This window comes from Burkholderia sp. MSHR3999 (assembly GCF_000833595.1).
Lineage (GTDB): Bacteria > Pseudomonadota > Gammaproteobacteria > Burkholderiales > Burkholderiaceae > Burkholderia > Burkholderia ubonensis.
The window spans coordinates 114,737-230,079 of the sequence record NZ_JRFO01000006.1 but is presented as its reverse complement, the minus strand read 5'-3'; the positions used below and the strand labels follow the sequence as shown (position 1 = coordinate 230,079).

Annotated in this window: 96 protein-coding genes, 4 tRNA genes and 3 pseudogenes (2 of these 103 running past the window's edge); 52 read left to right on the top strand and 51 right to left on the bottom strand. The window is 62.3% G+C overall.

Annotated elements, in window-relative coordinates; all coding sequences use genetic code 11:
• The 4 genes from KY49_RS35855 to KY49_RS18290 all read left to right on the top strand — a co-directional run.
• On the top strand, positions 1 to 225 hold the end of the coding sequence (locus KY49_RS35855) for a hypothetical protein (RefSeq protein ID WP_059829634.1). 552 nt of this gene lie to the left of the window's left edge; the window shows 225 of its 777 coding nt (coding positions 553–777); its start codon lies beyond the left edge, outside the window; it ends in the stop codon at positions 223 to 225.
• Positions 226 to 369: 144 nt separating this feature from the next.
• Entirely contained in the window at positions 370 to 1,275 is a 906-nt protein-coding gene (locus KY49_RS37495; RefSeq protein WP_156162576.1) for a hypothetical protein, read from the top strand.
• 374 nt (positions 1,276 to 1,649) lie between these two features.
• Positions 1,650 to 3,014 carry a hypothetical protein gene (locus KY49_RS18295; protein ID WP_042586041.1) on the top strand — a complete coding sequence of 455 codons (1,365 nt, stop codon included), beginning with the start codon at positions 1,650 to 1,652 and terminating at the stop codon, positions 3,012 to 3,014.
• Between the two features lie 597 nt (positions 3,015 to 3,611).
• Complete coding sequence (locus tag KY49_RS18290; protein WP_042586040.1) at positions 3,612 to 4,796, top strand: inovirus-type Gp2 protein; 1,185 nt, start codon at positions 3,612 to 3,614, stop codon at positions 4,794 to 4,796.
• Between the two features lie 288 nt (positions 4,797 to 5,084).
• On the opposite strand, the gene KY49_RS18280 is transcribed toward KY49_RS18290, so the two are convergent.
• Complete coding sequence (locus KY49_RS18280) at positions 5,085 to 5,966, bottom strand: hypothetical protein (RefSeq protein WP_042586038.1); 882 nt, start codon at positions 5,964 to 5,966, stop codon at positions 5,085 to 5,087.
• A gap of 624 nt (positions 5,967 to 6,590) precedes the next feature.
• Here KY49_RS18280 and KY49_RS18275 point away from each other — a divergent pair.
• Complete coding sequence (locus tag KY49_RS18275; RefSeq protein ID WP_042586037.1) at positions 6,591 to 7,319, top strand: hypothetical protein; 729 nt, start codon at positions 6,591 to 6,593, stop codon at positions 7,317 to 7,319.
• A 4-nt stretch (positions 7,320 to 7,323) separates the two neighbouring features.
• Here the strand turns inward: KY49_RS18275 and KY49_RS18270 are convergent, their stop codons facing one another.
• Complete coding sequence (locus KY49_RS18270; protein WP_042586036.1) at positions 7,324 to 7,650, bottom strand: H-NS histone family protein; 327 nt, start codon at positions 7,648 to 7,650, stop codon at positions 7,324 to 7,326.
• A 442-nt stretch (positions 7,651 to 8,092) separates the two neighbouring features.
• Between KY49_RS18270 and KY49_RS37490 the strand changes: the two genes are divergently transcribed.
• From KY49_RS37490 to KY49_RS34815, 4 genes are read left to right on the top strand one after another with little or no spacing between them, the layout of a single operon-like run.
• Positions 8,093 to 8,284: a hypothetical protein gene (locus tag KY49_RS37490; RefSeq protein WP_156162574.1), complete on the top strand. Its 192-nt coding sequence runs from the start codon at positions 8,093 to 8,095 to the stop codon at positions 8,282 to 8,284.
• A 4-nt stretch (positions 8,285 to 8,288) separates the two neighbouring features.
• Positions 8,289 to 8,849, top strand: coding sequence for an ABC-three component system protein (locus tag KY49_RS18260; RefSeq protein WP_042586035.1), 561 nt, complete (start codon positions 8,289 to 8,291; stop codon positions 8,847 to 8,849).
• Positions 8,843 to 9,343 (top strand): ABC-three component system middle component 5, encoded by a 501-nt coding sequence (locus KY49_RS37485; protein ID WP_042586034.1) that lies wholly within the window; start codon positions 8,843 to 8,845, stop codon positions 9,341 to 9,343. The genes KY49_RS18260 and KY49_RS37485 overlap by 7 nt, the downstream gene beginning before the upstream one ends.
• Positions 9,330 to 11,237, top strand: coding sequence for an ATP-binding protein (locus KY49_RS34815; protein WP_042586033.1), 1,908 nt, complete (start codon positions 9,330 to 9,332; stop codon positions 11,235 to 11,237). Before KY49_RS37485 ends, KY49_RS34815 begins: the two co-directional genes overlap by 14 nt.
• Before the next feature lie 199 nt (positions 11,238 to 11,436).
• Here the strand turns inward: KY49_RS34815 and KY49_RS18245 are convergent, their stop codons facing one another.
• The 3 genes from KY49_RS18245 to KY49_RS18235 form a co-directional block, all read right to left on the bottom strand.
• Positions 11,437 to 11,757: a hypothetical protein gene (locus KY49_RS18245; protein ID WP_071766772.1), complete on the bottom strand. Its 321-nt coding sequence runs from the start codon at positions 11,755 to 11,757 to the stop codon at positions 11,437 to 11,439.
• Between the two features lie 345 nt (positions 11,758 to 12,102).
• Positions 12,103 to 12,462: a hypothetical protein gene (locus tag KY49_RS18240; protein ID WP_042586031.1), complete on the bottom strand. Its 360-nt coding sequence runs from the start codon at positions 12,460 to 12,462 to the stop codon at positions 12,103 to 12,105.
• A gap of 42 nt (positions 12,463 to 12,504) precedes the next feature.
• Complete coding sequence (locus tag KY49_RS18235) at positions 12,505 to 12,879, bottom strand: hypothetical protein (protein ID WP_156162573.1); 375 nt, start codon at positions 12,877 to 12,879, stop codon at positions 12,505 to 12,507.
• A 345-nt stretch (positions 12,880 to 13,224) separates the two neighbouring features.
• Between KY49_RS18235 and KY49_RS18230 the strand changes: the two genes are divergently transcribed.
• On the top strand, positions 13,225 to 13,566 hold the full coding sequence (locus KY49_RS18230; protein ID WP_042586029.1) for a helix-turn-helix domain-containing protein: 342 nt from the start codon (positions 13,225 to 13,227) through the stop codon (positions 13,564 to 13,566).
• 167 nt (positions 13,567 to 13,733) lie between these two features.
• Here the strand turns inward: KY49_RS18230 and KY49_RS37480 are convergent, their stop codons facing one another.
• A complete protein-coding gene (locus tag KY49_RS37480; RefSeq protein ID WP_156162572.1) occupies positions 13,734 to 14,579 on the bottom strand; it encodes a hypothetical protein in 846 nt (281 codons plus the stop codon).
• Positions 14,580 to 15,075: 496 nt separating this feature from the next.
• Here KY49_RS37480 and KY49_RS37475 point away from each other — a divergent pair, with 496 nt between their 5' ends.
• On the top strand, positions 15,076 to 15,564 hold the full coding sequence (locus tag KY49_RS37475) for a hypothetical protein (RefSeq protein WP_156162571.1): 489 nt from the start codon (positions 15,076 to 15,078) through the stop codon (positions 15,562 to 15,564).
• Between the two features lie 194 nt (positions 15,565 to 15,758).
• On the opposite strand, the gene KY49_RS18220 is transcribed toward KY49_RS37475, so the two are convergent.
• The 12 genes from KY49_RS18220 to KY49_RS38200 form a co-directional block, all read right to left on the bottom strand.
• Entirely contained in the window at positions 15,759 to 16,409 is a 651-nt protein-coding gene (locus tag KY49_RS18220; RefSeq protein ID WP_042586027.1) for a hypothetical protein, read from the bottom strand.
• A 1-nt stretch (position 16,410) separates the two neighbouring features.
• Positions 16,411 to 16,710: a hypothetical protein gene (locus KY49_RS18215; protein ID WP_042586851.1), complete on the bottom strand. Its 300-nt coding sequence runs from the start codon at positions 16,708 to 16,710 to the stop codon at positions 16,411 to 16,413.
• Between the two features lie 45 nt (positions 16,711 to 16,755).
• Positions 16,756 to 17,199: a hypothetical protein gene (locus KY49_RS37470; protein WP_156162570.1), complete on the bottom strand. Its 444-nt coding sequence runs from the start codon at positions 17,197 to 17,199 to the stop codon at positions 16,756 to 16,758.
• Positions 17,200 to 17,305: 106 nt separating this feature from the next.
• Entirely contained in the window at positions 17,306 to 18,112 is an 807-nt protein-coding gene (locus tag KY49_RS18205) for a DUF4942 domain-containing protein (protein ID WP_042586026.1), read from the bottom strand.
• A 67-nt stretch (positions 18,113 to 18,179) separates the two neighbouring features.
• Positions 18,180 to 19,265 (bottom strand): hypothetical protein, encoded by a 1,086-nt coding sequence (locus KY49_RS18200; RefSeq protein WP_042586025.1) that lies wholly within the window; start codon positions 19,263 to 19,265, stop codon positions 18,180 to 18,182.
• On the bottom strand, positions 19,262 to 20,167 hold the full coding sequence (locus KY49_RS18195; protein WP_042586024.1) for a recombination directionality factor: 906 nt from the start codon (positions 20,165 to 20,167) through the stop codon (positions 19,262 to 19,264). Before KY49_RS18195 ends, KY49_RS18200 begins: the two co-directional genes overlap by 4 nt.
• A 55-nt stretch (positions 20,168 to 20,222) precedes the next feature.
• Positions 20,223 to 20,450 (bottom strand): hypothetical protein, encoded by a 228-nt coding sequence (locus KY49_RS18190; RefSeq protein ID WP_042586023.1) that lies wholly within the window; start codon positions 20,448 to 20,450, stop codon positions 20,223 to 20,225.
• Between the two features lie 11 nt (positions 20,451 to 20,461).
• Positions 20,462 to 21,457: a YqaJ viral recombinase family nuclease gene (locus tag KY49_RS18185; protein WP_042586022.1), complete on the bottom strand. Its 996-nt coding sequence runs from the start codon at positions 21,455 to 21,457 to the stop codon at positions 20,462 to 20,464.
• Between the two features lie 73 nt (positions 21,458 to 21,530).
• On the bottom strand, positions 21,531 to 21,731 hold the full coding sequence (locus tag KY49_RS18180; RefSeq protein WP_042586021.1) for a hypothetical protein: 201 nt from the start codon (positions 21,729 to 21,731) through the stop codon (positions 21,531 to 21,533).
• Entirely contained in the window at positions 21,728 to 22,696 is a 969-nt protein-coding gene (locus KY49_RS18175) for a DUF932 domain-containing protein (RefSeq protein WP_042586020.1), read from the bottom strand. Before KY49_RS18175 ends, KY49_RS18180 begins: the two co-directional genes overlap by 4 nt.
• Positions 22,697 to 22,791: 95 nt before the next feature.
• Complete coding sequence (locus tag KY49_RS18170) at positions 22,792 to 23,262, bottom strand: hypothetical protein (protein ID WP_082062417.1); 471 nt, start codon at positions 23,260 to 23,262, stop codon at positions 22,792 to 22,794.
• A complete protein-coding gene (locus KY49_RS38200; RefSeq protein ID WP_177309687.1) occupies positions 23,255 to 23,404 on the bottom strand; it encodes a hypothetical protein in 150 nt (49 codons plus the stop codon). The genes KY49_RS18170 and KY49_RS38200 overlap by 8 nt, the downstream gene beginning before the upstream one ends.
• A 464-nt stretch (positions 23,405 to 23,868) precedes the next feature.
• On the opposite strand from KY49_RS38200, the gene KY49_RS18165 reads away from it, so the two are divergent.
• Positions 23,869 to 25,212 (top strand): alpha/beta hydrolase, encoded by a 1,344-nt coding sequence (locus KY49_RS18165; protein WP_231636454.1) that lies wholly within the window; start codon positions 23,869 to 23,871, stop codon positions 25,210 to 25,212.
• A gap of 517 nt (positions 25,213 to 25,729) precedes the next feature.
• Here KY49_RS18165 and KY49_RS35850 read toward each other — a convergent pair.
• A complete protein-coding gene (locus KY49_RS35850; protein ID WP_082062415.1) occupies positions 25,730 to 26,023 on the bottom strand; it encodes an H-NS histone family protein in 294 nt (97 codons plus the stop codon).
• 561 nt (positions 26,024 to 26,584) lie between these two features.
• On the opposite strand from KY49_RS35850, the gene KY49_RS18160 reads away from it, so the two are divergent.
• The 15 genes from KY49_RS18160 (at position 26,585) to KY49_RS18100 (ending at position 60,537) form a co-directional block, all read left to right on the top strand.
• Positions 26,585 to 26,890: a hypothetical protein gene (locus KY49_RS18160; protein WP_042586019.1), complete on the top strand. Its 306-nt coding sequence runs from the start codon at positions 26,585 to 26,587 to the stop codon at positions 26,888 to 26,890.
• 669 nt (positions 26,891 to 27,559) lie between these two features.
• Positions 27,560 to 28,066 carry a hypothetical protein gene (locus tag KY49_RS18155; RefSeq protein WP_042586018.1) on the top strand — a complete coding sequence of 169 codons (507 nt, stop codon included), beginning with the start codon at positions 27,560 to 27,562 and terminating at the stop codon, positions 28,064 to 28,066.
• Between the two features lie 23 nt (positions 28,067 to 28,089).
• A complete protein-coding gene (locus KY49_RS38195) occupies positions 28,090 to 36,438 on the top strand; it encodes a proprotein convertase P-domain-containing protein (protein WP_197083589.1) in 8,349 nt (2,782 codons plus the stop codon).
• Positions 36,439 to 36,578: 140 nt separating this feature from the next.
• Positions 36,579 to 38,717, top strand: coding sequence for a type I secretion system permease/ATPase (locus KY49_RS18145; RefSeq protein WP_042586017.1), 2,139 nt, complete (start codon positions 36,579 to 36,581; stop codon positions 38,715 to 38,717).
• On the top strand, positions 38,714 to 40,057 hold the full coding sequence (locus tag KY49_RS18140) for an HlyD family type I secretion periplasmic adaptor subunit (protein WP_042586016.1): 1,344 nt from the start codon (positions 38,714 to 38,716) through the stop codon (positions 40,055 to 40,057). The genes KY49_RS18145 and KY49_RS18140 overlap by 4 nt, the downstream gene beginning before the upstream one ends.
• Complete coding sequence (locus KY49_RS18135) at positions 40,047 to 41,549, top strand: TolC family protein (RefSeq protein WP_231636453.1); 1,503 nt, start codon at positions 40,047 to 40,049, stop codon at positions 41,547 to 41,549. Before KY49_RS18140 ends, KY49_RS18135 begins: the two co-directional genes overlap by 11 nt.
• A gap of 254 nt (positions 41,550 to 41,803) precedes the next feature.
• Positions 41,804 to 42,250: a plasmid partitioning protein RepB C-terminal domain-containing protein gene (locus KY49_RS35845; protein ID WP_197083588.1), complete on the top strand. Its 447-nt coding sequence runs from the start codon at positions 41,804 to 41,806 to the stop codon at positions 42,248 to 42,250.
• Between the two features lie 852 nt (positions 42,251 to 43,102).
• The gene (locus KY49_RS18125) at positions 43,103 to 53,863 is read left to right on the top strand and encodes a hemagglutinin repeat-containing protein (protein WP_082062413.1); all 10,761 of its coding nucleotides are present in this window, start codon (positions 43,103 to 43,105) and stop codon (positions 53,861 to 53,863) included.
• Positions 53,860 to 54,318, top strand: coding sequence for a DUF6911 family protein (locus KY49_RS37465; RefSeq protein ID WP_143135414.1), 459 nt, complete (start codon positions 53,860 to 53,862; stop codon positions 54,316 to 54,318). Before KY49_RS18125 ends, KY49_RS37465 begins: the two co-directional genes overlap by 4 nt.
• Positions 54,319 to 54,337: 19 nt before the next feature.
• Entirely contained in the window at positions 54,338 to 56,098 is a 1,761-nt protein-coding gene (locus KY49_RS18120; RefSeq protein ID WP_042586015.1) for a ShlB/FhaC/HecB family hemolysin secretion/activation protein, read from the top strand.
• Between the two features lie 23 nt (positions 56,099 to 56,121).
• Positions 56,122 to 56,691 (top strand): hypothetical protein, encoded by a 570-nt coding sequence (locus KY49_RS18115; protein ID WP_042586014.1) that lies wholly within the window; start codon positions 56,122 to 56,124, stop codon positions 56,689 to 56,691.
• A gap of 412 nt (positions 56,692 to 57,103) precedes the next feature.
• Positions 57,104 to 57,694, top strand: coding sequence for a hypothetical protein (locus tag KY49_RS18110; RefSeq protein ID WP_042586013.1), 591 nt, complete (start codon positions 57,104 to 57,106; stop codon positions 57,692 to 57,694).
• A 222-nt stretch (positions 57,695 to 57,916) separates the two neighbouring features.
• On the top strand, positions 57,917 to 58,414 hold the full coding sequence (locus tag KY49_RS18105; protein WP_231636452.1) for a hypothetical protein: 498 nt from the start codon (positions 57,917 to 57,919) through the stop codon (positions 58,412 to 58,414).
• Between the two features lie 37 nt (positions 58,415 to 58,451).
• Positions 58,452 to 60,038: a hypothetical protein gene (locus KY49_RS37460; protein WP_156162568.1), complete on the top strand. Its 1,587-nt coding sequence runs from the start codon at positions 58,452 to 58,454 to the stop codon at positions 60,036 to 60,038.
• Positions 60,039 to 60,129: 91 nt separating this feature from the next.
• Complete coding sequence (locus tag KY49_RS18100) at positions 60,130 to 60,537, top strand: hypothetical protein (protein ID WP_042586011.1); 408 nt, start codon at positions 60,130 to 60,132, stop codon at positions 60,535 to 60,537.
• A 64-nt stretch (positions 60,538 to 60,601) separates the two neighbouring features.
• On the opposite strand, the gene KY49_RS18095 is transcribed toward KY49_RS18100, so the two are convergent.
• The 4 genes from KY49_RS18095 to KY49_RS18080 all read right to left on the bottom strand — a co-directional run bounded on the left by KY49_RS18095 (position 60,602) and on the right by KY49_RS18080 (position 62,131).
• Positions 60,602 to 60,680 (bottom strand) — tRNA-Ile (locus tag KY49_RS18095).
• Between the two features lie 2 nt (positions 60,681 to 60,682).
• A tRNA-Gly gene (locus tag KY49_RS18090) sits at positions 60,683 to 60,756 on the bottom strand.
• A gap of 332 nt (positions 60,757 to 61,088) precedes the next feature.
• Positions 61,089 to 61,583, bottom strand: a complete 495-nt coding sequence (locus tag KY49_RS18085) for a hypothetical protein (RefSeq protein WP_042586010.1) — start codon at positions 61,581 to 61,583, stop codon at positions 61,089 to 61,091.
• Positions 61,580 to 62,131 (bottom strand): hypothetical protein, encoded by a 552-nt coding sequence (locus KY49_RS18080; protein WP_042586009.1) that lies wholly within the window; start codon positions 62,129 to 62,131, stop codon positions 61,580 to 61,582. Before KY49_RS18080 ends, KY49_RS18085 begins: the two co-directional genes overlap by 4 nt.
• 287 nt (positions 62,132 to 62,418) lie before the next feature.
• Between KY49_RS18080 and KY49_RS18075 the strand changes: the two genes are divergently transcribed.
• From KY49_RS18075 to KY49_RS18065, 3 genes are all read left to right on the top strand, one after another.
• Positions 62,419 to 62,616, top strand: a complete 198-nt coding sequence (locus tag KY49_RS18075) for a hypothetical protein (RefSeq protein WP_042586008.1) — start codon at positions 62,419 to 62,421, stop codon at positions 62,614 to 62,616.
• A gap of 153 nt (positions 62,617 to 62,769) precedes the next feature.
• Complete coding sequence (otsA, locus tag KY49_RS18070) at positions 62,770 to 64,188, top strand: alpha,alpha-trehalose-phosphate synthase (UDP-forming) (RefSeq protein WP_042586007.1); 1,419 nt, start codon at positions 62,770 to 62,772, stop codon at positions 64,186 to 64,188.
• Positions 64,181 to 64,774, top strand: coding sequence for an AAA family ATPase (locus KY49_RS18065; protein WP_042586006.1), 594 nt, complete (start codon positions 64,181 to 64,183; stop codon positions 64,772 to 64,774). The genes otsA and KY49_RS18065 overlap by 8 nt, the downstream gene beginning before the upstream one ends.
• Positions 64,775 to 64,796: 22 nt before the next feature.
• On the opposite strand, the gene KY49_RS18060 is transcribed toward KY49_RS18065, so the two are convergent.
• Positions 64,797 to 66,164: an MFS transporter gene (locus KY49_RS18060; protein ID WP_042586005.1), complete on the bottom strand. Its 1,368-nt coding sequence runs from the start codon at positions 66,162 to 66,164 to the stop codon at positions 64,797 to 64,799.
• Between the two features lie 165 nt (positions 66,165 to 66,329).
• Complete coding sequence (locus KY49_RS18055; protein WP_042586004.1) at positions 66,330 to 66,710, bottom strand: DUF5594 family protein; 381 nt, start codon at positions 66,708 to 66,710, stop codon at positions 66,330 to 66,332.
• A 116-nt stretch (positions 66,711 to 66,826) separates the two neighbouring features.
• Between KY49_RS18055 and KY49_RS18050 the strand changes: the two genes are divergently transcribed.
• Positions 66,827 to 67,258, top strand: coding sequence for a hypothetical protein (locus tag KY49_RS18050; RefSeq protein ID WP_063801500.1), 432 nt, complete (start codon positions 66,827 to 66,829; stop codon positions 67,256 to 67,258).
• A gap of 165 nt (positions 67,259 to 67,423) precedes the next feature.
• Here the strand turns inward: KY49_RS18050 and KY49_RS18045 are convergent, their stop codons facing one another.
• Entirely contained in the window at positions 67,424 to 67,801 is a 378-nt protein-coding gene (locus KY49_RS18045; RefSeq protein ID WP_042586002.1) for a hypothetical protein, read from the bottom strand.
• Between the two features lie 139 nt (positions 67,802 to 67,940).
• Between KY49_RS18045 and eco the strand changes: the two genes are divergently transcribed.
• Positions 67,941 to 68,441, top strand: a complete 501-nt coding sequence (gene eco, locus KY49_RS18040) for a serine protease inhibitor ecotin (RefSeq protein WP_042586001.1) — start codon at positions 67,941 to 67,943, stop codon at positions 68,439 to 68,441.
• Between the two features lie 210 nt (positions 68,442 to 68,651).
• On the opposite strand, the gene KY49_RS18035 is transcribed toward eco, so the two are convergent.
• Positions 68,652 to 68,728 (bottom strand) — tRNA-Met (locus KY49_RS18035).
• 706 nt (positions 68,729 to 69,434) lie between these two features.
• On the opposite strand from KY49_RS18035, the gene KY49_RS37455 reads away from it, so the two are divergent.
• Together KY49_RS37455 and KY49_RS37450 are read left to right on the top strand one after the other, a co-directional pair.
• Positions 69,435 to 69,959: a hypothetical protein gene (locus KY49_RS37455; RefSeq protein WP_143134596.1), complete on the top strand. Its 525-nt coding sequence runs from the start codon at positions 69,435 to 69,437 to the stop codon at positions 69,957 to 69,959.
• A gap of 8 nt (positions 69,960 to 69,967) precedes the next feature.
• Positions 69,968 to 71,518, top strand: coding sequence for an ATP-binding protein (locus KY49_RS37450; protein WP_157637069.1), 1,551 nt, complete (start codon positions 69,968 to 69,970; stop codon positions 71,516 to 71,518).
• 63 nt (positions 71,519 to 71,581) lie between these two features.
• On the opposite strand, the pseudogene KY49_RS18030 reads toward KY49_RS37450, so the two are convergent.
• The 3 genes and pseudogenes from KY49_RS18030 to KY49_RS18020 form a co-directional block, all read right to left on the bottom strand.
• A pseudogene (locus KY49_RS18030) lies at positions 71,582 to 72,247 on the bottom strand (tyrosine-type recombinase/integrase); the annotation flags it as partial.
• A gap of 139 nt (positions 72,248 to 72,386) precedes the next feature.
• Positions 72,387 to 72,461: transfer RNA gene (locus KY49_RS18025), tRNA-Arg, on the bottom strand.
• 127 nt (positions 72,462 to 72,588) lie between these two features.
• A complete protein-coding gene (locus tag KY49_RS18020; protein ID WP_006398668.1) occupies positions 72,589 to 72,771 on the bottom strand; it encodes a rubredoxin in 183 nt (60 codons plus the stop codon).
• A 199-nt stretch (positions 72,772 to 72,970) separates the two neighbouring features.
• Between KY49_RS18020 and KY49_RS18015 the strand changes: the two genes are divergently transcribed.
• From KY49_RS18015 to KY49_RS17995, 5 genes are all read left to right on the top strand, one after another.
• Positions 72,971 to 73,378, top strand: coding sequence for a DUF4399 domain-containing protein (locus tag KY49_RS18015; RefSeq protein ID WP_042586843.1), 408 nt, complete (start codon positions 72,971 to 72,973; stop codon positions 73,376 to 73,378).
• A 157-nt stretch (positions 73,379 to 73,535) separates the two neighbouring features.
• The gene (locus tag KY49_RS18010) at positions 73,536 to 75,482 is read left to right on the top strand and encodes an ATP-binding cassette domain-containing protein (RefSeq protein ID WP_042586000.1); all 1,947 of its coding nucleotides are present in this window, start codon (positions 73,536 to 73,538) and stop codon (positions 75,480 to 75,482) included.
• A 260-nt stretch (positions 75,483 to 75,742) separates the two neighbouring features.
• Positions 75,743 to 77,725 (top strand): DNA topoisomerase IV subunit B, encoded by a 1,983-nt coding sequence (locus tag KY49_RS18005; RefSeq protein WP_010091070.1) that lies wholly within the window; start codon positions 75,743 to 75,745, stop codon positions 77,723 to 77,725.
• 58 nt (positions 77,726 to 77,783) lie between these two features.
• Complete coding sequence (gene parC, locus KY49_RS18000) at positions 77,784 to 80,105, top strand: DNA topoisomerase IV subunit A (protein WP_042585999.1); 2,322 nt, start codon at positions 77,784 to 77,786, stop codon at positions 80,103 to 80,105.
• 265 nt (positions 80,106 to 80,370) lie between these two features.
• On the top strand, positions 80,371 to 80,829 hold the full coding sequence (locus KY49_RS17995; RefSeq protein WP_042586842.1) for a CopD family protein: 459 nt from the start codon (positions 80,371 to 80,373) through the stop codon (positions 80,827 to 80,829).
• Between the two features lie 34 nt (positions 80,830 to 80,863).
• On the opposite strand, the gene KY49_RS17990 is transcribed toward KY49_RS17995, so the two are convergent.
• Positions 80,864 to 81,748, bottom strand: coding sequence for a LysR family transcriptional regulator (locus KY49_RS17990; RefSeq protein WP_042585998.1), 885 nt, complete (start codon positions 81,746 to 81,748; stop codon positions 80,864 to 80,866).
• Between the two features lie 111 nt (positions 81,749 to 81,859).
• Here KY49_RS17990 and KY49_RS17985 point away from each other — a divergent pair, with 111 nt between their 5' ends.
• Complete coding sequence (locus KY49_RS17985) at positions 81,860 to 82,297, top strand: multidrug/biocide efflux PACE transporter (RefSeq protein WP_042586841.1); 438 nt, start codon at positions 81,860 to 81,862, stop codon at positions 82,295 to 82,297.
• Positions 82,298 to 82,315: 18 nt separating this feature from the next.
• On the opposite strand, the gene KY49_RS17980 is transcribed toward KY49_RS17985, so the two are convergent.
• The 7 genes from KY49_RS17980 to KY49_RS17950 form a co-directional block, all read right to left on the bottom strand.
• Entirely contained in the window at positions 82,316 to 83,518 is a 1,203-nt protein-coding gene (locus tag KY49_RS17980) for a chromate transporter (protein ID WP_042585997.1), read from the bottom strand.
• Positions 83,519 to 83,701: 183 nt separating this feature from the next.
• Positions 83,702 to 86,041, bottom strand: a complete 2,340-nt coding sequence (locus KY49_RS17975; protein WP_042585996.1) for a bifunctional diguanylate cyclase/phosphodiesterase — start codon at positions 86,039 to 86,041, stop codon at positions 83,702 to 83,704.
• A gap of 220 nt (positions 86,042 to 86,261) precedes the next feature.
• A complete protein-coding gene (locus tag KY49_RS17970; RefSeq protein ID WP_042586840.1) occupies positions 86,262 to 87,143 on the bottom strand; it encodes a PhzF family phenazine biosynthesis protein in 882 nt (293 codons plus the stop codon).
• 16 nt (positions 87,144 to 87,159) lie between these two features.
• Positions 87,160 to 87,627, bottom strand: a complete 468-nt coding sequence (locus KY49_RS17965) for a RidA family protein (protein WP_042585995.1) — start codon at positions 87,625 to 87,627, stop codon at positions 87,160 to 87,162.
• 41 nt (positions 87,628 to 87,668) lie between these two features.
• Positions 87,669 to 88,850 carry an aminotransferase-like domain-containing protein gene (locus KY49_RS17960; RefSeq protein WP_042585994.1) on the bottom strand — a complete coding sequence of 394 codons (1,182 nt, stop codon included), beginning with the start codon at positions 88,848 to 88,850 and terminating at the stop codon, positions 87,669 to 87,671.
• 152 nt (positions 88,851 to 89,002) lie between these two features.
• Positions 89,003 to 89,911: a DMT family transporter gene (locus KY49_RS17955; protein WP_010091083.1), complete on the bottom strand. Its 909-nt coding sequence runs from the start codon at positions 89,909 to 89,911 to the stop codon at positions 89,003 to 89,005.
• A gap of 33 nt (positions 89,912 to 89,944) precedes the next feature.
• Positions 89,945 to 90,631: a VOC family protein gene (locus KY49_RS17950; protein WP_042585993.1), complete on the bottom strand. Its 687-nt coding sequence runs from the start codon at positions 90,629 to 90,631 to the stop codon at positions 89,945 to 89,947.
• 219 nt (positions 90,632 to 90,850) lie between these two features.
• Between KY49_RS17950 and KY49_RS17945 the strand changes: the two genes are divergently transcribed.
• The 4 genes from KY49_RS17945 to KY49_RS17930 all read left to right on the top strand — a co-directional run bounded on the left by KY49_RS17945 (position 90,851) and on the right by KY49_RS17930 (position 95,405).
• The gene (locus KY49_RS17945; protein ID WP_042585992.1) at positions 90,851 to 92,308 is read left to right on the top strand and encodes an aminotransferase-like domain-containing protein; all 1,458 of its coding nucleotides are present in this window, start codon (positions 90,851 to 90,853) and stop codon (positions 92,306 to 92,308) included.
• Positions 92,309 to 92,434: 126 nt separating this feature from the next.
• Positions 92,435 to 94,333 carry a molecular chaperone HtpG gene (gene htpG / locus KY49_RS17940; protein WP_042585991.1) on the top strand — a complete coding sequence of 633 codons (1,899 nt, stop codon included), beginning with the start codon at positions 92,435 to 92,437 and terminating at the stop codon, positions 94,331 to 94,333.
• Between the two features lie 8 nt (positions 94,334 to 94,341).
• Positions 94,342 to 94,929, top strand: coding sequence for a chorismate--pyruvate lyase family protein (locus tag KY49_RS17935; RefSeq protein ID WP_042585990.1), 588 nt, complete (start codon positions 94,342 to 94,344; stop codon positions 94,927 to 94,929).
• Positions 94,929 to 95,405 (top strand): DNA-deoxyinosine glycosylase, encoded by a 477-nt coding sequence (locus tag KY49_RS17930; protein ID WP_042585989.1) that lies wholly within the window; start codon positions 94,929 to 94,931, stop codon positions 95,403 to 95,405. Before KY49_RS17935 ends, KY49_RS17930 begins: the two co-directional genes overlap by 1 nt.
• 8 nt (positions 95,406 to 95,413) lie before the next feature.
• On the opposite strand, the gene KY49_RS17925 is transcribed toward KY49_RS17930, so the two are convergent.
• Complete coding sequence (locus tag KY49_RS17925; protein WP_042585988.1) at positions 95,414 to 96,571, bottom strand: PDDEXK nuclease domain-containing protein; 1,158 nt, start codon at positions 96,569 to 96,571, stop codon at positions 95,414 to 95,416.
• A gap of 217 nt (positions 96,572 to 96,788) precedes the next feature.
• On the opposite strand from KY49_RS17925, the pseudogene KY49_RS17920 reads away from it, so the two are divergent.
• Positions 96,789 to 97,146: pseudogene (locus KY49_RS17920) on the top strand (DNA-deoxyinosine glycosylase); the annotation flags it as partial.
• Positions 97,147 to 97,234: 88 nt separating this feature from the next.
• Here KY49_RS17920 and KY49_RS37445 read toward each other — a convergent pair.
• Both KY49_RS37445 and KY49_RS17915 read right to left on the bottom strand, forming a co-directional pair.
• On the bottom strand, positions 97,235 to 98,674 hold the full coding sequence (locus KY49_RS37445; RefSeq protein ID WP_156162567.1) for a hypothetical protein: 1,440 nt from the start codon (positions 98,672 to 98,674) through the stop codon (positions 97,235 to 97,237).
• A gap of 240 nt (positions 98,675 to 98,914) precedes the next feature.
• Positions 98,915 to 100,190, bottom strand: a pseudogene (locus KY49_RS17915) (IS256 family transposase).
• Positions 100,191 to 100,341: 151 nt separating this feature from the next.
• On the opposite strand from KY49_RS17915, the gene KY49_RS17910 reads away from it, so the two are divergent.
• The 3 genes from KY49_RS17910 to mctP all read left to right on the top strand — a co-directional run bounded on the left by KY49_RS17910 (position 100,342) and on the right by mctP (position 103,251).
• On the top strand, positions 100,342 to 101,259 hold the full coding sequence (locus KY49_RS17910) for a spermidine synthase (protein WP_042585987.1): 918 nt from the start codon (positions 100,342 to 100,344) through the stop codon (positions 101,257 to 101,259).
• A gap of 202 nt (positions 101,260 to 101,461) precedes the next feature.
• Positions 101,462 to 101,704, top strand: coding sequence for a DUF3311 domain-containing protein (locus tag KY49_RS17905; protein ID WP_042585986.1), 243 nt, complete (start codon positions 101,462 to 101,464; stop codon positions 101,702 to 101,704).
• Positions 101,701 to 103,251 (top strand): monocarboxylate uptake permease MctP, encoded by a 1,551-nt coding sequence (gene mctP, locus KY49_RS17900; protein WP_042585985.1) that lies wholly within the window; start codon positions 101,701 to 101,703, stop codon positions 103,249 to 103,251. Before KY49_RS17905 ends, mctP begins: the two co-directional genes overlap by 4 nt.
• A 63-nt stretch (positions 103,252 to 103,314) precedes the next feature.
• On the opposite strand, the gene KY49_RS17895 is transcribed toward mctP, so the two are convergent.
• From KY49_RS17895 to KY49_RS17875, 5 genes are all read right to left on the bottom strand, one after another.
• Entirely contained in the window at positions 103,315 to 103,767 is a 453-nt protein-coding gene (locus tag KY49_RS17895) for a VOC family protein (RefSeq protein WP_042585984.1), read from the bottom strand.
• Positions 103,768 to 103,952: 185 nt separating this feature from the next.
• Entirely contained in the window at positions 103,953 to 104,906 is a 954-nt protein-coding gene (gene tal, locus KY49_RS17890; RefSeq protein ID WP_042585983.1) for a transaldolase, read from the bottom strand.
• Positions 104,907 to 105,112: 206 nt separating this feature from the next.
• Positions 105,113 to 106,321: a benzoate/H(+) symporter BenE family transporter gene (locus tag KY49_RS17885; RefSeq protein WP_042585982.1), complete on the bottom strand. Its 1,209-nt coding sequence runs from the start codon at positions 106,319 to 106,321 to the stop codon at positions 105,113 to 105,115.
• Positions 106,322 to 106,360: 39 nt separating this feature from the next.
• On the bottom strand, positions 106,361 to 107,536 hold the full coding sequence (locus KY49_RS17880; RefSeq protein WP_042585981.1) for a vWA domain-containing protein: 1,176 nt from the start codon (positions 107,534 to 107,536) through the stop codon (positions 106,361 to 106,363).
• A gap of 26 nt (positions 107,537 to 107,562) precedes the next feature.
• Positions 107,563 to 108,405: an AAA family ATPase gene (locus tag KY49_RS17875; RefSeq protein ID WP_042585980.1), complete on the bottom strand. Its 843-nt coding sequence runs from the start codon at positions 108,403 to 108,405 to the stop codon at positions 107,563 to 107,565.
• A 255-nt stretch (positions 108,406 to 108,660) separates the two neighbouring features.
• On the opposite strand from KY49_RS17875, the gene KY49_RS17870 reads away from it, so the two are divergent.
• Positions 108,661 to 109,020: a c-type cytochrome gene (locus KY49_RS17870; protein ID WP_010091098.1), complete on the top strand. Its 360-nt coding sequence runs from the start codon at positions 108,661 to 108,663 to the stop codon at positions 109,018 to 109,020.
• 40 nt (positions 109,021 to 109,060) lie between these two features.
• Entirely contained in the window at positions 109,061 to 109,420 is a 360-nt protein-coding gene (locus KY49_RS17865; protein WP_042585979.1) for a c-type cytochrome, read from the top strand.
• A gap of 91 nt (positions 109,421 to 109,511) precedes the next feature.
• Here KY49_RS17865 and KY49_RS17860 read toward each other — a convergent pair whose 3' ends face one another.
• The gene (locus tag KY49_RS17860; RefSeq protein WP_010091100.1) at positions 109,512 to 109,946 is read right to left on the bottom strand and encodes a DUF1841 family protein; all 435 of its coding nucleotides are present in this window, start codon (positions 109,944 to 109,946) and stop codon (positions 109,512 to 109,514) included.
• Positions 109,947 to 110,144: 198 nt separating this feature from the next.
• Here KY49_RS17860 and KY49_RS17855 point away from each other — a divergent pair, with 198 nt between their 5' ends.
• On the top strand, positions 110,145 to 111,071 hold the full coding sequence (locus KY49_RS17855) for a DMT family transporter (protein WP_042585978.1): 927 nt from the start codon (positions 110,145 to 110,147) through the stop codon (positions 111,069 to 111,071).
• A 46-nt stretch (positions 111,072 to 111,117) separates the two neighbouring features.
• On the opposite strand, the gene nth is transcribed toward KY49_RS17855, so the two are convergent.
• Both nth and rsxB read right to left on the bottom strand, forming a co-directional pair.
• Positions 111,118 to 111,762 carry an endonuclease III gene (nth, locus tag KY49_RS17850; RefSeq protein WP_042585977.1) on the bottom strand — a complete coding sequence of 215 codons (645 nt, stop codon included), beginning with the start codon at positions 111,760 to 111,762 and terminating at the stop codon, positions 111,118 to 111,120.
• Positions 111,759 to 112,724 (bottom strand): electron transport complex subunit RsxB, encoded by a 966-nt coding sequence (gene rsxB / locus KY49_RS17845; protein WP_042585976.1) that lies wholly within the window; start codon positions 112,722 to 112,724, stop codon positions 111,759 to 111,761. Before rsxB ends, nth begins: the two co-directional genes overlap by 4 nt.
• Before the next feature lie 154 nt (positions 112,725 to 112,878).
• Here rsxB and KY49_RS17840 point away from each other — a divergent pair, with 154 nt between their 5' ends.
• A complete protein-coding gene (locus KY49_RS17840) occupies positions 112,879 to 113,511 on the top strand; it encodes a TetR family transcriptional regulator (protein ID WP_042585975.1) in 633 nt (210 codons plus the stop codon).
• A 78-nt stretch (positions 113,512 to 113,589) separates the two neighbouring features.
• On the opposite strand, the gene KY49_RS17835 is transcribed toward KY49_RS17840, so the two are convergent.
• Positions 113,590 to 115,050 (bottom strand): polyhydroxyalkanoate depolymerase, encoded by a 1,461-nt coding sequence (locus tag KY49_RS17835; protein ID WP_042585974.1) that lies wholly within the window; start codon positions 115,048 to 115,050, stop codon positions 113,590 to 113,592.
• Positions 115,051 to 115,263: 213 nt separating this feature from the next.
• Positions 115,264 to 115,343, bottom strand: partial view of a glycoside hydrolase family 15 protein gene (locus tag KY49_RS17830; RefSeq protein ID WP_042585973.1) — the final stretch only. The gene runs 1,750 nt beyond the window's last position; only the last 80 of its 1,830 coding nucleotides appear in the window; its start codon lies beyond the right edge, outside the window; it ends in the stop codon at positions 115,264 to 115,266.

The following is a 115,343-nucleotide window of genomic DNA, read 5'->3' as shown; positions in this document are numbered from 1 at the left end:
CCGATGCCGATTCCGGCAAATCGGGATCACGTATCCACGGAAGAATTGGCGGCTATTCTGGCCATCGATCCTCAATCGATCCGCAAGCGCCATTCCATGGATGGCAGCTACCTCGGTATCAGACCTACGAAGCTTCCAAATCGTCGGTTGCTGTGGCCGGTAGTAGAAGTCAAGAAACTTCTGAGCGGCAGTCGTCGTGATTTTGGAGAGTCAAATGTTGAGTAGCCGTCAATAGAGTGCCACGAGAAACGTCCCGCAAGTTCAGAGAGCGCCCTGTATTACCAGCGCAATTAAAATTGGCAATTGGACATCATTCATATTTGAGCGACTCTTCGGGGGTCGCTTTGTCTGGTATAAATCGACGAGCTCATGACGCAGTTGTCGCAATCTAACATCGCCCAGGATCTCCTGGGGTTTTACGATCGCGTAAATCCCGTCCTATCAAAATGGCTCGTCAAGCCGACATGGACGGCTGAAGAGACTGCGATGCTGTGCGCGGGCTTCGTTCCGAATTTCCGAACAAGCGGCGAAAGCAAAGCCGCGCATGATCTCCAACAAATTGATGGTCGCACGCCGATCGATATAGACGGGTACCTCCAACCAGATTACGAGCTTTACTGTGCCTATCTTCATTTGCTAACGGGAAAAGGAGAGGCCAGTCCGCGTGACATGGTGGTTTTGCTTCTCCCAGCAATAACTTCGGAAACGAGAGAGATGAATCGAGGCGGCGAGGGCATTGGGTTCCCGTCACTGAGGTTGCTGACTATCGACTCGCTTAGGGAGCTCCAGTGGCTTTTCATTATCGGAAACGCGGTGGGCTTGCCGGTGCCAGCTCTTATTCCCTTTGATTTACTCAATGCATTGCGTGATCGATTAACCAGTCAGCCCGTTATCGAATTGTCGACCAGCCGTAAAAAGGGTGGCTTAGCAGCCACCGGTGCAGTCGCTGAAACAAAGTTGAGCACCAGGCAGCGGAAACCACGCGGGCATCCGCCAGTGCTAACGACGCCGGCGGCACGCGGTTACTACACGACGGCGGAAGTTGCGGGGCTGACTGGGTTACGGACGGATACCCTGAACACGTACGCCCGCAAAGGAGTCGTCGTCGATGGTTTCACGCCGTTCAAACGCCGGAACGGAAAGGTCTGGCAATGGCGAGATAACCAGCAGCAGGCCCTCCACGTGGCCGGTGGCGCATCCCACGCGACCCCCGATCCTCAACAAGGCAAGTCGCTTGCCTCCCTCCTAGGCCCCACGCCGTTCACGAAGTCGTGACGCGTCCCTCCAACATCTTTCAGCCTCCCTCCTCTCGCTGACGGCGAGCGTCGCAACCGAACGATCCCGAGCGCTTCGGGATCAGTCGTCAACTTGTCCCAATCCGTGATATTCCGTCTAAATCCGTCTCGGATATCGGTCGGTGTTTCGGATATATTTCCAACTTAGCATCATCAGACTTAAGCGCTAGATCAAGTAGAACAAGGGTAACTGTAGGCTCTCAACAGAATAATTTGCCGATATGGCGGATTTCAGGGTACGCTGCTGCCCTTTTGCCCCCACGCGGCCCAGAGGGCGACTGTGCGGGCGCAACTTTGCGTGCAAGCTGCCGACGTGAGGCGGGGGCGGCGCGATCACGGTATCGGGAGGAAGGGGTGGGAAAGGCAAATGAAAAGGGGCCGTTCAAAGGGCTCAAGGCCCGTACGGATGCGTTTGCCCATGCATCGGATCTCGAGCCAGCAGCGGCGGATGAGCCTCTGATCAGGAGCACGTCGCTGGTGCCGGCCCAGTTTGTATGGAAACCGCCCCAGTTGATTCTGTTCTGGGTCGACCAGGTGGTCCGCGATATCGAACGTAGTCGGAAGTCGCCGTCGTTTGATGGGGCTAAATTCACGCTGGACCGCCATTCCGATGAAATCCCGTGGACCAAGGAGATTTCGGAGCCGGTATTTGCAAAAAACAAAAAAGCAGCGTCGAATTATCAGGCACTGCGTCAATTCAATAACCTGCTTGCGATCCCGTATTACAGGAATAGCCAGTATTGCACCAATATTGAGGCGGCTCGCGAGGCACTCCAGCTTGTCTGCCCCAGTGATTTTCCGGACTTGCTCTTTGATGGAAGCTTTGGGAAGACGGATGAGGGAACGGCAAAAATCCTCGCGAAGCAATTCAGGGCGCCGGCGGAACGCTTCAACTCGATTCTGGACAAAATTGCGGAAATTGTCACCGCGAGTGATTATCGGTCAAAGGTTGCTCGTGAAAATGCAACACTGCAGAATCGGGTCAACAGTGTTAACGCCTTGATCGACGGGTTGCTTTCTCACCACAAGAGTCAGGCGGTTGTTGCTGTCAGGCTCTCGATTCCGCAAAAGAACGCGGCGGACCATGTCGACGAAGAAATAAAGAAGGCATTCTCGCGCCTGATTACTGATCGACGTAACGATGCGCTTCTGAAGGGAGCGACTGGGTACTTCTGGGTGATGCAGGAGAGTTACAGCGCAACGTTCCGGCAGAACTTGCCTGATGTGGATTTGAATGACCCGCGAAGCTACATTACGGTGCATTACGAACTGGTGATGTTTTTTGATGTCAGTCGTTGCGCGGAGGTGGTTGGAATTGCCCGCCATATCGGGGCCTTATGGAAATATTTTGCTGGGGAAGGGGCAACTTACCGGCGACTCAGTGGAATGACTTTCCGGGCGTACCGGAAAGCCGTGAAAGAGTGGGAGGTGGAAAAGAACGGCCTACTTTCATCAGCGTATGAGTTTGTGGGCTTGGTGCAGGAGCACAGTCGTGAAGCGCAGAATCTCCGGGCGGCGGCTTTGACGATGGTGTACTCGGCAACCCTTCGTAGACGGCTGGGGGTGTCGCCGATCTTGCACAAGAATAAAACGAGGCGCTTCGGCAAAAGTGATCTGCTAACCGGGTGCGGTATTGGTAAAGCGGGCAGCAGGAACAAGCTGGATCACTCAAGCGTAAGGCATGAGAGGAAGAAGCGTCCGAAATACGTGGCCCCCTGAATATTTGCGGCAGGTTAATACCTGCCGCTTTATGTCTGTTTGGCGAGCGAGTGGATGGTGATTGAAGGTGGCATTGTGGTGCGAGTAAATTCAAACTGCGTGCGTATGTATGTATATGAGAAGAATAAGTGAATCATCGTCTTCTATTGGGGGTTGTTGATTAAATCCTCGATAATCACGAATACATTGGGTGTCTGCTACTTTTGCTTCCTATGGAATGCAATGCGAAGCATTAGGTAAGAGGTATTAGGTGGGGTATTGAATGCCATGTATTGATATTTTAATATCATTGAGAAGTATGAATTGAGGCATCAAGCAGGCGAAGTATCAACTACATGAATGCCTAAATAGGAAGAATGGGAGTATCCCCTTCTCTACGAGTACACAGGAACAGTTCCTCTGCTTATCGCAGCAGTCACTTAGACGATGGTCTACATCGTCGATGACTTCGTGAATCGATCAATCAACGACAAAAAAAGAAGGTCTCAAGTTCATTGACGGCTGAGCATCGCTGGCAGGCAATTCAGAAATCGAAGAACGAGAGACCAAACGTCAATCACCGTCGCTCTACTGGCGACGACACATCATTACGCAATCATGAATCAGAACAATGAAGGCCGGGAAGCGCTGGAGGTAATCGCTCACCTCAACGAACGTACGTGCCTTGAACAAACCGATATCGATGGCCAGAGAACGACGATTATCCATAAGGGCTACACTTCGCAACACCTCTTTAAGATCGAGAAGTTCGTCGTCGATATCGAGAAGCGACGGGAGGGTGGTTTTGTCGAAGAGGCGACTGGCCATCGCAGGGCGGTGAAGATTCGCGAACTGTACCTCGGCAGGCGCTACTACGGCCTATTGAATGACTGGCTCGAACGGTATTCAGATCTTTACCGGTACTCATCTCGCGTCGAGGTGTTTTACGCGGTCTGCAAGGAGCTTGGTTTTATCGGCGAGTACCCGTTCTGGTTCGAGGAGCCTAGTGAAGTCGTGAGTGCGGATGGCATGCGGTTCATGGACTTGTTCAACATGCTGATCGAGCACATTCGCATGCGATGCCAATCACGCGAGTTCACGGAGCGTGAACGCCTGAGGTTGTTGAATGCGGAGAAGAACAAGCAGAACGTGCTGGCGTTGGAGGAGGCGATGTTCTCTGACGAGACAGGAAGATCTCGTTGGCTGGTGCTCTCCCTCACGTTGCGCTACAAGCCGGAATTCCGTGACGAGGTTATGCCGGAGACGATCCAGCAGCATCGTGATCGCTTCTTTGCAGCGAGGCGTTTCAACAAGCTGATTTCCGGTATCAAGAACTTCGTGTGGGCGATTGAACAGGGCGAAAAGTCGGGGCTGCACCTGCACGTGATCCTGTTCTACTCGGCAGAGCACAACCACGACGAGCATATTGCCAAGCAGATCGGTGAGTACTGGGTCAATGTGGTCACGGAAGGCCGGGGCGATTACTGGAACAGCAACGATCGGCGGAAGAAGAAAGACTATGAGACGCGCGGTCACGGTATCGGCGTGGGCCAGATCGATCGGCGCGACGACGAGAAGCGAGCAGCACTGCGCAAGAATCTCGTGTATTTGGCTAAGTCCGAGCAGTACCTGATGCTCAAGAGCGCGGATCGTATTCGTACGTTCGACATGGGCCAAATACCGACGAAGGGGAAGGCAGGGCGTCCTCGTGCTCACGCCGAGGCGAACAACGCGACTAGCGATCCGATCGATGTCGAGTCCGATTCGGTCGTGTCGTCGCTTGATGAGCCCCGGGGCGATTAAATCGAGCCATAACGGGTCCGATGGTCTCGCAACTACTTCGGGTGGGCATCGATCGCGGTGCTCACCGGGACGCTGCTATGGGCTTTCCGGACACGCAATCTAAATGGCAGACCAGGCGCGCTTTCACATCGACCAGAATCGGCAGTTCGTCTCTCTCGGGCAGAACCGCGAGCAGGGCTTGGAGGCGGTCGGCAGCACGAGGTACTGCCAGTCCTACGCATTCGCCCGTTGCCAGTCGTGCTGCCTGCGCCAGCAACTCATGCCAATCGGTAGCACTACAACACCTCGCTAGATTCGGCAGATCGATGCTTTACTCTCGGTCCCGATAACGTCGAGGTGATCCTGAGCTATTGGGACTCGGAGATTCCGCTGACCATTCGTCGCGCGATCGAGCAGACGAATATACGATGTCGAACCGATGTTATGCCAAATAGCACGAACATCGCGGGTCGCCCAAGAATCCGAACCCGGTAATGCACAAAAGCGGATGTCGAGACTATTTTGTTTGGCGAGTTCTTCAAGGCGCGTGTGTTCCACTTTGTTTACCACAATCAACTCGCTCGGTGCCGAGCGGATTCCGATGACCGTCATTGTGAAGTCGAGCAACGCGGGACGAACGACGATGGCGACCGCAGCCGTGATGACAGTTGCCAGGAACGCGCGATGCAAAGGGGGCGGAGTTCGGCCGGCAGGCCAAGTTGTGCAAAGAATGAACAGCAGGAAGAAGCCGAGAATTGGAAAGAAACCGAAGGTGCGAGCGGCGCTGAAATCCGGTAGGTTCTTGCCATGGGTTGCGTAGATCAACAGCAAAAATATGGCCAGTAGCAAGGCGGACATGAACGCTGTCCATTTCCCTTGTAGGCTCGGAATGATTTCAATCCTCTGGGTCGGTTGACGATTTCGATGCTCGACCAGCCAGAGTAAGCATTGCAGTGGGAACACGGCCGCAAACATGCCGTACGCCAAACCGAGCGTCATGACGATCCCAAACCCGAGCGTGATGATCACGATCGAAAAAACGTCACCCAGAGATAGGCCGGACGGTGTGATGGTCTCAGCTGCGCAGTATAGAAACGAGATAAGCACGCCGATAACGATCACTGCGGCTTGTATGAGGCCGGCAATCAGCTTGAGCGATTCGAGATATTCCTTGGAAGGGAGTTTCAACATAAACGTCCTGGGATGGCAGTGGGAATACGCCGCAGACGCTAGAACATTGCCAGGACCGTTACGCGCCGTGTAACAACGTACTGAGCCGCAGTCGATAGCTTTAAGGAAATACTTCGACAACTCTAGCGACGGCAAGACGGTCTGTATCAAGCTGACTACGAGGCATGTCCACGCGAGATTGGGGAGGACCGACGTGTGGAGAGGAGCGTGATGTTGCTCTGCAGTCGACGGAATTTGAGTGCTCTTCGTTCATGGAGACTTTAGCCGCCACCGGGTTATCAGTGATGCTCGGTTAGTCGCGTGGGCAATGGTCGAAAATCCGGCAGTTGCCGCGAGGGCGAATGAGAACAAAAGCGCTTTCTTCATCGGGATCTCCAAACCATATCTACAGAGGCGAACGGTTTCGCCTCTTCACCCGTGAAAACGTCGGGACGTCTCTCGCGTTGACAATGCGGTCAGTTCCAGATTCGGAATTGACTATTTTTGATGGTTGTAAAGTAATCGTTCGATTTTGGCCGCACCCGCAATTCGCACAGCCAAGGGAACGAATAGGAGGACCGGCGGCTGAAGAGCCGCAGATCGACACATCCTATAGTCCTTCAGCTGTTTTCCTCAAGGTGTGTCATGTCGAGTTCTCAGCAACAACCACTTTCTCTTCTCAACAACAACTTGGCGATCGCGATCGCCAATCTCCGCGCGGGTGTGCAGGCCGCCGCGAGCAAAGCGGCGAGCGCGCAGGAAACTGCAGATGCCGCGATTCCAAAATCACAGGCAGGCACAGCTCCCGGCGACGTAGTCGTGCTCGACGAGAACGGCCGGTTGCCTGCGGTCGATGGCAATCAGCTTACCAATTTAGCGGCGCCGCACGGAATCCTGCCGGTGCTGACGATTGAGCTAGGCCACTCCGCACAAGCGAATGGTGGCCGCGGCACTGATATGGGGAACTGGTATCAGCTTGATTTTCGCGCCGGAGTCGGCGCGAGCAACGGCTTTCAGTACACCGCCAATGCCGACGGCACGATCACCGTCCCGTCTGGCGTCTACCTCGTAACTGGTGGCGCCAAGATCCTCGCGCCGGCAACGGACACGTATCAGTTGCCGGCGCAGATGGCTTTCGCAGTCGGACAGGCCTACGCGTATCCCGGCGTCTACCAATACGCTGTACAGCAGTATCCGGACGCGCCGGTAGGCGGCGCATCGATTTCCGGCGTACTCGGTTCCTTACGCATGAGCGGGGTGCAGAGTTGGGGCAGCAGCAGCCCGCTTTGGATGGGCTTCGCGAAAGTGCTGGGTTCGCAGAATCAGACGCCGCTCGCATTGCAGGGCTACATGTCGATCGTCAAGATCGGGTGACCGGTCAGGTGCGTTCCGGCCACCACGGCTGCGGCGCCTCACGAATCAGGTAGTCATCAAGGTTCTTGCCTTCTAGCCACTTCGGTCGAGCGCCTTTGCCAGACCAGGAGTTTCCGGAGTTCGGATCGTAGTACTTCGCTGGAGCCTTCTGTCGTTTGGCTTTGAGGAAGCCCGCCGCGCGTAGTAGCTCGATCTCGGTGATGCCATACTCTTTCACGTGTTCGGTGATCTCGGCAAGTATGGCTTGCTTTTCGCGCTGCTTGGCTTCTTCGACGAGCAGATTGAGATGGCCGAGCTGCTGTTGCAGTTCACGAATATTGGTGTCGGTCATTTCGTAGAATTGGATGTCCGATGAGTTGGCGATATCAAAGAATCCGCAAGTGCCGAATCTTTCCGGTCTGCGGGGACCGCTTCAGGATCAGTTCGGTGATGTCCTCTGGCAAGAGCGCGGCGTACATTGGCTGGTACTCCCTCAACGAGCTGCGATGGGACGCGAACGATGTATTCGCCCGGATCGTTCGTCAGGCTGTGCTCGTAGGCGACGCGGTAGTCCACGATTGTAATGACGTGCGAATGGTTCCCATGCAGCCATTATAGTTGTGCGTGAGATCGGGGCCGGCGCGCGGCGGAATACACCATCGCATCTGCGCGACTGTGAACGGCGGCTCGCGAAGCCAAGGCGGTCCGAGCCTACTAGCCAGTTTGGCTTATCTAACGTATCCTAGCCGAACCGAATTTTGACGACTAAATTAAGGCTTACGGGGAGAGTATAAATGGACTGGCAGGCCATTGGGAAATGGGTTGGTGTTGTCATTGCCGCAGCAGTCGCTGCCGGTCTTGTCGTCAAGCTTACGATTTCTCTTCGCCGCTCATCGAAATCGTCTGTTCGCGTTGTTTCGCAGAAGAACAACAGAGCTGGCGGCGACATAATTGCTGGCAATAGCGTAAAAAAGAACGCGAAGTAAGCCGATGTTCACCTCGCAGTCAGGCAACACTGCCGGAGGCGACATCGTTGGAGGCAGCCAGACAAAGACGGTGAACAACGTCTTTGTTGCTCAGTCGCCGTTGGCCAAACTCTATGAGAAGTTCCGCGCTGCTAACGCGGAGCAACCCTACGCAGCACAAATATCTGAGCAATTGCAACACTATTGCTCTGTCGACACGGATGGCGATGTCCGAGGGCTTGAGGATAAATTGAAGGCGGCAAATCGCCAAGATCTGCTTCGTGCAGCATCGGTTCTCAAGGAGTCTGCCACTAAAGTCATCATGAAATGGCAGACATCAGGGGTCGCGCAGGATATTCTCACTTTTATTCTGGGGCAGCTCTACTCTGCATTCCTGTTAAACGTCACGCCGGCTATAGAGGAAGGGAGATCCAGAGTTGAGGTCGATGAACTGATTAACGAAAAAGTTATCAAGCCGGCGGCGGATATGTTGGGTGATAATGACCTTATGCTAACGCCGGCAGATATTCTGGGTCTCTTGTTCTTTTTGGGCGGAAATTGTCATGTGAGGTGGGATAAATGCTAGTCTACCACCCAGCTTACGATGCGTATCACTGCGTCTTTCGCTCCATGCTCATAACTGAGTATGTAAAGGTTGTTGAGGTTGCAAAACTGAGGATTCTTGATTTCTTTTTGTGCTTCCCTGCGGAGATTCAACGGGTAAGACTGCCGAGGGAGCATAGGGAGGCAAAAAAGATTGCTCAGGGTGTTTCAAATCAATACCACGGTCCGGTCAGCATGCACCAAGCTTTCCGAGATATGGAGCATATTCAACTCGCAGCCTTCCGTACGCTAGCTGCGTCACGCCTTGTCGCGTCTGATGAATATGAAACGGGTTTGGTTCGACGGACAGATGTCGTTGTTCCGGAAGAATTGCGGATATCGCTTATGAAGGCCTCCGACACGGATCGCATCGTTGTTGAGTATATTGTCAAAAAATTGGCTTCCATCCCGCTGCTCGGGAATGATGGGCTTAAGCATCGCACAGGACTGATGGAGCATCGCTATGACGTTGCTTAAGCCAATTATCGCACTTCGTCGCCTTTGTATCTATAAAGACAATCGAGTTGTCTTTGATGCGGCTTTTCATAATGGCGTGAACATTATTCGAGGGCATAATAGTTCGGGTAAGACGACCATTCTCGATTTCATTGCATATACGCTAGGTGCTGAATATGTTCCGTGGAAGCAGGAGGCGCTTCTTTGTGATTGGTCAATTGCAGAGGTGTCGCTTAATGGTAGGGCGATAACATTGCGTAGGGCGGTTAATGATAAGCCCCTGAATCCAATGTACATATATTGGGGACCCTTCGAGGAGGCGAATGCCGCGCCTGCAACCTCGTGGGAGCTCTTCGGTTTCAGACGCAGTGCGTCGAAGCTGAGCTTCACGCAGGCGTTATTGTTGGCAATGGATCTGCCGGAAGCGCAAGGCGATGGCGCATCAAATCTGACAATGCATCAGCTATTGCGCGTTCTATATGCCGATCAGCCATCGCTGCATAGCCCGATTTTCCGCAGTGATGCATTTGATAGTGCTCTCAATCGAGAGACGATTGGTGCTTATTTAAGCGGTGTCTATGATGATGGTTTATATGTTGCTCAGTTGGAAAAGCGTGGATTGGAAAAGGAAGGTCAACAGCTCGACGCTGAACTGAAGAGTATCTTCACTGTCCTGGCGAAATCTGAGCAGAACGCAAACTTCGAATTCTTAGGGCAGGAAATAACGAATCTGGAAAGGGTGCGCGATAAAGCTGTTGAGGATTTGAAACAGCTCCGTACGGAGCGTACGGTCACAGCCGATTTGAAGAAGGCGACGGGTGAAGAAAATCTACGCTCTCAATTGGATTCTGCCAAGAAAGCGCTGAGCGATGCACAAGACCGAATTTCACGAGGTGAGTTGGACGTTGCCGACTCCAGAAAATTTGTTGAAGAGCTAGAACTGCGCCTTCGAAATCTCGATGAGTCGAGTACCACCCGGAACTACTTCGGAAAGCTGGCGTTTGCATTCTGCCCATGTTGCCTCTCGGAGTTGAAGACTCCAGCGAAGGAAAGCAGTGAGTGTGCCCTGTGCAAGAGTGAATTGAATGCTCCTGCGGCAGATGCCCAGGTTCTACGGATGCGGAACGAGCTGCGTATTCAACTGAACGAGTCTGTCGGTCTGATTGCCGAGAGAGAAGCTGAGCTTCGGCGGGAGCATAGTCTCGTTCCGGCTCTTCGGCAGGAGTTGAAGGCGCTCGAAAGACGGTATGCCGAATCGGCCCAAGTTTGGTCGTCTGACCTCGAGTCCGCTATAGAGCTCGCAGCCAGACGGATCGGTGCCTTGGAACAGGAAATCAAGGGGCTGTATGAGAACCAGCGTCTTGCGGAAACTATTCGGCAGCTACAGGTCCGTCGAGAGTCTATCGGCATCCGCCTGTCCGAACTCGATTCCAAAATTGAGTCGCTGATCTTTACACAGGAAGTGCGAAAGCAACGGGTGCAGCACGAGGTAGCGGCTACTCTCGGACGCTTACTTCGCGAAGACCTGAACAGGCAAGCTGAGTTCGCTCGTGCCGAAAATATCCAGTTTAGCTTCACCGATAACGTCGTTTCAGTCGAGGGATCGACACAGTTTTCGGAAAGCTCCACAGTCGTGCTGCGACACCTCTTCCATTTGGCTCTCTTGAGCGCGTCTACGAGAATGCCCGAAATGCGATTCCCGCGATTTCTGATTCTTGACGGTATCGAGGATGGAGGGATGGAGCTAGAACGGTCATACCGGCTTCAGGAAATAATAGTCAACGAATGCAATCGGTTTGAGTGCGATTATCAAGTAATTTTTGCTACTTCACAGATTTCGCCCGCGCTTGAAAATGATGCGTACGTCGTCGCAAGACAGTTCTCGGAGAACAGTCGCTCACTCGCTATTTTGTAAAAATGGCAGGAAGGCGAGCGTTGTTTAAAGGGTGAAATTATGGCGATTTAAGTGAGAGTCCGTGATTTTCCATTTTGGCGATCAAAAAAAGAGTACGGCGACCGATAAAGCCAGAGACAGGGCGAGTCATATGACTCGCCCTGTCTATATGCCTAAAGTTGAATCGTGCGAGGCTCTCATGTATCGGGCTCAGCCCCGCCTATTGGGCCATATTGAAGCCCGACTGTCGAACAGCGGCGAGCAACGCTGACGCGGGCACCGCGTTGAATGCGATCTCAGCCAGCAACTGCGTGCGCTCGGTGAGGGTGCGGGTGATTAGCTTGGTGCGTAGCGCGTCCGGCTGTGCAAAACCATGCTGCGTGGCGAGCGCGAGCAACGCGTCGATCAGCTCGAGCGCGCGTTCGCGTCCCCATGATGGCGTCTCGCTCGCGCAGGCGATTTCGCCCGCTAGTAAGAGCAGCGTTGCAGTGGCGACGTGGAGCGGTTTATCGGAAGGCGGGCCGCTTTGTTGTGAATCCATTGCGTCAGGCATGGTCGGTGTAGATGTTTCTGAATATCTTCAGCGAAAGCCAGCCGCCGCAGGGCGGGCAGCATGCGTCATGGTCGGGCGCCGACGGGTCACCGCCCGGCTTGCCATCCGTTTCCCGTCCGCACCATGTCCAGTGTCTGCGTGAATTCCACGTCGACGTCTTTCCCTAGATCTGCACACTGTCCCGCGGATAGATCCCGTCGGGACATGCGTGCCGGGTGCGGCTCGGGAAGAAACTGGCAGAAATGATGAAATTCACTTGGTATTGAAAAAATGCGACATAAATGAGGGGCGCAGGCGTTACGCCCGTTCTCCTCGTTTATATCGCGCTATGGCTTACATCGGTGCGATGTTGTACTTGGCCATGATTTTCTCGATCTCGCTGTTGCGGTCGCTGGACATGTTCCAAAAGCACTCGGTTTCCGAACATTCGCTCTTGACCTCAGCAGCCCACTTTTTGTGGGCTTTTAAGATGTTCTCCTTTTCCGAATCGGGGACACGGCTAGATGCCAGCAGGCGCTCGGTGTTGCCTTTCACGCGCAACATACTGCCTCGCAATCCGTATTCAAGGCACTGGTTTCGTTCATACTGGCTGCGCTTCATGTTGCAGATATCGCTGGCGCGAAACTGAGCTTGGGCTTGGGTGGCGAACATCGTGAATGCGACGGTGGCGATAGCGACGAGGAATTTACGCATGATGTTGTTTTCGTGAGAAGTGACGACAGATAGCCCGCTGTCTCAATCCAGTCGCTTGTCGCGAACGCCATACTTCGACGTTTTCTGGTACGTGAACTCCTTGAATCTCTGGATGTGGTTGATGAGGCAGGCGTTTTCCGGATAGCCCAGGCTGTCCTTCCGGCAGTCATGATTGGCGGCCGGAGCGATCTCCTGGCGCTTGGCTTCCACCTGCGCTTTCACGACGGCAGGAACCTTCTTTGATTCTTCAACTGCGATGACGTATTCGTCAGCTTGCTGGTACTCGTCGGTGATCACATTCGACCAGCAGTTGTTCTGCTGTTGCTTGGTCGGCATGGTGTCGCAGGTCGAGACGGCGTATGCGCTGGAAGTCGAGAGAGCGAGGGCGATGGCGAGAATATTCAATTTGTGCTTCATGTTGGCCTGTTCCTTTTAAGTAACGCTTGCTTGGGTGAATCCAGCAGTGCGTGCTGCCGGGCCTTGCGAATAAAAAAGCCGACCGGCGAACCGGTCAGCAAAAGGTCCTGGCGATCCGAGGGCCATCGTGCCTTGCCAGAACCGGGCACAACATCGTCTGTCGAGTTTCTTGGTGAGCTGAAATGTAGTGTTTACTCGACAAAAAAGGGCGCAACAAGACCAGCCGTGGTCGGGTATGGCCGGTCTGCTCTCCATATCGGGGACCGTTAGGCCGAGCTGGATTGTAGAGTATATACGACTATAATTGAAGAGTTTGCAGCGTCGTTAATCAGTCGACGGGCGGGCATGCTGCACGCCATGACTACCAGGCGCTCTACTACCCCTGCTGCACGACCAGCCCCGATCTCGATTGCGCTCGGCAAGCGGATCAAGGAGTGCCGTCATGCAGCCGAAAAATCTCAGGAAACGCTCGCGTTCGAGGCGCACGTCGACCGGACGTACATCTCATCGATCGAACGCGGCATTGCCAATCCATCCATCGAGACGCTGGCGAACATCTGCTATTCGCTGAACGTGACGTTGGCCGAATTGTTTGCGCCGCTGGACGGCGTATCGCTGAAGCCGACCGGCGAGCGTCGTGCGAACGCGGCGACGCCGCCCGAGATCAAGCGTCAGCGGTTGCGGTGATTGAGACGGGGAGCCTTTCCGGGCTCTGTCGGGATCGCATTTCGATGCGTCATGCGCAGATCATAGGTCGCTTGCCGGCCACGAAGCGTCGTTTGCCTTCGCCGTTGCGCAGACACTTGAACGTCAGCTCGGCAATCAACTACCGGCCATTGTTTATTGCAATCCTTTCAAGAAATCTCATTAACTTCATCAACATCTACGTGCTTGATGGTTGTGAGGTTGTCGGGATCAAGAACGAGGTAATCAGATTGCTCATAATCGAGCAGCGGACGTCCTAGAAGATTTACTGACTTTGCTTCTCGGTTCGGCCAAAAAACTGCGTATGGTCGTGTGGTTGAATATTTGTAGACTTTGACTATCTGGGGTGCGCCACCGATCGCATCAAACGAACGATTGCGAAGCATGTCCCTCAGTACCTCGAACGGCTCCATATCGAAGCCCCCGGACGTCAGAATATTTCGCTCGATTTGGATCTTTGCAAGCCTTTCCATGAACTCACTGCGATAGTCTCCCGCAAACGCAAGCACCTTCCCACCCCAGTCTGCGTGGGGTGTGCTCGGCCTAAAATCGAATCTCTTTTTTGTCGCATCAAAATGAAGTTTCCAGATCTTGAACTGACTTGCTTTCCAAGACCATCCGCCGAACAGGAAATCTGCATCAGGCTCCGATGCAACCCCTTTCGGTAGGTCGTGAACAAGGCTTACCATGCTATTCAATATTCTCAATAAATGGCCTTTCAGCTCGTCCAAATTCATGCCTCGGCTCATTAACTTCTGGTGCTGGGACACTGCCGATACTGCTTGAATCATTACGGGATACGCGTACATTGTATTTCCAGCAAAGCTCATGACTGCATCGCCACGCGGTAACGCCATAATTTTCGGGCTGCAGTCCCACCTACATCCGAACGACAGCCTGCTATCGCTTGCGAACACAAGCTCCTCGCTGTCATTTACCTTTCTGACCCAGGCGATGGAAATGGTCATTTTCTTCTTTTCCTTGTCTTTCGTCATATTGAAGGCCGCGTGAGCGGCGGGAAGTGGTCCCGGTAAACGGTAATCGCTGTAGCTTGTGGGCTTTTGTTAGTCTTCGAATAATGCGCGATGACCAGCTTGCCGAACGATCTGCATGTACTTCACGAACTCTACGTGAAATCGTGGCATTTGTATTGCCCACCCCTCCGATAGTGCTGCCAATTCTCTCTTGTAGAATCGATGCCGGTCTGCCGATCAACTGTCCTGACACGCAGTAGCCTTGTATTGCCGCTAACGTGCTCGCGGCTCGATATCTCGTCAGGTGTGGTGTTCGGATTGGGATGACCGCTGTACGCTCTATGACGGCCGCAATGCCGACGCAAACACGCAAGGCCGAATTGGGTCGACCGGAGTCGACCACATCGGACAGAGGTCGGACAAGTTGGACCGGTCGACAGCGACGCCCGGATCGTAGACAATTGCCAGTCCATGATCACGTTTGACTGTGCTCGAGAGACGAAGACCCACTCCATCGATGACTCAAGACAAACAGCAGGTAAGGGCTGACAGCAAGAGTGATCCGTTTAGGCAAATGCCTCTTCCGCAGCATTGCTTCTCGGCGTTTGTCGCCACTGCGGTGACATTAATTTTTGCCATTGGTGCACACGATGGCTACCGACTAGCACAAGCATTTTCAAGAGAGTCGGTGATCGTGAACGGCAGAGTAATTCGATTCCAACAGGGGCAAAACGGCAACCTCAGCCCCGTTGTCGCGTATTCGTTTTTGGGCCGAAGCTACGAGCATTTCGTTCCATCGAAGGACGGCCGATACAATATCGACGCTCTTCGAGCCGAAAGTTTTCACGTCCGAATTCTCAAATCAGATCCACACGTCGCCTTGGTGAGTAATTGGGAGCAGCCTCCCGTTTTTTGGCCGTGGGCGGCTCTCGCAGGTATGGTGGGACTTGTTTCGAGTTGCCTCCTCATCAGCCTGGTCAAGCGAGTCGCCCAGCAACTCTTATAGGACATCCACAGCTTTAGCGCGCGGGCAGTCGCCATTCCTCTTTTGAGCGCTGTCTGCTCTTGAGAAGTACCTCCGTCCCCTGTGGGTCGATTTCAGGAATTCGACCGTCTGTCAGATCAGCATTCACCGGAGGGTAGGCGTTTTGCCGTCGTTGAACGATGAACGCCGCGCGAACGCGGCGACGCCACCTGAGATCAAGCGTCAGCGACCGCGCTGATAGCAGGAGGATTGCCGGCGCGGATGGATAAGGCTCCCACGAGACTGACGGCCCGTGTAGCTGACGGCGCCCGATAGCGGATCAGATTGCTGCCGTGCATGTCAAGACGGGCATTGAACGCTGCCAGCCCCGGCGCATCGCCTGCCGGATCGAGCAGCAAAAGCGCATGTGGTTCGAAGGCTAGCCCGTTCTGACGCCCCTCAAACCCGACGACCAGCGCGGCATGTCGATTCATGGGATGCCTCTGGCGCCAGCCGAGAATGACAGGGCTCCCGGCTTGTAGCTCGCATTCGACAAAGCGCAGCAATTCGATGCCGGTTGCAGTACAGGTCGCCGGACGCACCCCAAGATTCAGGTCGTCGACGAAGCTCGCCAGTTCCGCGAGCGTCAGCCCGGTCAGGTAATGCGGCCAGGCGTCATCCCACAGCATCTGTTCGGGACCGTTACCGTGATACGGCAGATAGACCGGATCGGTCAGCTTGCCGAGCAGCGCGAGCGCCATCGCCACGCAGTGAAGCGTACCGGCACCGTCCCAGTGTCCCTGACGGCTGAAGAAAGGGTGGCGCGATTTTGCAAGTGCGGGCTGCTGGCCGAGCAGGATGCCGGAATGAAATTTCTGGATCAGCATGTCAGTAATCGCCCGGTAACAGGAACGTGGTCGAGGAGCGGTCCCACTCGGTGATGACCCAGACGGTTTGCCCGCCGGGAAGAACGTAGCAGGACAGCAGGCGCAGGCCGACGTCGATCGACAGCTCGTTCTGCTGGCGATCGGTTTCGGACAGGTCGCCCCAATCGCCCCGGACGTGACGGATCAGCAGGTCGATGATCGAGATGCGCGCGTCTGCCATGACTTCCAAGGCAGCGGGTGTTGCGAAGATCCGGCCGAGCTTGAAGCGCGGGCCGACGTGATGGGTCGAGGGTAAATTCATGATGGGCTCGGAGAAAAGGTGAGCAAAGGCGTCCGGCGGCACCGATTACGCGCTCGCGAGAGTGGAAGAGAATCGGCGGGAATCACCGCCTTGTTGCGCGTCGCCGCGTTCGGCCTGCTTGTTACGTGGGCGCGTTTGCGTTGTCGGGCAGCAGTCATAGACCGGCCAGCCGTAGCGGCGGGCGATGGCACACGCATAGCGCAGCGCGCGCCGATGCGTTGGCAGATCGGCGCAGCAGATGACGCCACCGGCGACGAAATGCAGGTAGACGCTGAAGAACGACGGATTGTCGTCCTCCACTTCGCAGCACGTCCTTGCCGGATTGGCGGTGTCGGGAAACTGCCGGACGCCGTGAATCTCGACGGCATCGAACCGACCAGGTGCGTCCCGGATCAATCTGTTGGCGTAGCGGACAGCTGGGAACGGCTTTGCGGCGGCGCGAACGCGTACAGCTACTCGCCGCTTGAGCATGGCAATAACGGGGGGCATGACAGGGATCTCCAGGCGAGCGAGCGCGAGCCTCCGACAGAAGCGGATGCAAGATCTCGAAATCAGGGGAATGCCAGACGCAGGACGCGCCCGACGATGATGGGAATTACCGCGCCTCTGACGCGAGCGCGTTCGGATAGTGCTTCGCCAAGATCTTGTTCATCTGGTCGACAAGATCGGGACGCTTGAAGCTCAAATGACCGTTACCATTCTTGAACCAGCGCAGGTGAAAGTAGTCATGCTCGGCTTCGCTGCGGCGGGTTTGCCGGGTGTCAGAGACGAGGGAGTACGCACCGTTACGATGATCCGGCTCGGGCTTGCCGTCGAGAATGCAGAACACGCGGATCAGATCGTCTAGCTCATTGGTGACACGGAAATTCGGGGAGCCGGAACTGAGCAGGTATCGCACGATGATCCGCTTGCCGAACTTGAAAGGCAGATTCGTTTTGTAATCCCATGACAGCCGCTTGAAGCACTGGAGCACGCCGCGTTCGAACATGTCGCTGCGTGCGCCGTACAGTTGCGCGAAGGTCGCTTCGATGTTGGCAGCCGTCAGTTCGGGCACGTCGCCTTCGGCAATCTGGCTACTCCACTGTTCACGGGCGTTGGCGTCCATGAAGGTACGCAGGCCCGATTCCGACAGCAAGTAGTCCCAGCCGCGTATGTCGACGATGCGGACCATCGCGGCTTCGGCTTCGTCGCGCTTGGCATACTCGCCGGTAATGGTCGGCCGGCCCCGACAGCCGTAGCTTTCATCGAGTACGAGCCGGGGGAACCCGAGATGCGCCGCCTTGGCGAGCGCCTGGGCTTCGCCGAGCAGATCGAGCGCGGCGCGCACGCGTTCGACGACGGCGACGCGCTGATTGGCGAGGTTCACAATGCTGATGCTGGGTACGAGTTCGGTGGTATCCATGTGGCATGGTGGAAATGAAGGTGGATGGAGACGAACAGACAAACAGCCGGGCGCGAGGCCCGGCTGTTTATGCCGTCACGCCGTGATTGATGAGCTGACGACGTAGCTCGGCTGCACGAGCCTGGGAGCAGCCCAAATGACGTCGGATGTCGGCGACGGTGGGACGGACGAGACCGGCCGCCACATCCCGAACCAGTTGCGACAGGTGGTCGTCAATGGGAGTAACGGTCGGTACCGGCGCGATCGGGTCGTCGCGCGGCGCGTGACCGTCTGTCGTACGGTCGTGACTCGGCGTCACGGGATTGCGACTAACGGTCTCGTCGCCGTGACTCGCCGTGACTGGCGTGACTACCGGTTCAGTCATGCCGGCCACATCCGCGACTGCCGCGACGACTGGCTCAGTCACGGCACGCGTCACCATGACTGCTGGCGACACATCGCCCGTCACGACCGGTAACGGCTTGGGTAACGGTGATCGAAGGGCTATGCTCCACAACAGGCAGGCGACCCCCTCCAGGACGGCGGCGAATGCGAGGCCCGTCAGCAGATCGACCCGAGCGGTCGTGGTGCGGAGTAACGCGGCGAGTCGCGACGTGACGGGATCGACGAGTAACGCGTCCTGCCGTGCCGTGACTCGATCCGTCGCGGCCTGCTGGCGCCGCACGTCATCGGCTTCGGCGTTCAGCGCATCGAGCCTGGCCGCGAGCGTCGCCCGACGGGACTCCAGCGTGACGCAGTTCCCGAGGCAGTAACGGGCGTTGGCGGAGGCCAATTGCGCCGTGACGACCGCGCGTTCGGTCATGACGGTTGTAAGACTGCGAGCGGATGACGGAACCGCAACCGCCTGTACCGTCGACGCCCGTTGTTCCCCGGCATGCTGTTGGGCGAACGCGAAGAAGACTGCGTGGCCGTAACACGCTGTCAGCAGACACGCCCCCCATAAAACGCTACCCACGCTGCGAATGGCGATTGGCATCTCGCGGATCAGGGCGGGTAACAGGTGCGCGCTCGTGACGAGCACCACGCCGATCGCGATCCAGATGAACCGTTCCGGCAACGTGCCGCCGCGCTGCCAGCCCGCCAGAACGGACAGGTTGAGTGCGGTGGTCGTCGCCAGCGTTGCCAGTGCGAACGTCCAGTGACGGATGCTCATGCTGCTTTGCCGCCGAGCAGGACGGCTTTGCGTTCGAGCTTCTGGCGAAGCGTGGCAGGTGTATCGGTAGGATCACCCTCGCCAGTGTCCGATTGCGGCGCATCCTGCGGATAAAACTCTTCGACGACAGCGGCGCGCTCATCCGGACTATCCTCGAATGCACCGTTGGCGAAGCCGAGCCGAGCGGCGGCATCGAGCGCGGCTTGATCGAATCCGGCTTCCCGGCGGCGCTTATCCAGTTCCTTCGCCTCGATCAACGCTTGTTCGAGCTTGCTTCCCGCACGGACGCCCAGGTCGACGTAATAGATGGCCGACCGATAGCTCTGCGTGGTCGACTTGCCGCACAACTTCAATTCCAGCGGCAGACAGGCCAGCAGGTTGCCGGACACCGCGCGGAAGTAGTGAAGGCGCGCGGCGAGCGTCCGGATACTGTTGTACGACGTGGTGCGGAAGATGAACGAACCCATCTCGTCGTCGTCACCGACAATTGCGTTCAATCGCCCGTAGGGCTTGCAATTGCCTTGGCGGCCGAACGTACAACCATCCGGCGACGGGCAGGGCATGGCTTCGATGCCGGTATCGGTCACACGCCGACATGTTTCACCATTGCCAATACAGACGGGCCGACCGGTGTCGCGATCGAACAGCGAGTACTCGGCCCGCAGGTTGAGGTCCGGATCGTTGAACAGCACGCGAACGGGAATAGTTCGCAGCTTGCCGGCTGTCGCTTTGCGCAGCGTTTCGTTCAGTGGGTGCAGCATCCACTCGCCACGCTGCTGTACCTGGGTAGTGAGGGTGAACTGGTCGTCTTTTTCCGGGATGCGTTTGCCGTTCTTCTCGACGATACGCCCGATGGAGATGCGCCCGACAACAGGTGGAGTGATGGCAAGACCTTTGAGCATGATGGTCCTATGAATAGAAAGTGGAAGGGGAACGACGAGCACCGAACCGCGCTGACTACCGCGCGAAGTGTGCTTCGAGCTTCGTGTGGATTTCCTGAGCGACGCCGTGCCAGGCGCGAGCGCTGATGAGCGGATGAACGCCGAACTGCTCTTGCAGCTTTTCGAGGGGTACGTTCGCAACGCGCTCGGCGTGCTTGCTGAGCGCGTCCATCACGAACGCTTGGGCGAGTGCGCCGTACCGCGAGAAGGTCATGATGTCCGTTAGACATTCGAGGTTCGTCATGGTCGGTCGGATCAGGTGGAAACGAGGAAGCGCCGGGAACCCGGCTTCGAGATGGCGTACTGCTGTTCGAACGAGGGGTGATCGGCCAACAGACGATCGAGATCAATCGACGACGAATCCTTGCTGCGCTTGAACGACACGGAGCCGGTTTCGAATACAGCCCGGATTGCGTCACCCATCGCTTGCTGGATCGTCTGCTTGAACTGCGCTTCGAGCTGTTGGCGCGTTTCGATCTCAGCCCGCACCGCGACTAGATCAGCGAACGCGGACGACAGACGATGATCGTCGCTGAAGTCGATCGTTTCTCCATTGCCCGGATACAGGTGGCGCAACGCGCGATCGGCCGACTCCGATCCATCGGCGGGTGGTGGCGTATCGGATTCCACGAAGCGCCAGAAGCGCGCTTCGAGTTCGATGAGCCGCCCGATCAGGGCGTCGTCTCGGTCGATGCGATGCACTTCCAGTGCCTGACCGCACAACAACACCGCGACGTGCGCTGCCGTCTTGCCTGTCACGGCAAGCTGATGCTGGACTTGGAGTTGCACGTACTCGGGCACACCATCTCGCCAGAGCCGCGCGCCGAATTCGCCGGCGGTCTTGCATTCCAGAATCTGCACGTCGCGCACGCCGACGATCTCACGATCGATGTTGGCGAGCATCCAGGGGATAGACGGGTGCCGCAGCACCGCATTAACCTTGCGGACCTTGTTGCCGGTCTGCTGGGTGTAGACAGCCGCGACGATGGGTTCAAGCAGCACGCCAAAAAATGTCGGCGATGTTGTGTCGTTCGGATCTGGCCGGGGCATGTCTTCCGCGCGTCCGGTCTTGTCGAGCCACAATTCCAGCGCACTCATGTACGGGTTCAGGCCGACCGCAGCAGCGGCATCAGACCCGCCAATGCCGGTACGGCGCACAGCCAGCCAGTCATCGCGTGATAGATCAGCAGTTTTGACGAGCTTCAGCGCAGGCTTTCGCGTGCGCGGCGGCTCAGGGTGAGGCGTGTTCATGGGACCTCCAAAACGAAGAAGCCCGGCAGACGAATCTGACCGGGCCGAAGGTGAGTAAAGATGGGGAGTGGTGCTACGCCGACTTGATGCGCCGGAATGCGTCCTGCAGCGCGTCGCCGGCGAAGGTCACGAGCTTGCCATTTCCGAGGTGGACAGTCGTACCCTGGGGTTCGATTTGCGGGACCGTGACGTAACGGCCGCCGAACCGTAACCCGGCCCCGCGTGGGATCTGAATTCGCATGTCGACGGCCAGCGGCGGTGCGAGCTTCGTCATGCGACAAGCTTCATCGCCTCGTCCCATGCCCGTTGCTTGAGCGTCGCACCCGCACCGAACCAGGCCGCATCGAGGCGGTGATCATCGGTCCGGGCGCGGCGATGGTGATCCACGAACTCGGTCACTGCGTTGAGCAAACCCCAGGCCGTGCCCGACGCCGACGACAGATCCGCACCCTTGCCACGCCCGGCGTAGAGCTGACCGACTGCCTTGATCGCGCGCTCGTTGACGGCGACGGTCTCGCGGTCCGGCAGGCTGGCCGTCGAGTACGTCAGCACGCGCCGCAGGAACGCTTCGGCCGTGGAGTCTGTGATCTTGCGTTCGGCGAGCGCCTTGGTCCGCACCATGAACGCATCCCACGACGACACGGCGATACCCAGCTGGCGCTTCACGGCGGCTGCGTCGAACTGTGATCGATGCGGGACTTTCACAACGCCCGTGCTGTCGCCCAGCGCGATTTGCAGGGTGTTGTTGCAGACCACACGGACGGACGTGAATTGTGCGGTGGTAGCGAGCGTGCCGTCGCAGGCGGTCGCCAACAACAGATAGCCGCCGATCTTGTCCTTGCCCTTGAGCAGGCCAGAATGGCCGGTCTTGGCGAGTGCCCAGAGCTTGCGGCCTTCCTTCAACACGCCAGCCGTTTCGAGTTCGAACCCGCCGATCTCAGTCAGATCACGATAAAACTCCAAAATCTCCGTAGGCTGCACGACTGCATAGCGCGATGAGACAACGGACAGAGGCGCTTTGGTATCGGAGCGGTACAGCACCTTCTGTTCGGGAAACGCGTGGATCGAACCAAGATTCCGATTGCCGGCAGCGACGAATCGCACTTCGGCTTCTTCGATGCTCCAGTCCATGCCGGCGGCGCGCTTCCAGTCTTCGATCGATTGATTGGGGGTAAGACGGTTGCCGAGACCGTGCCACGGCTCCTGGCCGACATAGGCCATGGTTTGAACGAGATGCATGGGAAATCCTTGTAGAAAATAGACGAGGGCATACAGCCCGGCCGAAGCCGGGCGGGACGAGGGGAAAAACAATGGAAGGAACGACGCGAGGCAGGTCAGTCGGGAAGGACGGTGAAGGTGCGTCCGCACGCGAGGCATCGCCAGTTGTTCAGAACCTTCAGGTCCAGCGCTTCGCCCAGCGCCGCGCCAGTGGTGCAGCCGGCCGCGCCAGCCAGGAGCCCGGCGAGGACGGCGCCAGCGATACCACCGCATACAGCGCCAATGGGACCGCCAAGCGCGCCGATGACCGCGCCGGTCTCCGCGCCGGACAGCGAGGCGGCGACCGCGCTCGTCGCGCCTGCCGCGGCGCCTACGGCGCTGCAGATTCGCCGCGCGATATAGCGTTGCTCGGTGCGGAATGATTCGCACGACGGGCACGGATAGGCCACGTCACCGATACCGGGACGGTAGCGCGTTGATTCGCTGGCATCTGGCTGTTCCGTCTGGCGTGGCTCGTGGTGGCCGCGCTGCCACGCGTCGTCTTCGTCCTCGTCGCCGTACTGAAAGAACGGAGGGTGATCAGGCATGAACGGGGGCCTCGCGTTCAAGGGCGCGGGCGTCGTGCCGGACCTTGCTCACATACTTGCAGTGGCACGCGGCGAGCAACGCGCCGCTGAGAAAGGTGAGCGCGAAGGCGGCGAGATAGTCGAGAGGAGAAGGGGGTAGCATCGGTTGAACTCCAGGGAGGGATGACGATGCCAGCGGGCAACCGGACTGGCAGAGCCGCAGGAGGGGCCTGGGCTCGCAGTAGTCATATGTGCTTGAAATTTTTTTGAATACATCGGGCGAGGCGAACAACGCCACCCATCTGTGGCGCTGGGCGCGTTCGCCCGACGGGCACTCAGAACCTGGGAGCAAATTGCTGGGGCTCAGCGGTGTGCTTCGGTAAAAACGACGGATCTGTTTGAATATCCGGCAGTTCTTTCCTATGTTGAATGAATATCAGTGGTTTGCCGGCGTGCTGTGCCCGCCCCGGTGAGCCCGCGTGCCGGCGACACCTGCAGGGGCAGGTGCGGTACGCGTTGCGGAGCCGCCGGCCGGCATGCGCCGGGGTAGTCCGCCTGCGCCCGGACGGGCGCCGCGACTGGCGACAGTCTGTGGTCCGGAATCACCTTGTGTCCCGGAGCTAGAAAATGAATAAGATGCCGCTACCCGTCGTAGGACTGTGTGCCGCGCTGATGCTGCTGGGCGGCTGTAGTTTGCCTTCCTCTACCGGCGTTCATGATCGCGGCGCGTCGGCGTCGATTCCCGGCGAGATACCGTTGACAGGCAACCTTGGCACCTTGGTCATCGCGGATGCCGAAGCACCCGCCAAGTCGGTCGTCGTGACGAGTCCCGCCCCTGTCGCCGTGCCAGGAAACAGTTTCCCAGTTGCTATGCCGGCTGCGGCTCCTGCGCCTGCGCCTGCGCCTGCGCATGTCGTGCACGGCCCAGTTAGCCCGGGCGGACTCGCAGGAGTGTTGGCAGGAGGTGCGATGTCGTCCGCCGACGCGGCGTACGTGGTGCAAAAAGTCTATTTCGGCACCGATCGGTTAGTCACCGGTCCGGCCTCCGCGCCCGTTTTCAGCACCACACGGGCGGATCACCTGACCTACGGCGAGGTCCACGTCAGCATTCCGCGGAATCACAAACAGGGCGAACTGGAATCGCCCTCGGTCTGGCTGCTGCAGTTTCAGGCAGACCCGGGAAAGCACATCACTCTCCTTCGCACCGCAACGCTCGCTGGCGACGCGTTCTGGTCGGCTTTGCGGCAAAACCTGCACGCGTCCCCCAGACGAAGCGTACTGGTGTTCGTGCACGGCTTTAACGTCAGTTTTGACGATGCCGCCCGCCGGACTGCACAGATGGCATTTGACCTGCAATTTCGTGGGGCGACGATATTTTTCAGCTGGCCGTCCAGAGGGAAGCTGAGCCAACTCGCTTACTCGGCGGACGAGCAGGCGATCATCGACGCTCAGCCGCACCTCGAGCAGTTCCTGCGGGAGGTTCTCGCACAGTCCGGTGCTGATAGTGTTTACCTGATTGCGCACAGCATGGGCAACCGGGGCTTGACGCGTGCGCTTGCGTCGTTGGCCGTGTCCGATCCCCATAGTGTCGGGCTAATCAAGGAAGTGATTCTCGCCGCGCCGGACATCGGGGCGACCGAGTTCACCGAACAGGTTGCGCCGGGATTGCTCAAGCTCGGTGCGCCCGTCACGTTGTATGCGTCCTCCCATGACAAGGCGCTGGTGGCTTCGAACACCTGGCACAACGGTGCACGGCTGGGTGAATCCGCACACCTTGTCGTACTCAAGGGCATGGAAACCATCGACGCATCTGCGGCGCAGTCCGACCTATTGGGTCACTCGTATTACGGGCAGCGCACGGTGCTGGACGACCTGTTTTACCTCGTTGACAAAGACATGCGTGCCCCCGAGCGGTGTTGTCTTCACGAGATGCCGTCCGGTAGTCAGTCGTATTGGGTCTTCATGAAGTGAAAGCGATTGCCGCAGACCAATGCGAGCGGACGCGTGCGGTGTCAGTGGACCTTTCAAGCGGCTATTGACAGCCGTACGCTTCAGATCGGTTGTCATGTCGCGCTCACGGGGCGTTCAAGACGCGACGTGCTTGGTACCCGGCTTACGGAGTTTCGCTGCGCCGGGCTTCACGTCCGTTCCGGCGAATGAAGCAATCGGATCATCCTCAGTAGCGGGGAGAGTATGTCGTGCGCTCGTGTGGGGCAGCTGTTTTCGTGCTTGCTCGGGAATACCGATGGCATGCGCGGATTTTGGCGCCGCTCGGCGATGGGCGTCTGCTTCCCGTCGCATTTCTGCCGCACCTAGCCATTGCTCGCGGTATTCGCCGTGGGCGACATTGCTGCATGCGAGTAGCACCCAAATGCTGCAAATCATGGGGAATCGGTAAGTGGAGGTAACGTTACGCATCGAATGGTTGAGTGCTTCCTGGTAATCGGACGTGGGATGGACAAACACGGGAGCTACGCCGTCTGTGGTTCTATTCGCTCGCGGCATTGATCAGGAAAGCCGTTCGCTCATGCTCGGCAATCCATGCGGGCGGGCGTCCACGCCCGCTCCATGTTTCCCCCGTCGCCGGATTTCGGTATTTCGCCAGTGGTCTGATTCGGGGCCGAGGCCTTTCGGCTCCGAAGATCTCTCGGGAGGCAATATCGAACTCGGCAACCAAGTGCTTGATCTCCATGAGGACGCCCGCTCGCTCGTGAGATTTCGCCGTGGCGATCTGGGCATTGAGTGCGTCGCGTTGCCGAAGCAGTTCTTCGTAGGTTGGCATGAGTTTGAGTTGTTGAGCGTGAAAAACCGGTGAATGACATCGCTCGTCGCGTACGAAGTCAAGCACCCGTGTATGCGGAGCAACAACGGCTTACGTGCGCTTGATTGAGGTACGCCTCGATTCGTAATTGTTTTGTAATTCGCGGTGATGGTCGATGAGCATGGATTTTCGCTTGCCGCTGCTACATCGAGTGGATGTATTTGACATTTCTTTCGTCTCGAAAATATTGCTGCTGGGGTTTCTGTAAAAAGGCCGCCGAGGGGCGGGTGGATAGGGCATCGGCTTGTAAGACACGGAAATTTGGTGTTCGGCGTTCGTTGGCCCGCTTTTCGGATAATTTAAAATATTTTAAAAATATCTGTTTTGCATGGGGATAAATGTTTTAATTCTGTGGTTTGTCAAAATGGGGATTTGTGATTTGATGGCGGGGATATTGATTTAGTTTTGTTTGGATTTTGAAAGGCATGTCGACTCAGGCGATTTTGAGGCCTGACACTTGTTGACCATCTTCCAGTCTCGCTTGTGCGACTATCGCGCCAAAACGCAGAGTGAGACCAGATTATGCGCCGCGTCACGCGCGAGATTGAGAAACGCCTCGTTCAATGTAACGCGGCCAAGCAAGCGATTAATTTCGAGAGTAGTTCGCTGAACAGCGAAGGGCATGGGATGTGGGTGAAGGCGACCGATTGGGTGATGGCTGCTGTGATGTACCTGAGCCCTGCGGTGTTTCTCGCGGATGAAGTTGCGCATGCTCCGCCGATCGTCGATCCGCACGCTCCGGTCCAGTTTCAGCCCGCCGTCACGCAGAGTTCGACGGACGCACCGTGTCAGCATCCCCGCGCCGAACGCACAGTGGCCGTCAGTTAAGCATGCTGAGATGGGTGACGCCATGGGAGCGAACCTCGCGGCGATTACACGTGCTCTGCAGCGGGTCGAATGGCGCGCTAGTTAGGGCGCGAGCGTTGTCGTTGCTGTCCATCGGTGGACATGTTTTCGCTGCGGGTCATTTCCATCGGTGCGATTCCCTTGCGCAGCTGATGCGTCACTAGTGTTCGCCGTTTCCGACGACGGCAGCGACCGAATTAGTCAGTCTATCTAAAAAAATGCGGGAACAAATTTGATGATCTTTGAAAATCTCGAATCAGTGGGCTGACAAATTCCGAGGCGGATAATTTGTTACGGCGGCACCCCATACGTTTTGCACCTATCGCCGCAAACGACGCGGTGTTTGGATTCCGTCGCTTGATGTGCATGCTCTAGGAGAAATACGGTGCGTTCAAGTATCGCCGGTGCCTCTTTCCCATTCGGACCTTGGAATCCATTAGGGAGGATTGCGTTGTGAATGCTTCGAAAGCTTGTTGTCGTCAGCGATGGCGATATCGATACTCTGCATACAGTGTTTGTCGTCTTGTACGGCACTTTTCACTATGTATTCTGCTGCTTGGCGGTGTTGGCCAATCGCTAACTCATGCAGGAGAGCTTCCGGACAAGGTCATACAGGTGCGCGGTCGAGATTCGATTGTTGAGGAGCTGAACATGGGCCCTGAGCAGACGGAATTCTGGCTCAAGTTGCGTTCGTTGATCGATCACCCGGAATGGATTGAGGATTTTTCGCGAATTGTGAAACTCTTCGGGCTGACAATTACCGAGCCGATGGACGCCATTACGATAGATACGCCCGGAATCAAGTCGCGACACGATGCGAGAGACTTACGTTACTTCAGCATTAAGACTCTTTCATACAGGATAGCTCCAGACGACTACGAAAAAAATCTCCGTGTATTGCGTCTTCAGATGCAATTGAATCTAGATCAGATTTGCATAACGGATCAGGCCGTTCGGCGGATTTACGGCCACGGATACACCCAGGTTCCGAGTCACGGGGAGGTTATGCCGGGCTTACAGGCAGATCCTACTGGTGTTCTCTATTTTGGCGCCTACGGAGGCGAGCAGAACAAACCCGGGCGAGCACCTTGGTCGATCGTATATCTGGCCAGTGGATGTGCAATGACGGTCACGCTACAACGATTATTGCATAACTAAAATTCTCAGGATTCCATTGAATCATGACGCAAATCTCTATTTCCGCTTCAAATCCTAATCTGGCTTCGTTGGCTGCCGCGTTTGGTGGTATAAATAGTAGTACTTTTCAGGATTTTCTCAAGTTAGTAAACGCTTCCCCGCAGTATGTTGCCCAATTGGGGAATTATCTCCAGGTGCATGACATTACTGTTTCGTCCGGTCCGCTTGTCGAAAATGGAACTACTGTCAATGGAGCTACTACTTCGGCAGGAATTGAAATCTCCTCAGTGCTTCCGTCTTTTCCGCTGAAGTCGCCGGGCTATGTGTTGGCGGCAACTGTGGCGCATGAATTGGGACACTATTCCGACCCAGCTGGGCCGCTCTCAGGTGGCGGCGACGGCCTTCTTGGTGAGGCACGAGCAGAGATCAACGCATACAAACTTATGTACGAGGCTGCCAGCAACCTCTCTGCGAACGGTGTGAGCCTGCAGTCAACAGATCCCGGTGCTCCGCACGGTCTGCTGTACTTGCCGAATCATGCGACGGGGATGCCCGTCGGAGATCTGACGCTGTTTGGTTCGGCCGATACTGCCATCGAAGGTCAAATTGCCAAAATTCTGGGAGGTAAGGCCGATGTGGTTGGTGATCTCGCTGCTACATGCGGCTATACGTCAACTTGCGAAATGGCAGTCAAAAGCGCTATGGAGCAAATGCCAGAGTATCAAAAGTATTACGGGAGTGGCGCGAATAGCAATGCTCCTTCGCCAGCCATTTCGGTGCGGAGCGGTGACTACCTACTTCAGAGCGATCCGTCCGATCCGTCGCTGGTCAACGTGATCAACGCGCAGACAGGCAAGACTGTCCAGACCATTACAACGGTCGTGCTTCCAGATGGTTCAATCACGATGAGCGTGAGCAACGTGACATCCGGTTCAACCTGGAACAGTCTAATTGGCGGCAACGGTCAGTTGCTGCAGACGAGCACGTTGCAGATAGTCAACGGAACATTGACTGAAACGAGGAATAGCTATGATTCGAACGGAAATGTTACTAGCGACCTGGCGACGGCCGCATTGGACAACTGGGTGGGCTCAACCCAATTCCAGACGGACAATGTCTACAACAATCTAGACGCTGTCGCCGCTGCTGCCGGAGTCAGCGTTTCCACGCTCCTGGGTCTGAACCCCGCGCTTTCGTCGACTGGCACCATCGCTCCTGGGACACTGGTGACGCTTCCAACTGCCGACAACAGCCAGTCGCCGACAATTACCGTCAATCCAAACCCGCAGCCACTGTCCCAGACTCAGGGCGAGAATACCGCGACCAACGACACGAATCTCGGCTATGTCTCAAACAGCGCGACGTCGTCGATCGGGTTCAGCAATGGCACGCTCAACAAGACCGATTTTGTCTCGGTGACTGAGGCAGGCCTCGCCAGTGATGGCGTGCGTCCCGGCGAAGTGCAGGCGGATCCGAATACGGCAGCAAACCAGATCCTTGCAGATATTGGATCGTCCACGTTGAGCGGACTGAATGCGCTTGCTGCCATCGGATCGACATCGGCTTCGCAGACGAGCAACGTCTACATCGATCCGCTGCTGCTCGACCTTGGACAGGGCATCGTGACGACTTCGGAACAGAGCTCGGGAGTGCTCTTCAACGTCGACAACTCGGGCACGTTGCACCAAACGGGATGGGTGGCATCCGGAACCGGCATGCTTGTGGTTCCCGACGCCAACGGGCAGGTCACAAGCATGAGCCAGATCTTCAGCCCGTACTACGGCGGCAAGGCGGGCACCAATGGTGGCCCTGGCACCGCGCCCTTTGCGAGTGGAATAGCAGCGCTTGCCTCGTTCGACAGTAACCATGACGGCGTGATCGACGCAAATGATCCTCTCTGGAGCCAACTGCGTGTCTGGGTGAACAGCACGGGGCCCGGTACCGGGCAGATGCTCACACTCGCGCAACTGGGCATCACGAGTATCAACCTCAGCGCCACAGGTACCCGGCAGATCAACAACGGCAATATCGTCACGTCGTTGGGTAGCTTTGTCATGAACGGCGCGGCCCGGACGATGGAGGACGTCAACCTCGTTGCGAATCCAGCTGGCAGCACGTTCTCCAACTCAGCCAATAGCGTAACTGCAACGACCACGTCCAGCGGTACGCAGGTCACAACGTATCAGGACACGACCAGCCAGAACCTGACGCTCGACGCGGGTGCGTTGGGCGTGAACAACATCTATGCCGGATCGGGCAACGACACGCTGAACGCTGCCGCGGGGGGGAGTTGGCTGGTAGGCGGATCAGGCAGCGATACGTTTAACGGTGGCGCTGGCAACGACGTGTTCGTTGTTTCGGCCAATGACAACCCGACCAGTATTCACGGCAATGGCGGCGTCGACACGGTGGTCATCACCGGCAATCAGGGCATGACCGTCAACATGGCCCAGGAAGGAGTGACAATCGCCGAAGGTGGCGCAGGCAACGACGTAATCATGAGCGGCGGGCGCACCGGGGTGTATATCAAGGGTGGCACTGGCGACGACACGCTGATTGGCGGCGGCGGTACCGATGTGATCGTCGGCGGATCGGGTCACAACCTGATCATCGGCGGTAGCGGTCAGGCAGAGATCACCTCTGGTCCGAATGGCGACACAATCTATGCGTCTGCAGCAGGCTCGATCATCAATGCCGGCGGCGGTGCCGATCACATCTTTGGCGGTGCGGGCAACGACCTGATCAAGGTCGGCGGTGGCAATGCCGCGATTGATGGCGGCGGCGGCACGAACATCGTGCAGTTCCACGGCAGCTACGGCGAATACCGGATCGTAGCGGCAAACGGTGGTTACTACGTTGCAGACAAGGTGCCCAATCGCGACGGCACGGTCTTCATCACCAACATCCAGAAGCTGAACTTCTCGGACATCCAGGCAGTAGATCTGTCCTTGCCCGATCCCATGCCGGTTTCCGACACGCTGCATGTGGACGGTAATGGCAAGACGTTCGACCACACCCAGCCGCATCTGATTTCGGCGGCGCAGTTGCTCGCCAACGACCAGCGCCTGAACAGCACGGGTTCGCTGCATATCGCTTCGGTCGGCAGCGCGATCGGCGGCAGCGTGACCCTCACGGCGTCGGGCGACGTGCTGTTCACGCCGACAGCGGGCTACACGGGCATCATGAGCTTCAAATATGGCGTCGCCGATGCAGCAGGCCATACGAGCGCGGTCGTGCAGGATCTGAATTCCGGGCAGACAGCAGCGATGCAGGCTGAAGTGTCTCTGATGACGCCGGACCTGCCGACGGATCCGTTGCTCGCGCAGGAGTGGTATCTCAGCGACGCCGATATCCTGCCGGTCTGGAAGGACTACACAGGCAAAGGCGTGCGCATCGGCCAGTTCGAGCCGGGCGGACAGTTTGCAACCGGCCCGGAAGTCTTCGACTACACGCACCCGGATCTTGCGCCCAGTGTCGATCAGGCGTGGATGGCTTCGCAGCTTGTCAACGGCACCTTGCCCACCGAGACTTCGCAGCATGCGACGATGGTGGCGGGTGTCATGGTCGCGGCGGACAACGGCACGGGAGGCGTTGGCGTCGCCTACAATGCGACCGTTGCGGGCTATTACCTGGCCAACAGCGGTAGCGACCTGAGCGGACTCGGGCATGAAGTGAGCTATGACATTGCCAACAACAGCTGGGACTTTACCAATGACTTCGCCGTCAGCAACATGCAGAACGGCCAGATCAATACGGCCAGCGCGCTGATCACCAATGCCCAGTACGCTGCCGATAATGGCCGTGGCGGACTGGGTACCATTATCGTCGAGGCCGGCGGTAACCAGCGCGCAACCGGCGGTAATGCCGAGGGCTCGCTGACCAACAACAACCGGTTTTCGATCGAGGTGGGTGCCATCAACGCGCAGAGCGACCTGTCGACGCTGCAGATTGGCTCGGCACCGTTCTCGAATCCGGGTGCAAGCCTGCTGGTGTCGGCTCCCGGCAGCAACATTGAAAGCACTAGCCAGATGGTGATGACCGACCAGGGCTCGACCTTCGGTAGCGCCTACAGCAACATGCAAGGGACCAGCTTCGCGACGCCGATCGTCTCGGGGGTCGTTGCGCTCATGCTGCAGGCCAATCCGAATCTCGGCTATCGGGACGTGCAGGCGATCCTCGCGCTCACAGCACGCAAGGTGAATGATCCGAACACGCAATGGACCTCCAACGGGGCGAACAACTGGAACGGCGGCGGCATGCACGTCAGCAATGACTATGGCTTCGGCGAGGTCGATGCACGTGCGGCGGTGCGGCTTGCCGAGACATGGATGACCCAGAGTACCGGGGCTAACGAGAAAGTCTGGTCTGCCTCGAGCGGTGCGGTGAGCCAGACTATCCAGGGCGGCGGCACGCTCAGCAGTTCGATCGCGATGCAGGCGGGTCTAAACATCGAACACGTCGAGATCGATCTGGACGCGAACGTCGGCCGTCTGGGCGACCTCATTGTCACGCTGGTTTCGCCGGACGGCACGCAGAGCGTCCTGCTCAATCGGGAGGGCGTCATTCCGGCTGGCTCTCCGGGAGCGAGTTCGACGGATGTCGGCAGCACGACGTCTGGCAAATTCCAGTACACGTTCATGTCGACCCACGACTGGGGAGAAGTCTCAGCGGGCAACTGGACGCTCCAGGTGGCCGATGCGGCAACGGGCCAGCCCGTCACGCTGAACAACTGGTCACTGCGTCTGTACGGCAGTACGACCACCGCCGATCACACCTACTACTACACGGACGAGTATGCCGCGGCAGTCACCGCTAACGCGAATGCCGCCGTGCTTGATCCGGCGGTCAATGGCACCGGCGGACGTAATACCATCGATGCGGCGGCCGTGTCGGGCGACACGTCGATCAACCTGCTCACAGGTACCGCGAGTATCGGAGGAACGGCGCTGACGATCCGTAACCCTGACCAGATCCAGAATCTTGTTGGCGGTGACGGCAACGACACGTTGACCGCGAACAATGCCAATGCATTGCTTGACGGCGGTCGCGGCAGCAACACGCTGACCGGTGGTACGGGCAAGGATCTGTTCGTCGTCCATGCACGTGCGAACGGGCTGGACACCATCGTCAATTTCAACGTATCTGGCGGCGAACAGATTGACCTGGTGGGCTTTACCGGCAAGCAGTTCAAGGACCTGACGCTTACCCAGCAGGGTGGCAATGTCGTAGTCGGGCTGGGCAATGGCCAGACGATCGTATTGCAGAACCAGACCGTTGCCAGCCTGACGGCCGCGCAGTTCGTCTTCCAGGACACCTTTGTGGCGCCCCCTGCCTATGTCACGACAGGCCAGAGCAGTACGGTCCCTCCCGCAGGAACCGATGTAATCACGATGAGCGGTGGATTTGCGGGCGTATCCCTCCAGGGCTCGACAGCCAAGCTCGCCGGGACTGTCTACATGCACGATGCTGCGAGCTCTGATATCTTTGTGGTGTCCCCGCAGACCGGCGCAACAGACTACAAAAACGCATTGCAGGGTTTCCGTCATGGCATCGACAAGATCGATGTCAGCAAGTTGGGGATTACGAGTTTTGCGGACCTGGGCATCACCCTGAGCAACCGGATGACGATCAACGGCGTGGCCGTCGTTCACGGCGCGAACGTCAGGAGCACATCGCTAAGCGCACAGTTGCTCTATCTGGATGCTATTGACCCGTCGCAGGTCACTGCATCGGATTTCATTTTTGCCACGCCTGCGCCGGGGACAGCCGGTACGGTCGCAACGCCAGTCGCACCGGCGACGCCCTCTTCGCAGTCCCCGCTGGTGACCAATCCGGACAGTGTGGATCCGACGACCATTGTCGGAACGAATATTGGTCTGACCGTGTCGACAGCTGCAAACGGGGCCACCACCATGCAGGCCTCGATCGACGAAGCCCTGCCCGACAGCATCAACATCCTGACGCTGACAGGCAGCGCATCGCTGGTCGGAACCGCCAACAACAACGGCGATACGATCACGGGCAATGCAGGAAACGATACGCTGCTGGGGGGCGAGGGTAACGACACGCTTGTAGCAGGAACGGGTAACGACCTCATGATCGGCGGTGGCGGAACGAATACGTACGTCGTCAACGCCGGAGGCGGCGTCGACACGGTTCAGGCTGGCGCAGGGCAGGTCGATACGCTGGTGCTGCAGGGTGTGACGCCCGGCACCGTGCAGTTCAGCAAGCAGGGCAACGATCTGCTGGTGACGCTGAATCCGGGGCAACCGAACGTTAGTGAGGTCGTAGTAACGGGCCAGTTCAACGGACAGGGGATGGGGACGATCGTCGTCGCAGGCCAGTCATTTTCGGCGGCTACCGTATCAGCGATCGTCAAGAACGGAGCAGTAACCGTTAGCCAGCCGTCACTGACGCAGACCGAATCCAGTGCGGCCGGGTGGTCGTATGCGCTGCCAAAAACGTTGTTCAGCTCGCCGGTTGCGGGTGATGTGCTGACCTGGAGCGCGACGCTGGCCAACGGCAATCCTCTGCCGGCGGGCCTGACCTTCGACCCGGTCCATCTCGCGTTTACGGGTGCACAGGGGATCGCTACGGGTGACCTGGTGGTCAAGGTCGTGGCGACCGACCTCGCTGGTGCGACTGCAAGTTCGCTCGTCACCTTGCACGTAGTTCCAGTCACGGCTGGCTCGGGCATGACGCTGAGCACGGGCAGCAATGGATTTGCTGGCCAGACTGGCAACGGCAATACCTTCAATGTTTCAGGCAATGGCAGTAGCGTGTGGCTGGACGGAAACTCGAACACGATCAACGTGAGCGGTGCGGGCGACAGCGTTACCGTTGGCTCGAACAGTGCCGGAGATAACGTGTACGGCTCGGGCGTGACCATCAACGCAAGCAGTGGTGACACACTCGGTGTGTACGGTTCGTCGAACCTGGTCGCGGAGGCGGATGGCAGCGGTCTGTGGCTGAACGGCAGTTCGAACACGGTTTACGTCAATGGCGCTGGCGACAGCGTGACGATTGGCTCGAACTTCACCGGCAACAACGTGTTCGGCTCTGGTGCGACCATCAATGCGGGCAGCAATGACACGTTCGGAGTATACGGTTCGTCGAACGTGGTCCGGGAGACGAATAACAGCGGCGTCTGGCTGAATGGCAGTTCCAGCACGGTGTACGCGACCGGCTCCGGTGACAGCGTGACGGTGGGTTCGAACGATACTGGCAACAACGTCTACGGCTCGGGCGTTATCGTCAATGCCGGCAGTGGCGACACGCTGGGGGTATACGGATCGTCAAACGTGGTTACGGAGGGCGCGGGCAGCGGCCTGTGGCTAAACGGTAGCTCAAGCACGGTGTACGCGAACGGGAACGGTGACAGCGTGACGGTGGGCTCCAACGACACAGGAAACAATATCTTTGGCTCGGGTGTCACGATCAATGCGGGCAGCGGCGACACGCTCGGAGTCTACGGATCTTCAAACGTGGTCACGGAGGGCTCGGGCAGCGGCCTGTGGCTGAACGGCAGCTCAAGCACGGTTTACGCGAACGGGAACGGTGACAGTGTGACGATTGGCTCGAACTTCACGGGCAACAACGTGTTCGGTTCGGGAGTCACGGTCAACGCCAGCAGCAACGATACGTTCGGTGTTTACGGTTCGTCGAACGTAGTTCGGGAGGCAAATAACAGCAGCGTATCGCTGAACGGCAGCTCGAGCACGGTCTACGCAAACGGCAGCGGAGACAGTGTGACCGTTGGATCGAACGACACCGGGAACAATGTCTTCGGCTCTGGTGTGAGCATCAATGCGGGCAGCGGCGACACGCTTGGCGTGTATGGTTCGTCGAACGTCGTCACGGAGGGTGCTGGCAGCGGCATTTGGCTCAATGGCAGCTCGAACACCGTCAATGCCAGCGGCAACGGCGATAGCGTGACGGTCACGGGTGGTGCCAACAACAGCATCATCGTCGCGGGATCCTCTTCTACGGTCGTACTGGGAGATGGCGCCGCGACCGTACAGATGACGGGAGCCAGTTCGACGGTGACCGTGGGACACGGGGCGTACAGCGTGGAATTCGGTGGAACAGGCGAGCAGCTCAGGTTTGGTGCGGACGTGTCCTCCAGCAACCTCTGGTTCCAGGAAGTTGGCCAGGATCTTCAGATCACCGTGGACGGCACAGGCGAGTCAGTGACGCTGAAAAACTGGTACGCGGCTACCCCAGAGCGGGCCGGTTCGATCGTTGCAGGCGACGGAAAAACGCTGTCCGCATCCAGCGTGAACCAGCTGGTGCAGGCGATGGCGGCGTTCGCGCCGCCGGCAGCGGGGCAGACGAGCCTGCCGGCTGCGGAGCAGCAAACTCTGCAACCTGTGCTGGCTGCCAGCTGGCGTTAACGCCTCGCCCGGCGTGGTCCGGGGTCGCGAGCGGCCTGGACCACGCACCGCACAGCCTGACCGTCGACCGATCCCGACACATCGGGCGTCAATCGAGCGTCGGTCGGCCTGCCCGACATTGCATAAAAGTTGCGCTTACAATGAATGCTCCCCAGGATTCCGGACTGTGGGCACTGGCCGCAATGGCCACGCTACACGGTGTGGCTGCAGATGAAGCACAGCTACGCCACACGTTCGGTCACGAACCCTTCCAGACCGCTACCCTGCTGCTTGCCGCCAGATCTCTCGGCCTGGCGGCGCGCGCCGTCCAGCAGGATCCCACGCGTCTCGATCGCGCCCCGTTGCCCGCAATCGCACGGGAGCGAACCAGTGGGCGCTATCTTGTTGTCGGACAATACCGCAAACGCGCGGACGGACCCTGCGATCTGCTTGTCCAGCATGCGGGTGAGCCTCCGGCGGTTGTACCGCTATCGGAGTTCCTCGGCATGTGGACCGGCGAACTGATCTTCCTCGCCAGCAAGGCGAGCTTTGCCAGTGAGATGGCGAAATTTGATTTCACGTGGTTCATCCCGGCGATCGTCCGGTACCGGCGTCTGCTGGGTGAAATCCTGCTCGTGTCGCTGGTGCTGCAGGTCATTGGCCTTGTGACCCCGATGTTCTTCCAGGTCGTGATGGACAAGGTCCTCGTCAACAACGCGATGAAGACGCTGCATGTGATCGCCATTGGCCTGATCTGCGCGATGCTGTTCGAGGCGGCGCTCACCGGTATTCGCAGCTGGGTGTTTGCCCATACAAGCAGCAAGATCGATGTGGAACTGGGCGCGAGGCTGTTCCATCACCTGCTGGCGTTGCCACTGGCCTGGTTCCAGGCGCGGCGTGTGGGCGATTCCGTGGCGCGCATCCGGGAGCTGGAAAATATCCGCTCGTTCCTGACCGGCAACGCCATGACGCTGGTGCTCGATCTCGCGTTCTCGGTCGTGTTCATTGCGGTGATGCTGTGGTATAGCGTGTGGCTCACGCTCATCGTGGTGGCCTCCATTCCGTTGTATCTGGTGCTGTCGCTCGTGTTCACGCCGGTAATTCGTGCGCGCCTGAACGAGAAGTTCAACCGTGGCGCGGAGAACCAGTCGTTCCTTGTCGAGACGATCAGCGGCATTGATACCGTGAAAGCGATGGCGGTTGAGCCGCGCTGGATCCAGAAGTGGGAAAGGCAGCTTGCGGCCTACGTTACAGCAGGCCTTTCGGTTGCCAATGCCGCGACCATCGCCAGCGGCGGCGTGACGCTCATCAGCAAGCTGGTGACAGCCGCGATCATGTGGGTGGGCGCGATGCAGGTCATCAACGGCAGAATGACGGTGGGTGAACTCGTCGCCTTCAACATGCTTTCCGGCCAGGTCTCCGGTCCGATCCTGCGGCTGGCACAATTATGGAATGACTTCCAGCAGGTCGGCATCTCGATGGGGCGACTCGGGGATATCCTGAATGCCCGCACGGAGGTCGCTGGGCAGAAAACGCGCCTGCCCCGGCTCTCAGGTGCGATAACCCTTGATCAGGTGTCCTTCCGCTACCGGCCGGACGCGTCGGATGTGCTGAGAAACGTGTCGCTGGACGTTGCGCCTGGTGAGGTAATCGGCATCGTGGGCCGGTCGGGCTCGGGCAAGAGCACGCTCACGAAGCTCGTGCAGCGCCTCTATGTGCCGGACCGCGGACGCGTGCTGGTGGACGGCCAGGACATTGCGATCATTGACACGACCTCGCTGCGTCAGCAGATCGGCGTGGTGCTGCAGGAAAACACGCTCTTTAACCGCTCGGTGCGCGAGAACATTGCACTGGCTAACCCCGCGCTGCCTGTCGAGGCCATCATCGAGGCAGCGAAGCTGGCCGGCGCGCACGAATTTATCTGCGAGCTGCCGGAGGGCTACGACACCGTGGTGGGGGAACATGGCACGGGCCTGTCCGGTGGACAGAGGCAGCGTATCGCCATAGCGCGCGCGCTGATCATGAATCCGCGCATCCTGATCTTCGATGAGGCGACGAGCGCGCTCGACTACGAATCGGAAAAGATCATCCAGGACAACATGCGGCGTATCTGTCACGGCCGTACGGTGCTGATCATCGCGCACCGGCTTTCCGCCGTACGTGAGGCGGATCGCATTGTCGTCATGGAGCGCGGCCAGATTGCCGAGACCGGGAGTCATGCGCAGCTGCTGCAAAAAGCCGGTGGCATCTACGCGCATCTGTATGCCCTCCAGCAAGGGGCGGCGGAGAACGCGGCATGAGCCTGAAGCACCGCCTGCAGGCAACCGTCGACCTGGTGAAGCGTTACCGGGATGTCTGGCGGCATTTCTGGCAGCAGCGTCGCCAGCTGGATGCGCCCGTGCTGCGCGATCACGAGGCAGAATTCCTGCCGGCTGCCCTAGCGCTGCAGGCCCGGCCCGTGTCACCGGCGGGCCGCTGGGTGGCCCGGATACTGATGGCGATGGTTGCCGTGCTGCTGCTGTGGGCAGTGCTCGGACATGTCGACATCATCGTCAACGGTCAGGGCAAGATTATCGCGAGCGGCGATACGAAGACAATCTCGTCGGTCGAGGTCGCGAGCGTGCATGCACTGCATGTCGGGGAAGGCCAGACGGTCAAGGCCGGCGACACACTGATCGAACTGGATACTCGAGAAACGGACAGCGAGCGCGACAAGGCTGAAGCCAGCCGACAGATCGCACGGGTGCAGGTCGCCTGTGAAGAAAGCCTGCTCTCGGCCATCGCCAACGGTCACGCGCCGCATCTTTCCGCTTTGCCCGATGTGGACCCCGAGCGCTGGCAGGCGGGAGTGGGCTATCTGGCGGACCAGTGGCGTGACTATACCGCCAGGCGTGCGCGGCTCGCCGGTGACATTGCGCGTTATGGTGCGGCCCTGCCACTCGTGGTGCAGCAGGAAAGGGATTATGCCGCGCTTGCAAAAACGCACGATGTGTCGACCGACGCCTGGCTTGCGAAGCAGCAGGCCCGTATCGAGATCGAGGGCGAACTCGCCAATGCGCGTAACCAGCAGGCAGAACTGACCGCCGATACGCGCAAGGCTTCGCAGGACCGGCTCCAGGACGCAAGCAGGACCCTGGCATCGTCCACCGGGGATGTGCGACGGGCTAGTGCGCATGATGCATTGTTGACCCTGACGGCGCCCGTGGACGGTACGGTCCAGCAACTCACTGTACATACGGTAGGCGGGGTCGTGCCCGCTGCCCAGCCGCTCATGAAGATCGTGCCGCTGAGCCCGAAGGTCGAGTTCGAGGCCTTCATCGCCGACCGCGATGTTGGATTCGTACGCGAAGGCCAGCGTGCATCGGTGAAGATTGATGCGTTCGAATACACGCGCTACGGGACCGTTCCAGCCGTGGTAAGCCATGTGTCGCGCGATGCGATCGAAGACGAGAAAAAAGGCTTGCTGTATTCGGTGAAGGTCGCGCTTGATACGGCTGACCTGATGGTGGAAGGGCGAAGGGTACCACTTACACCGGGGATGTCGGGCGGCGTCGAGATCCGAACGGGGACGCGACGCATAATCGGGTATGTGCTGTCGCCACTGATCCAACATGCGCGGGAGAGCCTGCATGAGCGCTAGATCCGCCCGTCCGCGACAACTCGCTTTAGCCGTGACGACGGCGGTCGGCATCGGTATGGCCGTGCAGCCTGCCCTGGCCGGATCTTTACGCGGGATTCCGGATATCCTCGATGATCCGCTACTTACGCGTCCGCCAGTCCTCGACACAGGCGCATTGCTCCCAGGCGACAGCACCACGGTAGCCTGTCCAGCCGTCGCTGTCGTGCCTTCGCCGCTGCACCTGGCGGACGCCGTCGACATTGCGCTCTGCCATGATCCGAAGGTGAAGACCGCGTGGGCCAGCATCAGGTTACAGGCGGCCACGCTGGGCGAGGCGCGCGCGGCATATCTTCCAACGGTCACCGGGTCGGTCAACGGACAACACAACGACACCCGCTATCCGGCGTTTGCGTCTGCGAACAGCAGCGTGCGCGGCTATAGCAGCTACGCGGCGCTGAACTGGCGGCTGTTCGACTTTGGAGGGCGTGCTGCGAACCGCGTCGCGGCCAACGATCTGCTGGCTGCTGCGCTGGCCAGTTATGACGCGTCGCTTCAGGGGACACTGGAGGCCACCGTTCAGGCCTATTTCGATGCGCTGACGGCCGAGGCTGCGTTCCGGGCGCGCGCACAGGCCGCGCGGTTCGCGAACGAAACCCAGGTCGCTGCCCAGCGCCGCGAAGCCCGGGGTGCTACCGGGCGTAGTGACACGCTGCAGGCGCAGACCGCATTCGCCCGGGCGCAACTGGGTGAGGAGCGGGCCAGGGGCGACGTCCGGAAGGCGATCGCGATGCTTGTGTACGCGCTTGGCATGCCAGCGGAAACGCAACTTACGTTGCCAGCCGAGAACCTGGTTCCGGCAAAGCAGGATATCGCCGATCTCGCACAATGGCTTCAGGCAGCGCGGGAGCGTCACCCTGGGCTCGAGGCCGCAAGACTGCGATGGCGGGCCGCGCAGGAAAAGGTCAGCAGTGTGCGCTCCGAGGGACTGCCAACACTGGACTTCGGGGTGAGTTTCTACCAGAACGGCTATCCGAACCAGGGTGTGCAGGCAATGCGCTCGAACACCGCAATCGTGGGCGTGACGCTGACAATCCCACTGTTCGAGGGATTCTCGCGGACCTACAAGGTGCGCGAAGCGCAAGCTCAGGCGGAACAGAGCGAAGCCCAGATGCAGGACACCGAACGCGACATTCTCGGCGCTATTGTCAAGGCACACGCGGATGCGGAGTCATCGCTGGCCAGCCTCGATACGGCAGATACGTTGCTCGCCACGGCGCAGACTGCACTCGAGTCGTCACGTAACCGCTATGAGCATGGCGTGGCGGATATCCTGGAAGTGCTTAATGCGCAGTCAGCGCTGGCCGACGCACAGCAGGAGCGTATTCGCGTGCAGTCGGAGTGGCGCTCGGCGAGGCTGCGGCTGATGGCCGATGCGGGAGTACTTGGCCGGGCAAGCATCGTCGAGACGGATACTTTTTTGCGAAGCGACAATCATGCAAAGCTTCAGCCCTGAGATGAGCCGGGGTTACTGGGGCAGACAGTCAGCCGGGGCGGGGACGTAGGCGCGCGATTGATGTATCCCACGAAGGTACCGGCGTTCGATCGGGTAAAGGAGACGATCAGACAGCAGTTGCAGGCACTCGCCCTTCAGAAGGCAGCGGTTGACCTCACGGCAGGGCTGACGAAGGGGCAAGCATTCAGCAATGAATGCGCTTGTCCGATAGGGGTTTGCCGCGCAGCACGTTGCCGGCGAGTTCGGGAATCAGATTGCTCGCTGACAAGCGGGTGCCGGGGCGCGTTTTTTCGATCCTGCGGCAGATGAAACCGTTCCGCCAGATCGACGTTGCACATGCGATGAACAATCTGGAAAACCATTCTGGAAAATTTGCGCTAGCAATGCTGGAGACGACGCCAGATGATCAACTGGTGGACGGCCCAAAGGAACGTAAGGCGACGAGTGGGACAGTCGAAGCTATACAGCGCCTCGAGCGGGAGTTGGCGGCTCTTCAGGCCGATACCAAGGCGATCGAGGAAAACTACGGTCCCGACAGTCTGAAGCTTGTCGTCATCAAGAGCTACGTCGTGAGCCTGCTTGATAACGCACGCCTCGTGAGGTGGCTAGCTCAGTTTCGGCCCGACTATCTGAAGCAACTGCAGACGATTGCCGAAGTGAAGACGCTGATCCCCGTAAACGCGGGTGACAAGGCCGCCTGACGTACCGTTGTCCAAGTCCCGGAGATCAACCACGACTCTCTCTGCCTTGAATTTCCGAGCCAGCTCATCTCGGAAATGATCAGGCGATCATTGGCCGAAAAACCCTCATCCCCGGACGAACTTCAGGGTGCGCGTCAACACCGGAAGCGACCAAGCTGCCGGATGTTGCATATTGGCGACATGGTCGATCGACACGTTGCCAGCCGATTTGTGAGGCAACGCTTTGTTGCAATCGTTTATGGGGCGTATTTTGCTGAGTGCGGGAAAGGTTAAATAAAAAGATGAGACTTTATGCGGCGCACATATTCGAGGTTGCGCAATCGTGTTCGCAATTCACGCGTTATGAGGTTGTGCGCAAGCTCCGATGGAGCAGATATTAAGTTGCTAATCAGCACTGCATTGCTTAGCGGAGCAACGGACTGCGTGTCGAGCGGTTGAGGACGCCCATGCGGACGGCTTGACGGCCCTGCACGTTTATCGTCGCTCGATCCGTGTTGCATAAGTCGAATATTGTTAAATTGATTTTTATTTATTGATAAATGGATGTTTGTTGGATGGGGGATAATATTTAATTGAGTGGATGTGAGTGAACGGGAGGCGGCTGGCGCACCAGATGTCTCCTCGTTGCCGTTCGCTGGATAATCGATGATTCCTTGCAATCTCTGACACTGTGCCGGCAACTATTTCGATAGATTGCGACAGAAGAGACCGCTGTTCCGCCAGTGACGCGAGTGAAGAAGAATCGACAAAAATTCAGCCGCGTTGATGTTGGCGTTGACGAGCGTTTCTGTAACCGCGCAACGCGCCCCGTATCCACTCGTTTGACGCACGAACCGAGCGTCTGCCGCATCCATGAACAAGAACCAATATCGTCTGGTATTCAGCCGCGTCCGCGGCATGTTGATTGCAGTCGAAGAGACTGCCAGTTCGTCGGGGAAGGCAAACGGGGGAGAAACCGTCCGGGCGGCTGGCGCGAGTGTGCGGCGCGCGCTGACGCAATTCGCGCTGCGTCACGCGGCGTTCGCAGCGCTGATCGTGACGGGCGTAGTGCCGACGTGGGTCAATGCCCAAGTCGTGGGCGCTGGCGCGAACGCGCCGTCCGTCATCCAGACGCAAAACGGTCTTCAACAGGTCAACATCACCAAGCCGAGCGGTGCGGGCGTGTCGCTGAACACGTACTCGCAGTTCGACGTACCGAAGGTCGGCGTTATCGTCAATAACTCACCCACGCTGACGAACACGCAGCAGGCGGGCTACATCAACGGCAACCCGAACCTGAGTCCGAATGGTTCGGCCAGGATCATCATCAACCAGGTCAACAGCAACAACCCTTCACAATTGAAAGGTTTTGTTGAGATCGCCGGCCAGCGTGCCGAGATGATTATTTCGAATCCGTCTGGTTTGGTGGTCGATGGTGGCGGGTTTGTCAACACGTCACGTGCAATCCTGACGACAGGCATGCCGAACCTGAATGCGGACGGCTCGCTGGCGGGCTTCAACGTGACGCGTGGCCTCATCACGGTTCAAGGCGCGGGCCTGAACGCCACGAATGTGGATCAGGTTGATCTCATTTCCAGAGCCGTACAGGCCAATGCGGCCATTTATGCATCGAACCTGAATGTGATCACTGGCGCGAATCAGGTGAATCACGACACGCTGCAGACGACGCGCATTCAAGGCGATGGCGCCGCGCCCGCCGTCGCGATCGACGTGGGTCAATTGGGCGGTATGTATAGTAACCGGATCTTCCTCGTTGGCACCGAGGGCGGTGTCGGGGTCCGGAACGTCGGGACGATCGCGGCCGATGCGATGGGCCTGACGCTGACGACGGACGGGCGGCTCGTGCAGTCCGGCAAGATCAGTTCGGTCGGCAACGTCGCGGTATCGGCCGCGGGCGGGATCGAGAACAGCGGCACGACCTACGGTCAGCAGTCGGTGTCGCTCAATACCGGTGCGGATGTGGTGAATACCGGTACGCTCGCGGCGCAACACAACGTCGGCGTGACGGCGGGTTCGCTGAATTCAACGGGCTTGCTGGGTGCAGGCGTGAATAGTGACGGTACCGTCACGCAAGTCGGCGACCTGCAACTGACGACGGCGGGCCAGTTGAATGCGACCGGCAAGAATGTCGCGGGCGGCAACGTCTCGGCGGCCGGCTCCGGCGTGAACCTGGCCGGCAGCACGACGGCCGCCAACGGCAACCTGTCGCTGAACGCGACAGCTGGCGACGTGAATCTCACGAACGCGACGACGAGCGCGCAAGGCGCGGTCACGGCGAACGCCGCGGGCACGGTCATCAACGACCACGGCAGCCTGACGAGCGGCGGCAGTACGACGCTCACGGGCGGCAACGTATCGAACCGGAGCGGTAATGTGTCGTCGCACGGGCCGCTGTCGGTGATGGCCGCGGGCCAGATCGCCAACCAAGCCGGGGTGCTCGTGTCGGAAAGCACGATGGCGCTGCGCGGTAGCACCATCGCGAACAATCAAGGCACGATCCAGAGCGCCGGCCGTGCGACGGCCGACGGGGCCACGATCGACAACACGGCAGGCCGCATCACGTCGCTCAATACCGATGGAATGGTGTTGACGGCGACGGGTCAGCTCACGAACGCGGCTGGCACGACCGCGAACGGTGCGCAAGGCGGCGTAATCGGCGGCAACGGCGATGTGACCGTGCAGGGCGGGAATATCGCGAACCACGCGACGATCACGTCGAACACGAATCTGCATGTTTCCGGGCAGTCGATCGATAACGATAGCGGGGCGTTACAAGCCGCGCAGGGCGTGACGGTCGATGCGGGCGCGCACCTGTCCAACAGTGGCGGCACCATCGCCGGCCAGACGGCTGCGCTGAGCGGCACGACGCTCGACAACAGTTCGGGCACCGTGCAGGCCGATCAGGTGTCGTTGAACGCAACCAACATGGTGAACCACGCCGGTACGATCACGCAGACCGGGTCCGGCGCGATGGCCGTCAACGTCTCGAACACGCTCGATAACTCGAGCGGCGGCACGCTGCAAACGAACAGTACCGACCTGACGCTCGCCCCGGCCGCGCTCGTCAACGACGGCGGCACCATTACGCATGCCGGCACCGGCACGCTGACGCTTGGCAACGGCAAGGGTTCGGTGTCAAACGTTGGCGGCAAGATCGCCAGCAATGGGCGGGTCGCAGCAAATACCGGCTCGCTGAACAACACATCGGGTTCGATCAACGCTCAGGCCGGGTTGGCAGCAACGGTTGGCGGTACGTTGAACAACACGAACGGCAAGCTGCTGTCGAATACCGACCTCGGCTTGACGAGCGGCACGCTGACGAACAACGGCGGTCAGATTGGCGCGAGCACGAATGCGACGATTCACACGGGCACGCTGACGAACCAGGGCGGCTCGATGGTTGCGCCGAACTTGTCTGTCACCGCCGATTCGACGCTCGACAACAGTGGGGGCAAGCTCGAGGCCAATCAGCTCGCGCTGACCACGCCGAACCTGACTAACCACGGTGGCACGATCACGCAATATGGATCGTCGGCGATGGGCGTCAACGTGAGTGGCACGCTGGACAATTCCGCGGGCGGCGTGATTCAGACGAACAGCACCGACCTGACGCTCGCGCCGGCCCAATTGAACAACGCAGGCGGCACGATTACGCATGCCGGCACCGGCACGCTGACGATCGAGCCGGGCAATGGCGCAAGCGTGTTGAACAACGCAGCGGGTACCATCGTCACCAAGGGCCGGGCGGTGGTGAACGCGAGCACTTGGGACAACTCGAGCGGTATTCTCTCGGCGCAGGGCGGCATCACCGGAACGATCGCGGGCGACGTGAACAACACGCAAGGGCTGATGCGTGCAGGATCGTCCCTGTCGTTGACGAACGGCGGTGCGCTGGTGAACCAGGCCGGGCACATTCAGGCCGGCCAGAAAACGGCGGGTGACGCGAGCACGCTCAGCATCCAGTCGGCATCGATCAACAACGCTGACGGCTCGATTACCGATCTTGGCACCGGCAAGGTGACCGTGCAGGGCGGCAGCCAGATCACCAATAGCCACGCGGGTAACGTGCAGAGCATGGGCGCGATCACCGGCAACGGTGACGTGACGGTCAGCGCGGCATCGATTTCCAACACGCAGGGCGGGCAGTTGAGCGGCGCGAGCCTGCACGTTCAAGGGACGGCCTTGGACAACAGTGGTGGGCAAATCGGGAATGTCGCGAATTCGAGCGGCAACGTGGACGTGACGACGAGCGGCACGATCACGAACACGAACGGGCAGATCAGCTCGACGCACGACCTGACGGTGACGGCGTCGACGCTGCAAGGTGGCGGCACGTACAGCGCCGCGCACGACGCGAACGTGAATCTGCAAGGCGATTACACGACGACGCCGGATACGCAGTTCAACGTCGGCAACAATCTCGCTTTTGCTCTGCCGGGCACCTTCACGAACAACGCGAACCTGCAATCGGTCAACGGCCTGAGCGTCAACGCGGGCAACATTGTCAACACTGGAGCGTTGTCGGCCGGTGGGCTGCTGCATACGCAATCAGCCAATCTGACGAACACGGGTGCGCTCGTGGGCGGCAGTGTGTCGCTGAACGCGACGGGTACGGTTTCCAATCTCGGACCGACGGCGCTGATTGGCGCATCGGACAGCAACGGCACGCTCGAAATCCTCGCGAAGGACATCGAGAACCGTGACGACACGACGGCGACCGACACGATGGCGACGACGGCCATCTTCGGCATGGGTAAGGTCGTGCTCGCGGGCGGCAAGGATGCCAGCGGCAATTACACGAACGCGGCCCTGATCAACAACGCGTCGGCGTTGATTCAATCCGGCGGCGACATGGAGTTGCACGCCAATCAGATCACGAACACGCGCCGCGTGATGACGACCTCGACCGGCTCGGCCGATCCCGCGACGTTGGCACCGTTCGGCGTTCCTATCAAGGGCCAAACGGGTCAGGTGGGCGTGAAAGACCCGACCAGCATTGGTGGGGTGTATACCGATCCGCCTCATGGCGGTCAGTGGAACAGCACGTATCAGTACACGACCTACTACGCGGATAGCGCGACCGCGACGACCGTGACGGGCATCAGCCCGGGCGCGCAGATCGTGTCGGGCGGCAACATCAACGCGTCATCGGTCGGTAACCTGAAAAACTACTGGAGCAGCATCACCGCCGTCGGCAATATCGCGATGCCGCAGCATTACGACGGCGACGGATATGCTGCTACCGGCCAGCAGGCGCCGAGCGTGACGGTGTCGTACTCCGGGCAGTATCACTACAACAACTACGACAACACCGAGCACGATTGGCAATTGCCGTTCGGCAACGCGCCGTTCGCGACGAGCCGTCCGGGTGGTTATACGCAGGCAGCGCCGGCGTGGGTCAAGCAGTACTCGTTGCCGGACTACCATTCGACTTTGGGTTCGAATGGCACGATTTCCGGAACCGGCGTGAGCATCAATAACACGGCGGGCAATGCGTCGATCCCGTCGCTGGGCTTGCTGCCCGGGCAAGCCGTACCGGGCCTGACGATTGGCGGATTAAACGGCAATGCAACCGGCACGAAGTCGGGCGTCTCCGCGGTGCATGGCGGGGTGACCACGGTCGATCCAGTCATCGCCAGCGCGACGGCGTTGAGCGTGCTGAACAACTTGACGATTCCGCAGGGTGGCTTGTTCAAACCGGACCCATCGCCGAGCGCGAGCTACGTGATCGAGACGAATCCGGCGTTCACGAACCGCAAGAATTTCATTTCGAGCGACTACTTCTTCAGTCAGATCGGCGTCGATCTCACCCACATTCCGAAGCGGCTGGGCGATGGCTTCTACGAGCAACAACTGGTGCGCAATCAGGTCACGTCGCTGACCGGCCGCGCAGTGCTCGGTCCTTATACCGATCTTCAGGGAATGTACCAGTCGCTGATGGCGGCAGGCGCTTCGCTGGAAAAGTCGCTCAACCTGCCGCTGGGCGCGAGCCTGTCGGCCGAGCAGGTGTCGCAGCTCACGAGCAACGTGATCATGATGGAGACGCGCGTTGTTGACGGGCAGTCGGTGCTGGTGCCGGTCGTGTATCTCGCGAAGGCCAATCAGCAGAATATCAACGGTCCGCTGATTGCCGCGACCGACATCGACTTGAAGGACGCGCAGAACTTCACGAACAGCGGCACGGTGAAGGCGGACAATAAGCTGTCGATTCAGGGCAAGCAGATCGACAACGCGTTTGGCGCGCTGCAAAGCGGTGGCCTGATGTCGTTAGCGACGACGGGCAATGTCGATTTGACTTCGGCCAAGGTCCAAGCCGGTAGCTTGAACCTGAATGCCGGCGGCGACCTGATTCTCGATACCGCAGTGAAGACCGACAAGCGGGTCAGCCGCGATGGCGCAACGAGCGTCACGTCGACGCTCGGGCCGATCGCTCAGATTGACGTCAAGGGCGATGCAGCAATCGTGACCGGTGGAAACCTTGAACAGCACGCGGGTGCGCTGACGGTTGGTGGCAATCTTGGCATGCTCGTCGGCGGGAACTACGATCTGGGTACCCAGCAAGTCGGCGAGCACAAGATTGTCCAGCGGGCAAATGGTGTCTCGAATACCGACATCAATGGCGTGGTGGGCAGCGCAGTGAATGTCGGCGGTGTGTCGATGATCGGTGTGAATGGTGATTTGACCGCGAGTGGCGCGCAAATCAACTTGGGTAATGGCGGTACGATCGCTGCCAAGGGGAATGTCACGCTCGGCGCGGCGAGCACGACTTCGACGGTCGACAGCAACAGTTCGGGTAGCGATCATCACGGCAGCTATACGGAAACGTTGCATACGTCTGACCAGACCGTGGTTGGCACGACGCTGCATAGCGGCAATACCTTAAACGTTGCTTCGGGCAAGGACATCAACGTCGTCGGAAGCACGATTACGCTTGATCAGGGCAACGTGGGCCTGATGGCAGTCGGCAACGTGAATGTTGGTGCAGCGACCGAAACGCACGTGTCCAACATGGACGAATCGCATGACCATGGCGGTTTCGCAAGTCATACGAGCGCGACGAATCGGGTTGACCAGACCACCACGTACGCCAATGGCAGCACGATCTCGGCTGACGGCGTGACGGTTGTGAGCGGGAAAGACATCAACGTCACCGGCAGCGCCATTGTCGGGACGCACGATGTAGCACTTTCCGCCAAGGACAATGTCAACATCTCGGCAGCGACCAATACCTATCAGGACAACGAGTACCATCAAGAGAAGCACTCGGGCCTGTCGGGTTCGGGTGGCCTGGGCATCACGATCGGATCGAGCGAACAGAGCGATCGGTATAACGCTACTTCGACGACACAGAGCCAATCGCGAAGCGCGGTCGGCAGCGTTGAAGGCAACGTGACCGTGTCGGGCGGAAAGGACGTCCATATCAGCGGCAGCGACATCGTGGCAGGCAAGGCCGCGGGCGATACCACTGGCGCAACGGGCAACATCAGCATCGCTGGACAAAATGTCACGATTGATCCCGGACAGGACCGCGCGCAATCGCACGATCAGCGGGAAGCGCATTCGAGCGGCCTGACGGTGGCCGTGACCGGCACGCCGTTCGATACGGTGCGCAACCTGAAAGCGGATGCGTCGTCGGGCAACGGGTTTCAGCGTGGTCAATCGGTGCTGACCGAAATCGGCGCAAGCGCTGCGGACGTGCCGTCGATTTCGGTGACGTATGGTCAGAGCCGCAGCAGCAGTACAACCGATATGTCGAGCCTGACGAACGCCGGAAGCACGGTACGGGGCGGCGGCAATGTGACCGTGAAAGCGACTGGCGGCGCGCAGAAGGATGCAAGCGGCAACATCGTGGACGGCGATATTGCAGTGATCGGCTCGGCGATCAGCGCAGGCGGCACGGCGACGCTAGATGCAAATCGCAACGTGACGTTGCAGGCATCGACGGATCAGCTTCAGCAGAGTACGTCATCGAGCAACTCCAGCACGAGCCTTGCGCTAATTTCGACGCCGAGTCTCGGCGACGTCGCCCGCTGGGTCGGCGGCACAGCCAACAGTGGCGGGAATAGCCCGTCTCCGTACAATGCGAGCCGGAGCAATTCGGACGGCAGCCAGACGATGACCCAGCAAACGGCGTCGTCGGTCACGGGTAACAGCGTCGTCATCAAGAGCAAGACCGGCGACATCAACGTCGTCGGCTCCGGCATCAGTGGAACGCAAGGCGTCGATCTGATTGCAACGCGGGGCGCGATCAATGTACTGGCGGGCCTCGATACCAACGTCACGCATCAGGAGTCGAGCAGCCACCAGGTTGGCAGTCTCGGCAGTAACGGTACGGCTACAGGTTTTTCGGTGGGCGTTGCGAACAGCCATAGCGTACAGGACACGGCCTCGCAGACACAGAGCACGATGCGCAGCCAGATCGTGAGCGGCAACGGCAATGTGACGCTCGATGCGAAACAGGACATCACAGTGGCCGGTTCGGACCTCAGCGCGGGCAAGGATTTGACGCTGATCGGAAAGAACCTGAATCTCGATCCGGGAACCGACGCGACGCAGAGCCGGATGAGTCAGGATTCGAGCCAGTTCGGCGTCAGTGTTGCGCTTGGCGGTGCTGTAGGCAACGCAATTGCGCAGGCGAATCAGGCGTTTGGGCAGCCGGCGCGTGGTGGTGACTCGCGGTTAGCGGCGCTCGACAAGGCACAGGCCGGACTTGCCGCATACAACGCATATCAAGTTGGTAGTGCCTTGAGTAACGGGCAGCCAACGAATCAGGCACTGGTCAAGGCGACGGTCAGCATTGGCGGCGGTACCAGCCACAGCGAAGCGCAATCGAGCTCGGTCGCCAACGACGGGAGCACGCTGCACGCTGGCGGTAAGGCAACGCTGATTGCAACGGGGAGCGGAGCCAAGGATGCGAATGGCTTTGCGACCGACGGTGACATCAATGCCAGCGGGACGCAGATTAGTGCGCAGAACGTTGAGCTGAGCGCGGCTCGCGATATTAACCTGACAAGCGCGAAGGATACGAGTCAGCAGTCGAGCAGCAACAGCAGCAGCGGCGGCAGTATCGGCGTGGGTGCTGCTCTCGGTGGACAGCAGAATGGCTTTACGCTTGAGCTTGGCGCGAGCACGGCACACGGCCATGCGAACGGTAACAGCGTGACGAATCGGGATACGCAGATTACCGCGAGCGATACGCTGTCAATGACAAGCGGACGCGATACAAACCTGCGCGGGGCGGAGGTGTCGGGCAATACCGTCAACGCAAGCGTTGGGCGCGACCTGAATATCCAGAGCCAGCAGGACACCAGCACGTACGACAGCAAGCAATCGAGTGCCGGATTCCAGGCAAGTATTTGCGTGCCGCCGTTCTGCTACGGTCAGACGGTGAGCGGCAGCGCGAGCGCGAGCCAGCAGAACATCAATGCGAACTATCAGTCGGTGAACCAGCAAAGCGGGATCTATGCGGGCACGGGCGGATACAACGTGAATGTCGGGAACCATACGCAACTCGATGGGGGCGTGATTGCGAGCATGGCAACGCCGGACAAGAACAGCTTGTCGACGCAGACGCTTGGCTATTCGAATCTGGAGAACCACGCGTCTTACTCGGGCGATACAGTGGGCGTCAGCGCGAGCGGCGGATTCGGGAACAGCACGCCGGGTGGTGTGAACCTCAATACGCCTGTCAAGCAGGGCGCGAGCAACGTACCGGGAGCGCAGAACTCGCAAGGCTTGGGACCGAGCGGATTCTCGACGGCGGGCACGAGCAGCGACGCGTCGGGGACGACCTATGCGGCCGTCAGCCCGGGCAAGATCACGGTCCGCGGTGATGCAGGTACTGGACATGACAGCACTGCTGGGCTGAGCCGCGACACCGCGAATACGAACGGCGCGGTACAGAACACGTTCAATGCGCAGAACGTGCAGAACGACATCGCGGTTCAGCAGTCGGTCGGCCAAGTCGGCATGCAGGTGGTGGGCGACATAGCGAACGCATTGCAAAACAAGGCGATCGCAGACGAAACCAGGGCCCGACTCGTATATGCCAACGCCAGCGCAGCCGGTGACACGGCCGGGATGGCGCAAGCGCAGGCTGACTTTACGGCGGCGCAGCAGCAGGAAGCCCTGTGGGGTAACGATGGTGCCGCCCGCATTGCGTCGCACGCCGGGATTGCCGCGATTGGTGCGGCGATGGGTGGGGGCAATGTAGCCGGGGCAGTCGCTGGCACGGTGGCCGGTGACATGGCAGGCAATGCCGTGGGCAAGGCGCTCGGCGATACACTGGGCGGCACGTTGTTAGCGAATGCGGCGTCGGGGCTGGCTGGTGCGGCGGCGGGCGGTTTGCTGGGTGGCTCGGCCGGTGCGATGAGCGGCGCAAATGGTGCGTTGAGCGCGGATCTGTTCAATCGCCAACTTCACCCGCAAGAACGCACCATGATTTCCACGGTGGCGAAGGGGATCGCAACCGCGAACGGGAAGACACCGGCCGATCAGGCGAAGCTGGCCGACTACTGGACCAACATGCTGACGTTGGCGGCAGGCGCGAAGGTGGACGCGCAGGCACAGACACTGCTTACGCAGTACGAAATTCAGTTGGTGCAGGCTGCTCAGGCGTCTGGCAACTCGCAAGCGCTCGACACGTTTATGCAGAATCTGAAGATTGCACAGAATGCGATCAATCAGATGTCCGGCTACACGATCTCGGGCACGACCGGCGCGATCGTTGCGGATGGCAGTACGGTCAAGACCTTCCAGTCGACGAGTGCTCAATTCAACGACTCGACGTTGTTTGGTACGCCGGGGGGAACAGCGCATGCACTCGCTCCGGGACAAACGCCTCAGACGGCCGGGATCGGATCGCAGTATTACGTTGATCCGAACGGCCCGACTAATCAACAGGTGGCTGGCTTCGCGCAAGACCAGATTACAAAAGCGGGAACGTCTAGGGATGCAATCGCGCCGGAGCACACTGCTGAAGATTTAATTGCGATAACCATGGGCGGTGGATTGGCAACCGGAGCCGTTAAGGCGATTGCCGGGCGGGTCGCGGCTGCCGTGTCGGACGTGGTTGCGCAGTCTGTAGCGGATGTACCGAAGGCGGTAACATCCGGCGGAACGGCAAACGCTGCTACGGTTGAGCCACTTGCGATCGATCTTGCTAAGGCGCAATCTGTCGATCCGCTGATTGGTAAGACATTACCCGGCGCATCCGCGCCGGTTCAGGTGACGGCTGACGCAAGCATTGGCGGGCGATCGTTCTATGATGTCAATCAGACGGCGCGAGGAGTTGGATTTTCTGACCCGAGTCAACCTACGCTTATTTCGAAATTGGTAGCGCCTGGAGACCCGAACGGAATCTACGGCGAGGCCCACGCGGAGATCGGTGTCATTCAGCAAGCATATAACGCGGGATTGACCCAAGATCAACCTATGACGATCGTAGTTCGAGGGTTGGCACCGTGTGACTATTGCCAATCTGATCTCGTTAAGATGGCTGACGCTGCCGGCCTAAGTAAGCTTACCGTAGTTAACGGGGCGGACGGATCGATTTCTCAATGGATTAGAGGCATGGGAAATAAGCTGGTTGAAACTCACGGAGCGAAATTTTGAAAAATGTTATTCGTTTGAAGGCGGCGAGCAAAAATTCTGGGGAATTATCTTCCTTCAATAGTGAAGAGGCGTCGTGGGAGGAGGTTCAGCAGTGGATTCGACGTGTCTTTGAATTCGGTGGGACGGTCACGCTGACGATCGCCGTTCGCGAGGATGTAGATAGACTCTTGCTAGGGGATTCTCTTGCGATGTATTCCCATCCTGGCGAGTGTCGGCTTGTCTATGATCCTGTAACCCCTCCGACCGAGAAAACGGCACGGCGCGAATGGTGGGAACCGGGTGATGCGCCATTTCGAGGAACCACTAGCTTTTTAGGTCATGAGTGGGATGATCGAACGGTATGTCGCGATATATCGGTGGCGCTGGAAATGTTTCGGGATTTCTACTTGCATCAGAATTTAACGGAATTGAGTCTCAATCAAACTCGATCGGTTTGGGATAGAAAGCCGCGCTGATTATTTAAAAACAATATAAATGAAAATTAGAAAACGGCTGACGGCATTGCCGATTGCAGCCTTGGTATCGCTCGGGGTACACGCACAGCAGGCCCCGACGCCTGCTGACCAAGCGGCGGCCGCGCGAGCGAACGCGGAACAGGATCGGCAGGCGCAGCAGCAACGCGACGCGCAGCAACGTGACGCGGCCGTGCGCGCGCCTTCGATGCGCTCGGACGTGCCGAAGATCGAAGCTTTTCCGGCGCTTCCCACGGAAACGCCGTGCTTTCGTATCGATCGCTTCACGCTCGACGTGCCCGCGTCGTTGCCCGACGCAGTGATAGATCAAGGCGCGTCCGCGCTACCGATGGATCGCTTCGCGTTTGCCCGCGAATGGCTGAGCCACTACGTCGGGCAATGCGTCGGCAAGCAAGGCGTCGACGTGCTGGTCAAGGGGCTGTCTCAGGCAATTTTGGCACGCGGCTACGTCACGACGCGTGTACTCGTCCCCGAGCAAGACCTTTCGAGCGGCGCGCTGAAACTCTCGTTGATTCCCGGCGTGATTCGTCGTGTCCGCTTTGCCGACGAAAAGCTGCGCGGCACCTGGAAAACGGCCTTCCCGACCGGCGATGGCGAAGTGCTGAACCTGCGCGACCTAGAACAGGGTCTTGAGCAAATGAAACGCGTGACGAGCCAGGACGTCTCGATGCAGATCGTTCCCGGCGAGTTGCCGGGCGAAAGCGACGTGGTGCTCGACGTGAAACGCGGCAAGCCGTGGACCGTTGTCGCATCGATCGATAATTCAGGCACCCGCGCTACGGGCAAGCTTCAAGGCAACTTGTCAGTCGGCATCGACAACCCGCTCGGCTTGAACGACATGTTCAACGTCGGCGTGAGCCAAGACCTTGAGTTCGGCGACAAGCGCCTCGGTTCGCATGGCTGGAACGGCTTCTATTCGATTCCATGGGGTTACTGGACTGCTACGCTGTCCGCAAACACGAACACCTACTACCAGCAGATTGCGGGTGTGAACCAGACGTTCGTCGCGAGCGGTAATTCGAAGACGGTGGATTTCAAGCTGGCCCGTGTGATTGCGCGCAGCCAGAACGACGTGCTGGGCGGGTATTTCAGGTTGTCGCGCCGGTTCGGGAAAAGCTTCATTGAAGACACCGAGATTTCGCAGCAGCGTCGCAACAACACGATCATCGAGCTTGGCCTGACCGATCGGCACTACTTTGACGGCGCACAGTTCGACGGCTCGCTCGCATACCGGCAGGGCGTCGGCGGATTCGGTGCGCAGGCCGACACGCTTGCCGCGGGCGGTGGCCCAACGTATCGCTTCAAGATGGCGGTGCTCGACGCCAACCTCTCGGTGCCGTTCGCGATCGGCAAGCAGCCGTTTCGCTATGTCGGCACGTTTCACGGCCAGTACACCGGGGACACCCTGTACTACCTCGATGACATGACCATCGGCAGTCGATACACCGTGCGCGGTTTCGACGGAGAAACAATGCTGGCGGCGGCGCGCGGGTTGTACTGGCGTAACGAATTGCAAATGCCGATCGGCCAGACGGGCCAGGCGGTGTACGCAGGGATGGACTATGGCCGCGTGTGGGGGCCGCAACCGATTGCGCTTGTTGGTACGCAATTGGCTGGCGCAGTGATCGGCGTGAAGGGCAGTGTCGGCACTCGATTCGGTGGCTATGCGTATGACCTGTTCGCGGGCACGCCGATCTACAAACCGTCCGGGTTCCCGACTGCGCGCGTCACGGTCGGGTTCCAGGTAACTGCACAGTTTTAAAAGTACCCGATACGGAATTCAGAATGGCTAGAAAAATATTGATGGTGCTGGCTCTCGGTGTGGTGCTTACCGGCTGCGCGTCGCAGAGCGTCGAGAATATGGCATATGATCCGACGACCGATGCGAGGATTCGCGTTTACTTTGGCACTACCACGCATTTTTACTTCAACACTGCATGTGAGCCGAAGAACGGTGTATTGGGATTCGGTCGTAGTGGGATGGCAGTGGCAAAGCCGCGTATGTTGCATTTGGCCAATACCACAATTGGGATGCCGGTCCCGGACGATGCGTATCGTTATTACGACGAATATGTGATCAAGGCCAATGAGCCGCTGACGATTACGTTGGACAAAGGTGGCTGGTCGCAAGTCAACGGATTTGTTACCACGGAGATGCTCCAGCACGTTGCGCGCACCTTTGTTCCGCAGCCCGGTACCGATTACGAGGCATTCGCGAGCAACCGGTCATCCAGCGGATTGGATCTCACTGTTCGAAAGCTTTCTGTTATCGACGCGCATGTCCGGACAGAGCTAGTCAACGCGCGCGCGGCGCAAAAATGTCGAGACATGGGTGTCGACACGCCAGCGGGATGACCGCGCGGGACTTCGTAGGTCCTGGAAGGAGGGCGGGGGTGGACGATAGGCAATTGGAAGCCTTGAACGCATCGGATGACGAGCCGTTAATCAGGCTTCCTCCGCGCCATCCATGGTTGAACAGAAAACGCCGTGCAATGCAAAAGGCGCGACAGGTGGAAGTCGACTCGCAGACACCAGAGCGTGCCTCTGCGCCTGCTGCGCAGCCGAAAATTATCGTGAAGCGGAAGCGGCGATTGGCTTTTGCTTGATTGGTCGCGTCTAGACCCCCCTCCAGGTTTAGACGCTTTGCGCGGTCTGCGGAACAGCCGCGCCTTTTTATACCGGGGACGCACCGGAAGACTTGAGCCATATCGCCAAGTGATGCGCTGTTAGGTTTGTTAGTTGTATTTAACAATTAAAGGGGTAGGCAATGAAGAAGAAACTTGTTCTGGCGGGTTTGATGAGTTCGGCGGTCTTTCTGACCGCTTGTGGTGGCGGCGACGGCAGCAGCGGCGGTGCGACGTCCGGAAACGCAACGAGTTCGACGTCGCAGACCACGTCGACATCGTCAACGCCGTCGTTTGCGTGCACGGACGGCTACAAGAAGCTGACGATCTCGAATAGCAGCGTGATAGCCAACGCGAACATCAATCTTACGACCGACGATGGTATCGCTACGCTCACGCTCAAGACACCTGCGAGCGGCCTGACCGGCGATCTGACCGTGTGTCTGGGCAAGATGGACCCGTCTTCGGCCGGTGCGACCGGGGATTACATCTACGGTGTTGAGGTGCCTCAGGGGAGTCTTCACTCGATGGCCTCTGCAACGCTGACGCTGAACTTTACGACCAACGTTACGCCCAGCCCGAACCCGCCCGTGATCGAACTTGCAGATCACTCAAATGGGCCGACGGTATACAAGCCGCTGGTTCAGGGAGCGTCGTATGTGAATCCGCCGAACTATAGCCTTAGCGCGAGCGCGCAGGACGCCGGGATATACGTCGTCCGTCTGAAGCACTGAACATTGACGGTTTGATGAGGTCCAGAAGGCTTAGCCTTCTGGACGAGTCGATGATCCGATGAGTTCCTTTACCGTCAAGAAGCATGACGGGCCGTAGGAGTCTTGGCCTGGACGCCCACGGACCATCCGCCGGCTGCTTCTTCGAAACGATGAGACGCTGTTCCTTGCTCTCTTTGATGACCCTGTTGTACAGATTGCTAAGAACTTGCATGGTTGACTGATATGGCACGAAACTCTCCCCGTCGAACGAAGCGTAAGCCGCTCACCAAGGATCAGCTTTTGCCGATGTCGAACAATACAATTCGGACACTGTCGCTTGAGGGGCATGTCGCATTGTCTGTTCTGCGTCGCGGCCAAGGCGATGCGGTACAACTCGGCCGGCTCGCACAGATCGTCTATCTGTCGTATTTCATGCGGGACGTGACAGCAGCGGGTTCCGACATCGAGCAGTTTCGGATCGCCGAGATTATCGTAGAAGACTGCGTGACAAGAGCGCTCAACGGTGAACGATGGGTGTTGAAGGACGAGGATTTTGCCGCTGTCGAGCGTATCTTGCTCTTGTACGATGCTCAGCTTGCGGCTGCGCCCGCGTATCGATTTGCCGATGCGTGGCAGCAGTTTCAGCGAGTGATCGTCGCGCATTATCAGACTCCCATCGAAGGCTCGCGTATCGACATGTCGGCGATCGGTATCGATGCCGTGAGTGCGCTGATTCAATGAATTATCATGACAGCTTGAGCATAAGGCTCCATTGATCATGGCGCGTACAGCTGAAGAAGCGTTTAAACATACAGTAGACGTTGCAAAGGCAGCGGGGCTCACGCTTCTGACGACGGCATGGGCTGGGGCACAGGCGAGCTACCTTTTCCGGTGTTCGAATGGGCATGAGTTCGAGCGGCTTGCGACGTCCATCCTGTACAAAAATGTGACCGCATGTCCCGAATGCAAGCGGGAAGCGCTGCGCGACCGATGGATGGAAATTGTCAGGGAGCGCGGAGGAGAGCTTGTAGGGAGCGAATTCACGACCGTAGCGAGGCGATACCGCTTCCGCTGTGCGAAGGGGCATGAGTGGGAGGCGCTGGGACAACATATCGTCGCCGGTCACTGGTGCCGGCGTTGCGTGGCGGAAGCCAATTCTGCGCGCCTATTGGACCATGACGGACTTGCACGCCTGCAGGCAGCGGCACAAAGCAAAGGCGGCCGTTGTCTCGCGACGGAATACGTCGGCAGGGCGGCACGCTATGAACTGGAATGTTCACGCGGCCATCGCTGGCAGACCAAAGGTGGGTTCATTTTAGACGGTCATTGGTGTCCAGCGTGCGCGAGAAAGGACAATGCCGAACAACAACGCAGATCCGACGGCCTACAGCGATTGCAGGCGGCAGCGGCGTTACGGGGTGGGGCTTGTTTGAGCGAAAGCTATACGGGCCTGATGTCACGATACCGGTATCGTTGTGCAGCGGGCCATGAGTGGCAAAGCTTTGCCGGTTCGATCTTGGGCGGAACATGGTGTACAGCATGTCGATTCGACGAAGCGGGAGCGGTAGCGTTTGAGCGATTGCACGCCACTGTTACGGCGCTGAACTGGCGTTGTCTCTCTGGCACCTGGGCCGGCTACAACGAGCGTTATGAATTCGAATGCGAGAAAGGCCATCGATTTACTCGCAATGCAATGGCGCTACTGTACCGAGGCGAGCAAGCTCATTGTGGGGCGTGCGAAGCGGATGAGATTGAAGCGCGCTGGCTGAATACTATCGCTAGCCGGAGTGGAGAGCTTCTCAATGGTCCGTTCCGAGGGCTATCTGAACGTTACCGGCTACGGTGTGCCGAAGGGCACGAGTGGGAGACGACTGGTGAACTGATCCGCAGAGGCAAATGGTGTCCGGAGTGCGGCCGAGTGAAATCGGCAGAATGCAATATTCTGGCCGATGGGCTCGCACGATTGCAGGCGATTGCTCAGCAGCACGGTGGCCGGTGCCTGGCGGCAAAGTACACGCGGAGTCGTGATCATTACCGGTTTGAGTGTGCCAAAGGCCATCGGTGGAAGGCGTCCGGACAAATGATGGTGCACGGACATTGGTGTCCGAAATGTGCTGGTATCGCGCGACGCCTTACGCTTGAGACCATGCAGGACATTGCGAGGAAGCGCGGCGGTTTGTGCATGTCGACGGAATACCAAGGAGCGCATGTGAAACTGACTTGGCAGTGCCATCGAGGGCACGTCTGGCAGTCGTCGCCGGCGAACGTCAAGAACAAGGGGCGTTGGTGTCCCAATTGTGCTTTCCTGGAAATGACGAAGGACCCGAAAAAGCGTCTGAAGTGGGATTATGAGGGCAGGGAGTGACTTGTAAGCAAAGGTTCTGATAATGGGAAAGACGGCTACTAGCCGAGGACGCGCGACGCGGCGTGACGCTCGCGCCGGGCTTACGAAAGGGATGTTGCTGCCGCTGTCGATGGAGAAAGTGCGAGCACTGTCACTGGAGCACCATATGGCGCTGGCCGTGATTCGCTCCGGGAACGGGGATTGTGATCAGGTCATTTGTCTGCTGCGAGTGGTCTACTTAGCGTTTTTCATGCGAAGCGAGACGACTTCCGGCTCGGATCCTGACCTGTATCGGCGGGCGGAAACCGTCTTGGATGCTTGTATCGCGCGTGCCGAACGCGGTGAGGTGTGGGCGCTGCGGGAGGACGAACTCGCTGACGTGGAGCGCGTATTGGTCGTGCATGACGAGCAACTGGCAGCGATCCCCAAGCATCGCTATCTGGCGGCTTGGGATCGGCTACAACGATTCGTGATGGGTAAGGGGCAGTCGCCGATTCCGCAGACAGAGATCACGGCTTGATGAGTCGATGTTAATGAGCATCGAGCCGCGTTCGCATTGGGCGGGGCCACATGGCTGGCCGAGGTGGTGGGCCTCCCGTGAGTCGAACACGGTACCAACGGGTTATGAGCCCGCTGCTCTAACCAAGCATGAGCTAGAGGCCCGGTGGAGCGGGTGAAGGGAATCGAACCCTCGTCGTAAGCTTGGAAGGCTTCTGCTCTACCATTGAGCTACACCCGCAACGCAATCATTGTACCTGACCCTTAAGGCTCGGCCGCTACGCAGCGGGGCGTGACCGGATCCGCCGCTGTCGGACAGGGCTGTGGCTGGAAGCTAGTGCAGTAGACGAAGTGGATCGACGTTGATTGATACCGACCTAGAATGCCTACAGGGTGCCTACATTAGATCGAATATTTGACGGGAGCCTTGTGAGTCGTCTGCGTAACTGATTGAAATTACAGGGATAGAGGTTCTAGGCTAATTTTCAGTCGCTAGGACGTCGAGTCCTGACCGGCGCGCCGGGCCGCCCGGCCCGGCAGCAGCGCGCGCCGCGCGTCATGCGGCGCGGCGCATCACTGCAGATTGCCCCAGCGGCCGACGGCCGGCTCGGCCGAGGCCCACTTCCAGCGCGCACCTTGCTGGCACGCGCTCGCAAAATACCAGTCCGCCTTCGCGCCGTCCTTCACCGAGAACGCGAATTCCTTGCACAGCGCGAGCGACGTCGAATAGGCGCGCGTGACGCGCACCTCGCCTTCCCCGTTCTCGAGCGGAAGCGCATTCTTCACCTTCCACGGCTTCACTTCGCCGACCGCGAGGCTGCCGACCGCCTGCGCGATCGCATCCTGCTGGTTCTGGTGGAGCTGCTTCATCGTGCGCTTCACGGCCTCGTCGGTCGCGGCCTGCACGGCGATGCCGACGCCGACGCCGACGGCCGGGTTGGCGGTCACGAGGCCCGTCGCCGCGCCCGCGAGCGCGCCGCTCGCCGCGCCGACCGACCCGCAGCCCGACAGCGCGGCGCCGGCCGCGCACAGCGCGCCGAGCCACGCGACGCGAATCGCGACGCTCATTGCAGCGCACCCCAGCGCTCGGTCGCCGGCTCGGCCGACGCCCATTTCCACACCGGGCCGTCGCGGCAGATGGTCGCGACGAAGAACGCGGATTGCGCGGCGGCATCGGGTTTGGCCGGCGCATCGACGGAGAACACGATTTCCTTGCAGTCGAGCGGACCGACGCTGATCATCCGGCTGACCGTCACGCGGCCGCGCTCGTCGTCCTCGATCGGAAACGCGTGGTTCGTCGACCACGGCGCGACGCCGCCGACGTCGAGCGGCCCGGCCGCCGTGGCGATCTGCTGCTGCGTGTAGCGGTGCGCAACGCGCTGCGTGTACTGGACGCCCGCACGCGCGCCGGCGACCGCGCCGAGGCCGATGCCCGTCGCGACGGCGGCGTTGTTGGTGACCTTGGACGCGATCGCGGCGCCCGCGATGCCGGCGCCGGCCGTCGCGCCTTCGCTGTACAGCGAGTTGCAGCCGGACAGCAGCGCCGCCGCGGCGGCTGCGGCCAGCACGATGCGCGCCGGCATGGCCCGGCGCGGCGGTTCGAAACGAAAGTTCATCCCTGAGTGCGTGTCCTGTCTGGGTGAGCGGCGAGGCATGCGCGCGCTCATGCCGTGCCATTGTTTCGCAATTGTCATAGGGAAACTGCAAAGCTTTGACAAATCGCCGGCAGCCGGCCTCGCGCACGCGCGCGGCGCTATTGTCTGGCAGATGGCGGGCGAGGGGTCGAAACGTTACAAATTGAAGGTAATTGTTACGCTGGCGTGCAAGCTTCGCACCTAGACTGTTTTCTTATGGAATGTTTCGACGACGGTCGTGCACCGTTCAACCCATGAGACACCCAGCCATGCGCCGTTCCAGACGGCCTGCGCAGCAACCGCCCGACACGGGCGCCGGCGGCCCGCGGCCGCGCACCGATGCGCCATCCGCGCCGCCTGCCGGCGCGCCCGCCACGACGCCGTCCGACGGCGATCACAACCAGGGCGGAACCCGTCCGGAAGGGCTCGACTATCAACGCGACCTCGGCGTCGACCAGGACGCGTGACGTCCTTGTCGTTGCATTCCTGCCCCGCATTTCGTTGCCGCATTTGTCGCATTTCTCACGTCTGAACCGCCGCGCGGCAGCCTTCCGGTTGCCGCGCCCGTCACGGCGCGCGCCTTGCGCGCCGGCCATTCGAATCAAGAAGGGGGAAGCCGCATGAGCAGATTGATCGTCGTATCGAACCGTGTCGCCATCGGCGAGGACACGCGCCCGAGCGCGGGCGGCCTCGCGGTCGGTGTGATGGACGCGCTGCAGGAAACCGGCGGCATGTGGTTCGGCTGGAGCGGCGAGATCGTCGGCGCGCCCGATGCGCCCGCGATCCGGCGCGACGACAACGTGACCTACGCGACGGTCGGCCTGACCCGCCGCGACTACGATCAGTACTACCGCGGTTTCTCGAACGCGACGCTGTGGCCGGTGTTCCACTATCGCGGCGATCTCGCGCACTTCGACCGCCAGGAATACGCGGGCTATCTGCGCGTGAACGCCGCGCTCGCGAAACAGCTCGCCGCGCTGCTGAAGCCCGACGACCTGATCTGGGTGCACGACTACCACCTGTTGCCGTTCGCGCATTGCCTGCGTGAGCTCGGCGTGAAGAACCCGATCGGCTTCTTCCTGCACATCCCGTTTCCGTCGCCCGAAGTGCTGCGCATGGTGCCGCCGCACGACGAGCTCGTGAAATTCATGTGCGCGTACGACGTCGCCGGCTTCCAGACCGACGCCGACAAGCAGGCGTTCGTCGACTACATCGAACGGCGCGGGATCGGCGCGTCGAGCGACGACGGGATGCTGCATGCGCACGAGCGGGTCGTGAAGGTTGCCGCGTATCCGATCGGCGTGTATCCGGACGCGATCGCGCAGGCGGCGGTGCAGTACGGCGCGCGCAAGCCGGTGAAGATGCTGCGCGACGCGCTCGACGGCCGCAAGCTGGTGATGAGCGTCGATCGGCTCGATTACTCGAAGGGGCTCGTCGAGCGCTTCCAGGCGTTCGAGCGGATGCTCGCGAACGCGCCCGGCTGGCAGGGCCGCGTGTCGCTCGTGCAGATCGCGCCGCCGACGCGCACCGACGTGCAGACCTACCAGCGCATCCGCGAGACGCTCGAAGGCGAGGCGGGCCGCATCAACGGGCGCTTCTCGCAACTCGACTGGACGCCGATCCAGTACCTGAACCGCAAGTACGAGCGCAACCTGCTGATGGCGTTCTTCCGGATGTCGCAGGTCGGCTACGTGACGCCGCTGCGCGACGGGATGAATCTCGTTGCGAAGGAGTACGTCGCGTCGCAGGACCCGGCCGATCCGGGCGTGCTCGTGCTGTCCGAGTTCGCGGGCGCGGCGGCCGAGCTGCCGGGCGCGCTGCTCGTCAATCCGTACGACCTGTCGCAGATGGCCGAGGCGCTCGAGCGTGCGCTGTCGATGCCGCTCGCCGAGCGGCAGGCGCGTCACGACGAGAACCTCGCGCGGCTACGCGCGAACGACCTGTCGGTCTGGCGCGACACGTTCGTCGCGGATCTGCGCAGCGTCGCGACGGCCGCGTCGGTGACGCGGCGGGCCGGCCGGCGGGTCGCGCATGTCTGAGCGCGCGCGGGCGGGCGGCGGCGCGGACGACGGGGCAGACGAGGCCGCCCGGCGCTTCTTCGTCGTGACGGGCGGGCCCGGCTCGGGCAAGAGCACGCTGATCGACGCGCTCGAGCGCGCCGGCTTCGCGCGTTCGCAGGAAGCGGGGCGCGGGGTGATCCGGGACCAGGTGGCGGTCGGCGGCCCCGCGCTGCCGTGGCGCGACCGGAGCGCATTCGCCGAGCTGATGCTGGGCTGGGAGATGCGTTCGCACCATCTCGCGCGGCAGGCGCGCGGGCCCGTGTTCTTCGATCGCGGCGTGCCGGACGTGATCGGCTACCTGCGCCTGTCGGGGCTTGCGGTGCCCGCGCATGCGGAGGCTGCTGCGCGACGCTTCCGCTATCACCGGCGCGTGTTCATCGCGCCGCCGTGGCCCGATATCTATACGCAGGATGCCGAGCGCCGGCAGGATTTCGGCGAAGCGGTGCGCACTTATGACGCGATGGTCGAATGCTATGCGTCGTACGGCTATCGGCTGATCGAGCTGCCGCGCGCGAGCGTGAAGGCGCGCGTGCGTTTCGTGCTGGACGCGCTCGACGAGACGTGATGCGCGGCGGGCGCCGGCCCGGTCAGGCCGATGCGCTCGGCTGCGGCGCCGCGATGCGCAGCGTGCTGACGACGGCGGCGGCGGCCGCGAACGCGGCGGCGACGTAGAGCGCGATGGTCGGCCCGTGCGCGGGTGCGATCCCGAAGATCAGCGCAACGAGCGCGGCGCCGAGCGTCTGGCCGGTCAGCCGCGCGGTGCTGAGCATGCCGCCCGCGCCGCCGGCGCGCGAGCGCGGCGCCGACGACAGGATCGCGCGGTTGTTCGGCGACTGGAACAGGCCGAAGCCCGCGCCGCACAGCGCCATCCGCCACGCGATGTCGACGCTGTCCGGATGCGCGCCGATCATCGCGAGCGACAGCAGGCCCGCCGCGAACAGCGCGAGCCCGATCCCGCCCAGCATGCCGGCCGAGTAGCGGTCGGACAGCACGCCGGAGAGCGGCGCGGCCACGACGATCACGAGCGGCCACGGCGTCATGTAGAGGCCGGTCTGCACCTGCGAGAAGCCGAGCGAATGCTGCAGCCAGAACGGCAGCGCGACGAACGCGAGCATCTGCGACGTAAACGACGCGATCGACGTGCAGATCGACAACGCGAACAACGGGATGCGCATCAGGTCGACCGGCAGCAGCGGCGCCGGCTGCGACAGCTGCCGCTTCACGAAGAACCAGCCGACGACGAGCGCGACCGCCAGCTCCGCCGCGACGTACGCGCCGCGCTCGCCGTGGCCGAGTCCGTCGACGGCCATGATCAGCAGCCCGAACACGCACGCGTTCATCAGCGCGCTCGGGATGTCGTACGGCGCGTCGTGCAGCGGATTGGCGGGGAGCGCGCGCAGGCTGCCGAGCACCGCGGCGATGCCGATCGGCACGTTGATCGCGAACAGCCACGGCCACGGCGCGACCGACAGCACCGCCGACGCGACGGTGGGACCGACGGCCGACGACAGCGCGACCACCATCGCGTTGATCGACAGGCCGCGTCCGAGCATCGACGTCGGATAGATCATCCGCACGAGCGCGGCGTTGACGCTCATGATGCCTGCCGCGCCGAATCCCTGGATCACGCGCATCACCGCGAGCGTCGGCAGCGAACCGGCGAGCGCGCAGCCGAGCGACGCGGCGGTGAACAGCGCGAGGCCCGCGATGTAGACGCGCCGGTAGCCGATGCGCTCGCCGAGCGACGCGAGCGGCAGCAGCGTGATCGTGACCGCGAGCTGGTACGCGTTGACGATCCAGATCGATGCGGCGTCGGACGCACGCAGGTCATGCGCGATGGTCGGCAGCGCGACGTTGGCGATCGCGCCGTCGAGCACGGCGAGCGTGATGCCTAGCGCGACGCAGACGATCGCCCAGTAGCGTTGCGGAAGGGGCAGGCCGGTATCGGGATTCATGGCTAAAGCGTGTCGGCCCCGGGCCGGGATGCGGCGCTGGGGCGTCCTTGTGGGGTTCGACGGCGGGAAGGCGCAGGCGGCGCGGACCCTTGCGGGTGCGAGCCGGCCGAGTGTATCACCGGGCCGCGCAACGCGTCGTCGACGCCGGCCGGCGGGCCTGCGCGGTCATCCCTCGAAGTCGAGGCCGCCGAGCCGCACGACCGGATCGGCCTGCGTGCGCGACGCGAGATCGACGTCGCGCGCGCTTTGCCACGCGGACAGCTTTCTCGGCAGCGCGGCCAGGTAGTGCTCGAAGCGCGCTTCGCCTTCCGGCGCCATCAGCCGTTCGATCTCGTCGGTATCCCAGGTCAGCTCGAGGTTCAGCGGATGCGCGAAGCCGCTCACGTGTTCGTGCGGCGCGCTGCGGACGCGGACCTGCGACGGGTGGCCGTGGCCGCCATACGGGACGACTTCGGTCTGCACATGGTCGTCGAAGAAGGCGGCGATCGCGTGCGCGATGCGCGGCGCGAATTCGGTATCGAAACGGCGGGCGGTCTCGGGCTGCATGCAGGCGTCTCCTTGGTCCCGAAAATGTAGCACGGCGCTTGCGCGTTTTGGCTCGCCGGTCCGGCGTAAACGTGCGTTACCACTTGCTGCATCTATTACCGCGGGCCGCGCCCACAATGCATCGCATACCGTACCACTTCGCGTGGGAGTGCAACATGAAGAAGATCGCAGCAGTGTGTGTTCTCGCCGGTTCGCTCGCCGTCGCCGGACCCGCGTCCGCGCATGACCGCGGCGGCGCCGTCATCGGCGCGCTGATCGGCGGCGCGGTGCTGGGCGCCATCGTGACGTCCGCGTTGAATCCGCCGGTCGCGTACGCCGCGCCGGTGTATCAGGCGCCCGCCTATCAGCCGCCGACGTATTACCAGGCGCCGGCGTATCAACCGCCGGCCTATGCGCCGGGTTATCAGCAGGCGCAGTACCAGGACGATGACGGCTATGGTTACGGCGGCCAGCCGCGCTATTGCTATGACCGCTATCAGCGCGCGTATGTGTGCGGCGGCGCGCCGGCGTCGGGCGGTTACGGCTATGTGCAGCCGGGCGGATGGTGAGCGTGGCTTCGTGCCGTTGAAAAGCAGAAGGCCCTCGCATCGAGCGAGGGCCTTGTTCGTTGATGGCGCGCCGGTGTGATGGCAATTGCGCGGTCATGGCACGCATGCCGGGTCATTCGCGCCGCTGCGCGGCGCCAGCACCGGATACAAACGGTTGCAATTGCGTTAGTGCCAGCGGCCGTTGCCGCGGTCGTTGTCGCCCTGGCCGCCGCGCCAATCCCGGGCGCCGCCGCTCGCGCGATTGCCTTCGGTCGGGCGGTTGCCGCGATTCCAGCCGCCGTTGCCGCGATCGCCCCAGTTGCGATCGTCCCAGCCACGGTCGCGTCGCCAGTCGCGGTCGTCACGCCGGTAATCGTGGCGATCCCAGTCTCGACCGCCGCCCCAGACGTTGACCGTGCCGTACACGGGCGCATACGCGGGGCCGTACGCGTAGCCGGGGTCCGAGTAATAGGTTTGTCCGTAGCCGTAGCCGGCGTCCGGCGCGACGACGCAGCCGGCCAGCAGCGTGGCGACGGCGGCGGTGGTGGCGATGAGCTTGATCATGGCGTTCTCCCTTGGGGCGAATCATAAGAGGCGGAACGCCGCGCATCTGCCACCAATTGTGTCTCAAAATTACGGCGAAGTAAGGTCGGCCGGCGAAAGTGCTAGCATCTGGAACTCATTGTTTTTGAGGAGCACATCGATGAAATTCGCGATCCGGGCCGCACTGGCCGCCATTTGCGTGACGAGCGCCGCCGCATGCGCGGCAGGGCCGGCGTCGGAGGCCGCGGTGACGGCCGAGTCGATCAAGATGTTCCCGCAGGCCTCGGCTGGCCAGCAGCGCGCGGTGATCGCGCTGCCCGCGCTCGCCGATGAAGGCGGCGCGCGCGTCGAGCTGATGATCGGCAAGACGCTGCAGACCGACTGCAACCAGCAGTGGTTCGGCGGCGAGCTGAGCGCCGAGACCGTCCAGGGCTGGGGCTATACGTATTACCGGCTGTCCGATGTGAAGGGACCGGCGTCGACGCTGATGGCCTGCCCGGGGCAGGCGCCGCGCGAGCGGTTCGTGCAGGTGCGCGGCGACGATCAGCTGCTGCGCTACAACAGCCGGCTGCCGATCGTCGTGTACGTGCCGGACGGGTTCGAGGTGCGATATCGCGTGTGGCGGGCGTCGGATGACGTGAAGCGCGCGGTCGTGCAGTAACGCGTTGGAGTGATGGGCCGCGTGGGTGTCGTGGAATGGCGATGCCTGCGCGGCTTCGCGAGGACTCTAGTTGTTGCCGCAGGAGCGAGCTCGGACTGAGGTGGGCACACATCTGTCCGATGCCATTGCATGTCCGCAAAACGGGGCATGTAAGTTGCCGCGGACAAAAACAAATAAGCCCGCTTGCGTTCGCATGGCGGGCTTCGATGTTGGTTGCGGGGGTAGGATTTGAACCTACGACCTTCGGGTTATGAGCCCGACGAGCTGCCAGACTGCTCCACCCCGCGGCGCGAAGTGTACTCGGACCCGGCACTGCGTCAAACGAATCGTCCTGGCAAGAACGTTGCGGACTCAACTTGTCTGTCGTATTCAGAGATTCAGTGATGGGGGGATGCTGGGCGGTCGAATGCGGGAACGTGCGACAAAAAAACCCGCAAAGCCACGCCCTGCAGGGTTCTCGTGCGAAACGTTCAAAACCTTGGGAGATATCTGGTCTCCGACAGAATTCATATCTCACGGCTGCATAGGAGCCTCGGGCGGCGATGTTCCGGATATACCAACAAAAATACTAACAAACGCATCGGTGCAGGCTCGATCAGTCGAAAGGGGCGCCGTGCGTAGCCTTGTCGTGCCGCTGGAAGCAAAAATATCTGGAGATTTGGAGATAAACACTCGTCTCGGCTTGTGAGCCTTGTCTGGCAAGGCTGCGGCTATCTCCAAATCTATCTCCAAAACACACATTTTCTTGGAGACAACGTTGGAGACAAGCGGGCTCGTGGGGAGCGTTCGCTTACTGTTTTACACATTTCCCTGCGGTCTGGAACGCCACGCGCAAAGAGTGTCCCCCGCGCCGCCACCTTCCCAGCCGTGGTCTATATTTCGGGACCCCGGTCTGTCACTTCCCTACGATCTAACCATGGTCGCCCATACTGAGATTTGCCCACTGCCGATGTACAATCGGCCGACCCATTGGACAGCCGGTACCCACAAATCATGGCGAAAATTGCACTGCCGGTTCACGAGTTGGAGTTTTTGAAACTCTCTACCAATCACCTTGAGTTTGCGCGGAAGCTATCAACTCTCGGTTGGCCGACTCCTGACCTTGCGCGGTACGCCCAGCATGTCTGCAACGCTTGGTTTCAACTCGGCGAAGAGCACTTGGCGGAGGCCAAGAAAATTCTCGCGGTCGGATGCCCTAGGGCTTGCTTCTCGCGTGCATATTACGCCGCTTACAACGCATCAAAGGGCGTTCGATACATGGTTCAGGGCTTCGTGAGCCTCAAAGGTGACGACCATAGCAAGGCGTCATCGGATTTGCCCGGTGATTTTCCAGATGTTGGCTCCTGGGCAAGTCGAGTTGGGAAACTGTACGAGCATCGGTTGCGGGCTGATTATGACAATTGGGGTACGACGGCGTCAGAGCACACCATGAAACCCGATGAGGCTATAGCAGAAGCCGAAGCATTTATCCACGCAGCACGACATTATCTGAACGCCAAATGCGGTATGACACTATGACCAATGAAATGAATGACGATCGTAGCGCCGAAGAGGCAATTGACGCATTTGAGCGTGAGATCGGGGTTACTGGCGTCCCCAATTGCCGGGTATTGGTGGGAAACCGAGAATTCTTGAAATTCGCTGTGGGGCGTGAGGCGCCGCTTTACACCTATGCTCTTTATGAAAGCCAAAAGAGACTGCCCGATAGCAATCCCTTTAAAGGGGCGATGGCGCTTGCTCCAGAAAAGGCGAGCAGCTTCCCTGCATCCACCGAAGCTAGTGCGTTACTGACTCTGCTAACTCGGTCGACACGAGAAGTATCACAAGGGGATCCTATTGGTGGCTACTCTGTCCCGTATGTGCCGTTTCAAAAGCGAGAAGATCACCAATTGGCTCAGCCGGCATCACATATCGTCCGAGGTCGACGGGGTGTCGGAAAATCAACGCTAATAAGAAGGGCTGCAGAACTTCTCTCGGAGACGCCATCCATTGTTGCTATTCTCGACATGCAGACCTACTCCACGTTAAGTGGCGATGATTTGATTCGAGAAGTGCTTTACGACATGTGCACCTCCATGGCGTCTGCGGCACAAGAGGTCGGGTTTCGGACGCATGTAGCGATCGATGCGCAACCGCTTATGTCGATTGCGGAAAATATCTCTTCGGGAGCGACATCGGTAGATCGAGCCCCCGTCGCTATAAAGCGCATACTTGCGCAGCTGACGAAGGCGGCGAAGGGTAATGCTTTTCTTTTCCTCGACGACTTTCATCTTATAGACCATGAATGCCAACCACGCTTGTTGCACACGCTAAATGCGTCGTTGAAGGGTGCAAATGGTTGGTTAAAGGTCGCAGGTCTCAGTTCGCTCCTGAATGTATATTCTCCAAGCGACAGGAAGGGGCTGCAAGTTCCTGGCGACGCCCAATATGTGTCGCTGGATTTGACGCTGGAGAATCCCGAGGCTGCTCAGGCACACCTGCGAGCAATCCTTGAAGGATTTCTGAATGCCGTCGGCTATGGCCTTGGCGGTTCAGTGATACCGGAAGCTGCGTTTCGTCGATTGGCATGGGCTAATGCTGGCGTGCCCCGAGATTTTCTGCAAATGTTTGGGCGCTCGTTGGAACATGCGAGTCGTAATCGACATGTGACGGTTACTCTGTCTGATGTTAATATCGCGATCGGAGAATTCGGTCAGCAAAAAATGGACGATTTGCAGAGGGATGCGCGCAACGAAGCGGGCGTGCTTCGAAACGCATTGTCGAGATTGGAATCGCTGTGTTTAGATGACAATAAGATCAATGCGTTTCTTGTTCGAAGCGACGATTCTAATGAACGGGTTATCGTTCAAGTGCTTAGTGATCTACGCATGGTGCATTTGATACACCAATCGATCACGCCCGGTAAAGCTGGGGAGCGATTTGAGGCTTTTATCTTGGATTATTCCATTTTTACTGGTTTTCGACGTCGGCCCAACGTTAAAGAGATGATCCCTAAGGAGCTTCAGTTCAAGGCGTCTGAACTACGCGCTTTGCCGAAAGTGCCGGATGGTTTTTTCGCTGCCGATCTTGAAGGGTAGGGGCGTAGAAGTTTGCCGGATGAGCAAGCGGTCGCTTTGCAGTCGGGGCCGCTCATCACCCAAGATGTCGCGCATGAGCAGCGGAATCTCCGTCGTCTTGACGCGGGCCATGTGCTGCACGCCGGGACCCTTCTTCAAGACCGTCTGCGCATCGATGTCGGCCGCCGGATTCCTAGAGCATCGCCCGGTCATGATCCCGTATTGGAAGACGGCGCGAGAGCGCTGGAGGATCCGCTTCGCCGTCTCACGCACTCCGCGCGCCTCGACCTCGCGCACGATGCTGAGCATCTGTGGCGAGTCGATCTCCGCGATTGGGCGAGGGCCGATCTTCGGGAACACGTCGACTTCAAGCGAATTCAGCACCTTCTCCGCGTAGCTGTCGCTCCAGCCCGGACGCTGGGAGTCGTACCACTCGCGCGCTACCGCTTCGAACGAGTTTGCCGCCGCGATCTCGGCGGCCCGTTTCGCACCCTTCTTCGCTTCGCCCGGATCAACGCCGGCCGCGATCTGCTCGCGGGCCTCGTCGCGCTTCTTCCGTGCCGTCGCAAGCGTGACGGCCGGATAGACGCCGAGGGCGAGCGTCTTCTGCTTGCCAAGGAAGCGGTAGGACAAGCGCCAATACTTCGCGCCGTTCGGTAGGACGAGCAAGAACATCCCGTTGCCGTCCGTCAGTTTGTATGGTGCCGCGCTGGCCTTCGCGTTCCGCACCTGTATGTCAGTGAGAGGCATTGTTGGTATCTGCTGATACCAACAAAAATACCAACACTTTCTCTGGCTGTTACTGAGCAACCTTGGGTAACGATAGGAGCTAGAGGGCCGCCAGACGGGCTTGAGCGGGGAGTTTCTTGGGGGAGATTTGAAGCTTGTCTGGTCCCCCCGACAGGAATCGAACCTGTATCTAGCGCTTAGGAGGCGCTTGTTCTATCCATTGAACTACGGGGAGAGCCTGCGATTCCGGCGTGTCGCGCACGGCGCGAACCGGACAGCGGTATGGACAGCGCGCAGAGTATAGCAAACGCGCGTTCGCACCGGCACAGGGAAATCCGTGCCCGCGCGAACGTGCCGCGCGATCAGAAATCGACGACGACGAAGTCTTCCTTGCCCACGTCGCACAGCGGGCAGCGCCAGTCGGCGGGAATGTCGGCGAAGCGGGTGCCGGGCGCGATGCCCTCGTCGGGCAGCCCTTCCGCCTCGTTGTAGACCCACCCGCAAATCAGGCAGACCCAGCTTTGGTATTCGGTCACTTCGCTCATGTTGCGCTCACGATATTGAAATCAGGGTAATGCCGTCCGCGGCCCGGCCGGCGGACGAAACGCGCAATGGTACCGGAATTTCGGCGAACTCGGCCGCAACGTCGTTTTAAACGTGCGCATCGCGAACAATGCGACCGAGGCACGCGTGCCATGCGTGCGGTGTATGCTTCCCGGGCTGTCCAATCATCAGGAGAAAAAGATGCTCAACAGAAAGTGGATCGCAGGTGCCGTGTGCGTCGCGGCGATGGCCGTTGCCACGATCGCGCGGGCCGAGTCGCGCGTATATTTCGTCGAGCCGGCGGAAGGCGCGACAGTGCGGACCCCCGTACACGTCAAGTTCGGTCTCGAAGGCGACATGCAGCTCCGGCAGGCCGGCGACATGACGCCGGACACCGGTCATCATCATCTGCTGATCGACGGCCGGCCGATAACGAAGGGCGACGTGATTCCCATGAGCGAACACTCGCTGCACTACGGCAAGGCCCAGACCGAAACCGACATCAGGCTGCCGCCGGGCCGGCATACGCTGACGCTGCAGTTCGGCGACGGCGCCCATCGGTCGTATGGTCCCGAACTGAGCCAGACCATCGTCGTCAACGCCCAGTAAGCGGCGAACCCGCGCGGGCGGCCTGGCCGCCCGCGCCCGCCGCCCGGCAACCGGCCCGCACGGGCCGGCCTTGCGGCATCATCCGTTCGGCCAGACCGGTGGCGGCGTCCGCCACCGGTACAATGAGCGCTTCCGATTTCTCTTCGCCGTCTTCCCCATGTCGCTTTATTCCATTACCGGTGCGCAGCTCGCGTTCGGTCACGTCGCGTTGCTCGATCACGCGGATTTCTCGCTCGAGGCCGGCGAGCGCGTCGGCCTGATCGGCCGCAACGGCGCAGGCAAGTCGTCGCTGCTGAAGATCGTCGCCGATCTCGCGCGGCCCGATGACGGCCTCGTCACGCGCCAGCAGGAGCTCGTGACCGTCTACGTGCCGCAGGAACCGGAATTCGAGCCCGGCGCGACCGTGTTCGACGCGGTCGCGTCGGGGCTGACGCACACGCGCGAGCTGCTCGAGGAATACGACGCGATCGCGCACCGCCTCGCGGAAACCCCCGAAGGCGCCGAGCACGACGCGCTGCTCGCGCGGATGAACGCGCTGCAGTCGTCGCTCGACGCGCACGATGCGTGGAGCTGGCGCACGCGCGTGTCGATGACGCTCGCGCAGATCGGCCTCGCGGACGTCGACGCGCGCGTCGACGCGCTGTCGGGCGGGATGCAGAAACGCGTCGCGCTGGCCCGCGCGCTCGTCGTGCAGCCCGACGTGCTGCTGCTCGACGAACCGACCAACCACCTCGACTTCGACGGCATCCGCTGGCTCGAGGAGCTGCTCGTCGCGCAGCGCGCGGGCCTGCTGTTCATCACGCACGACCGCGCGTTCCTCGATCGCGTCGCGACCCGCATCGTCGAGCTCGATCGCGGCCGCCTGCTGTCGTATCCGGGCAATTTCTCCGCGTACCAGACGCGCAAGGCGCAGCAGCTCGAAGTCGAGCGCGTGGAAAACGAGAAGTTCGACAAGCTGCTCGCGCAGGAAGAAGTGTGGATCCGCAAGGGCGTCGAGGCGCGCCGCACGCGCAGCGTCGGCCGCATCGCGCGGCTCGTGCAGATGCGCAACGAGCGCGCGGAGCGCCGCAACGCGCAGGGCAACGTGAAGCTCGACGTCGCGCAGGGCGAGAAGTCCGGCAAGATCGTCGCGGAGCTGACCGACGTGACGAAGCGCTACGACGGCCGCACGGTCGTCGACCGCTTCTCGTCGACGGTGATGCGCGGCGACAAGATCGGCTTCGTCGGCCCGAACGGCGCGGGCAAGACCACGCTGCTCAAGCTGATCCTCGGCGAACTGAAGCCGGACGAAGGCACGGTGCGCACGGGCACGAACCTGCAGGTCGCGTACTTCGACCAGATGCGCGCGCAGCTCGATCCGGAAAAGAGCCTCGCGGACACGATCAGCCCCGGCAGCGAATGGGTCGAGATCGGCGGCAACCGCAAGCACGTGATGAGCTATCTCGGCGATTTCCTGTTCGCGCCGGAGCGCGCGCGCTCGCCGGTGAAGTCGCTGTCGGGCGGCGAGCGCAACCGGCTGCTGCTCGCACGCCTGTTCGCGCGGCCCGCCAACGTGCTGGTGCTCGACGAACCGACCAACGACCTCGACATCCCGACGCTCGAGCTGCTCGAAGAGCTGCTGGCCGACTACGACGGCACGGTGCTGCTCGTCAGCCACGACCGCGCGTTCCTCGACAACGTCGTGACGTCGGTGATCGCGGCGGAGGGCGAAGGCAAGTGGCGCGAATACGTCGGCGGCTTCACCGACTGGCAGATCCAGAGCGAGCGGGCACAGCAGCTCGCGCAGCAGGACGCCGCGAAACGGGCCGCGAAGGACGCGGCGCCCGTCAAGGAGGAGCCGGCGAAGAGCGCGGCCGGCCGCAACGCGCAGCGCACCGTGAAGCTGTCGTTCAACGAGCAGCGCGAGCTCGAGTCGCTGCCCGACCGGATCGCGATGCTCGAGGAAGAACAGAAGACAATCGGCGCACAGCTCGAGGACGGCTCGATCTTCGCGAAGGATCCGCAGGAAGGCACGCGCCTGACCGAGCGGTTCGCGGCGATCGACGACGAGCTGCTCGCCGCGCTCGAACGCTGGGAGACGCTCGAGGCGAAACGCAAGCCGTGACGCGGGGTGGGGCAGCCCATCGCGCGCGCGTGCGCCGCCGTGCCGCGCCGCCGCGCTTTTCGTCCGATGGCGCGCCGCGCGGAACCAGTAGAATACGGCCCGTTTCGGGCGCTCGCGGCGTGCGCCGCGCGCCCGCTTTCGGAGCAGTCCAAGCACACCGTTGTTTCGATTCGCTTTTTTACGGAACTCAACGTTTTGTCCACGACGTTATCCACACGAGGTGTGGACAACGTCCCGATGAATGACGAAATTCAGCGCCTATGTCAACGAAGAAGCCCAGCGCGGCCTATAGCGAAGCATCGATCAAGGTGCTCAAGGGTCTCGAGCCGGTCAAGCAGCGGCCCGGCATGTACACCCGTACCGAGAATCCGCTGCACATCATCCAGGAAGTCATCGACAACGCTTCGGACGAGGCGCTCGGCGGCTACGGCAAGCAGATCACCGTGACGCTGCATGCGGACCACTCGGTGTCCGTCGAGGACGACGGCCGCGGCATTCCGTTCGGCCTGCACCCGGAAGAAGGCGTGCCGGTCGTCGAGATCGTGTTCACGCGCCTGCACGCGGGCGGCAAGTTCGACAAGGCCGCGGGCGGCGCCTATACGTTCTCGGGCGGCCTGCACGGCGTCGGCGTGTCGGTGACGAACGCGCTCGCGACGCGCCTCGACGTGACCGTCTGGCGCGACGGCAAGATCGCCGAGCTCGGCTTTGCCGAAGGCGACGTCGTGAAGCCGTTGTCCACGCAGGCCGCGGGCCGCGGCGAGAAGAAGTCCGGCACGCGCGTGCAGGTCTGGCCGAACCCGAAATACTTCGATTCGCCCAACCTGCCGCTCGGCGAGCTGCAGCGCCTGTTGCGCTCGAAGGCCGTGCTGCTGCCGGGCGTCGAGGTCGTGCTCGTCAACGAGAAGACCGGCGAGCGCCAGGCCTGGAAATACGAGGACGGCCTGCGCGGCTACCTGCTCGACGAGATGAACGGCAGCGAGCTGCTGATCCCGTTGTTCGAAGGCGAGCGCTTCGCCGATTCGCGTTCGGGCGACGACACCTTCGCCGAAGGCGAGGGCGCGTCGTGGGTCGTCGCGTGGAGCGAGGAAGGCTCGCTCGTGCGCGAGTCGTACGTGAACCTGATCCCGACGCCGGCCGGCGGCACCCACGAATCGGGCCTGCGCGACGGCCTCTACCAGGCGGTGAAGAGCTTCGTCGAGCTGCACAACCTGCAGCCGAAGGGCGTGAAGCTGCTCGCGGAAGACGTGTTCGCGCGCGTGTCGTTCGTGCTGTCCGCGAAGGTGCTCGATCCGCAGTTCCAAGGCCAGATCAAGGAGCGCCTGAACAGCCGCGACGCGGTCAAGCTCGTGTCGTCGTTCTCGCGCCCGGCGCTCGAGCTGTGGCTGAACCAGCACGTCGAGCACGGCAAGAAGCTCGCGGAACTGGTGATCAAGCAGGCGCAGGCGCGCACCCGCGCGGGCCAGAAGGTCGAGAAGCGCAAGAGCTCGGGCGTCGCGGTGCTGCCCGGCAAGCTGACCGACTGCGAGACCGAGGATATTGCGCGCAACGAGCTGTTCCTCGTCGAGGGCGACTCGGCGGGCGGTTCCGCGAAGATGGGCCGCGACAAGGAATACCAGGCGATCCTGCCGCTGCGCGGCAAGGTGCTGAACACCTGGGAAACCGAGCGCGACCGCCTGTTCGCGAACAACGAGGTGCACGACATCTCGGTCGCGATCGGCGTCGATCCGCACAGCCCCGACGACGGCGTCGACCTGTCGAACCTGCGCTACGGCAAGATCTGCATCCTGTCGGACGCGGACGTCGACGGCTCGCACATCCAGGTGCTGCTGCTCACGCTGTTCTTCAAGCACTTCCCGCAGCTGATCGAGCGCGGCAACGTGTTCGTCGCGCGTCCGCCGCTGTTCCGCGTCGACGCGCCGGCGCGCGGCAAGAAGCCCGCGCAGAAGCTGTACGCGCTCGACGAAGGCGAGCTCGAAGCGATCCTCGACAAGCTGCGCAAGGACGGCGTGCGCGACACCCAGTGGAGCATCAGCCGCTTCAAGGGTCTCGGCGAAATGAGCGCCGAGCAGCTGTGGGACACGACGATGAACCCCGACACCCGCCGCCTGATGCCGGTGAAGCTCGGCGAGCTCGACTACGAGTCGACGGTCGCGCGGATGACGATGCTGATGGGCAAGGGCGAGGCGGCCGCACGGCGCGGCTGGCTCGAGGAAAAGGGCAACGAGGTCGAAGCGGATATTTGAGCGCGGCCGGGCATGACGCCCGGTCCCGACTCGCGCTACCTACGAATACGGATTTCAGATGGACGACAACACTCCCGATCTCTTTACCGGGTCGGACGCGCCCGCGGGCGACGCGCTGACGCTCGGCAACTACGCGGAGCAGGCGTACCTCAGCTACGCGGTCAGCGTCGTGAAGGGCCGCGCGCTGCCGGACGTCTGCGACGGCCAGAAGCCGGTGCAGCGCCGCATCCTGTTCGCGATGAACGAAATGGGCCTCGGCCCCGACGCGAAGCCGGTGAAGTCGGCACGCGTGGTCGGCGACGTGCTCGGCAAATACCACCCGCACGGCGACCAGTCCGCGTATGACGCGCTCGTGCGTCTCGCGCAGGACTTTTCGCTGCGCTACCCGCTGATCGACGGGCAGGGCAACTTCGGCTCGCGCGACGGCGACGGCGCGGCGGCGATGCGCTACACCGAAGCGCGGCTCACGCCGATCTCGAAGCTGCTGCTCGACGAGATCGACCAGGGCACGGTCGATTTCATGCCGAACTACGACGGCTCGTTCGAGGAGCCGAAGCTGCTGCCGGGCCGCCTGCCGTTCGTGCTGCTGAACGGCGCGTCGGGCATCGCGGTCGGCCTCGCGACGGAAATCCCGTCGCACAACCTGCGCGAAGTCGCGGCGGCGGCGGTTGCGCTGATCCGCCATCCGCACCTCACGCACGCGGAGCTGATGGGGCTGATTCCCGGGCCCGACTTCCCGGGCGGCGGCCAGATCATCTCAAGCGACGCGGAAATCTCGACGGCCTACGAGAGCGGCCGCGGCAGCCTGAAGGTGCGCGCGCGCTGGAAGATCGAGGATCTCGCGCGCGGCCAGTGGCAGCTCGTCGTGACCGAGCTGCCGCCGAGCACGTCGTGCCAGAAGGTGCTCGAGGAAATCGAGGAGCTGACCAACCCGAAGCTGAAGCTCGGCAAGAAGACGCTGACGCCCGAGCAGCTCAACACGAAGAAGGCGATGCTCGACCTGCTCGACGCGGTGCGCGACGAGTCGGGCAAGGAGGCGCCGGTGCGGCTCGTGTTCGAGCCGAAGTCGCGCACGATCGACCAGACCGAGTTCGTGAATTCGCTGCTCGCGCACACGAGCCTCGAATCGAACGCGACGCTGAACCTCGTGATGATCGGCGCCGACGGCCGCCCGGGCCAGAAGGGGCTGCTGACGATCCTCGGCGAATGGGTGAAGTTCCGCCAGCTGACGATGACGCGGCGCTGCCGCCACCGTCTCGGCAAGGTCGACGACCGGATCCACATCCTCGAAGGCCGGATGATCGTCTTCCTGAACATCGACGAGGTGATCCGCATCATCCGCGAATCGGACGAGCCGAAGGCCGCGCTGATGAGCGCGTTCGGCCTCTCCGAGCGGCAGGCCGAGGACATCCTCGAAATCCGCCTGCGTCAGCTTGCGCGGCTCGAGAAGATCAAGATCGAGAAGGAGCTCGACGCGCTGCGCGACGAGAAGGCCAAGCTCGAGGAACTGCTCGCGAACGAAAGCGCGATGAAGCGGCTGATGATCAAGGAGATCGAGGCCGACGCGAAGCAGTACGGCGACGATCGCCGCACGCTGATCCAGCAGGAAAAGCGCGCGACGTTCGAGGCGAAGGTCGTCGACGAGCCGGTGACGGTCGTCGTGTCGCAGAAGGGCTGGGTGCGTGCGCTGAAGGGCCACGGCCTCGACCCGGCGGGCTTCTCGTTCAAGGCCGGCGACAGCCTGTATGCGGCGTTCCAGTGCCGCACGCCGGACCGCCTGATCGCGTGGGGCAGCCGCGGCCGCGTGTATTCGGTCGACGTGGCGGTGCTGCCGGGCGGGCGGGGTGACGGCGTCCCCGTCACGTCGCTGATCGAGCTCGAATCCGGCACGCACCTGATGCACTACTTCGCCGCATCGGCCGACCAGCAACTGCTGCTCGCGTCGAGCAACGGCTTCGGCTTCCTCGCGAAGGTCGGCGACATGGTGAGCCGCGTGAAGGCCGGCAAGGCGTTCATGACCATCGACGAAGGCGCGGCGCCGCTCGCGCCGATGCCGGTGCTGCCGAACGCGAAGCAGGTCGCGTGCCTGTCGAGCGGCGGCCGGCTGCTGGTGTTCGGCATGGACGAGATGAAGACGCTGTCGGGCGGCGGCCGCGGCGTGATCCTGATGGCGCTCGACGACAAGGAAACGCTCGTGCAGGCGCTCGCGATCGATCCGGCCGGCGTCGTGCTGATCGGCGCCGGCCGCGGCGGCAAGGCGATGGACGAGACACTGTCGTATGCGGCGCTCGCGCCGCACGTCGGCAAGCGCGCGCGCAAGGGCCGCGCGCCGGACACGAAGCTCAAGGTCGTCACCGAGATGCGTCCGCTGCTCGGCTGAGCGCGCGTTCGGGCGGCATCACGGGCCGCACGGCCGCTTCGGCGGGCGTGCGGCCTTTTTCATGCGCGGCATGCCGGGTCGTCACTCGGCACTTGCAAAATATTGTGAAATCCCGCCACGGGCCTGAACCGCGCGAGGCCGCGCCTGTCGAACGTCGCTCGATGTCGCGTGCGTGCCGGTTGGCGCGCAACCCGTTCGCGCATCACGCAGGCCCGCCGCGTGCCCGGCCGGTCCGCCGTATTCAACTCATAACAGGATGCTCGCCATGTCCCACGCAATCGCCGTCGCGCTGTTTCTTCACCTGCTGGCCGTCGCCGTGTGGGTGGGCGGGATGGTGTTCGCCAACTTCTGCCTGCGGCCGGCGCTGTCCGACCTGTCGCCGCAGCTGCGGCTGCCGTTGATCGAGGGCGTGTTCGGCCGCTTCTTCAACTGGGTCGCGGGGTCGGTGATCGTGATCCTGCTCTCCGGCGGCTTCCTGCTGATGCAGTTCGGCGGCGCGCACGCGACCTGGGCGCTGCACGCGATGGCGGGGCTCGGCGTCGTGATGATGCTGATCTTCGGCCACGTGCGGTTCGCGCTGTTTCCGCGCATCCGCCGCGCGGTGCAGGCGCAGAACTGGCCGGACGGCGCGCGCGCGGTGAATGCGGTGCGCCTGCTCGTCGTCGTCAATATCGTGCTCGGCGTCGTGACGATCGGCGCGGCCGTGCTGTCGCGCGGCTTCTGACGGCAGCGGCCGACCGCGTGCGCGGCCGCGCCGCTCAGTCGGCGAGCATCGCGTCGAGCAGCCACGCGCCGGCCGGGCCGAGCGGCCGGCTGCGCGACCACACCGCATCGACCCGCACCCGGCGCGGCCAGCCGCGGGCGCGCAGCTCGCAGAGCCGGTCGCGCGCGAAATGCTCGACCATCCAGCGGGGCAGTTCCGCCCATCCGAATCCCAGCACCGCCATCTCCAGCAGCATCAGGTAGCTCGGCGCCGACCAGCGGTGGGCGCCGGCGACGATCCGGCCGTCTTCGCCGCGCCCGTCCGGCATCGCATAGGTGTTGAGCCGCAGCTCGCGCGCATCGCGCAGCGCGGCATGCGGCACCTCGGCGTCGCCGGCGGCCGCGAGCGGGTGCGTGCGCCCGACGAACAGGCCGAACTCCGACTCCTCCGCGATCGTCGCCGCGCCGATGTCGGCGGGGTAGGCCGCGCGCGCGGCCATCAACCCGAGCTGCGCACGGCCCTGCTGGATCAGGTCCAGCACGTCCTCGTGCTCCGCGATCTGGCATTCGAGCTCCAGCGCCGGGAAGCGCCGTTCGAGCGCGGTCAGCGTCTGCTCGTAGCGCTTCGACTGGTAGGTGTCGGACACCACCAGCGTCAGCCGTGCCTCCTCGCCGCGCGCGAGCCGCGCGGCGATGCGGTCGATCGCCGCGCCGGCCTCCAGCGCGCGCTGCACCTGCGGCAGCAGCGCGCGCCCGGCGTCGGTCAGCGTCGGCGTGCGCGTCGAGCGGTCGAACAGTTGCACGCCGAGATCGATCTCGAGGTTCGCGATCGCCTCCGATACCGTCGACTGGCGCTTGCCGAGCTTGCGCGCGGCGGCGGTGAAGGAGCCGAGCAGCGCGGCCTCGGCGAACGCGAGCAACGCTTCGGGGGCGTGGCGCATACGGGATCTCCTGGCATCGTCTTATCGGAAGAACCGATGATAACCAATTGGAATCATCCGGTCAGGCCGATCAGAATGGCGGGCATGGATGACACAGACCCGAGGTTTTCGATGAAGCATACGAATAAAACGATGACGGAACGGCTCGTGCACGCGCTGACGTTCGAACTGGTCGCGATCGCGCTGTGCGCGCCGCTCGGCGCGTGGCTGCTCGACATGCCGGTGACGCACGTCGGCGCGCTGACGGTGATGGTGTCGCTGATCGCGATGGCGTGGAACATGACGTTCAACGCGCTGTTCGACCGGCTCGAGCGGCGCTTCGGCTGGGTGCGCAACGTGGGCCTGCGGATCGTGCACGCGGTCGCGTTCGAACTGGGGCTCGTCGCGATGGTCGTGCCGCTCGCCGCATGGTGGCTCGGCATCGGCCTCGTCGAGGCGCTGCTGCTCGACCTCGGCATCGTGCTGTTCTTCCTGCCTTACACGTTCTGCTTCAACCTCGCGTACGACAGCCTGCGGGCGCGCCGGCTCGCGCGACGCGTCGCCGCGTGAGCCGCGGGCGGCCGGCGATCAGTGCGCGGCCGCCCAGAGCCACGCGCCGCATGCGATCGCGACGGCGCCGTACACCGCGTAGACGGGCAGCTTGAAGCGCGCGAAGCACAGCGTCGCGAACGCGCCGGTGAGCCAGTAGACGGGGTCGGCCGGTTCGCGGTGCAGGATCTTCACGACGGCGACGACCAGAAACCCGGTCGTCGCCGCGCGCAGCAGCCGCATCCCGTGCTCGAAGCGGGAATGGCGCCTGAGCCGGAACAGGTGGCGCTGCGCGAACACGACGAGGCAGCCGGACGGGATGAACAGGGCGGCGGTCGCAAGGAGCGCGCCGCGCCAGCCGTCGGTCAGGTAGCCGAGAAACGGCACGACGTTCAGCAGCGGCCCCGGCGACACCGGCGACAGCGCGAACGCGAGCATGAAGTCGTGATCGGAGATGCCGGTCTCGGGCGTGACGAACAGCGCCTTGAGCACCGGCAGCGCGGAAAAGCCGCCGCCGAACAGCGTCATGCCGGCGCCCGCGAGCCGCGCCCACAGCAGCGTCGCCTGATAGTCGCCGGGAATCGGCAGCGCGAACAGCGCGACGAACGCCGCGAGCACGACGAGCAGCTTGCGGTCGCGCTTCGCCAGCGTGAAGTTGACCCGGTTCTCCTGCGACGGCCCGGTCAGCCAGCCGGCGGCGAACGCGGCGAACAGGGTCACGACGAACGATGCGGGGCTGTGCGCGAACGCGAGCAGAAGCGTCGACACCGCCGCGATCGCCTGCTCGAGCCGCGCGCGCACCAGCGTGCGCAGCTGCTTGACCCAGGTGACGCCGATCAGCGCGGCGAGCACCATGCTGAAGTGGTTGAGCATCACGGGCGCGGCGAGCGTGCGCACGAACGGCGTGCGGTAGAAGACCGCGAACAGCGTCATCATCACGAAGAACGGCAGCACGCTCGCGAGGCCGGCGAGCCACGCGCCGATGCGGCCGTGCAGCGTCTGGCCGACCTGGATCGCGACGTTGCAGCCGACGGGGCCGGGCATGAGCCAGGCCAGCGACACGATGTCGCCGAACGCGGACGGCTCGATGCGCTGAAGGCGTTCGACGTAGTGGCGCTCGAGTTGCGCCATCATCGCGAGCCCGCCCCAGGACACGGCGGAAATGCCCATGACGACCTTGAAAAAGGCCCACAGGGATTCCTGCTCCACGTGCCGGGCGGCTTCGACTTCGACGCTCATCATGGCGTGTATAGAGACGCGGACCCGTCGTCACTCGCGCGAACGGGCCCTGAATATAGGACGTCTGGCCATGGACGTACCTGCATTGGGCATTGTCTGACCGATGGCGCGCGGCGGCCATGCGCGAAAACGCTAGGTAAACAAGCCGGACGGACAACGAAACAACGCACGTCCGGGCGGCGTTGTTCAGGCGCCGGTGCTGCCCGTCGCGCGATGCGGGACGATTTTCGCGCGGCCGCCGCGCACGCCGTAGCGGGCGAGCAGCGCGGGAATCGCGTCGGCCGGCACCGGACGCGAGAACAGGAACCCCTGCGCTTCGATCTCCCCGAGCGCCGACAGCCATGCGACCTGTTCCTCGGTCTCCGTGCCTTCGACGACGACCGTCAGGCCGAGCGAGCGCGCGAGATGCACGATCGACGACACCATCACGCACACGCTGCGGTCGTTCGGGATCGCCTGCACGAACGAGCGGTCGACCTTCAGCGTGTCGACCGAAAAACGGTGCAGGTAGGACAGCGACGAGTAGCCGGTGCCGAAGTCGTCGAGCGCGATGCGGATGCCGAGCTTCTTGAGCGCGACGATCTTCTCGGAGACGAGCTCCGGATACTCCATCATCGCGGTCTCGGTGATCTCGAGTTCGAGGCGGCCGGCGTCGATGCCGGTTTCCTGCAGCGTGCGCGAGATCGTCTCGATCAGGTCGCCGCGCCAGAACTGCACCGGCGAGATGTTGACGGCGAGCGTCAGCGTGTCGTGCCCTTCGTCGCGCCAGCGCGCGATCTGCTCGCACGCGGTGCGGATCACGAAATCGCCGATCGGAACGATGAGGCCCGTCGATTCGGCGATTGAGATGAATTCGTTCGCGGAGATGATCCCGTGTTCCGGATGATCCCAGCGCGCGAGCGCCTCGAAGCCGGTGATGTGGCGGTGGGTGAGGTCGATCTTCGGCTGGTACGCGAGGAACAGCTGCCCTTCGGCGAGCGCGACGCGCAGCTGCTGTTCCCAGCGCATCAGGTGATCGGCGCGGTGCGACAGGTGCGGCGCGTAGAACTGGTAGCAGTTCTTGCCGGCGTCCTTCGCGCTGTACATCGCGAGGTCGGCCTTCTTCAGCAGGTCGATCTCGCTCTCGTTCGCGACCGTGTGCAGCGCGATGCCGATGCTCGCGTGCAGCACGAACGAGCTGCCGCGCACGTCGAACGGTTCGCCGAACATCCGGATGATCGCCTCGGCGAGCCGCACCGCGCGCCGCTCGACGTCATCGCCCTTCATCACGACGACGAACTCGTCGCCGCCGATGCGCGACAGCGCGCCTTCGTCGCCGACCGCGTCGGCGAGGCGCGACGCCGTCATCTGCAGCACGATGTCGCCGGCGTTGTGGCCGAGCGTATCGTTGACCGTCTTGAAATTGTCGAGGTCGATGAACAGCAGGCCGAGCCGCGACAGGCTCGACGGCATCGACACGTCGTTGCGCAGCCCGCGCAGCGTCGCGTAGCGGTTCGCGAGGCCGGTGAGCAGGTCGTATTCGGCGAGCTGGGTCATCTCGCGCTCGCGGCCGAGCAGCTTGCCGATGAGCCCCGTCGCGACGCCGAAGAACGCGAGCATCGCGAGCGTGATGAAGCTCGTCATCAGCAGGTAGACGTTGCGCGTATGGTTGTAGTCGGCGAGCTCTTCGGCCTGCGACAGGCCGACCATCACCGCGAGCGGATAGCCGTCGAGATGGCGGTACGACACGATGCGCGTCACGTTGTCGATCGGATCGACGATCGTGCCCGAGACCCGCTCGGCGAGCGGGTACACGCCCGATGCCGAGAACGCGCCCGGCGCGTTGTTGAGCAGGCCGGTGCGGCGCGCGAGCACGGCGCCGGTGTCGGAGACGACCGCGATCACGCCTTCCTTGCCGATCGCCGCGTTGTTGTAGAAATCGTTCGTGAAGTAGCTCGGATCCTCGGACACGACCACCACGCCCGCGAAACTGCCGTCGGGATTGTTCAGGCGGCGCGTCATCTGCAGCGTCCAGTGGCTCGACACGCGGCCGAGCACGGGCCGGCTGATGTAGAGCTGGTCGTCGTTGCGGTTCACGTGCACCTTGAAGTGCTCGCGGTCGGACAGGTCGATCGGCTGCGGATGGCGTTCGGCGGTGTTCGCGAACAGGATGCCCTTCGCGTTGACGAGCGAGACCTGGATCAGCGTGTCGCTCGGCACGACGCCTTTCTCGACGGCCCGCGCGAGATTGAAGTTCGCGGGCGACTTCTCGAATTCGAACTTGACGAAGCGGGTGATCTGGTCGACCTGGTGGATCGCCTTGACGGTGTGCTGCTCGAGCGCGGACGACAGGATCGCCGCGGAAGCCCCCGCCTCCTTGTACGCGCTGTCCTTTTCGACGGACATCCGCGCGACGATGACCGCCCACAGCAGCGCGAGCGCGAGCATCCCGAGCAGCGGGATCGCGAACAGCGCCCGGCGGCGCGACTTGCGCGGCGCGCGCAGTGGTCGGGTCGACGGCGTATGGGATGACCGGGCGGAGCTCATCGGAAAGGGGCGGCGTCCTGGCGCGCATGCGCCATCCCGCAGGATGGCTGAATATGGGGTCGCGTCAGCGGCTGTTCATCTGCGGAAAAACGCATCTATGGACAGACCCTCAAGCGACGGATTAGGCCCGATATTACTGGCTGGATCGTTTTTGCGATAGCTGGGTAAGCATAGCGCCGGCAATCGCGGTGCGCATGGCGCGCCGCGAAATATCCGATGATCAGACGGAAAGCCGGAAACTGCCGTCGACGATCGTGACGGCGCTGCCGCCGATCCACGTCGTGCCGTCGTCGTCGTAGGCGACGCGAATGCGGCCGTCGCGGCCGATGGCCGTGCCCTGGCGGGCGGTGTACGACGGTCCGGGGCGGCGCTGCTGGCGGGTCAGCACGCCGGCCAGCGCGGCGTTCGCGCTGCCGGTCACGGGATCCTCGCCGAAGCCGAAGTTGCCGCCCGTCATCAGGCAGCGTATTTCGAACGTCGCGGGGCCGCCTTCGGCGTGCGGCGCGTAGACCGCGAGGCCGTCCATGCCGTAACGGTGCGTGAGCGCCGCCAGCGCGGCCGGATCGGGCGACAGGCCGATGCACGCGTCGGCCGACTTCAGCCGCACGACCAGCCACGGCGCGCCGTTGTCGACCGCGCACGGCTCGGCTTCCAGGTCGATCGCGTCGCTGCGCAACGCGGCAGCCAGCACCGGGTAGTCCGAACGGTCGAGCGGCGTGACGCGGGCCGGCGGCGCGGCGAACGCCCAGCCGCCGGCCTGCTCGCGCAGCGCGACCCGGCCGACCCCGCATTGCTGGATCAGCCGGCCCGGCGTGCGCGGCCGCGCGCCGCTTTCCAGGAACGCGTGCGCGGTGCCGAGCGTCGGGTGGCCGGCGAACGGCAGTTCGCCGGCCGTCGTGAAGATCCGCACGCGGTAGTCGGCTTCCGGGTCGGTCGGCGTGCAGACGAACGTCGTTTCCGACAGGTTGGTCCAGCGGGCGATCGCGAGCATGTCTTCGTCGCCGAGCGAATCGGCGTCGAAGATCACGGCGAGCGGGTTGCCCATGAACGGCACCGACGTGAACACGTCGACCTGCTTGAAGCGGACGAGGCGGCCGGGCATCGCGGCGCTTGCGGCGTTATGCAACGTCGGCAACTTCGGCGATCAGCTCGATCTCGACGCACGCGCCGAGCGGGATCTGCGCGACGCCGAAGGCCGAACGCGCGTGCTTGCCCGCGTCGCCGAACACTTCCGCGATCAGTTCCGACGCGCCGTTCGTCACGAGGTGCTGCTCGGTGAAGTCGAGCGTCGAGTTGACGAGGCTCATCAGCTTGACGATGCGCGTGACCTTGTTCAGGTCGCCCGTGTGCGCGTGCAGCGTCGCGAGCAGGTCGATCGCGATCGACCGCGCGGCCGCCTTGCCGTCCTCGGTCGTGAGGTCGGCGCCGAGCTTGCCGGCCCAGACCTTGCCGTCCTTCTTCGCGATGTGGCCGGACAGGTAGACCGTGTTGCCGCTTTGCGCGCTCATCACGTAGGCGGCGGCCGGGGCGCCGGCGGTCGGGAGCTCGATGCCGAGCGACTTCAGTTTGTCGTAGACGTTTGCCATCTGTTCGATTCCTCGTTGCGAGTCGTGAAAGGGAAGGGGGATCAGAGACGCTCGCGCAGCAGCTTGCCGAGCCGCGCGACGCCTTCCTCGATCTGCTCGGGCGGCACCGTGACGAACGACAGGCGCAGCGTGTTCTGCTGCGCGTCGTCCGCGAAGAACGGCGCGCCGGGCACGAATGCGACGTGGTTGGCCACGGCCGCTTCGAGCAGCTTCATGCTGTCGATCTGCTGCGGCAGCTTCACCCAGATGAACATCCCGCCTTCCGGGCGGTTCCACGTCACGCCTTCGGGCATGTGGCGCGCGAGCGCGCCGTGCATCGCCTCGCATTGCGCGCCGTACAGCTGGCGGATCGTCGGGATGTGCTCGTCGAGGAAGCCGTCCTTGATCACTTCGTGCGCGATGCGCTGCGTGAGCGTCGGCGTGTGCAGGTCGGTTGCCTGCTTCGCCTGCACGAGCTTGTAGTGGAGTTCCTCGGGGGCAATGATGTAGCCGATCCGCAGGCCCGGCGCGAGCACCTTCGAGAACGTGCCGAGGTGCACGATGTGGTCGGGCGCCATCGACAGCATCGTCGGCAGCGGCTCGCCCTGGTAGTTGAGCGCGCCGTACGGATCGTCCTCCAGCACCGGGAACGGGCTCGTCTGCGCGAACGCGGCGAGCGCGCGGCGGCGCTCGACGGGCAGGCGGCGGCCGGTCGGGTTCTGGAAGTTCGGCTGCGCGTACAGCAGGCGCGCGCCTTGCGTCAGGTTGGGCGTGAGGCCCTCGGGCAGCAGGCCCTGCTCGTCGGTCGGCACCTGCACGTAGCGCGGCTCGTACAGCGAGAACGACTGCAGCGCGCCGAGGTAGGTCGGGGTTTCGACGAGGACCGGGCTGCCCGGGTCGACGAGCGCCTTGCCGAGCAGGTCGAGCGCCTGCTGCGAACCGGTCGTGACCAGCACCTGCGACACGCGCACGCTGTAGCGTTCGGCGATCCACTCGCGCAGCGGCAGGTAGCCTTCGGTCGCGCTGTACTGCAGCGCCGCGGCCGGCGCATCGCGCAGCACGCGGTCGGCGGCGGCGCGCATGCGCTCGGCCGGGAACGTCGAGGGGGCGGGCAGGCCGCCGGCGAACGAGATGACTTCGGGGCGCTCCGTGACCTTCAGGATCTCGCGGATCGCAGAGCTCGTCAGCTTGCGGGCGCGTTCGGAAAGCTGCCAGTGCGGCGGATGCAGGTCGCTCGGATTCATATGTCTCCTCGTTCGGATATCAGGGTCGGTCATGATGGTCGGCCGGGCCGGTCGGTGCGACGCGGCCGGGTAGGCTGGGTCGACGGCGATCGGTCAGGCGCGGCCGGGTGGGCAAAATCAGACAGGCAAAACGGCCATTATGGCGCACCAATTCAGCCAGCGCGAGCGGGTTGCGGCGCGGGAGCCACCGCGGCCCGCCGGCCGAGCATCACGGTCGCGATCACGGCGGCCGCGAACAGCCACGTCGACGGCGCGACGGCCTCGCCGAACAGCAGCGCCGAAAACGCGATCGTGAAGAAGATCTGCAGCAGCTGCACCTGGCCGACGCGCGCGGTGCCGCCCATCGCGAGGCCCGCGTACCACGCGAAGAAACCGATGAACTGCGAGAACAGCGTCACGTAGCCGAACGCGAGCCACGTGCGCGGCGCGAGCGGGCCCGGGTGCGCCGCGTGCTGCATCCACGCGAGCCAGCCGACCGGCAGCACCAGGAACGGCGCGGACACGACGAGCGCCCAGCAGATCACCTGCCAGCCGCCGATCTGGCGCGCGAGGCGCGCGCCTTCCGCATAGCCGAGCGCGCCGATGCCGACCGCGGCGAGCATCAGCGCGTCGCCCGCCTGCAGTGCGCCGCCGCCGTCGCGCAGCGCGAACGCGATCACGAGCGCGCTGCCCGTCACCGCGCTGACCCAGAACGCCTTCGACGGCCGTTCGCGCGACAGCCACGCCGCGTACAGCGCGACCAGCAGCGACTGCAGCCCGTTGACGACCGCGCCGTGCGACGCGGGCACCGTCTTCATCGCCCATGCGGAGAACACCGGATACCCGACGATCACGCCGGACGACACGATCGCGAGGCTTTTCAGCTGCGCGCGGGTCGGCAGCGGCTCGCGCCGCCACCACAGCAGCAGGCCCGCCGGCACCGCGGCGGCGAGCGCGCGGCCGAGCCCGTTGAGGAGCGGATGCAGTTCGGCGACGACGATGCGCGTCATCGGCAGCGTCAGGCTGAAGATCATCACGCCGATGAGGCCGAGCAGCATGCCCCGGGTTTCGCGCGAATTCATGTCGAGGGTGTCTCCTTGCGTCGTGTGAGCGGCTCAGCGCAGCGTGCGCGTGCCTTGGGGCGTGTCGAACTCGGCGACGAGCGCGGGCGCGCCGTCGCCGGCCTCGAGGTCGAGCAGGTGGGCGGCGCCGAGCCAGTCGAGCTGTTCGCGCACCGTGTCCGCGCGCGGATGGATGCCCTTGAGCGCCTTCAGTGCGACGCCGTCGCGTGGCAGCGCATCGGACGGATGGCGCGGGCCGTCCCACTGGATCAGCGAAGGCACGAGGCCGTCGCCGGCGCCTTGCCACGCGGGGAACGCGCCGTCGTCGGGCACCGTCAGGCCCCAGCTCAGGTCGCCGCGCCGCATCGCGACGACGGGCGGGATGCGGGCCGGGTACTGGCGCTGCCACAGCGCGAGCTGGCGCGGCCGGTCGACCCGCGCGACCCAGTGCGCGAGGAACGGGCCGTGCGCGAGCCGCCCCTGCAGCGCCGGATCGTCGAGCGCGAACAGGCGCGGGCGCGGCGGCGCGCCGGCGTCGGCCGGCGCGTCGGGATCGATCGCGATCACTTCCAGATAAAGGCCGCCCCAGACGCCGAACAGCGCGTTGTGGGTGCGCATCAGCGGGTGCCGGCCGCCGCCGGCCGGCTCGATGCCGAGCGCGTCGGCGACGTGGCGCACGCCTTCGTCGAGCGTGCGCGCGGCGACGACCAGATGATCGAGTGTCAGGGAATGGGCTGCCATGAAGGTCGAGGTCGGAAAAGTCAAAGTGTCGCGGTGGCAGGGCGCTCTGCCGGCCGGCGCGTCGAGCTTGCGCGGCGCCGGCGGGCGGCCCTGTCCGGCAGGCACCGCCGCCGGCAGCGGCGGCCGCGCGCCGCATGGTCCGACCAACTGTAATCGTGCCGACCGGCACAGTAACGGTACAATCGCGGCGATACCCTTCGGTACAGTTGGAGCCTTGCCATGTCGACCGTTCCGCTCGATCAGATCCCCGTCCCGCACGACACCGCCACCCTCACGCTCGTCGAGCAGCTCGTCCAGTGGGCGCGGCGGCGCATCGACGAGCGGGTGTTCCGGCCCGGCATGCGGATGCCGTCGATCCGCAAGCTCGCGCTCGACAAGAGCGTGTCGCGTTTCACCGTCGTCGAGGCGTACGAGCGGCTCGTCGCGCAGGGCTACCTGGATTCGCGGCGCGGTTCGGGCTTCTACGTGCGCGAGCGGGTCGCCGGCCCGCAGCCGCTCGATCCGGCGTCGCGCGGCGCCGAGGCGGCGCCCGTCCACAATACGATCGACGTCGTCTGGCTGCTGCGCAACATGCTGCACACCGTCAGCCCGGAAAAGGGGCCGGGGCTCGGCTACCTGCCGAGCCGCTGGCTCGACGGCGAGCTGATCACCGGCGCGCTGCGCGCGCTCGGGCGGCAAGCCGGCGCGCACATGCTCGGCTTCGGCACCGCGCAGGGCTTCCTGCCGCTGCGCCAGCAGCTGCAGACGCGGCTCGCGGAAGTCGAGATCGGCGTGACGCCCGACCAGCTCGTGCTCGTGTCGGGCATCACGCAGGCGATCGACCTGATCGCACGGATCTACGTGCGGCCGGGCGACGCGGTGATCGTCGGCGATCCGGCCTGGTTCCAGATGTTCGGCCGCTTCGCGGCGCAGGGCGCGCAGCTCGTCGGCATGCCGTACACGCCGGACGGCCCCGATCTCGACGCGCTCGAGACGCTCGTGCAGATGTGGCGGCCGAAGATGCTCGTGATCAACTCGGTGCTGCAGAACCCGACCGGCACATCGCTGTCGGCCGCGCAGGCGTTCCGGATCCTGAAGCTTGCGGAGGCGTACGACTTCCTCGTCGTCGAGGACGACGTGTACGGCGACCTGTGCCCGCCGAGCTATCCGGCGACGCGGCTCGCGAGCCTCGACCAGTTGAAGCGCGTGATCTACCTCGGCAGCTTTTCGAAGACGCTCGCCGCGAACCTGCGGGTCGGCTACGTGGCCTGCGCGCCGGAGATCGCGAAGGCGGTGACCGACCAGAAGATGCTGGTCGGCATGACGACGCCGGAGCTCAACGAGCGCGTGCTGTACAAGATCCTGACCGAAGGGCATTACCGCCGCCACGTCGAGCGGCTGCGCGCACGGCTCGACGGCGTGCGCGACAAGACTGCGCGGATGCTCGAGCGCACGGGCCTGCGGCTGTTCACGATGCCGGCGTCGGGCATGTTCCTGTGGGCCGACACGGGCGTCGATTCGGACGCGCTCGCGGCCGCCGCGCACGAGGCGGGCTTCCTGCTGACGCCGGGCAGCCTGTTCTCGCCGCAGCAGTCGCCGTCGACGTGGACCCGGTTCAATATCGCGAATTGCGGCGATCCGGCGTTGCCGGGGTTCCTGGCGCGGTATATCGATTCGGCCGCACGGCGGGCGTCGTGAACCGGGGCCGCCCGTTGGCGGCTCTTGAAATCCTTCGGCCCGCCCCCAAATAAGCGCGCAATACCCGGCCGGCCTCGCGCGCCGCGCAACGGGGACACACCATTCAAGTAAGAGGAAACTGAATCCATGGCACACGAAACGATGAGCTTTCAGGCAGAGGTCAAGCAACTCCTCCACCTGATGATTCATTCGCTTTACAGCAACAAGGAAATCTTCCTGCGCGAACTGGTGTCGAACGCGTCCGACGCCGCCGACAAGCTGCGCTTCGAGGCGCTCGCGAACAACGCGCTCTACGAGAACGATCCGAACCTGCGCATCCGCATCGGCTACGACAAGGCCGCGCGCACGATCACCATCGACGACAACGGCATCGGCATGAGCCGCGACGAAGCGATCGCGAACCTCGGCACGATCGCGCGCTCGGGCACCAAGGAATTCTTCTCGAAGCTGTCCGGCGACCAGCAGAAGGACGCCGCGCTGATCGGCCAGTTCGGCGTCGGCTTCTACTCGGGCTTCATCGTCGCGGACAAGATCAGCGTCGAGACGCGCCGCGCGGGCCTGCCGGCAAGCGAAGGCGTGCGCTGGGAAAGCGCGGGCGAGGGCGACTTCACGGTCGACGCGATCGAGCGCGCGCAGCGCGGCACGACGATCACGCTGCATCTGCGCGAAGGCGAGGACGAGCTGCTGTCGTCGTACCGCCTGAAGTCGATCATCCAGAAGTACTCGGACCACATCGCGCTGCCGATCCTGATGCGCAAGGAAGAATGGGATCAGGAAAAGGGCGAGATGGTCCTGAAGGACGAGGACGAGACCGTCAACCAGGCCAGCGCGCTGTGGACCCGCTCGAAGAGCGACGTCACCGACGAGCAGTACAAGCAGTTCTACCAGCACGTCGCGCACGACCACCAGGACCCGCTCACGTGGACGCACAACCGCGTCGAGGGCCGCAGCGAATACACGCAGCTGCTGTTCGTGCCGTCGCATGCGCCGTTCGACCTGTGGAACCGCGACTACCGCGGCGGCCTGAAGCTGTACGTGAAGCGCGTGTTCATCATGGACGACGCGGAACAACTGCTGCCGCAATACCTGCGCTTCGTGAAGGGCGTGGTCGATTCGGCGGACCTGCCGCTCAACGTGTCGCGTGAAATCCTGCAGGAAAGCCGCGACGTGAAGGCGATCCGCGAAGGCGTGACGAAGCGCGCGCTGTCGATGCTCGAGGAGCTCGCGAACGCGCAAGAGGATGCCGGCAAGGAGAAGTACAAGACGTTCTGGCGCGCGTTCGGCCAGGTGCTGAAGGAAGGGCTCGGCGAGGATCACGCGAACCGCGAGCGCATCGCGAAGCTGCTGCGCTTCGCGTCGACGCACGGCGATACCGACGAGCAGGACGTGGCGCTCGCCGACTACGTCGCGCGCATGAAGCCCGAGCAGAGCAAGATCTACTACGTGACGGCCGATACGTGGCAGGCCGCGAAGAACAGCCCGCATCTCGAGGTGTTCCGCAAGAAGGGCGTCGAGGTGCTGCTGCTGACCGACCGCGTCGACGAGTGGATGCTGTCGTTCCTGCATGAATTCGACGGCAAGCCGCTCGCGAGCGTCGCGCGCGGCGACCTCGATCTCGGCGAGCTGAACGACGACGAGAAGAAGGCGCAGGAGCAGGCAGGCGACGCGATCAAGCCGGTCGTCGACAAGATGAAGGAAGCGCTCGGCGACAAGGTGAAGGACGTGCGCGTCACGTTCCGCCTGACCGATTCGCCGTCGTGCCTCGTCGCGGACGACAACGACATGAGCGGCTACCTGCAGCGGATGCTGAAGGCGGCCGGCCAGTCGGCCCCGTCGTTCCAGCCGATCCTCGAGATCAATCCGGAGCATGCGCTCGTCAAGCAGCTGAACGCCGACAGCGCCGATTTCGGCGACTGGTGCCACCTGCTGTTCGACCAGGCGCTGCTTGCGGAGGGCGGCATGCTGGACGATCCGGCGAGCTTCGTGAAGCGGACCAACGCGCTGCTGCTGTCGCGCGCCGCGTGAGCGCCCGAATGCGCTTCGACGGCGCGCAGTCGGGCTGGCGCGAGACGCCGCGGCCCGGCTGCACGCTCGACCAGCGGGACTGGCTGACGCGCGGCGGCTCGCTGACCGCGCATCTCGCGCGGCTCGGCCGCGTGAGCGTGCGCGTGACGCGCGAGGCGGTCGATGGCCCGTGGTTCGACGAGCACGCGGCGCTCGCGTGCGTGCCGCGCGCGCCGATGTGGGTGCGCGAGGTGATCCTGTCGGTCGACGGCAAGCCGTACGTCGCCGCGCACAGCATCGCGCCGCTCGCCGCGAGCAAGGGCATCTGGCAGGCGATGCGGCGGCTGCGCACGCGGCCGCTCGCGGAGCTGCTGTACAGCGATCCGCAGGTCGAGCGCTCGGCGCTCGTCAGCCGGCGCGTGATCGCCGGCCATCCGCTGTATGCGCTCGCGAGCCATGCGCTCGGCGGCGCGCGCGCGCCGCACGCGTTCGCCGCGCGGCGCTCGGTGTTTCAGCGGCACGGCGCGCCGCTGATGGTGACCGAATGCATGCTGCCCGCGCTGTGGCGGCATGTCGAAGCGTATGGCGACGCACTGCGCCCATCGGGGGCCGCGTGATGCTGCAAGGCTTTGCGCCGGTCGTCGGGCCGGCCACCCATACGATGATCCTAGGCAGCTTTCCGGGCGAGGCGTCGCTGGACGCCGCGCAGTATTACGCGCATCCGCGCAACCAGTTCTGGCGGCTGCTCGGCGAGGTGCTTGGGGAGCCTGCGTTGCATGAGCTCGCTTATGACGCGCGGCTCGAACGCGTGCTGAAGCACGGCATCGGCATCTGGGACGTGCTCGCCGCGTGCCACCGCGAAGGGAGTCTCGATTCGGCGATCCGGAATGCGAAGCCGAACGATTTCGATGCGCTGCGCGAGCACGCGCCGCTGCTGAAGAAGGTGTGCTTCAACGGGAAGACGGCGGGGCGGTTCGCCGAGGTGATCGGGGCGGCGGGGTATGAGACGCTGGTGCTGCCTTCGTCGAGCCCGGCGAATGCGATGCTGTCGTTCGAGCAGAAGCTGGTGCTGTGGCGTCGGATCAGGCTTTGACCGACAGATCACGTCCCACTTTCCGCCCGGACGGAGCTTGTCGGGATAGCGTGTTGAGCTTCCCATTCGCGTCGCGTCTTGGCCAGCTCCCGCGCGAGTATTTCCTCGTCCGGAAGGACCATATGATATTCGGCGGCGAGCACTTTGTTAGGCAGTCCCTCAAGGGCGTATCGCGCGATCGCGGCATTGGTTCGAGCACATAATATGAGCCCTACCGGCGGATTCTCGCCCGGAAGCGTCCAATGCTCCTTCGCATAGTTGCAGTACATATGCATCTGGCCGACGTCAGCATGATTCAGTTCGGTCAGCTTGAGATCGATGATGACAAGGCATCGCAAACGCCGGTGAAAGAAGAGCAGGTCCACGCGAAACCAGCTGTCGCCGATGCGTAGTCTTCGCTGTCGGCCCACGAACGTGAAGTCGCCGCCGAGTTCGAGCAGGAAATCCTCAAGCCGTTGGATCAACGCCTCCTCGAGCTGCGTTTCCGAATATTCGTCTTTGAGGTCGAGGAATTCGAGAACGTATGGATCCTTGATCGCTTCCTCGGGCGTCATTGCATCGCCGCGCTGCGCGATGCCACCCTCATCGAGTGTCGCGCGCTTGTTCCTGGACATCAGCGCCCGAGTATAGAACTGACTGCCGATCTGTCTGTCTAGCTGGCGCACGCTCCAGCCGCCTCGCAACGCCTCGGCTTCGTAAAAGCTGCGCTCTTCGGACGAACGCGTACGTCGGATCAGGTGGACATAGTGCGTCCAGGAAAGCGGAAGACTCTCAGCCAATTCCTGGAGCGAAAAATCCCGAATCGGTGATACGGATTTTGATTCCGGATCTGCTGCCTCAGATTTCCGAATCAATGATTCGGAAATCGTGGCCGGCGGATAGCTCTGGTAGAACAGTCGCATCAGCTCCAAATTGTCGACCCCGAAACCACGGCCGAATCGCCTGGTCAGGTCCGCAGACAAGCGCTGCAGGAGCGCGTGCCCATACGCCGCGCGAGCATCGCCGCCTTGCTCGGATTCGACGATGCGACGGCCGATTTGCCAGTAAGTCGCCGTCATCAGGGCATTGATGCTGCGTGCCGCGGCCTTTCGACCCTGCTCGAGCATCGTGACCACATCGCTGAGTGTTTTCTTATAGTCATTCTCGGGCACTGTCACGTCGTTCATGACACCATCACTCCTCGATGCGCTTCATCACTGAATGTCTTGCCTTTCGAAAAAACGAACGGTGTGCAGGTTCTGGCATTCGTCAGCAGGTTAGAGACACATTCATGTGTCGCATTGTAATGTAATTGAAAGCGTACTCGTCAAGAGCCACACCGCGGAACTTTGGAGATGATCGAGGTTGGCGGTGCTGACGAGGCGTCAAATTTGCCAAAACGTTAGCCAGTTCTGGCGGTTGCTCGGCGAGGTGCTTGGGGGGCTGCGGCGCACGAGCTCACGTACGGCGCGCGTCTCGAGCGTGCGGCGCAGCACGGAATCGGCATCTGGGACGTGCTCACCGCAGACCATCGAGAGGGCAGCCTCGACTCGGCGATCCACAAGCCCACGATTTCGATGCGCTGCGCGTGCATGCGCCGTAGCTGAAGAAGTTGTGCTTGAACGGGGCGACGGCGGGACGGTTTGCCGCGGTGATCGGCGCGACGGGATATGACACGCTCGTGCTGTCTTCGTCGAGCCCGACGAAGGCGCTGCTGTCGTTCGAGCAGAAGCTGGCTCTGCGGCAACAAACACTTACGTGATCACAACAAATATGTGGATGGAGTAATTTGCATTGGGCGAGTGATTTCAGTTAACTTGTGCCGCATGAAGACTTGTCTCTAGCTTTGTTTAGCGTTCGGCCAGCCCGAAATTTATCGCATATTCCTTCAATTTTTCTAAAATATATATAGCAATTTTGTTGTGTGTTGATTCGGTTTCTGATTTGTGGTGGAATTCGACTGCGATAGTTCCTGTCGGAGACTCAAAGGTTGCGTCTGACTGCAGTCCGCTGATCAACGAGTGTTCAAATTTCAGGTCGCTGAGTGATGCTCCGGTATCTTGAGCCAGTTGAAGGATTGCCTCATTTATGGAGCGGTGATCTGTCTCTGAGAGACCTTGAATTCTTGCGAATGCCTCATATGTTTCAGTTCCGACGCTGGAGCCATATTCGCGATTGTCGACCGCTTCGCCTTGAATAAACTTGAAAAGCTCCGAGGACGTCATTACTCGCTTTGCGTTACCTTTGTCCGAGCGAATCGAGCTGGCTGCTGCTTGCAGGCCAAAATTGCCATGCTGGAGAATCGCGTGAACTACTGAACTTGCTGACATCGAGGCAAGCTGTGCGTTAAATAGCGCGATTACATGGGGTAGCGCAGATTTGAGGTTCGTTGATCGATTTTGCCACCATTCTGCGACATTCGATTTCTTTGTATACATAAGAAGCCGTGAAGCTTCGATATAATAGCTATCGGCCCTGCGGAGAGAGCGGCACGTTTCTCGGATTTTTGCGTCGCCAGATGAAATTGCAATGGCTAGGGTTGGAAAGGAAACCCCGAGCCCACCAATATCGAATCTTTGTGCAATCAAATGCTGAAGGCTGTCCAGAAATGCCCCGATACTATGACTGTCATGAATTAGGGCGTCTACTTCTGTAGAGGAGATCGCTGCATCATCCAGTGTCCAATTGGCAATCTGTAGAATTTTTTCGAGAACCAGCGGAAACTGATCTTTGGTTGGGCCGGAGAGCTTGAAAATTGGCGTCAATCCAAAAGCGCTGGATCCTCCAACTTTCTTCAGGAGGGTTATTAACTTATTTGCGAAATCTTCATCGGTTACTGGCCAAAGGATCGCCAGATCTGAGCGACTTCTTAATACACCATTCAATGCGCCAAGAAAGGTTTGGTATTCCGGCTCGTTGAAATAAGGTGCTTCTCGGCCATCAAAATTGACGACAGTAAATTTTGGCTTTTGGGGAAGTTTTGCTAAAAATGCTGGAATCTCGCTGACTTCTAATTCGTGTGGGGCGGGTAGGCGGATAACGGTTTGAATTTTGTCGCTGAGGAATATTTCCAGGCTGTGTACAAAAGTACTTTTTCCTGATCCACTTTCGGCGCTTACAAATAGCAGTTTCCCTTGGCGTGCGCTTTCCGCAGCGGCAAGTAAGCGCTTTGCTATATCAAGATCATGAGGTGCCGCGACGAACGTCATCTTGGCGCGATCACCAAAAGTGCTGGTAAGAGGCTCGTAGCGGGTGGGTAGTGCCGTAATTGCGATAGGTCTAGTCGTCATGTTTTCTATGTGCCTGTGTTGGCTTCGATATTGCGGACTATTTTCGATACCGTATCACAAATAATGGATTTGTGGCTATGAAGACGAGGTGGCAGTTTTTTTCGCTGAGGGTATTGAGTAGATGCAATTTCCTGCAGCACCCGTAGCCGTGTTGGCATGTGCGTCGGGCAGTTTTGGGGGCACAGCGCAGATCGCTTGAACCTGTCCGCATTTTTGTGGGTGAGGCGGTTGAACAAATCGTTAGCCACGCGCCTGCGTGAATCGCTCACCGAACAGGATAGCAAACTGGTTCATGGCGGATTTCCAGTCGAAGGCCGACCGCACGGTCTTGGCCAGCACGTTGCGCAGCGCCAGCCAGAGCAGCTTGATGGCAGCCTCGTCATTCGGGAAGTGGCCGCGGGTCTTGATGATCTTGCGCAACTGCATGTTCAGGCTTTCGATGGCGTTGGTCGTGTACACAACCCGTCGAATCTCCGGCGGAAACACGAAGAACGGTGTGACGTGCTCCCAGGCGCGCTGCCACGATTGCGCGATGGTCGGGTATTTCTCGCCCCAGGGGCCGTCGGCGAAGTCCTGTAGCGCCTGACTTGCCGCCCCTTCGCTGGCCGCCGCGTAGATCGGGCGCAGTGCCTGCGCCACGGCTTTACGGTCCTTCCAGCCAGCATATTCCAGGCTGTTGCGGATCAGATGCACGATGCAGGTCTGAACCGCCGTCCTAGGATAGGCGGCGCCGATGGCCTCGGTCAGCCCCTTCAGGCCGTCGACCACGGCGATCAGGATGTCCTGGCAGCCGCGCGTCTTCAGTTCGTTGAACACCTTGAGCCAGAACTTGGCGCCCTCGGTCTGCTCGATCCAGAGGCCCAGCACGTCGCGCTGGCCGTCGGCCTGGATGCCCAAGGCCAGATAGACCGCCTTGTTGCTGACCACGCCGTCGTCGCGGATCTTGACCCGCAGCGCATCGAAGAACACCACCGGGTACATCGTTTCGAGCGGGCGGCTCTGCCAGCTCAGCGCCTCGGCCATCACCTCGTCGGTGACCGAGCTGATGAAGTCGGGCGACACTTCGGTGCCGTAGTGCTCGGCCAGAAACCCTTGAATCTCGCGCACGCTCATGCCGCGCGCGTACATCGCGATGATGCGCTCGTCGAAGCCGGTGAAGCGGCGTTCGTGCTTGGGAATCAGGATCGGCTCGAAGCTGCCATCGCGGTCACGAGGCACCTCGACCCGGACCGGGCCGCGATCGGTGATGACGGTCTTGCCGCTGGCGCCGTTGCGTTCGTTGGCCTGGCCGGGCGGCTTGGACTGGCCCGGCTGATAGGCCCAGATGCAGATTCATCTCGGCGCCCATTGCGCGTTCGATGAGCGCCTTGTTGAACGCCAGCATCAGGTCCTGCACCTCAGCCGGCGTCATTGGCCCCTTGACAAGTTGGTCCAGCAGTTCCTTGGGCAGTTCAGGCAGCGGCCCTCGGGCCGCTGCCTGCGAGGCCACCGTTCGTCTCTTCTTCTTCATCGGCATACCCATGATTTTTAACCCTCATGATATGCCTCGCCCACAAAATGACGGATAGGTCCGATCGCTTTGTATTTGTTGTGGTTACACGGCTTCCCCCGCCGCGAATGCTATCCTCTCGTCCGCAAAACCCGCCTCACCCCTGCGAGATTCATTCATGACCCGACTGATCAAGCGCGCGTCCGCCGAGGCGCGCGCATTCAAGCGCGACGAGCCGTCCGCGTACAACGGCTCCTCGAAACTCAAGCCGCCGCGCGTGAAGCGCCGCGCGGACATCGACGAACACGACGACGTGCCCGTCCTCGACGCGCCGCGCAAGCCGCGCTTCGCGCCGGTGACGTTCTCCGAGGAGCGCGGCGTGCGCTACCTGCACTTCGGCACCGAATGGGTGCAGGGCGCGATGCGGATCTCGAAGCCGCTCCATATCGAGCTCGAATATGCGCAGCAGATGATGGCCTGGCTGCTGTTCCTCGAAACGCCCGCGCGCATCGTGCAGCTCGGGCTCGGCACGGGCGCCCTGACCAAGTTCGCGCACCGCTTCCTGCCGCACGCGAAGGTCGAGGCGGTCGAGCTGAACCCGGCCGTGATCGTCGCCGCGCGCACGATGTTCGCGCTGCCGTCCGACGACGCGCGCCTCGCCGTCCACGAAGCGGACGCGTGGGACTTCGTCAACGACGCGGCCAACCGCGGCACCACGGGCGCGATCCAGATCGACCTGTACGATGCGACCGCGCGCGGCCCGGTGCTCGACAGCGTCGCGTTCTACCGCGCGGTGCGCGGCTGCCTCGCCGACGCGGGCATCGCGACGATCAACCTGTTCGGCGATCATCCGAGCTTCGTGCGCAACATGAAGCACCTGAACGCGGCGTTCGACAATCGCGTGATCGCGCTGCCGGAAGTGCACGACGGCAACCGGATCGCGCTCGCGTTCTCGGGGCCCGCGCTCGACGTGACGTTCGCGCAGCTCGACGCGCGCGCGAAAGTGATCGAGGCGGCCGTCGACCTGCCCGCGCGCAAGTGGGTGAAAGCTTTGAAAGCATCGGTCGCGCCGAACGCGGCGTCGTTCTCGATCTGACGCCTCATGCGCCGGCCGAATGCCGGCGCGAGCGCGCGACAGGGACGGATCGTCCGGGTTCGTCCCCGCTTGACCGCGCTCACGCGGCTCCTATACTGGCGCGAAGCCAGGGGAGCCGCAGCTTACCCGTTTCGCCGCTCCTCTCGCCGCCGTACCCGTTCAAGACAAGAACTTCGATAACCGGGAATGATGAGGAGAGGTCATGGCTCACGATGCCGACGCCAACCGGGCCGCGAAGCGCTGGCTCTGGCTGCTGGTGCTGCCGCCGATCGCGATGGTCTGGGTGCCGTCGTACAACAAGGTCGATCCGCAATGGCTCGGCTTTCCGTTCTTCTACTGGTACCAGCTTCTGTGGGTCCTCATTAGCGCGGTGATCACCGCGTTCGTCTACCTCAAGACCAAGAACGCGTGGACGGGGGGCGGCACGCAAGGAGGCCGTCGATGAACCTTGCCGCGACCTTCGTTTTCGTCCTGCTCTTCATCGCCGTCACGATCATCGGCTTCCTCGCCGCGAACTGGCGGCGCGGCGATCTCGCGCATCTCGACGAGTGGGGCCTCGGCGGCCGCCGCTTCGGCACGATCGTCACGTGGTTCCTGCTCGGCGGCGACCTCTATACCGCCTACACGTTCGTCGCGGTGCCGGCGCTCGTGTTCGGCGCGGGCGCGATGGGCTTCTTCGCGCTGCCGTATACGATCGTCATCTATCCGTTCGCGTTCGTCGTGTTCCCGAAGCTGTGGAGCGTCGCGAAGCGCTACGGCTACGTGACCGCCGCCGACTTCGTCAATGCGCGCTACGGCAGCCGGATGCTCGCGCTCGCGATCGCGGTGACGGGCATCGTCGCGACGATGCCGTACATCGCGCTGCAACTCGTCGGCATCGAGGTCGTGATCGGCGCGCTCGGCTTCGACACGACCGGCTTCGTCGGCGACCTGCCGCTCATCATCGCGTTCGCGATCCTCGCCGCGTACACGTACACGTCGGGCCTGCGCGCACCCGCGATGATCGCGATCGTGAAGGACGTGCTGATCTACGTCACGATCGCGGCGGCGGTCATCGTGATCCCAGCGAAGCTCGGCGGCTTCGGGCAGATCTTCGGCCACGTGCCGCCCGCGAAGCTGCTGCTGAAGGCGCCGGATGCGACGAGCCTGAACGGCTACAGCGCGTACGCATCGCTCGCGATCGGCTCGGCGCTCGCGCTGTTCCTGTATCCGCATTCGGTCACGGCGATCCTTTCGTCGTCGTCCGGCAACTCGATCCGCCGCAACATGGCGATGCTGCCCGCGTACTCGTTCGTGCTCGGCCTGCTCGCGCTGCTCGGCTACATGGCGCTCGCGTCGGGCGTGAAGGACATGCCGCAGTATGCGTCGTACTTCAAGGCGTTCGGCCCGAACTTCGCGGTGCCCGCGCTGTTCCTCGAGTATTTCCCGTCGTGGTTCGCCGGCGTCGCGTTCGCGGCGATCGGCATCGGCGCGCTGGTGCCGGCGGCGATCATGTCGATCGCGGCCGCGAACCTGTATACGCGCAACATCCACCGCGAGTTCGTCAACCGCAACATGACGCACGACCAGGAGACCCACGTCGCGAAGCTCGTGTCGCTGATCGTGAAGGTCGGGGCGGTCGCGTTCGTCATCGGCTTGCCGCTGACCTACGCGATCCAGCTGCAGCTGCTCGGCGGGATCTGGATCATCCAGACGCTGCCCGCGATCGTGCTCGGCCTCTACACGCGCGTGCTCGACTATCGCGGCCTGCTGCTCGGCTGGGCGGCAGGCATCGTGTGCGGCACATGGATGGCGATCTCGCTGAAGCTCGCGAGCTCGATCTTCACGATCCACCTGTTCGGCTATGCGATTCCCGGCTATGCGGCGGTGTGGTCGCTGGTCGTGAACCTCGTGGTCGCGATCGTCGCGAGCGTGCTCGTGCGGGTGACGGGGATGGCGCATGCGGAAGACCGCACGCGGCCGGAGGATTATCTCGACGTCGTCGAGAGCTGACGCACGTCGAACGCGCGGAAACGCAAGCGCCCGCCACCGGAAGGCGGCGGGCGATTTTTCTCGTCAGCCCGCTGCGCGCTTCGCGAGATCCTCGCGTTGCGACAGATCCTCGACGTTGATCATCCAGTGCACGCCGAAGCGGTCCTTCAGCATCCCGAAGCCGAGCGCCCAGAAAGTCTTCTGAAAGGGCATCGTCACTTCGCCGCCGTCGGCGAGCGCGTCGAACAGCTTCTTGCCTTCATCGACGCTCGCCGGGTTCAGCGACAGCGAATAGCCGCTGTGCGTGCCGCCCGTATTGCGGCAGTCGCCGTCCGAGCACATCAGCATCGAATCGCCGATCGTGAAGCTCGCATGCATGACCTTGTCCGCCATCTCGGGCGTGATCGGCTGGTCGGGGTTCGGCGGCGCATCCCTGAAGTGCATCTTGAACATCGTCTTCGCGCCGAGCGCCTTTTCGTAGAACTGAAGGGCAGCTTCGGCCTGGCCGTAGAAGGTCAGGTACGGTTGAACTTGCATCGTTGTCTCCTGTTCCGGGATGAGCGCCCGGGAAGCGGCCGGTGCGCCCGTGACGTGGATTGTAGTGCGTGGGTCTGACAGCGGGATGAAAAAACGGCCGCGAACGCAAGATTCGCGGCCGTTTCCGGCAAGACTGCTGACGGCTGTTGTCAGACTGGCTGCCGCCTGCTGACGTTCGGCGGGGTTCAGCGCAGCGCGTCGATCAGCTTCTCGAGCTTCACCGCGTCGGCGGCGAACGTGCGGATGCCTTCGGCGAGCTTCTCGGTCGCCATCGCGTCGTCGTTCAGCTGGAAGCGGAACGACGCCTCGTCGATCGCGACCCGTGCGGCGGGCGCATCCGTGAGCGCGTCCGGCGACAGCTTGCGCGTGACCGTCTCGTTGCTGTCCTGCAGCTTCTGCAGCAAATCGGGACTGATGGTCAGCAGGTCGCAGCCCGCGAGCTCGACGATCTGGCTCGTCGTGCGGAAGCTCGCGCCCATCACCTCGGTGTGGTAGTCGAAGGTCTTGTAGTACGTGTAGATGCGGCGCACCGACTGCACGCCCGGATCGTTCGCGCCGCCGTTCTTCGCTTCATCCCATTCGGCGCCGGCCTGCTTCTTGTACCAGTCGTAGATGCGGCCGACGAACGGCGAGATCAGCTGTGCGCCGGCTTCCGCGCACGCGGCGGCCTGCACCAGCGAGAAAAGCAGGGTCATGTTGCACTTGATCCCTTCCTTTTGCAGCACCTCGGCCGCGCAGACGCCTTCCCAGGTCGACGCGAGCTTGATCAGGATGCGCTCGCGGCCGATGCCGGCGGCTTCGTAGAGCTTGATCAGCTCGTGCGCCTTGTCGACGGAGCGCTTCGCGTCGAACGACAGGCGCGCGTCGACTTCGGTCGACACGCGGCCCGGAATCAGCTTCAGGATTTCGGTGCCGAATGCGATCAGCAGACGGTCGATGATGAAATCGGTGCTTTCGTTGCGGTGATCGCGGACGGTTTTTTCGAGGATCGGCTTGTACGCATCCTTCTGCACCGCCTTCAGGATCAGCGACGGGTTCGTGGTCGCGTCCCGCGGCTGGTATTGCGCGAGCTGCTGGAAATCGCCCGTGTCGGCGACGACGGTGGTGTACTGCTTCAGCTGGTCGAGTGCGGTAGTCATGGCGATTCGAGAAGAGGGCGCGATGCGCCGGGGTTCTCACGGGCCGCGCGAACGCGGCGGCGAAGCGAAGCGGCGCGCGGGGCGCCGGTTCCGATCCGCTATTCTAGGCCCGATTCGCGTCGCGCATCGGGTCGCCCATCGCGGCGCACATGTTTCGCATGGCAGACGAGCGCCGGGGCCGGTTTCGCCGCCGGCGCGAATGGTCCTTACGCGGGGCGGCGCGCGTTGAGGATCGCCTGCGTGACGACCCCGGCGACGAGCCCCCAGAACGCCGGGCCGATCGACAGCAGCGTGAGGCCCGACGCGGTGACCATGAACGTGACGAGCGCCGCTTCGCGCTGCCGCGCGTCCTGCATCGCGTTCGCCATGCCGCTCATGATCGAGCCCAACAGCGCGAGCGCGGCGACCGACACGACGAGCGCCTTCGGCAGCGCGGCGAACAGCGCCGCGATCGTCGCGCCGAAGATGCCCGCGATCAGGTAGAAGGTGCCGCACCACACCGCGGCCGTGTAGCGCTTCGCGCGGTCCTCGTGTGCCTCGGGGCCGGTGCAGATCGCCGCGGTGATCGCGGCGAGGTTCACGCCGTGCGAGCCGAACGGCGCGAGCGCGAGCGACGCGAGGCCCGTCGTCGCGATCAGCGGCGACGACGGCGTCGGGTAGCCGTCCGCGCGCAGCACCGCGATGCCCGGCACGTTCTGCGACGCCATCGCGACCACGAACAGCGGAATACCGATGCTGACGATCGACGCGAGCGAGAACGCGGGCATCGTGAACACGGGTTTCGCGAGCGCGATATGGAAGCGGCTGAAGTCGAGCAGCCCGAGGCCGCCCGCGACCGCCGTGCCGACGATCAGCGTCGTCACGATCGCGTAACGCGGCGCGAGCCGCTTGACGATCAGGTACGTGAAGAACATCGCGAGCACCAGCGCGGTCTGGTACTGCGCGGCGCGGAAGATCTCGATGCCGATCTCGAACAGGATGCCCGCGAGCAGCGCGGCGGCGATGCCGGCCGGGATCTTGCGCATCAGCGTGTCGAACAGGCCGCTCATGCCGACCGCGGTCAGCAGCAGCGCGCACACGATGAACGCGCCGATCGCCTCGGAGTACGGCACGCCGGGCAGCGACGCGACCAGCAGCGCCGCGCCGGGCGTCGACCACGCGACGACGACGGGCGCGCGAAAGCGCAGCGACAGGCCGATCGTCGTCACCGCCATGCCGATCGACAGCGCCCAGATCCACGACGAGATCTGCGCGTCGCTCAGGTGCGCGGCGCGGCCGGCCTGGAACATCAGCACGAGCGAGCTCGTGTAGCCGGTCATCATCGCGACGAAGCCGGCGACGAGCGCCGAGACCGACGTGTCAGAGAAGAAGCGACCGCTCGCGCGGCCCGCGCCCGCGGTGGACGACTGATTCATGGTTGACTCCGGAGAAGCGGGCCGCGCGGGCGGCCGCCGTTACTTGCTGAGTGCGCGCATCGCGGTTTCGAGCCCCGCGAGCGTGAGCGGATACATGCGCTGGCCGAGCAGGTCGCGGATGATCGCGACCGATTGCCGGTATTCCCATAGCCGCTCGGGCTCGGGGTTCAGCCACGCATGATGCGGGAACTGGTCGGCGAGCCGCCGCAGCCACACCGCGCCGGCCTCGGGGTTGTTGTATTCGACCGAGCCGCCCGGCTGCAGCACTTCGTACGGGCTCATCGTCGCATCGCCGACGAAGATCAGCTTGTAGTCGGGCGTGAACTTGTGCAGCACGTCCCACGTCGCGGTGCGTTCCGCGTGGCGGCGCCGGTTGTGCTTCCACAGGTGGTCGTACACGCAGTTGTGGAAGTAGTAGAACTCGAGGTGCTTGAATTCCGCCTTCGCGGCGGAGAACAGCTCTTCGGTGCGCTTGATGTGGTCGTCCATCGAGCCGCCGACGTCGAGCAGCATCAGCACCTTCACGTTGTTGTGGCGCTCGGGCACCATCCGCAAGTCGAGCCAGCCCGCGTTCGCCGCGGTGCTGCGGATCGTGCCGGGCAGGTCGAGCTCCTCGGCCGCGCCTTCGCGCGCGAAGCGGCGCAGCCGCCGCAGCGCGACCTTGATGTTGCGCGTGCCGATCTCGACCGAATCGTCGTAGTCGCGGAACGCGCGCGCTTCCCACACCTTGACCGCGGTGCGGTTGCCGTTCGACGGCCCGCCGATGCGCACGCCTTCCGGGTTGTAGCCGCCGTGGCCGAACGGCGAGGTGCCGCCGGTGCCGATCCACTTGTTGCCGCCTTCGTGCCGCTCCTTCTGCTCGTCGAGCAGCTGCTTCAGGCGCTCCATCAGCTTGTCGAGCCCGCCCATCGCCTCGATCTGCGCTTTCTCCTCGTCGCTCAGCTCGCGCTCGAGGCGCTTCTCGAGCCAGTCGAGCGGAATGTCGAACGCGTCGGACGGCAGCGCGGACACGCCGTGGAAGTACGCGCCGAACGCCTGGTCGAACTTGTCGAAGTACTGCTCGTCCTTCACGAGCGTCATCCGCGCGAGGTAATAGAACGCGTCGAGCGACGGCGCGATGAGTCCGGCCTTCAGCGATTCGAGCAGCGTCAGGTATTCCTTCACCGAGACGGGCAGCTTCGCTGCGCGCAGCGCGTAGAAGAAATTGAGCAACATGGCCGGGCCTTCGCGGAATGGGGGGCTTACCGGTTGTGCCGGTTCATGTAGACGAGCCGCTCGAACAGGCTCAGGTCCTGCTCGTTCTTCAGCAGCGCGCCCGCAAGCGGCGGCACGATCTGCTTGCGATCGGCGCCGCGCAGCGATTCCGGCGGAATGTTCTCGGCGAGCAGCAGCTTCAGCCAGTCGAGCAGCTCGGAGGTCGACGGCTTCTTCTTCAGGCCCGACACGCCGCGCAGCTCGAAGAAGCTCTCGAGCGCGGCATGCAGCAGCTCCTCGCGGATGTTCGGGTAGTGGACCGCGACGATCTTCTGCATCGTCGACGCGTCGGGGAACTGGATGTAGTGGAAGAAGCAGCGGCGCAGGAACGCGTCGGGCAGCTCCTTCTCGTTGTTCGACGTGATGATCACGAGCGGGCGGTGCTTCGCGCGCACGGTCTCGCGCGTCTCGTACACGTGGAACTCCATCCGGTCGAGCTCGCGCAGCAGGTCGTTCGGGAATTCGATGTCGGCCTTGTCGATCTCGTCGATCAGCAGCACGCTCGGGCGCTCGGCGTCGAACGCCTGCCACAGCACGCCCTTGACGATGTAGTTCGCGATGTCCTTCACGCGCTCGTCGCCGAGCTGCGAGTCGCGCAGCCGCGACACGGCGTCGTATTCGTACAGCCCCTGCTGCGCCTTCGTGGTCGACTTGATGTGCCACTGCAGCAGCGGCATGTCGAGGGCTGCTGCGACTTCCTCGGCGAGCATGGTCTTGCCGGTGCCGGGCTCGCCCTTGATCAGGAGCGGGCGTTGCAGCGTCAGCGCGGCGTTGACCGCGAGCTTCAGATCGTCGGTGGCGACGTAGTGCGAGGACCCTTCGAAACGCATGGCGGCGCTCTTCTCTATCGCGAAAAAAACCCAGTATAAGTCAGAAGGGCTGTCGGGTTCGGGCGTGGCCGCGTATCGTTGCGGGACCGCGGCGGGACCGCGGCGGGACGGGCCGGGAAGCCGTATGGACGCGTTCCCCGCCGTCGCGGTACAATCTGGCCGTTTTTTTGGCCTGCGTGGCGACCCGATAAGCAAAACGGCGCGGGCCGTTGCCGCTTTGGCGCCAGTTTCCCCTCAAGCTAGGTTACAAGAGCTATGAACAAATTCGTCGGCAAACACGTTGTTGTCGCAGCGCTCGTGGCGCTCGCGGGCAGCGCGCAGGCGGCCGGTGTGGTCGGCAACCCGAAGGACGGGGCGAGCAAGGCCGCCATGTGCATCGGCTGTCACGGCATCCAGGATTACCGCACCGCCTACCCGGAGGTCTACCGGGTGCCGGTTCTCGGCGGCCAGAACGAGCAATACCTCGCGAACGCGCTGCAGGCCTACCGCAAGAAGGACCGCCGTTTCCCGTCGATGAACGCGATCGCCGGTTCGCTGACGGACCAGGACATCGCCGATCTGGCGGCCTACTATGCCGCGCAGAAACCCGACTCGAAGGACAATCCCTACAAGTAAGCGCGCGCTTGCTGACCTCATACGCGGGATAGGAGCATTCATGAACAACGCATTCAAGACGGCGGCGGCGATCGCGTTCGCGGCCGGCCTCGCGATCGGCAGCGCGCACGCGGCCGACCTGTCGAAGGGCAAGGACCTGGTCGAATCGCACAACTGCGCAGCCTGCCACGGCGCGAAGATGAACCAGCCGATCAACGCGGAGTATCCGCGTCTCGCCGGCCAGCACGCCGACTACCTCGTCTGGGCGATGCGCCAGTACCAGATGGGCCTCACGAACCCGCTGCTCGGCCGCAACAACGCGATCATGCAGGCACAGGTTCAGAACCTGTCGGTCAGCGACATGAAGGACATCGCGGCCTACATCGAGTCGCTGAAGGGCGACCTGGTGTTCAAGAAGTAAGCGCCGGGGCCCGGACGGGCCCGTGCCGCAGAAGATACCCCGCCGAGGCGGGGTATTTTTTTATCCGCGTTCGGGTCGGCGTCCGGCAGGTTCAGTCGCGCGACGCGCGGCGCAGGATGCGCTGCAGGTACGCGTCCGAATCGGGCGGCGTGCCCGTGCGCTGCGCTTCCCAGATCGTCTCGCCGAGGCATTCCATGATCGCGTGCTGCGCTTCGTGCGTCGAGTCGAGCTTCGCCGCGAGCTTGTCGTGCGCGGCGCGGATTCCGGGCGGCTGGTCGATCGACAGCTGCTCGCTGATCGCGAGGTGCATCGACAGGTGCAGGAACGGATTCGTGCGGCCTTCCTCGGGCGTGTAGTTGCGCTCGGCGGCGCCGTCGGCGTCCGCGAGGTCGTCGTGGTATTCGGGGTGTTCGACGATCCAGTCGGCCGCGATCGCTTCGAGCGGCGTGAGGATTTCGCCGGCGCGCTGCTTGCGCCAGGTGTCGATGAAAAAGCGACGCACTTCGTCGCGACTCGGATTGAACATGGTGGGAAACGTCGTGATTCGCATCGGCGTGATGCCGCGTCGCGCATTGTACGCCGGGTCGGCGAGCGGTGCTGGCGGCGGGGGCGGGCGCGACGGGAAGCGGGAAGGCCGGGCGCGCGGGTAAGCGCGGGCTGGGCGGCGCGCCGAGCCGCCGATACACTCCTACGATTTCGGTATTTCGTCCACCTTCGCGCCGTCATGTCCTCCGCCCGTCCACCGTCCGCCGCCCTGCAGGGCACGCTCTATGTCGCGTTGTCCGCCGCTGCGTTCGGCGCGATGGCGATCTTCGGCCGCTATGCGTATGCAGGCGGCGTCGACGTGCTCGGGCTCCTGATCGTGCGCTTCGCAATCGGCGGCGCGGTGCTCGCCGCGATCGCAAGGCGCCGCGGCGTCGTGTGGCCGCGCGGTCGCGCGCTTGGCTCCCTCGTCGCAATGGGCGCGTTGGGCTACGTCGGCCAGTCGTTCTGCTATTTCAGCGCGTTGCAGCACGCGCAGGCGAGCCTCGTCGCGCTGCTGCTGTACCTGTATCCGGCGTTCGTCACGCTGCTCGCCGCATGGTGGCTCGGCGAGCGGCTCACGCGCGCCAAGGTCGTCGCGCTCGTGCTGTGCGTAGCGGGCTCGGCGCTGATGGTCGGCGGCGGTCATGGCGAGCCGCTCGGCATCGCGCTGGCGCTCGCCGCCGCGGTGATCTATTCGCTGTACATCGTTGCCGGCACCAAGGCGACGCGCGGCATCGACCCGCTCGCGACGACCGCCGTCATCTGCGCGTCCGCCACCGCGACGCTCGTGCTGATCGCCGTCGTGCGCGGCGCGGCGCTCGGCACGCCGCCGCACTGGCCCGCGACGGCGGGCGGCTGGGCGGCGATGCTGGCGATCGCGCTCGTGTCGACGGTCGCCGCGATGATCGCGTTCTTCGCGGGGCTCGAGCGGCTCGGCGCGGCGCGCACGTCGATGCTGTCGACGCTGGAGCCGGTCGTGACCGTCGCGCTCGCGGCGCTGCTGTTCGGCGAGGCGTTGTCGCCGATGCAGTGGGCGGGCGGCGTCGCGATTCTCGCGGCGGTGCTGGCGCTCGTGCGGGCGGGCGGCGCCGCCGCGGACGATGCGACGGCGACCTCCAACGCTTGATCGGGGCGGGTCGCGTGGACTCGGGGCCGCGGCTGCGCGCGGCGGGTCATTCAGTGGGCGGCGGGGTCTTCGGCCGGTACTCGCACAGCGGCTCGATCGCGCAGTGCCAGCATTCGGGCTTGCGCGCCTTGCACACGTAGCGGCCGTGCAGGATCAGCCAGTGATGCGCATCCTGCAGGAATTCCTTCGGCGTGAACTTCTCGAGCGCGGCCTCGACGGCCCGCACGTCCTTGCCGGGCGCGAGGCCGGTGCGGTTCGCGACGCGGAAGATGTGCGTGTCGACCGCGATCGTCGGATGGCCGAACGCGGTGTTGAGCACGACGTTGGCGGTCTTGCGGCCGACGCCCGGCAAGCTCTCGAGCGCCTCGCGATCGGCCGGCACTTCGCCGCCGTACTGCTCGAGCAGGATCCGGCACGCGGCGACCACGTTCTTCGCCTTGGTCCGGTACAGCCCGATCGTCTTGATGTACTCGGCGACGCCTTCCTCGCCGAGCGCGACAATTTGTCGCGGCGTGTTCGCGACCGGGAACATCTTGCGCATCGCCTTGTTGACCGACACGTCGGTCGCCTGCGCGGACAGCATCACGGCGATCAGCAGTTCGAACGGCGTCGAGTATTCGAGCTCGGTGGTCGGATTCGGATTGAGGCTCTGCAGCGTTTCGAAGATCGCACGTCGTTTGCTGGCGTTCATTGTGGTTTCTGGTCGGGTGGCGCGGACGGGCCGTCTTCCGGTTCGGACGAGCCTTCGCCGGCTTGCTCGGCCGCCTGCGCCTGCTGCTCGGCGAGCCGCTTGCGGCGCGCCTCGGCCGCATCGATCTGGGCCTGGACCGCGGGGCTCACGCCTTCGGTGTTCTTCGGCGCGCTGCCTTGCGCGGCCAGCTCGTCCTTCTTCTTGCGCGCGCGTTCGAGCGCGGCCGCGATGATCGCGCGTTTCTTCGCGTCGGCATCCGTGGCCGCGTCGGCCGCCGCGGGCTGCGTCGCGGCCGGTGTGGCCGACGCGGTAGCGCTCGCCGAGCGGCGCGCGGCCGCGCGCGCTTCGGCGGCCTCGCGCTCACGGCGCTGGCGCGCGAGCCGGCGGTCGTGGCGTTCGCGCGCGGCGTCGGCCTGCGCCTGCGTCCATGCGTCCCAGCCGGTGTGCTCGCCGGTGACGGGCAACATCGCGATGCAGTCGACCGGGCACGGCGGCACGCACAGGTCGCAGCCCGTGCAAAGCGACGCGATCACCGTGTGCATCTGCTTGGGCGCGCCGGCGATCGCATCGACCGGGCAGGCCTGCATGCAGAGCGTGCAGCCGATGCAGAGGTTTTCGTCGATCACCGCGACGGGGCGCGCCCGCTCGTCGCCGTTGACCGGATTCAGCGGAATCACGGGCTTGCCGAGCAGGCGGGCGAGGCGCGCGACGCCTTCGGCGCCGCCCGGCGGGCACTGGTTGTAGTTCGCGTCGCCGGCGGCGATGGCCTCGGCGTACGGGCGGCAACCGTTATAGCCGCACTTCGTGCATTGGGTCTGGGGCAGCAGATCTTCGATGCGATCCGCGAGTGTCTTGGAGTCGGTCACGGGGACAGCGGGCGCCGGTGCGCCGAATGTCTGCCGGCTACGGCGGGCGCGGCCGGCAAGGTTTGCCAAAGGAAGATTATCGCCGATTTCCCGCATTGCGCTTGACGCAGTCTGTGCGCATAATCGAAGCGCATTTTTGCAGGGGCGCAGCAGGGGGAACGCCGCAAGGCGTGCTTGTTCCAGTGTCGCCGGTGCCGACAAGGTGGGGCGACTGATCCGGATCACGCGGCTCACATAGCAAAACGCCACCATGAATCAGCCAAAAATCAAAAGAGATCCTGAAGGCACCCGCCGCCGCATCCTGATGGCGGCGGCCGAAGAATTCGCGAGTGGGGGCCTGTTCGGCGCGCGCGTCGATCAGATCGCGCGGCGGGCGGAAACCAATGAGCGCATGCTCTATTACTACTTCGGCAGCAAGGAGCAGCTGTTTACCGCCGTGCTCGAGCATGCGTTTTCCGCGCTGACCGAGGCCGAACGCGTGCTCGACCTGGACGGCGTCGCGCCGGTCGAGGCGGTCACGCGGCTCGCGCACTTCGTGTGGGACTACTACCGCGACCATCCCGAGCTGCTGCGGCTGATCAACAACGAAAACCTGCACGAAGCCCGCTATCTGCACAAGTCGACGCGGATCCGCGAAATGATCTCGCCGATCGTCACGATGCTCGGCAACGTGCTCACGCGCGGCCAGAAGGCCGGTCTGTTTCGCAGCGACGTCGATCCGCTGCGCTTCTACGTGACCCTGTCGGGGCTCGGCTACTACATCGTGTCGAACCGCTTCACGCTCGCCGCGACGCTCGGCCGCGACTTCAGCACGCCCGACGAGCGCGACGAGATGGTCAGAATGAACACCGAGCTGCTGCTCGCCTATCTGCTGCGGCGCTGACGAACGGTTTTCGGCCGCCGGAGGAAAAAACGCCGCCGTGCGCTGGCACGGCGGCGTTTTTCGTCTGGCGCGCCGGCGTCAGGCCGCCTTGCGGGTGCGGGCGGGCTTTGCGCGCGTGCCGACGCGCTTCGCGGCGGGGGCTTTCGCCGGGGCGGCCGCAGCGGGCGTCTTCGCGCGCGCGCGTTTCGCGGCGGCGGTCTTCGCGGACCCGGCCGGCGCATTCGCGGCCGGTACGGCGGCGAGCGGCGCGGCCGGTTGCGCATCCGGGCGATCCTTCGCGGCGCCGTGCTTCGGCTCCGGCGCGTGCTCGCGGATGAAGTCGCGTAGCTGCGGGTAAATGATCGTGCGCCAGCGGCGGCCCGAGAAAATCCCGTAGTGCCCGCACTTTTCGGCGGTCAGGTTGCGGCGCTGGTCCGGCGGGATGCCGGTGCACAGCTCGTGCGCGACGTGGGTCTGGCCGCTGCCGGAGATGTCGTCGAGCTCGCCCTCGATCGTCATCAGCGCGGTGTGCTTGATGTCCTGCGGGCGCACGAGCTCGCCGTCGATCTCCCACGTGCCTTCGGCAAGGCGGAACTCCTGGAACACGATGCGGATCGTCTCGAGGTAATACTCGGCGGCCATGTCGAGCACCGCGTTGTATTCGTCGTAGAAGTTGCGATGCGCTTCCGCGTCGTCTTCGTCGCCGCGCAGCAGGCTCTGGTAGAAGTCCCAGTGCGATGCCGCGTGCCGCTCCGGATTCATCGCGACGAAGCCCGCATGCTGCAGGAAGCCCGGATAGACGTGACGGCCTTCGCCCGGATAGTTCGCGGGCACCGTGTGAATCACGTTGTTCTCGAACCAGGAGATCGAATGCTGCGTCGCGAGCGAGTTCACCGACGTCGGGCTGAGGCGCGCGTCGATCGGCCCGCCCATCATCGTCATCGTGAGCGGCGTGTCCTCGCCGCGGCTCGCCATCAGCGAGATCGCCGCGAGCACCGGCACCGTCGGCTGGCATACCGAGATCACGTGCAGGTTGCGCGCGCCGATGTGGCGGATGAACTCCTGGATGTACGCGACGTAGTCGTGCAGGTGGAACGGGCCGGTCTCGACCGGCACCATCCGCGCGTCGATCCAGTCGGTGATGTAGACCTTGTGATCCTGCAGCAACGTGCGCACGGTGTCGCGCAGCAGCGTCGAGTGGTGGCCGGACAGCGGCGCGCAGACCAGCACGACCGGCTCGTCCTTCAGCTGGGTGACCGCGCCCGCGTCGTCCGAGTAGCGCTTGAAGCGCAGCAGGCGGCAGAACGGCTTCTCGACGATCGTCTGCTCGACGATCGGGATGTTGTGGCCGTCCTTGACGATCTGGTGCAGGTTGAATTCGGGCTTCTCGTAGTCCTTGCCGAGCCGGTACAGCAATTCGTACGCGGCGGCCATCCGCGTCGCTCCGGGCATCAGCGAGAGCGGGCTGGACGGATTGGCGAACGATTTCGACGCAGCCTGGGCCCAGGCCGTGAGCGGGCTCAGCATCGCCCGCTGGAATTCATGCAATTGGTAAAGCATGCAGACAACTCCCGCTTGGGGGACGGTGCGCGAGGGCGACGTTGGGTGTCGTGGCGCGCCGTGTGGGTCAGCGATCGGCCATGTTGCACCGCGGCCGGTCAATCGCCGTCGATCATATCGGACAACGTGGGGTGGTGCAATGCAACATTTCCCTGATTTTTCATGAATTTGTTGCCATTTGACGTTCTCTGAAGCCGCCTCGGCCACCCGCGTTCAGCGCCCCGCGGCGACCGCCGGCTCGGGCTGGCCGGCCGCGCGCGCCATTGCCTCCTCATGGTGCATCAGGTTCATCG

Excerpts from the sequence above, each read along its gene's own strand:
- KY49_RS37495 (WP_156162576.1), top strand. The coding sequence starts at position 370 with ATGACGCAGTTGTCGCAATCTAACATCGCCCAGGATCTCCTGGGGTTT.
- KY49_RS18290 (WP_042586040.1), top strand. The coding sequence starts at position 3,612 with ATGAATCAGAACAATGAAGGCCGGGAAGCGCTGGAGGTAATCGCTCAC.
- KY49_RS18280 (WP_042586038.1), bottom strand. The coding sequence starts at position 5,966 with ATGTTGAAACTCCCTTCCAAGGAATATCTCGAATCGCTCAAGCTGATT.
- KY49_RS18275 (WP_042586037.1), top strand. The coding sequence starts at position 6,591 with ATGTCGAGTTCTCAGCAACAACCACTTTCTCTTCTCAACAACAACTTG.
- KY49_RS18270 (WP_042586036.1), bottom strand. The coding sequence starts at position 7,650 with ATGACCGACACCAATATTCGTGAACTGCAACAGCAGCTCGGCCATCTC.
- KY49_RS37490 (WP_156162574.1), top strand. The coding sequence starts at position 8,093 with ATGGACTGGCAGGCCATTGGGAAATGGGTTGGTGTTGTCATTGCCGCA.
- KY49_RS18260 (WP_042586035.1), top strand. The coding sequence starts at position 8,289 with ATGTTCACCTCGCAGTCAGGCAACACTGCCGGAGGCGACATCGTTGGA.
- KY49_RS37485 (WP_042586034.1), top strand. The coding sequence starts at position 8,843 with ATGCTAGTCTACCACCCAGCTTACGATGCGTATCACTGCGTCTTTCGC.
- KY49_RS34815 (WP_042586033.1), top strand. The coding sequence starts at position 9,330 with ATGACGTTGCTTAAGCCAATTATCGCACTTCGTCGCCTTTGTATCTAT.
- KY49_RS18245 (WP_071766772.1), bottom strand. The coding sequence starts at position 11,757 with ATGGATTCACAACAAAGCGGCCCGCCTTCCGATAAACCGCTCCACGTC.
- KY49_RS18240 (WP_042586031.1), bottom strand. The coding sequence starts at position 12,462 with ATGCGTAAATTCCTCGTCGCTATCGCCACCGTCGCATTCACGATGTTC.
- KY49_RS18235 (WP_156162573.1), bottom strand. The coding sequence starts at position 12,879 with ATGAAGCACAAATTGAATATTCTCGCCATCGCCCTCGCTCTCTCGACT.
- KY49_RS18230 (WP_042586029.1), top strand. The coding sequence starts at position 13,225 with ATGCTGCACGCCATGACTACCAGGCGCTCTACTACCCCTGCTGCACGA.
- KY49_RS37480 (WP_156162572.1), bottom strand. The coding sequence starts at position 14,579 with ATGACGAAAGACAAGGAAAAGAAGAAAATGACCATTTCCATCGCCTGG.
- KY49_RS37475 (WP_156162571.1), top strand. The coding sequence starts at position 15,076 with ATGACTCAAGACAAACAGCAGGTAAGGGCTGACAGCAAGAGTGATCCG.
- KY49_RS18220 (WP_042586027.1), bottom strand. The coding sequence starts at position 16,409 with ATGCTGATCCAGAAATTTCATTCCGGCATCCTGCTCGGCCAGCAGCCC.
- KY49_RS18215 (WP_042586851.1), bottom strand. The coding sequence starts at position 16,710 with ATGAATTTACCCTCGACCCATCACGTCGGCCCGCGCTTCAAGCTCGGC.
- KY49_RS37470 (WP_156162570.1), bottom strand. The coding sequence starts at position 17,199 with ATGCCCCCCGTTATTGCCATGCTCAAGCGGCGAGTAGCTGTACGCGTT.
- KY49_RS18205 (WP_042586026.1), bottom strand. The coding sequence starts at position 18,112 with ATGGATACCACCGAACTCGTACCCAGCATCAGCATTGTGAACCTCGCC.
- KY49_RS18200 (WP_042586025.1), bottom strand. The coding sequence starts at position 19,265 with ATGAGCATCCGTCACTGGACGTTCGCACTGGCAACGCTGGCGACGACC.
- KY49_RS18195 (WP_042586024.1), bottom strand. The coding sequence starts at position 20,167 with ATGCTCAAAGGTCTTGCCATCACTCCACCTGTTGTCGGGCGCATCTCC.
- KY49_RS18190 (WP_042586023.1), bottom strand. The coding sequence starts at position 20,450 with ATGACGAACCTCGAATGTCTAACGGACATCATGACCTTCTCGCGGTAC.
- KY49_RS18185 (WP_042586022.1), bottom strand. The coding sequence starts at position 21,457 with ATGAACACGCCTCACCCTGAGCCGCCGCGCACGCGAAAGCCTGCGCTG.
- KY49_RS18180 (WP_042586021.1), bottom strand. The coding sequence starts at position 21,731 with ATGACGAAGCTCGCACCGCCGCTGGCCGTCGACATGCGAATTCAGATC.
- KY49_RS18175 (WP_042586020.1), bottom strand. The coding sequence starts at position 22,696 with ATGCATCTCGTTCAAACCATGGCCTATGTCGGCCAGGAGCCGTGGCAC.
- KY49_RS18170 (WP_082062417.1), bottom strand. The coding sequence starts at position 23,262 with ATGCCTGATCACCCTCCGTTCTTTCAGTACGGCGACGAGGACGAAGAC.
- KY49_RS38200 (WP_177309687.1), bottom strand. The coding sequence starts at position 23,404 with ATGCTACCCCCTTCTCCTCTCGACTATCTCGCCGCCTTCGCGCTCACC.
- KY49_RS18165 (WP_231636454.1), top strand. The coding sequence starts at position 23,869 with ATGAATAAGATGCCGCTACCCGTCGTAGGACTGTGTGCCGCGCTGATG.
- KY49_RS35850 (WP_082062415.1), bottom strand. The coding sequence starts at position 26,023 with ATGCCAACCTACGAAGAACTGCTTCGGCAACGCGACGCACTCAATGCC.
- KY49_RS18160 (WP_042586019.1), top strand. The coding sequence starts at position 26,585 with ATGCGCCGCGTCACGCGCGAGATTGAGAAACGCCTCGTTCAATGTAAC.
- KY49_RS18155 (WP_042586018.1), top strand. The coding sequence starts at position 27,560 with ATGGGCCCTGAGCAGACGGAATTCTGGCTCAAGTTGCGTTCGTTGATC.
- KY49_RS38195 (WP_197083589.1), top strand. The coding sequence starts at position 28,090 with ATGACGCAAATCTCTATTTCCGCTTCAAATCCTAATCTGGCTTCGTTG.
- KY49_RS18145 (WP_042586017.1), top strand. The coding sequence starts at position 36,579 with ATGAATGCTCCCCAGGATTCCGGACTGTGGGCACTGGCCGCAATGGCC.
- KY49_RS18140 (WP_042586016.1), top strand. The coding sequence starts at position 38,714 with ATGAGCCTGAAGCACCGCCTGCAGGCAACCGTCGACCTGGTGAAGCGT.
- KY49_RS18135 (WP_231636453.1), top strand. The coding sequence starts at position 40,047 with ATGAGCGCTAGATCCGCCCGTCCGCGACAACTCGCTTTAGCCGTGACG.
- KY49_RS18125 (WP_082062413.1), top strand. The coding sequence starts at position 43,103 with ATGAACAAGAACCAATATCGTCTGGTATTCAGCCGCGTCCGCGGCATG.
- KY49_RS18120 (WP_042586015.1), top strand. The coding sequence starts at position 54,338 with ATGAAAATTAGAAAACGGCTGACGGCATTGCCGATTGCAGCCTTGGTA.
- KY49_RS18115 (WP_042586014.1), top strand. The coding sequence starts at position 56,122 with ATGGCTAGAAAAATATTGATGGTGCTGGCTCTCGGTGTGGTGCTTACC.
- KY49_RS18110 (WP_042586013.1), top strand. The coding sequence starts at position 57,104 with ATGAAGAAGAAACTTGTTCTGGCGGGTTTGATGAGTTCGGCGGTCTTT.
- KY49_RS18105 (WP_231636452.1), top strand. The coding sequence starts at position 57,917 with ATGGCACGAAACTCTCCCCGTCGAACGAAGCGTAAGCCGCTCACCAAG.
- KY49_RS37460 (WP_156162568.1), top strand. The coding sequence starts at position 58,452 with ATGGCGCGTACAGCTGAAGAAGCGTTTAAACATACAGTAGACGTTGCA.
- KY49_RS18100 (WP_042586011.1), top strand. The coding sequence starts at position 60,130 with ATGTTGCTGCCGCTGTCGATGGAGAAAGTGCGAGCACTGTCACTGGAG.
- KY49_RS18085 (WP_042586010.1), bottom strand. The coding sequence starts at position 61,583 with ATGAGCGTCGCGATTCGCGTCGCGTGGCTCGGCGCGCTGTGCGCGGCC.
- KY49_RS18080 (WP_042586009.1), bottom strand. The coding sequence starts at position 62,131 with ATGAACTTTCGTTTCGAACCGCCGCGCCGGGCCATGCCGGCGCGCATC.
- KY49_RS18075 (WP_042586008.1), top strand. The coding sequence starts at position 62,419 with ATGCGCCGTTCCAGACGGCCTGCGCAGCAACCGCCCGACACGGGCGCC.
- otsA (WP_042586007.1), top strand. The coding sequence starts at position 62,770 with ATGAGCAGATTGATCGTCGTATCGAACCGTGTCGCCATCGGCGAGGAC.
- KY49_RS18065 (WP_042586006.1), top strand. The coding sequence starts at position 64,181 with ATGTCTGAGCGCGCGCGGGCGGGCGGCGGCGCGGACGACGGGGCAGAC.
- KY49_RS18060 (WP_042586005.1), bottom strand. The coding sequence starts at position 66,164 with ATGAATCCCGATACCGGCCTGCCCCTTCCGCAACGCTACTGGGCGATC.
- KY49_RS18055 (WP_042586004.1), bottom strand. The coding sequence starts at position 66,710 with ATGCAGCCCGAGACCGCCCGCCGTTTCGATACCGAATTCGCGCCGCGC.
- KY49_RS18050 (WP_063801500.1), top strand. The coding sequence starts at position 66,827 with ATGCATCGCATACCGTACCACTTCGCGTGGGAGTGCAACATGAAGAAG.
- KY49_RS18045 (WP_042586002.1), bottom strand. The coding sequence starts at position 67,801 with ATGATCAAGCTCATCGCCACCACCGCCGCCGTCGCCACGCTGCTGGCC.
- eco (WP_042586001.1), top strand. The coding sequence starts at position 67,941 with ATGAAATTCGCGATCCGGGCCGCACTGGCCGCCATTTGCGTGACGAGC.
- KY49_RS37455 (WP_143134596.1), top strand. The coding sequence starts at position 69,435 with ATGGCGAAAATTGCACTGCCGGTTCACGAGTTGGAGTTTTTGAAACTC.
- KY49_RS37450 (WP_157637069.1), top strand. The coding sequence starts at position 69,968 with ATGAATGACGATCGTAGCGCCGAAGAGGCAATTGACGCATTTGAGCGT.
- KY49_RS18020 (WP_006398668.1), bottom strand. The coding sequence starts at position 72,771 with ATGAGCGAAGTGACCGAATACCAAAGCTGGGTCTGCCTGATTTGCGGG.
- KY49_RS18015 (WP_042586843.1), top strand. The coding sequence starts at position 72,971 with ATGCTCAACAGAAAGTGGATCGCAGGTGCCGTGTGCGTCGCGGCGATG.
- KY49_RS18010 (WP_042586000.1), top strand. The coding sequence starts at position 73,536 with ATGTCGCTTTATTCCATTACCGGTGCGCAGCTCGCGTTCGGTCACGTC.
- KY49_RS18005 (WP_010091070.1), top strand. The coding sequence starts at position 75,743 with ATGTCAACGAAGAAGCCCAGCGCGGCCTATAGCGAAGCATCGATCAAG.
- parC (WP_042585999.1), top strand. The coding sequence starts at position 77,784 with ATGGACGACAACACTCCCGATCTCTTTACCGGGTCGGACGCGCCCGCG.
- KY49_RS17995 (WP_042586842.1), top strand. The coding sequence starts at position 80,371 with ATGTCCCACGCAATCGCCGTCGCGCTGTTTCTTCACCTGCTGGCCGTC.
- KY49_RS17990 (WP_042585998.1), bottom strand. The coding sequence starts at position 81,748 with ATGCGCCACGCCCCCGAAGCGTTGCTCGCGTTCGCCGAGGCCGCGCTG.
- KY49_RS17985 (WP_042586841.1), top strand. The coding sequence starts at position 81,860 with ATGAAGCATACGAATAAAACGATGACGGAACGGCTCGTGCACGCGCTG.
- KY49_RS17980 (WP_042585997.1), bottom strand. The coding sequence starts at position 83,518 with ATGATGAGCGTCGAAGTCGAAGCCGCCCGGCACGTGGAGCAGGAATCC.
- KY49_RS17975 (WP_042585996.1), bottom strand. The coding sequence starts at position 86,041 with ATGAGCTCCGCCCGGTCATCCCATACGCCGTCGACCCGACCACTGCGC.
- KY49_RS17970 (WP_042586840.1), bottom strand. The coding sequence starts at position 87,143 with ATGCCCGGCCGCCTCGTCCGCTTCAAGCAGGTCGACGTGTTCACGTCG.
- KY49_RS17965 (WP_042585995.1), bottom strand. The coding sequence starts at position 87,627 with ATGGCAAACGTCTACGACAAACTGAAGTCGCTCGGCATCGAGCTCCCG.
- KY49_RS17960 (WP_042585994.1), bottom strand. The coding sequence starts at position 88,850 with ATGAATCCGAGCGACCTGCATCCGCCGCACTGGCAGCTTTCCGAACGC.
- KY49_RS17955 (WP_010091083.1), bottom strand. The coding sequence starts at position 89,911 with ATGAATTCGCGCGAAACCCGGGGCATGCTGCTCGGCCTCATCGGCGTG.
- KY49_RS17950 (WP_042585993.1), bottom strand. The coding sequence starts at position 90,631 with ATGGCAGCCCATTCCCTGACACTCGATCATCTGGTCGTCGCCGCGCGC.
- KY49_RS17945 (WP_042585992.1), top strand. The coding sequence starts at position 90,851 with ATGTCGACCGTTCCGCTCGATCAGATCCCCGTCCCGCACGACACCGCC.
- htpG (WP_042585991.1), top strand. The coding sequence starts at position 92,435 with ATGGCACACGAAACGATGAGCTTTCAGGCAGAGGTCAAGCAACTCCTC.
- KY49_RS17935 (WP_042585990.1), top strand. The coding sequence starts at position 94,342 with ATGCGCTTCGACGGCGCGCAGTCGGGCTGGCGCGAGACGCCGCGGCCC.
- KY49_RS17930 (WP_042585989.1), top strand. The coding sequence starts at position 94,929 with ATGCTGCAAGGCTTTGCGCCGGTCGTCGGGCCGGCCACCCATACGATG.
- KY49_RS17925 (WP_042585988.1), bottom strand. The coding sequence starts at position 96,571 with ATGAACGACGTGACAGTGCCCGAGAATGACTATAAGAAAACACTCAGC.
- KY49_RS37445 (WP_156162567.1), bottom strand. The coding sequence starts at position 98,674 with ATGACGACTAGACCTATCGCAATTACGGCACTACCCACCCGCTACGAG.
- KY49_RS17910 (WP_042585987.1), top strand. The coding sequence starts at position 100,342 with ATGACCCGACTGATCAAGCGCGCGTCCGCCGAGGCGCGCGCATTCAAG.
- KY49_RS17905 (WP_042585986.1), top strand. The coding sequence starts at position 101,462 with ATGGCTCACGATGCCGACGCCAACCGGGCCGCGAAGCGCTGGCTCTGG.
- mctP (WP_042585985.1), top strand. The coding sequence starts at position 101,701 with ATGAACCTTGCCGCGACCTTCGTTTTCGTCCTGCTCTTCATCGCCGTC.
- KY49_RS17895 (WP_042585984.1), bottom strand. The coding sequence starts at position 103,767 with ATGCAAGTTCAACCGTACCTGACCTTCTACGGCCAGGCCGAAGCTGCC.
- tal (WP_042585983.1), bottom strand. The coding sequence starts at position 104,906 with ATGACTACCGCACTCGACCAGCTGAAGCAGTACACCACCGTCGTCGCC.
- KY49_RS17885 (WP_042585982.1), bottom strand. The coding sequence starts at position 106,321 with ATGAATCAGTCGTCCACCGCGGGCGCGGGCCGCGCGAGCGGTCGCTTC.
- KY49_RS17880 (WP_042585981.1), bottom strand. The coding sequence starts at position 107,536 with ATGTTGCTCAATTTCTTCTACGCGCTGCGCGCAGCGAAGCTGCCCGTC.
- KY49_RS17875 (WP_042585980.1), bottom strand. The coding sequence starts at position 108,405 with ATGCGTTTCGAAGGGTCCTCGCACTACGTCGCCACCGACGATCTGAAG.
- KY49_RS17870 (WP_010091098.1), top strand. The coding sequence starts at position 108,661 with ATGAACAAATTCGTCGGCAAACACGTTGTTGTCGCAGCGCTCGTGGCG.
- KY49_RS17865 (WP_042585979.1), top strand. The coding sequence starts at position 109,061 with ATGAACAACGCATTCAAGACGGCGGCGGCGATCGCGTTCGCGGCCGGC.
- KY49_RS17860 (WP_010091100.1), bottom strand. The coding sequence starts at position 109,946 with ATGTTCAATCCGAGTCGCGACGAAGTGCGTCGCTTTTTCATCGACACC.
- KY49_RS17855 (WP_042585978.1), top strand. The coding sequence starts at position 110,145 with ATGTCCTCCGCCCGTCCACCGTCCGCCGCCCTGCAGGGCACGCTCTAT.
- nth (WP_042585977.1), bottom strand. The coding sequence starts at position 111,762 with ATGAACGCCAGCAAACGACGTGCGATCTTCGAAACGCTGCAGAGCCTC.
- rsxB (WP_042585976.1), bottom strand. The coding sequence starts at position 112,724 with ATGCGGGAAATCGGCGATAATCTTCCTTTGGCAAACCTTGCCGGCCGC.
- KY49_RS17840 (WP_042585975.1), top strand. The coding sequence starts at position 112,879 with ATGAATCAGCCAAAAATCAAAAGAGATCCTGAAGGCACCCGCCGCCGC.
- KY49_RS17835 (WP_042585974.1), bottom strand. The coding sequence starts at position 115,050 with ATGCTTTACCAATTGCATGAATTCCAGCGGGCGATGCTGAGCCCGCTC.